Genomic DNA, 114,605 nt, shown 5'->3' on the forward strand with positions numbered 1-114,605 from the left:
AGATCATCCTGTGCGACATGCAACAGCGTGTCGTTGAGGCAGACACCGCCAGAATGGGTATGACGCAGCACATGGCGCTGCTCGCTCCGGTCGTAGCCGAAGTAATACAGCGCCAGTGGGCGTGGACGTGCGTTGACATAGGCGAGCGCCTGGTCGATCCCGTCATATGGCACCACCGGCAGCAGCGGGCCGAAGATCTCGTCCTGCATGACCTGCATCTCGTCGGTGACGTCGAGCAGCAGGCAGTGCGGCATGCGCCGGTCCTGTCCCTGTTCGAACAGCGGGAGCAGGCGCGCACCCTTGGCCTGGGCATCGTCCAGATAGCCTTGCAAACGGGCATGCTGCCGCCGGTTGACGATGGAGGTGTAGTCCGGATTGTCCGCCAGCTGCGGATAAAAACGCTGAACGACCTTTCGATAGGCCTCGACAAAGTCATCGATGCGCTGCCGTGGGACCAGTACGTAGTCCGGCGCGACGCAGGTCTGCCCGGCATTGAGCGTCTTGCCAAAAGCGATGCGCTCGGCAGCGTCGGCGAGCGGCACGTCGTTCGAGACAATAGCGGGCGATTTGCCGCCCAGCTCGAGTGTCACCGGCGTCAGGTTTTCTGCGGCGGCTCGCATGACGTGCCGGCCTACGCTGGTGCTGCCGGTGAATAGCAGGTGGTCGAAAGGCAGCTTGGAAAACGCGATGCCTACCTCTGCCTCGCCGAGGACAACCGCGACCTGGTCCTCGGGAAAGATCTGCGCGAGCAAGTTCTTGAGTAGCTGGCCTGTAACCGGTGTCGACTCGCTCATCTTCAGCATCACCCGGTTGCCGGCAGCCAGCGCGCCGATCAGCGGGCCGATGGCCAGATACAACGGGTAGTTCCACGGCACGATAATGCCGACCACCCCGAGTGGCTGGTAAACGACGCGGGCGCTGGCGGGCTGAAAGGCCAGCCCAACACTGCGCCGAGAAGGCTTCATCCAACGCGGCAGGAGGCGTTTGGCGTGGCGAATGCCATGCAGGCTGGGCATGATCTCGGCGAGACAAGTCTCGTCAGCCGAGCGATTACCGAAATCCTCACTGATGGCATCGATCACCGGCTGCTGATGACTGGCGAGCAAGTCATACAGCGCTTCTAGCCACTGCAGACGATCCGCTGCAGTAGGGCTGGGATAGGCCTGAAAAGCACTGCGCTGACGCTCGAATAACGCCTGCAAACGCTCGGTTTCGAGATGGGTGGGATGCGAATACACAGCGTCGGCAAGCATGAACGATGCTCCGGAAGGCGACAGATCGAAGATTTCTAGAGTAAAAACTCTAAACTGTCAAACCTGTGCGCGTTCACGGCGGTCGGGTTACCTTTGCGTTCCGGCTCTAGCACGACGAAAGTAGCTTTCCGCAATGTCCCCGAAACCAAGAACCCGCGAGCGCATCCTGCAGGCCAGCCTCGAGCTGTTCAACGCCCAGGGCGAGCGCAGCGTGACCACGAATCACATCGCTGCGCACCTGGAGATTTCGCCCGGCAACCTCTATTACCACTTTCGCAACAAGCAGGCGATCATCGCTGAATTGTTTGATCGCTATGAGGGGGCAGTCGACGGTTTTCTGCAGCTCCCCGAGGGGCGCGCAGTTACCATGGAAGACAAGACCTTCTATCTCGAGTCGCTGCTTTCGGCAATGTGGGACTATCGCTTTCTGCACCGGGACCTAGAGCATCTTCTGGACGGCGACGAGGTGCTGGCGGAGCGGTATCGAAGCTTTGCGGAAAGCCATCTTAGGGTGGCTCGGCGCATCTATGGGGGGTTTGTCGATGCCGGTGTTTTATATATGACGGAGGCACAGGTCGAAGCAGTCGCTCTCAACGCCTGGATCGTCGTGACTTCCTGGGTACGTTTTCTGTGCACCGCTGGGTGGGGGCAAGGTTGCTTGACCGAGCCTATGTTGCGCCGCGGCATTTACCAAGTGCTTGCACTTGAGGATGGGTTTGTATCCGATGGTGCCAGGCCGGCTTTCGATGAGCTGCGTCGACGCTTAAAGGTGCCATTGGTGGCGCTTTTCTCAGTAGTCTAGAGAGAGCTGTTACCAATTACCGGAAAGGGATTTTTTTGGCGGCATCAGTTGTCAAGGTATTGACCTTTTTCGGGCTGGGAGTCAGCCGTCTGTCGCGCATAGTGGCAATTTGATTGTAATGGCATTTTGGTTATGAGCTAATGGGCCCGTTGTAATTCTCCGTTGGTAACGTCATGCGGAATGTCCAAGCCCTTACCTGCCGTCCTGGCCTAACGTGTCAATCGCTGTGTTTGCGTAGGCGCTGGTGCCTCGTAGCGCTGCTGCTTAGTATGCTGATGCCTAGCGGTTATTCTATTGCTAGCGCCTCGGCAGCACCCGGAAGCGTAGCTTTCTGGTACGCAGACAATCCGCCACTGGCTGAGCTTTCGCAATTCGAATGGGCGATACTCGAGCCCGCTCACGCAATCCCTTCAGACATAGATTTTCTTCGCTCGCAGGGTAGCCAGCCCTTTGCCTATCTTTCAGTCGGTGAGTACGACGGCGACATCAATGAACTAGAGAGTGGCGTGGCGCGGGGAGCAAGCGAGGTCCGCAACGAGGCGTGGTCCAGCCAGGTCATGCTTTTGACCTCTCCTGCTTGGCGACACCACCTTCTGCGCCGTGCGGAAGAGCTGGCCAATCAAGGCTATGCCGGGCTTTTTCTAGATACGCTGGACAGCTTTCAGCTACTGCCTGAGGGCGCTAGAGAGGCCCAGCGACAGGCGCTTCGGGATTTCTTGGCTGAGCTGAGTCAGCGACAGCCTAACCTCCTATTGATCTTCAATCGTGGATTCGAGGTACTCCCCGAGCTGCCGGGTGTTGCTGCGGCAGTGGCAGTCGAATCGATCCACTCCGGATGGGACGCCCATACCCAACGTTATCGAGCGGTCCCCCAAGAAGACCGAGACTGGCTTAGCCTCCATCTTGAGCCACTGCGCGCTCAAGGCGTGCCCTTGATTGCCATCGATTACCTTCCTTCGTCGCGACGTGAAGAGGCGCGCGCGCTTGCCAAGCGGTTGTGGCAAGAGGGCTTCGTGCCGTTCGTGACAATGCCGGACCTTAACTATCTTGGTATCAGTGGTGTCGAGGTCCAGCCCCGGCGGATCGCGCTGGTTTACGACCCGCGCGAGGGCGCGTTGACGTCCAATCAAGGCCATACAGTGCTAGGTGGTTTGCTGGAGTATTTGGGCTACCGAGTGGACTATCTGCCGGCTGACCAACTGCCTGGTGATCCATTTGCAGGCCTGTACGCAGGGGTGATCACTTGGATGACCAGCGGCCCGCCTGATGACGCGGCAGCGTTCAATCAATGGTTGGCTAAGAGAATGGATGAGTCCGTTCCGCTGGCGATCATGGCTGGATTGCCGGTCTCCAATGATGGACTCTTGAAAAGAATGGGGCTGCGCCGCGTTCAATCCCCGGCAAAGGGGGACGTGATAGTTGCCGATCACGACGAGACACTTTTGGGTCGTTTTGAGGCGCCTGTGGTCGTTCGTACTCGCGACCTCGTTCCGCTTACGCTGATCGACGGCGGTGATGCAGCTGCGGCGCTTGCGCTAGTAGATACCGATGGACGGCAGTACGTGCCTGTAGCTATTGGGCCGGCCGGCGGCATCGCGTTGAACCCTTACCTCATCGAAGAGGGCCGAGACAGTCAGCGCTGGATAATCGATCCCTTTGCCTTTCTGCAGCGCGCCCTTCGACTGCCTGCTTTACCGCGCCCTGATGCCACCACTGAAAATGGCCGTCGCATCGCCACAGTGCATATCGATGGCGATGGCTTCCTTTCGCGTGCTGAAGTGACCGGGTCCCCATACGCAGGGCGCGAAGTGCTCGACGCGTTGATCAAACCGCACCCGTTTTTAACTTCAGTGTCGGTGATCGAAGGGGAGGTTGGACCCAAGGGTCGCTATCCGCATCTGGCCAGGGAACTTGAACCTATCGCTCGGGAAATCTTCGCCGAGCCGAAGGTTGAGGTGGCAACCCACAGTTTCAGTCATCCATTCTTCTGGCAGCCAGATCAGGTACGAAAGCGTGAGGGGTTCACGGCGGAATACGGAATGATGATGGCCATCCCCGGCTATGAAAAAATCGACTTCACTCGAGAAGTGGTGGGGTCCACAGCCTATATCAACGAGCGTCTGACCAGCGCGAAGAAACCGGTGAAGATGATCTTCTGGTCAGGCGATGCTTTGCCGGATGCGGCGACGATCAAGTTGGCTTATGACGCCGGATTAGCAAATGTAAATGGTGGCAACACAGCGTTGACGAACGCCCATCCATCGCTGACCGGCCTATCACCACTTATTAGGCCCACAGCCGGCGGTATTCAGTACTACGCACCGATTATCAACGAAAACGTTTACACCAACTTGTGGCGCGGGCCGTATTACGGTTTTCGTGGCGTACTTGAAACGTTCGCCCTCACGGATATTCCTCGACGCCTGCGTGGATTGCACCTTTATTACCACTTCTATTCGGGCACTAAGCAGGCATCAATTCGTGTCATGCAGGACATCTATCGCTCGATGGAGGCCGAGCAGCCGGTATCGCTGTGGATGAGTCAGTACTTAACGCGCATGCATGGATTGCATCAGGCGAGCCTGGCGCGCCTGGCTGATGGGCGATGGCAGTTTCGAGGCATGGATGGACTGCGCACCCTGAGGCTGGATCCAGCTCTGGGCTGGCCGGATCTTGGGCGTTCGCAGGGGGTCGCGGGCGTCCGTGACTTGCCTCAAGGGCGGTATGTACACCTGAGCAATCCCAACGCGGTGCTAGCCCTCCGAAGTGAACGTGATCTACGACCCGCACTGGAGCAGGCGAACCTGCCGTTGCTCGACTGGGACTATCTTGATGAGCATAAGGTCAGATTGTCATTTGCCGGTGAGATGCCCCTGAGTTTCACGGTACGCGCAGCAAACAGGTGCTCACTCAATGTCAGTGGAAAACGCTATCCGGCGACTGGCAAGAATGGCCTGTGGCAGTTCGATCTACCTATGAAACGAGTGGCTGATGCGCAACTATACTGCCAATAGCCCCACTCGATTGTTGAGTCCTTGGGCACTACTGCTAATAGTAGTGCTGCTGGGCGCATTGCTCGTGCTGACCTATACCGGCGAAGATGCTCTTATGCCCGGCGAGGAACAACCTGATGCTGTCTCCATCAGCTACGCCGAACTGTTGCTCCAAGCGCACCCGGATAACACCAGTCTTCGGCTCAAGCTGATTAAGCAGTTGATCGAGCTAGGTGATCTCCGACGGGCCCGCTCGCATGTCTACCAGCTGCCTGAAAGTGAAGCTCATCGCGTACGTTTTTTGCTTTCCGAATTAGCAGTGCTTGAAGCTCAAGCAGACCCTCAAAGCCTGACGTTGCAAGCTCGCGCTGCTCTGCAAGATCAGATGCGAGCGGTAGACCGCAACAGTATTTCAACCGATGAGCTTATTCGTTATGCCCGTTATGCACTGTCGCTCACCGATCCGGGGCTGGCGGCGCCCGCCTATCGTGACCTCACTGCGCGGGATGGCGAGCGCCGTGATTACTGGTTAAACGAGGCCGCCCAGGCCCACTTGGGTGCTGGTGAAGTGCTGGCGGCTGCGGGGCTTTTCAATGAACTGCTCAGTAATGCTGAGACAACAGCCGACCAGCGTCGGTATCTGCAGCAGGCGTTCTCAGCGCTGTTATCGGGAGACCGGAGCGAGCAGGCCGCAGAACTCGTTCATCGTCATCTGTCATTGATGAACGCAGGGGACGGGGCGCTAATGGGCGCGGCAGTGCAGGCGGGAATTGGCAGCCATCGTTATGACTTGGCGACTGATCTGATGACGTCATGGCGCAAGCTGCAACCAGATGATCTAGCTGCGCTAAAAGCTGAGTTTGGTCTGCATCTCGCGGCTGGAGAGCTTGAGCAGGCGTGGGACGTTGGCCAGCGTCTGGCGACCGCTGAGTCTTCAGATACAGGGCTCCTCAAGCAACTCGCCCAGCTCGGTGAGTGGACGGGGCACACCGTGGCAGCGCTGAACTTCTGGCTACGGCTGATTCAGTTAGAGGATAACCCGTCCATTCGAGAGCATGCCTGGCGTTTGGCAGCTCAACTATTTGACTTCGACAACACTATCGCTTTGCTGGCCGGTACCGGAGCGGGGCGTCAATTGACGGACGTAGAGCTGGACACGCTTGTATACAGTCACAGCGAGCGGGGCACGCCGGAACAGGCCGAGCAGTGGTTGCGTAATTATTTGCGGTTACAACCTGGTCATCAGCTTGCATGGATGCGTCTGCGTCAGATACTTGAGCAAACGCAGCAATTGGCTGCAGAGTCAGTAATTTGGGCTGCCATAGAACACCGTTTCGGCCTGACCATCGACCAGCGGGTCGACTGGGCGGAAGTCGAGTGGCAGTTGTTCAATCCTCAGTCTGCATGGCAAGTACTTAACTCCATCGAAACCGACTCGGTGGCCGACGAGGCGTATTGGCGTCTGCGGGGCGAGCTGGCGTGGGAGTTGGAGCGAGACGCGGATGCGCTTGAAAGCTACCTCAGGCTGGGCGTACTGAGCGTTACCCCAGACAGTACGACGGAAGAGCGGCTGATTACGTTATACGAGCGCAGCTCGCCCGAGCGGGCTCTGGACGTCATGATTGCTAGCTGGAAGCGTAGGCCAACGCCGGCGATCCTTAGTCGAGCGCTGCAGATGGCTATGCAGCTCGGGGATATGACTCGTCTCGATGTATTGATACGAGAGGGTCGTATGCTGCCCAGCAGCGACAGTATCAGTGCCCTTTGGAGTGCGCGCGCACTGCAAGCTTCGGAGGCCGGAGACAGCAAAGAGGCGGAGCGGCTTTACCTCGAAGCGCTGGCGCGGTTCCCTGAAACCGGCGAATTTCGACCTCAATTGCTCTGGCATTACATCGACCAGGGCCAGCAGGCACCGCTCGTTCCTTTGTTGCGGCAATGGGAGGGCCTTGCAATTAAGCGGAGTGCTCTTTGGTTGCCCTTCGCCAATGCCAATCTGCTGCTTAATCGCAGCAATCAGGCATTGCGCTGGTTCTATCTTTACTTGCGGCTCAATCCCGACGACAGCCTGGTGCAGGCAGCCTATGCAGACGCCCTTGAGAGTGCCGGTTATTCGGACCGCGCGCTACGCTTGCGGCGCCATGTGCTACGCAATCTCGAGATGCCCACCCATGGAGCGGATCCTGCGCAGTATCAGATTTATTTGAGGCTGATGTCCGCACGAGGCGCAGGCTTGGCGGCTAACGCATTGGCGCTACGCTGGCGCGATGGTTCACGGTCAATGTTGCAGCTTTGGTTCGACCAGTTCAGCGAGCAGCTCGACACACTCAATCAGAGTTCGTTGAAGGGCCAATGGTTGGCATGGGCACGGCGCAACGAGCTGAAAATCAGCCGCTACGCCGAGTTGCAGGAAGCGCTGCAGGTGAATAATCGCCTGGTCCTGGAACGCCTGCTTGCTGATGAAGGGCTGGACCCGGCGCAACGTGTCGAGGCGTTGCAGCGACTGGGGTCTAACGGACAGGCGATGGCAGAAAGCCTCGCTGCGCTCTCTCCCAAGCCACCTGTCATCGTTCGCCAGCAGTTGCTTCGGCAGGCGTTGGCACTGCAGGAACTCAATCCCCAAGGTATTCAAGTAGGCATGCGTCGACAGGATTTCGGCTCAGTGAAGCTTCAGGGCCCAACCGCGCTGGTTGCAAGGCAGCTGGATAATGATTGGCATGCAAGCCTTTCGCTCTCACGGTTGGACTATTCAGGAAGCGGCCTGCTGAATGCTCAGCCTGGCGTCGAGCAGGCGGCCGAACTCGATTTGACCCGAACATTGGATAAGGGCTCTTTGACTATCGCACTGGACACCAGTGACCACGACGAGGGCGATCGCTTTGGCTTCGGTATTTCCAGACGACTTCAGCTTACGAGTAAGGATGCCCTTGAGTTTCATGCTGACTGGCAGCGTCAGGCCGAAGAAAGTGGGCTCCTGCGAGCGCTGGGACAACGAGATGGGTTTGGTGTAAGCGGCGCTCATGTTATAAGCGCGCGCGATCAGTTCAGTTGGTCGCTGGCCCATCAACGTTACAGCTTGTTGGACGGCAAAGCGGTGGGTAGCGGACAACAGGCGAATTTCGAGTTAAGCCATGCGGTGTTCTTCGAAGGGCCTGCCTGGACGCTACGCAGCGGACTCAGCTATTCGAAATATCAATTAAAGAATGACCAGCTTCCAGACGATACGGATTCTGCTACCGACGAGTCCCTGTTAACGCCGGCCGCGCTTCTACAGGAGCGATTCGGTCAGCTTTACGTTGGTAGCACTTGGCGTCGCGGTTTCCCCGGCGCTTTGAATCGCGGTACAGCGCAATTCAGCTGGTTGCTTGATGTGCAGGCGGGCTGGCAATGGACCGAACAACAAACCAATTACGCGATTACTACGGGCGTCGGCATGGAAGTGCTCGGCGACGATGAGTTGGCGTTCACCTTTGGTTACCAGTCTGCACCGCGCAACGGTGACGGCGAGCCGGGTGGAGCGCTGGGTGTGACTTATAGCGCCCGTTTCGGGCGTTGATGCGGAACTTACAGGGAGAAACAACCATGTCGTCCATCCACTTGCTAGCCTTGCTGGCCGTGGCATTTTTCGTTGGTGGCTGCACCACCTTTACCGACCAGGACGCGTCTGCCTTGCCGCGTGCCGCTGCCTGGGGACTCGTGCCCATCGTGAACTACTCGCAGGCACCGCAGGCGGGCGAGCGCGCCGAGCAGATCCTGCTGAGTGTTTTGGCCGAGCAAGGCTTGCAACTGCGTCATTACCCTATCGTGACCCAAGCCGACGTGCCGCTGCTGGATGATCGCGAACGTCTTTCCCAGGCGCTGTCCTGGGCAGAGTCCGAGCGCCTCGACTACGTCATCAGCGGTAGTGTGGAGGAGTGGCAGTACAAGAGTGGTCTTGATGGCGAGCCTGCTGTGGGCATTACGCTTCAAGTAATTGAGCCGGCCACTGGGCGGGTCATGTGGAGTAAGAGTGGTGCGCGTGCCGGCTGGTCCCGTGAAAGCCTAGCGGGCACCGCGCAGAAGGTGCTGCGTGAGCTTGCCGGCGCGATGCGTCTCGAGTAATGGCACTCAGCTCGGCACATAAGGACTTCACGCTGGCGCCACGTGCTAGCGGCGCTGTTTCCTGGCTGGAGACTTGGCTTCTCAGCGGCTTGGCAATTGCACTCGGCTATTGGCTGACTCCTGACGACCCGCTGATGGTTGACGGATCTTTCCCCTGGCCGGTCATGGCACCGCTGCTGCTGGGCATGCGCTATGGCTTCATGCGCGGCCTGGTCAGTGCGGTTCTGCTTATTCTGGCGCTGATTGCCTATCACCGTTACGGCAACGGGCTATATCCCGAAATGCCAGCGTCGTTCATCGTTGGTGTGTTGATCAGCGGGATGCTGGTAGGCGAATTTCGCGACATATGGGAGCGACGACTCGAGCGCCTGGATATGGCCAACGACTACCGTCAGCTTCGGCTCGACGAGTTCACGCGCGCTCATTACATCTTGCGTATCTCGCATGATCGTCTCGAGCAGCGAGTCGCAGGCAGTGACCAGAGCCTGCGTAGCTCATTGGTTGGCTTGCGCAATCAGTTGCGTCGTTTGCCGCGTGGTAATGATCCGCTTGCTGCGCTGGCCGAGCCCGTGTTGAGCCTACTTGCACAATACGGCGCGTTCCGGACAGCAGGGCTATATCAGGTAAGCGAAGGCTTAGTCGCGCCAGCGCCACTGAGTGCCGTCGGTGAAGTCGGCCCAATGAGCGGGCAAGACCTGCTGATGCGCATGTGTCTACAGCGTGGAGAGTTGGTCAGTATTCGAGAGCAGCTGCTTGAGCGCGGCGAGCATCGACAACACTCGCAATATCAGCTTTGCGTCCCGCTCATCGACACCGAAGGTCGTATCCTGGCCGTACTGGCTGTGGAGCAGATGCCGTTCTTCGCTTTCAATGATCGCGTCTTCGGCCTGCTGGCGATCCTCGCCGGACACATCGCCGATCTGATCTTGAACGATCCCAAGACCCTTCAGCTTCAGGATTTGGATAGCCAGGAGTTCAGCAAGAACCTTAAGCGCTCGTTGATCGATGCACAGCAACATGGGCTGGATGCCAGTCTTTTTGCCCTGGAGGTGACTGACTCCTCGCATAGTGATGAACTGCTACGGCTAATTGAGGGAAGCCGGCGCGGGCTTGACCTGCAGCTCAAAGTGATTAATCAGCGGGCTAACACTTGCGTTCTGGTTTTGCTGCCGCTGACCTCAAGCGAGGGCGCTCAAGGCTATCTGTTTCGCCTTAATACGTTGCTCAGCGAGCGTTTCGGCGTGGGCAATACGCTTGAAAGTCTTCAGGTGCGGGTATCCGCCCATGATCTAGGTGCTGCCAAAGGCAACGATGCTTTGCACCATTTTCTCTATAACGAGTGCGCACTGAATGATCAGCAAGTGGCTATTTAGTGGTGCACTGCTGTTCGAGGTAGGCAGTTGGGCGGCTTTTCACGAGCAACTTAGCGTCGCACAGGCGACTTCGCTTTATCTCGGCGCCCACCTGCTGAGCAGTGCCATGCTCAGTGCAGGCATCTGGTTGCTGCTGCCACAACGCTACAAGCATCCACTGCCCTGGAGTCCCTTGTTCGTCTTCAGTCTTGCTTTCTTCGTGCCTGGCTTGGGAGCGGTAGGTGTAGCTGCGTCCCTTTTCCCAGCACTCTATCTGCCTCGTCGCCAACAGGAACAGAGCTGGGATTCTATGGGTGTGCCCGAGCTACCTTTCCGCCCGCAAGAGCGCGGCAAGGCGCTTATGTTCAACGATGGAGGGCTACAAGATGTACTGCGGCATGCCCCCGATACTGAGAAGCGACTCACAGCATTGTTCGCTACACGCCGGATGCCAGCTCGCGAGGCTATACCCATCCTAAAACTGGCATTACGCGATCCGTCCGATGATGTACGCCTATTAGCGTATTCAATGCTCGATAAGCTGGAGAGCGAGATCAACCATCGCATAGAAACCACGTTGCAAAAGCTTTCAGCGGCCGAAGGCATGCACCGAGCGGCACTGCATGATGCACTGGCACGCTGGTACTGGGAGCTCGCCTATTTGGGGCTCGCGCAGGGCAGCGTACTTGAACACGTGCTCGAGCAGGCCCGAGAGCATGCGGAGCAGACCCTCAGCGCTGCCAGTAACCCCTTTGCACATGTACTGGCAGGACGGATTGCGCTTGAGCAGGCGCGGCTGGATGCAGCAAAAATTCATTTCAACCAGGCAGAAGCGGCAGGCACTGGGGTGCAAACGCTAGCGCCCTTTCGCGCCGAGATCGCCTTCGTCGAAGGCCGCTACGAAGATGTTTCTAAGCAGCTGCAAAAGTTGCCCGAGGATGTCCTGCAGCGCCCACCTTTTGCTGCTCTAGCGAAGTACTGGCTGTGAGCAAAACACTACCTGAAACGCCCACCGCCGATGTCTGCCTTCTACTAGAAGGAACCTGGCCCTACGTACGTGGCGGCGTATCCAGCTGGGTCAATCAACTGATCCTGGGCCTTCCTGAACTCACGTTCTCAGTGTTCTTCATCGGCGGTCAGCGCGAGGCTTACGGAGAGCGCCAGTACAAGATACCGACGAATGTGGTGCACATTGAGGAGCATTTTCTCGAGACTGCCTGGCGTCCGGGAGATGCAGTGGTCGCTGCCAAGCGAGAGGGGGCTACGGGCAACATGCGAATGTTGCACCAGTTCCTGCATCATCCAGAGGAGCCCAGCATTGAGCTGGGTGAGTCAGTCTTGGAACTGTTGGCCTCGGGGCAAATGAGCCTCGATGACGTCCTGCACAGTCGCTCCAGTTGGGAGGCTATAACAGACGGCTACACACGGCACTGCAGTGATCCTTCGTTCATCAACTATTTCTGGACGCTGCGCACCATGCAGGCGCCGCTTGTCATGCTTGCGCAAGCGGCGGCCCGGTTGCCACGCGCAAGGGCCCTGCACTCGGTGTCGACAGGGTACGCAGGGTTGCTGGGAGCGATTTTGCAGCGCCGTTGGCAGTGCGCTTATCTCCTCAGCGAGCACGGTATCTATACCAAGGAGCGCAAGATTGATCTGGCGCAGGCCAGTTGGATATCAGAAAGTCCGGACGAGGCGCTGCGCACCGGGCTGGATACCGAGTTCAGCTATATCCGCAAGCTATGGATACGGTTCTTCGAACGCATCGGGCTGCTCACTTATCGAGCGGCCGATCCGATCATTTCCCTGTATGACGGCAACCGTCAGCGGCAGATCGCCGATGGCGCCGATCCAGCGCGCACGCGCGTGATTCCCAACGGAATAGCCATGGCTCCATGGGGCGACGCTTTGCAGCGTCGGCCTTCAGGCATAGCACCGGTTATCGGATTGGTTGGCCGAGTGGTGCCCATTAAGGACGTAAAAACCTTCATTCGCGCGATGCGCGGCGTGGTCAATACCATTCCCGATTCAGAAGGCTGGATCGTCGGCCCTGAAGAAGAAGACCGCGCTTACGCCGCCGAATGTCGAAGCCTGGTAATCAGCCTTGGGCTTGAAGGCAAAGTGAAATTTCTCGGCTTCCGTCAGATACACGAGCTTTTACCCAGCCTCGGGTTAATGGTGCTGACCTCGATCAGCGAGGCGCAGCCGCTAGTGATCCTAGAAGCCTGGGCTGCCGGTACGCCGGTGGTGACGAGCGATGTCGGCTCATGCCGTGAGCTGATCGAAGGCGCACCTCACGAGGAGCCGCCACTGGGTAGCGCAGGCGAGGTGGTGGCTATCGCAGATCCCCAGGCTACATCCCGAGCCATCATCGAACTGCTGAGTGACCCTGAACGTTGGCGATCAGCACAGTCGGTTGGTCTTCAGAGGGTGAATCGCTACTACACCGAGGCGATCATGCTCGACCGTTACCGCAACCTTTATCGCAACGCCACGGGAGAAGCCTGACATGGCCGGGATAGGGTTCGAGCTGCGCAAGATTCTGTCGAGGGACTCCTATACGGCCACACTCCGCGCCTATGTTTACGCTGGGCTGATCAGTTCTGGGCCATGGGTACTGTCGATCATCAGCGTCATGGTCATCGGGGTGATGAGCCTTGGTGTGGTCGTGCCTGAACTGCTGATTCGGCAATTCTTGGTGAGCGTGACCTATTTGATGGCTTCGTCGCTGATTTTCACTGGAGGGGCCCAGCTGTTGTTCACCCGCTTCATATCTGATCGCCTGTTCGAAAAGCGGCAGGAGCTAATTCTGCCGAATCTGATCGGCATATTGCTCGTGATCACGATTTCTTCGGGAGTGCTTGGCTTTCTCTTGCTCAGCCTGCTGTTTGACCAGCCGTTTCTCTATCGCTTGCTGATGCTGGCTAACTTCGTGGTGCTTTGTAACCTTTGGCTTACGATTATCTTCTTGTCCGGTATGAAGGCCTACAACCGTATTCTGCTGGTCATGGTGGCGGGCTATTCACTGATGGTGCTGTGCTCGTTCCTGCTGCGCTTTTTGAAGCTCGACGGGTTGTTGCTGGGCTTGCTAATAGGGCATGCCAGCCTGTTCTTCATGTTCCTGTTCGATATCCTGCGTGAATATCCTGCCAAGCAACTGGTGGCGTTTGACTTCTTCAAGCGCAAGCAGGTGTACGTCAGTTTGATGTTGACAGGGCTGTGTTACAACCTTGGGATTTGGATAGACAAAATCGTTTTCTGGTTCAACCCCAGTACGTCCAGTCACGTGATTGGTCCGCTGCGTGCCTCGATGCTTTACGACTTGCCGATCTTCCTCGCTTACCTCGCGATTATTCCTGGCATGGCGGTGTTTCTTGTACGCATCGAAACCGATTTCGCCGAATGGTATGACCGGGTCTTTTCGGCCATACGCGGTGGCGAAACGCTGCAGCATATCGGTCAGCTCAAGCAGCAGCTGATCCTGTCAGTGCGTCAAGGGCTTCTGGAAATCTGCAAGGTCCAAGGGTTAACGGTGGTACTACTGTTCCTGATCGCACCGAAGCTGCTGGCCTGGCTGGGGATATCGGCTTATTACTTGCCTCTGTTCTACGTTGACCTCATCGGTGTGAGCATCCAGGTCGTGTTCATGGCGCTTTTAAACGTGTTTTTCTACCTGGACAAGCGCAGCATTGTGCTCGAGCTGTGTTTGATCTTCGTGTTACTCAACGCTGTGCTGACGGTTGCCAGTCAGCACCTGGGGCCTAGCTTCTTTGGCTACGGATTCACGTTGTCGGTATTGACTTGCGTGTTGCTAGGGCTGGTCCGCTTGTCTAGCTCTCTTGAGGATCTTGAGTACGAAACTTTCATGTTAGGCCGCTAGCTCTGATCGCACCTAGCGAGCGGCTGACACCAGCCACTCCGGTATCCGCCGCTCCAGGTAATAGCTTGGCTTGAACAGCGAGCCCTCGACGAAGCCGACGTGCCCGCCGGCCCTATGCAGTTCCAGCGTGGTGGTGGCTGAAAGCTCATCGGGTTCTGGCACGCTGTGGCGAAATACAAACGGATCGTCCTCGGCCTGGATTAGCAGGGTAGGGATGCGGATGTCCGGCAGGAAATAGCGGCTCGAGGCGCGGCGATAGTAGTCGCGGGCATCGGTATAGCCGTGCAGCGGGGCGGTGAAGCGGCCATCGAAGTCCCAGAAGGTGCGCATGCCCTCCAGCGATCCCAGGCGCTTCAATGCCGAGAGATGGGCGTCATTACCCGTGCTTGCGAAGAGTCGCTGCTTGTCCCTGACATAGGCGACCATCTCGCGCATGAAATGCGCCTGATACACCCGCGAAAAGCCCAATCCGATACGGTCAGCGCACTGGTCCAGGCGAAAGGGTACGGAAACCGCCACGGCCCTTTGCAGCGGCGCGGCCCGGCCGGTCTCGCCGAGGTATTTGAGCAGCACGTTGCCCCCTAGCGAATAACCCACGGCATAGAGCGGCGCCAATGGCCGTGCGGCCTGTAGGTGAGCGATCACTTCGCTCAGGTCATCGCTGGCGCCGGAATGATAGGCGCGCGGGAGCAGGTTCGGCTCGCCAGAGCACCCTCGCCAGTTGATGGCGACGCTTGCCCAGTTTCGGCTCGCCAGTTGCCGTTGCAGGCCGAGCACATAGAGCGAATTCGATGAGCCGGTCAGGCCATGCAATACCAGCACGAGCGGTGCCGCGGGATCATGTGGGCCGTGCCAATCGAGATCGATGAAGTCTTCGTCTGCCAGCCATAACCGCTCTCGCCGGCGCTGAAGCACAGGCGTTCGGCGGCAGAACGGGTTCCATAGCGTTTGAAGGTGGCCGCCGGGCAACCACCAGGCCGGGGCGAAGGGGGGATCCATTTCAGGTGCAAAGTCTGTATCGGGAATGGTGGCGGACATGATCACCCTGGGTCGATTGCAATGCGATCCGTGTGGCCTGGTTGCCTTGGTCCAACCAGGCCACGGTGCGGCCCGAGCCTTACGCTTCGCCGGTGCGCTCCCACAGCGCATAGTTCACCTTGCCCGCCTGTTTTTCGCGGTGCAGACGCCAGTTGCCAGGCAGGCCGAGGCTAGAAGGGGCGGCTTCGCTCTCGGTATAAACCCAGGCGTGCTTCGCCAGCCAGCCCCGGTTCTCCAACAGTTCGCAGGTGGGCTGCAGCAGGTTCTTGTTGAACGGCGGATCGAGAAACACCAGGTCGAAGGGGGTCGGGCTCTGGGTTTCGAGATAGCGCAGAGCATCGCTCTGTAGCAGCTGACCCTGGCCACACTTGAGCGTGTCGAGATGCTTGCGCAGGTTGGCAATGGCATTGGCGTTCACATCCAGCGCGAGGGCCATACTGGCACCGCGCGAGAGGGCTTCTAGGTAAAGCGCGCCACTACCGGTAAAGGGGTCGAGCACGCGCGCACCGGAGAGGTAGGGTGCGAGCCAGTTGAACAGCGTCTCGCGCACCCGATCAGGTGTCGGTCGCAGGCCCTCGGCGTCGGGGAAACCGAAGCGACGGCTGCGCCATTCACCGCCGATGATACGCAACTGGCCTTGGCCCCCATGGGCGGAGGGGCGGACGGGTGGATTGGCCATCAATGCTCCGGAACGCTGCTGGGTTGTTCGAGGGGCTTCGTGCTCGGCGGGGGCAGCGGCTTCTGCTCAACCTGCGGACCTGCGGTGACAATCACGAAGTCGTCCGGGCTCAGATGCTTGTTCATCGCGGCCTTGACGTCTTCGACCGACAGCGCCTGGACCTGTTGCATGAAGTCTTCAAGGTGGGTCAGCGGCAGATCATAGAAACCGATGCTTCCCAGCTGGCCGACAATGTCGCTGTTGCTTGCCGTCGACAGCGGAAAGCTGCCAGCGACTTCGCGCTTGCTGCGCGCCAGCTCAGCGTCGGTTGGACCCTTCTCCAGATATTCGGCCACCAGACGCTGAACCAGCGCCAGCGTACCTTCAGCCAGTTCGGCACGAGTCTGCAGATTGATCATGAACGGGCCGGCGACCTGCATTGGACTGAAGCCGGAATAGACGCCGTAGGTCAGCCCGCGTTTTTCGCGCACCTCCTCCATCAGACGCGTGCCAAAACCGCCGCCGCCGAGAATCTGATTGCCTAGATACAGCGCGGCGTAATCAGGATGGCCACGAGGAATGCCCAGTTGCGCCAACATCAGGTGGGTCTGGTTGGAGGGGAATTCGATGTTTTGAGTGCCAGCGGTTGGCTCGCTGGGTGACGGCGGGGGCGCCAGGGCGGGGCCCTGTGGCAGCGCTGCGGAGACCTGGGCGGCGATGGCCTCGGCTTCCTCGCGGCTGAGGTCGCCAACAAGCGCGATCACTGCATTAGCGGCGGTGTACCCCTTTTGATGAAACGCGCGTAGATCTGCGACGCTGATGCCGGGGATCGACTCGGGCGTACCTTCGCTGGGATGAGCATAAGGATGGTCGCCATAGAGCTGCTTGAAGAGTTCGAGACTGGCGAGCTTGCCCAGGTTCTGCTTCTGGAATTCAAAGCCTGCCAAGACCTGGTTCTTGATTCGCTGTAGCGAGTCGTCGGGAAAGCTCGGTTGGCCCACGACCTGACTGAATAGCTGCAGCGCCGGCTCGCGCTTGTCCGGCTCGCTCAGACTGCGCAGGCTGGCGATCGCCATGTCGCGATAGGAGCCGTTGCCAAAATCTGCGCCAAGGCCTTCGAAGCCTTCGGCGATGGCGGTGACGTCCTTGCCTTCAACGCCTTCATTGAGCATGGCGTTGGTCAGCATGGCCAGCCCGGGCACGCCATTATCATGGCTGCTGCCAGCGGCAAAGGACAGGCGCAGGTCGAACATCGGCAACTGATGCGCCTCGACGAACAGCACCTTGGCGCCGCCGTCGGTCTGCCAGCTCTGGATGTCGAGTTCGCGACGGGCCAGCGGCTTGTCGCCGAGCTCGGCCAGTGATTCGATCTGTGTGCTGGCGGCTTCGGCCTCCTTGGCCTCAATGGCGATGGCCTGTCCGGACTCGGCCGGTGTGGCGACGGTTTCTTCGGTCGGTACCGGAATGGATGCGACGGCATCGCCGGCTTCTTCGTTGCAGGCGGCCAGGCCGAGGCAGGACGCCAGCGCCAGGCCGAGCAGGCCGCGACGCAACAGGTGGCGATCACTCATCGCTGGACTCCTCGGGTAGAACATGGGCAACGCTCAGGCGCGAGCGAGTGAAGTAGGTGCGAGCGGCCTGCTGGATGTCCTCGGGCGTAACGGCTTCCAGGGCGCTGAGCTCTTCGTCCATCAGCCGCCAAGAGAGCCCGACAGTTTCGAGCTGACCGATGGTGGTCGCTTGCTGGGTGATGGAGTCGCGCTCGTACACCAGCCCGGCGATGACCTGAGCGCGGACCCGCTCCAGCTCCTCGGCCGATGGTGCGGTTTCCTTGAGCTGTTCCAGCTGCTTCCAGAGACCGGCCTCGACTTCTTCCAGCGTTCGGCCTTTCTGCATGTTTGGCGCGGCGCTCAAGGCGAACAGCGTGTCGCCGCGAGCGTAGGCGTTGTACCAGGCCGAGGCGCTGGTCACTAATTCCTCGCCTCGTTCGAGTTGCTGGGGCAGGCGAGCGCTGTAGCCGCCGTCGAGCAGCGCGCTAATCAGCCGCAGCGCATGGATCTGCCTCGGGTTTTCGCTGGTGGCCAAGCTCGGCGTGTTGAAAGCCATGATCAGACTGGGGACCTGGGTTTGCACATGCAGGCGCAGCCGGCGCTCACCGGGCTCGTCCAGTTCCAATGGACGATTGGCATTGGGTACGTCCTGTTTCTTGATCGGCCCGAAGTAGCGTTCCGCCAAGGTGCGGACTTCATCGACCGTAACGTCGCCGACCACCACCAGGGTTGCGTTGTTGGGCGCATACCAGCGCTCATACCAGGTGCGCAGGTCCTCGACCGTCATCCGCTTGAGATCGGCCATCCAACCAATGGTCGGGATGTGGTAGCCGCTGGCTGGGTAGGCCATGGCCTCGAAGCGCTCGAAAGCCAGCGCGCTGGGCTTGTCGTCGGTGCGCAGGCGGCGCTCCTCCATGATCACTTCTATTTCGCGTTCGAATTCCTCTGCCGGCAGTTTGAGACTCGCCAGACGATCGGCTTCCAGTTCGAAGGCTACGGCCAGGCGGTCGCGCGCCAGTACCTGGTAGTAGGCGGTGTAATCGTCGCTGGTGAACGCGTTTTCTTCGGCGCCCAGTTCGCGCAGGATGCGCGAGGCGTCGCCAGGGCCAAGCTTGCGGCTGCCCTTGAACATCATGTGTTCGAGGGCGTGGGACAGCCCGGTCTGTCCGGGCGACTCATAGCTGGAGCCAACCTTGTACCAGAGCTGGGAGACCACTATCGGCGCCCGGTGATCTTCTCGCACGATCACCTTGAGGCCGTTATCCAGAAAGAACTCGTGGGTGGGCTGGGCTTCGGCAGCCATGACCAGCGGTAGGTACAGGGTGCCGAGTAGCAGGGCTGCGGCGCGGCGTAGCATCAGAGGCATAAGAAGAAAGGCTCGTTCAGTGATCGATCCCGCCCGCGAGGACGCTGGCTGGTGAGGACACGCGGGCCATGGTACTGGGGCACTTGTGTCAGGGCAAAGGCATATGGAGATGCTTGCCGGTGCGGCAGGCTGGGCGGATGGCCACGCTTAGCGAAGGCCGATGCTCAATGCTAGGATAGCGCCCGTCTGGCTGGTGGCATGTCCACCGGCGTATCGCCCTCTTGAGAAAATCTTCTCCATGTTTGGTTCAAACGACGATAAGAAGGCGCCGGCCGAGGCTGGCGAGAAGAAAGGCTTGTTTGGCTGGTTTCGCAAGAAGCCGCAGTCACCAGCGGCCGAACCGCCGCCTGCCGAGCCGCTGGAAGACAGCCAGCCGTTCGCCGACGAGCCCGATACCGCATTGCCCGACGAGGCAGAGACGGTCGAAGAGTCCCCGCCTGCCGAGCCAGAGCCTGCCCAGGCGGAGCCCGAAGAGGAGCCGCAGATCAAACCGGCCGCTGAATTGCAGCTTGAGCCCGAGGCAGAGCCCGAGCCTACGCCGGAGCTGATTCAGCCTGAAGAAGTGCCTGAATCGCCAGTGTTGGCCGAGATTGCCGTCGAGCCTGCCCCGGCTCCGGTTGTCCAAGAACCCCCAACCAAGCTCGGCTTCTTCGCCCGGCTCAAGCAAGGTCTGTCGAAAACCAGCGCCAGCATTGGCGAAGGCATGGCCAGTCTTTTCCTTGGCAAGAAAGCCATCGATGATGATTTGCTCGATGAGCTGGAGACCCGCCTGCTGACTGCCGACGTTGGCGTAGAGGCCACCACGGCGATCATGCAGAACCTGGCGCGGCGAGTCTCGCGCAAGGAGCTGGCTGACAGCGGTGCGCTGTATAAAGCGTTGCAGGAAGAACTCGCCAGCCTGCTCAAACCTGTGGAACAACCGCTGCTGATTGACGGCAGCAAGCAACCGTTCGTGATCCTCGTGGTAGGTGTCAACGGCGTTGGCAAGACCACGACCATCGGCAAGTTGGCGAAGAAGCTGCAACTCGAAGGCAAGAAAGTCATGTTGGCCGCAGGCGACACCTTCCGTGCGGCTGCAGTCGAGCAGCTGCAGATCTGGGGTGAGCGCAACAACATCGCGGTGATCGCCCAGCACACGGGGGCGGACTCCGCTTCGGTGATCTTCGATGCGGTGCAAGCGGCCAAGGCCCGGGGCATCGATGTGCTCATCGCCGACACCGCCGGACGCCTGCATACCAAGGACAACCTGATGGAGGAGCTGAAGAAGGTCCGTCGGGTGATGGGCAAGCTCGATGAAACTGCGCCGCACGAAGTGCTGCTGGTGCTCGACGCCGGCACCGGTCAGAACGCGATCAACCAGACCAAGCAGTTCAATCAGTCGGTCGAGCTGACCGGCTTGGCACTGACCAAACTCGACGGTACTGCGAAGGGCGGCGTGATCTTTGCTCTGGCCAAACAGTTCGGCACGCCGATTCGCTACATCGGCGTTGGTGAAGGCATCGATGACTTGCGAGCCTTCGAGGCGGACGCCTTCGTCAACGCCCTGTTTGCCGAGAAGGGGACGGGCGGAGCCTCGTCATGATCCGTTTCGAGCAGGTGGGCAAGCGCTATCCCAACGGCCACGTCGGATTGCACGAGCTTTCCTTCCATGTGCAACGCGGCGAGTTCCTCTTCGTTACCGGGCACTCCGGCGCCGGAAAGAGCACTTTGTTGCGTTTGCTGCTGGCGATGGAAAGGCCCAGCAGTGGCAAGCTTCTATTGGCTGGCCAGGATCTGTCGCGAATCAGCAATGCGCAGATTCCGTTTCTCCGTCGGCAAATCGGCGTGGTGTTCCAGAACCACCAACTGCTGTTTGATCGCACCGTGTTCGACAATGCCGCATTGCCGCTGCAAATCCTCGGGTTGAACAAGCGCGAAATCGGCCAGCGCGTAATGACCGCGCTCGAGCGCGTCAGTCTGAAGGACAAGGCGCTGCAGTACCCCTCCGATCTCTCCACCGGTCAGCAACAGAGGGTCGGCATTGCCCGCGCCGTGGTGCACCGCCCGGCATTGCTGCTTGCCGACGAACCGACCGGCAACCTCGACCCGCGTCTTGCGGCTGAAATCATGGGTGTGTTCGAAGACATCAACCGCCTCGGCACCACGGTGCTGATCGCCAGCCACGACCTGGCGCTGATTGCCCGCATGCGCCACCGCATGCTCACGCTGCAACGTGGCCGATTAATCGGCGACGGGGAGGCCACCCGATGAGCGCACCCGAGCAGAACCCGAATCCAGCCGAACGCGCGGGCGGTGTACGCAACAAGCCCGAGCAGCCGAAGAGCGATGAGCCGGACTTCAACACCCTGTTTCATGCCTGGGTTGAAAGCCACCGAGCCAGCGTGGTGGACAGCGTCGGCAGGCTGATCAAGCAACCGATCGGTAGCTTCTTTACCTGCCTGGTCATGGCGGTCGCATTGAGCTTGCCGATGGGGCTGGCGCTGTTACTGGACAATGTTGAGCGGCTCGGCGGCTCCTGGCAGCGGGCGGCGCAGATTTCGCTGTTCATGCAGCTGGATGTGGACGGGGTGCAAGGGCAGGTGCTGCGCGAGCAAGTCCTGGCGATGCCCGACGTGTCCGAAGCCAGCTGGATCAGTCGCGAGCAGGCTCTGGAAGAGTTTCAACAGCTGTCGGGGCTCGGCGAGGCCTTGCGAGAGCTGCCGGAGAACCCGCTGCCAGGGGTCATCCTGGTGACGCCCAACGAAGTTGATCGCGATAACCTCGAAGCGCTACGCCAACGCTTGGCGGAGTTACCCGGCGTCGAGCAGGCGCAGCTGGATCTGCTCTGGGTCGAGCGGTTGACCGCAATTCTCAAATTGGGCGATCGGTTCGTGTTCGGGCTTAGCCTGTTGCTGATTGCGACGCTGCTGCTGGTCATCGGTAATACCATCCGCCTGCATATCGAAAACCGGCGCACCGAGATTGAAGTGGTGAAGCTGGTCGGCGGTACCGACGGCTACGTGCGGCGTCCGTTTCTCTACATGGGCGCGTTGTACGGGCTGGGAGCAGGCCTGATGGCCTGGGTCTTGTTGGCTTATGGCCTCGGCTGGTTGAACGAGGCGGTCATAGGCTTGGCTGGCTTGTATAACAGTGACTTTGGTCTGGCAGGTGTGCCAGCCGATGACGGGCTCTCGCTCGTGCTGGGTGCCGTGCTGCTGGGTTATATAGGCGCCTGGCTAGCCGTGGCGAGGCATTTGAGCGAGCTTTCACCCCGCTAAGTTATTGAGTTATATGGAGTTATTAGGCTGTAAGGAAACTTTTCCACAGGCTTGCAGTCTCATGCGGCAGTGCTAAACTGCTGCAGCTTCATTTTTGGAGGACCTGCATGACATCTAATCTCCAACCTGTTCAAGCTCTGGTCCCGGGAGGCAATCTCGAGGCCTATGTGCAGACGGTCAACAGCATTCCGCTGCTCACGGTCGAGCAGGAACGCGACTTGGCTGGACGTCTGTTCTACCAACAGGACCTCGAGGCCGCCCGTCAGATGGTGCTGGCCCACCTGCGCTTCGTCGTACATATCGCCCGCAGCTATTCCGGCTACGGTCTGGCACAGGCCGATCTGATCCAGGAAGGCAACGTCGGCCTGATGAAGGCGGTCAAGCGCTTCAACCCGGAAATGGGTGTGCGTCTGGTCTCCTTTGCCGTGCACTGGATCAAGGCCGAAATCCACGAGTTCATCCTGCGCAACTGGCGCATCGTCAAGGTCGCCACGACCAAGGCGCAACGCAAGCTGTTCTTCAACCTGCGTAGTCAAAAGAAGCGTCTGGCCTGGTTGAACAATGACGAGGTCGAGCGGGTTGCCGACAGCCTCGGCGTTGAGGCTCGCGAAGTCCGCGAGATGGAAAGCCGTCTCACCGGGCACGATATGGCATTCGATCCCTCTGCCGATGCGGATGATGACAGCGCTTATCAGTCGCCAGCGCATTATCTCGAGGATCATCGCTACGACCCGGCTCGGCAACTCGAGGATGCCGATTGGAGCGATAACTCCAATTCGAACCTGCACGAAGCACTGGACACGCTCGATGAGCGTAGCCGCGATATCCTTCAGCAGCGTTGGCTGAGCGATACCAAAGCGACTCTGCATGATCTCGCTGCTAAGTATGGGGTTTCTGCTGAGCGGATTCGTCAGCTTGAGAAAAATGCGATGAACAAGCTCAAGGGTTCCATTCAGGCTTGAGTGTTCATACCTGAATCTCCATCCCGAGCCTAGAGGCGCTGCAACTGCAGCGCCTTTTTTATAGTCGACCGAAAGGGCACGGCCGGACTATCGCTGGCATCAGCGGCAGTGCCTGGAGTGCTCCAGGCTGTCGGTAAGAGCAATCAACAACTGGGCCGCGCTGATGGGTTTGTGTAGCCAGGTGATCCCCGTGTCCTCGGCGTTCTGCTCGAAATGGCTGGCCGCCGATATCACGATAATCGGCAGGTCACGCGTGTCAGGGTTGCGACGCACCTCGTCAATCAGCTCGCGTCCGCTGCCGTCAGGTAGATGTAAATCTAGCGTCATGGCCTCGTAACGGATGCTGGCCAGCTTGTCTCGAGCCGCGTGCAGGCTCTGCACGCGATCAACCGCGTAACCGGCATCGCGCAGCATCAGCAGCAGCAACCGGCCGGTGTCCGGCTCGTCTTCGATCACCAGCAGTCGAGGCTGGCCTTGGTCCGGTGCCATGCTGGCCGACTCGAGGATTGGCAACTCGCACCAGAACGTTGTGCCTTGGCCTTCGGCTGTATCAAAGCCAACACGGCCGCCCATCCGCTCGATGAATTCCTTGGTAATGGCGAGCCCCAGGCCAGTGCCGCCCTTCTGGCGACTGTCGGAGGCATCAGCTTGCGCAAATTTTTCAAATACCCGCGTCTGGAAGCTTGCCGGGATGCCCGGCCCCTGATCGGTCACGCTGATGCGAACATGGGTGGGGTCAGGCTGGCTGCAATGCAGAGTGACCTGACCTCCTTCCGGGGTGTATTTGATCGCGTTCGAAAGGAAGTTGGTCAGAACCTGCTGCAGGCGCAAACCGTCGACCCATACCTGCACGTTGACCGGGTCACACAGTAGGCAGTCCACCCCAAAATGTGCGGCGAAGGCCTGGTTGCTGGTCATCGCCTCATCCAGCAATTGGCGCAGCGAGTGCTCGCGCATATCGAAGGTCATCTTGCCTGCGGTGATCTTCTCCATATCCAGCAGATCGTTGATCAGGTAACCCAACCGCAGGCTGTTGCGGTGCGCGATCTCCAGCATCTGCTGGATAGCAGGCGGAGTGTCGCCCAGGGCGCCGCCGGTGATCAGGCCCAAGGCACCGCTGATCGATGTCAGCGGGGTGCGCAGCTCGTGGCTTACCGTCGAGACGAACTCGTCTTTCATTTGTTCGATGCGCTTGTGCTCGGTCAGATCCATGCTGGTGCCGCTGATTCGCAGCGGCTGGCCGTCGCGGTCGCGCTGGATGTAGCCGCGGATGAGTACAGGCGTGATCTTGCCGCTTTTGTGCTGCAGACGTAGCTCGGTGGTGAAGTGATCGACCGCCGAGAGCATGGTCTGGGCCAGTTGGGTCCGCTCCTGAGGCAGATCCTCAGCTACGATGAGTCGCTCCCAGAGCTTGAGATCCGAACTCAACTCGCCGGGACGGTAGCCGAGCATGTGCCAGGCGCGCGGCGATGCATAGAAGGTTCCCGCTTCGAGATTCATGTCCCACAGACCGTCATTGCTGCCTTTGAGGGCAAGGCTGAGGCGTTCTTCACTGAGCTGAAGGGCGCGTTTGTTTTCGCGGATGTCTTCGGTCATCTGCTGGGCCAGCGCTTCGGCACGGCGGCGTCTGAGCAGCAGCGAAGACGTCAGCAGGAACAGCAGCGCGCTCAGGCCGGTGCCGAGGCCCGTTATCAGTCCTTTGTTGGTATGGAAAAACTGCTCAAAGGCCGGGCGACTCTCTAGGCGCAGCGTCCATGTCTGGCCATAGAGATTCAGCTCTACCACCTTGCTGTATTGGGCTTGCCCGATATCAGGGGCATCTTGACTGGCAAAGATCAGCTGCTCGGCTTGCTCGGTATCGCCTGCGTAGATGTGCAAGCTCAGGTTGGGGTTGGCTGCGCCTAGGATTCCTCGCATCAGGTCGTCCAGGCGGTAGGGGCTGTAGACGAAGCCCTTCAACGCTTGCAAACGCTGAGTCACCGACGTTAACGGCTCATCAGGATGGTAGAAGGGTACATACATGAGGATGCCCGCCTGTACCTTGCCGTGAGTTTCCTGGCGTAACGTGACTTTCCCTGTGATCTGGGTTGTTCCGGTTTCGGCAGCGCTGAGCATGGCCTGCCGGCGAACCGGCTCGGAGAACATGTCAAAGCCGAAAGCGGCCAGGTTGCGATCGCGGAAAGGTTCGAGGAAGACGATGGGGGTGTATAGCGAGCGGTCCGTCCCTTTCGGGTAGACATCGTAGTCGGTATAGCCTTCAGCCCGGACGCTCTGCACATGGCTCTCGAGATCAGACGGCAGCAGCGCCTTGGCAAAGCCGACCCCCTGAATGCCCGGGTAGCGCTCGGCCAGATGCAGTCGCTCGTTGTATTCACGCCACTCCGCGCGCGATACCTCTCCAGAGGCATCAAACAGTCCAGCCGCCCCGAGCAGGATCTGCTCGTGGTCCGTCATGCGTTTATGAATGGCTTCTATGGTGGTGTTTACCAACAGGTCGAACTGCTTGAGCGCGGCCCGCTCCTCTTTCATCTGCAGATGATTGAGAAGGGCCAGCTGTAACAACAGCGCCAACCCGAGTACGAGCCACGCGATGCTGTTACGCCAGTGAAAGAATTGCCGCACCTTGCTGAACGGTGCACTTGTTTCGCTCATGCTATCTGCCGTGCGTGAGTGACGAATGGCGAGAAGGTATCGTCGCCCGGTTCGGCGACCTTCCTCACATGCGGGGCGTCGCCCGGCATTCACCCCGTATATTCATCGCAGCTTACTCGCTGGGATGGCGTACTGCCATAACGCCCCGACAGAGCGCACCGGCTGTTACCCTGGTCTTTGGACGGGCGCTAAAGCCGGCCCGTCACGGTATGTTTCGAGTTGCCTTCAGCGTGACTGGCTCGCTGATAGTTTGTTCAGGTATCCGCTGCCGCCCAGTTGCCTCACCTGCTTCCGTATCCAGGCGGCGCGACTGCGCACATGCGGACCGGGTCGACCGGCATTCCACTCGCGAGGATTAGGCAGTACAGCGGCCAGCTGGCTGGCCTGGCTGGCAGACAGGTAGGGTGCGCCAATGTCGAAATGATGCTGTGCGGCGGCTTCGGCGCCGAATATCCCATTGCCCCATTCGACGCTGTTCAGATAGACCTCCAGAATCCGCTGTTTCGGCCACAGCAGTTCTATCCAGCCGGTGAGCCAGACTTCCAGTCCCTTGCGCAGCCAGCTGCGTCCGGACCAAAGAAACAGGTTCTTCGCCACTTGCTGGCTCAGGGTGCTGGCGCCACGGAGCGAGCCGCCACGTTCGTTGTGCTCGAATGCGGCGCGAATCGCAGCGATATCGAAGCCCCAGTGGTCGGCGAATTTCTGGTCTTCGGCTGCGATGACCGACATCTTCAAGTCGTCCGGCAGTTCTTTCCAGGGCCGCCAGTTGCGTTGCAGGTCAATGCTTTCACCGCTGGTCCAGGATTCGATCTTGCGTTCAACCATCAGCGCTGTGAAGGGCGGCGGCACCCACCGCAGCACCAGCACCAGCAATACGGACAGAGCCGTCAGCCATAGCAGCAGTTTGGTGAGTCGGCGTAGCAGGGCTCGAAGCATGGGGCGTGGTCGCAACCGGGGAGAACGGGCATTATAACGGTGCATACAGTCCCTGACCGGAAGGCCCCCGAATGATTCGCCCGTTTCTTATGCTCGCTGGATTCTTCGGCTTGACTGGCGTCGCGCTTGGCGCCTTTGCAGCTCATGGATTGAAAAGTCGTCTGGCTGCTGACTACCTCGCCGTGTTTCAGACCGGCGTGCACTACCAACTGATCCACGCGCTGGCGTTATTCGGCATCGCCTTGCTGGCGCTGCATGCGCCGAGCCGTCTGCTGGTCGCCGCAGGAGGCTTGTTTACGCTGGGTATCCTGCTGTTTTCCGGCAGCCTCTATCTGCTGACCCTGACTGGCGTCGGCAAGCTTGGAATCATCACACCCATCGGTGGCACGGCGTTTCTGGCCGGCTGGATCTGTTTGATGGTGGCCGCCTGGAACCTGCGCTTCTGATCGGACCGCATTCGTGCGGCGGAGATGAATGGTGGCTGCGGCTGCCTTGGTGGACCGAGTCGATCGGGCTAGAATGCTGGCCCTTTTGCAATGGTGGCGATCACTATGCACATCCAGTTGAACGGTGAGCGCTTCGAGCTCCCTGACGGTCAGTCGGTGGCCGATCTGCTGCAGCGCCTGGAGCTGACTGGGCGCAGACTGGCGGTTGAGCTCAATCGCGAGATCGTGCCGCGTAGCCAACATGCCGCGACGACGCTGGTCGAGGGCGACCAGATTGAAGTCGTACATGCGATTGGCGGCGGCTGACGAGCCCGCCGCGTCGATAATTCCCGGACGTCGCCCGTGCAGCGGCGTATTTCACGCTTCATTTGATCTGTACAGGATGGTCGCATGAGCCCAGTTCCGCACGACAAACCCTTCACGCTTGCGGGCCGCACCTATCAGTCGCGCCTGCTGGTAGGCACCGGTAAATACAAAGATCTCGACGAGACCCGAGCCGCCATCGAAGCGTCCGGTGCGCAGATCGTCACCGTTGCGGTGCGCCGTACCAACATCGGCCAGAACCCAGGCGAGCCCAATCTGCTGGATGTGATCTCGCCGGACCGCTACACGATCCTGCCAAACACTGCTGGCTGCTATGACGCCGAAGAGGCCGTGCGCACCTGCCGCCTGGCCCGTGAACTGCTCGATGGGCACAAGCTGGTCAAGCTGGAAGTACTGGCGGATCAGAAGACTCTGTTCCCCAACGTGATTGAAACCCTCAAGGCAGCAGAAGTGCTGGTCAAGGATGGTTTCGACGTCATGGTCTACACCAGCGACGATCCGATCATCGCCCGCCAGCTGGCCGAGATGGGTTGCATCGCGGTCATGCCCCTGGCTGGTCTGATTGGTACGGGGTTGGGTATCTGCAATCCCTACAACCTGCGCATCATTCTTGAAGAAGCCAAGGTTCCGGTTCTGGTTGACGCCGGGGTAGGCACGGCCTCCGACGCGACCATCGCCATGGAACTCGGCTGCGAAGCCGTACTCATGAACAGCGCGATTGCCCATGCGCAGAATCCGGTGCTGATGGCTGAGGCCATGAAGTACGCGATTGACGCTGGCCGCCTGGCCTATTTGGCCGGCCGCATGCCGAAGAAGCTTTATGCCAGCGCCTCGTCGCCTCTGGAAGGCCTGGTTCGCTAGTTCTCCCTTTCCTGTTTCTGGCCGCGTGATCGCTCGATCACGCGGCCAGCCTTTTTTAACTGTAGGTTCGTTCATGAGTGACATTCCAACCCCGGCCGAGGGCCAACGGCGCATGCGCACCATCAAGAGCTTCGTGATGCGTGCAGGTCGCATGACCGAAGGGCAGCAGCGTGGCCTGGATCAGGGCTGGCCCCGGTTCGGCCTGGAGCTGGCGGACGGCCTGCGAGATTTCGATGAGGTCTTCGGGCGACAGGCACCGCGTACGTTCGAGATCGGCTTTGGCATGGGCCACTCCACCCTGGAAATGGCCGCGGCGGCTCCTGAGCAGGACTTCATTGCGGTTGAAGTGCACTCGCCAGGCGTTGGGGCGCTACTAAGCGGACTTCTGTCACAAAAGCTGAACAACGTACGCATCTACAGTTGCGATGCGCTCGAAGTGCTGCGTGAATGCGTCCCCGATGCCAGCCTGGACCGGGTCCTGCTGTTTTTCCCCGATCCCTGGCACAAAAGTCGCCACCACAAGCGGCGCATCGTTCAGCCGGCATTTGCCGAACTGGTACGGCAGAAACTCAAGGTCGGTGGTGTGTTGCACATGGCGACCGACTGGGAAGCCTATGCGGAGCACATGCTCGAGGTCATGAGCGTTGCACCTGGTTATCGTAACCAGGCAATGAGTGGCAGCTACATCGAGCGTCCCTCGGAGCGTCCAACGACCAAGTTCGAGCGGCGCGGTGAGCGACTCGGCCACGGCGTCTGGGACCTCAAGTTCGAGCGCATCGACTGATCCATTGAAATACGCGTCACCGTTACATCCGGCAGAGCCGCGACCCAGCGGCCCAGGGACGATCCAATAACGAGAAATGCCAGGAAGGCACGATTCCCAACGCCTCAACGAGCGCTCTGCCTGCGGGTCAGAGCCGTCATCTGCCGCGCCAGCCGCGCTGCAAGGAGCAAACAGATGTACAGAAAATTCGGAATTCTGCTGCTGGCGGCCTGCGCCAGCCAGGCTCAAGCCAAGGTCGACGACATGCAGGCTGTGCGCCTGGGCCAGGATCTGACCCCGCTGGGTGCCGAACGCGCTGGCAACGCCGCTGGCACCATTCCGGCCTGGACGGGGGGCGTGCAGCCACCGGCAGGCTACGAAGTGGGCATGCACCACCCGGACCCTTTTGCGGCAGACCCGGTGCTCTACCAAGTGGATCAGAGCAACGTCGGGCAGTACGCTGCCTTGCTGCCAGAGGGGCTGCGAGCGCTGGTCGAACAGTATCCTGACTTCCACCTGCGGGTATTTCCAACACGTCGCAGTGCCAGCAACCCGCAGCGCATTTATGATGCTACACGGCTGAACGCGGTCAATGCCGAGTTGATTGCCAACGGCAACGGGATCAAGGGCGCCTTCGCTGGCATTCCATTTCCCATCCCGCAGGACGGGATGGAAGTGATCTGGAACCATGTCTTGCACTACAAGGGCGACCAGACTCACTTCGTCAACAATCAGGCCGTCGTCATCAACGGCAGCCCGACCTATATCAAACGTGATCGCGAGATCTACTACGTCTACAACCGTGAAGGCATGACCCAGGCCGACCTGGACAATACTTCGTTGTATTACAAATACCGTGTGACCGCGCCGGCCAAGCTCTCGGGAACTGCCCTGGTGGTTCAGGACCCGCTCGATCAGGTCCTGGCGGTGCGCAAGGCCTGGCGCTACAGCCCGGCGGACCGCCGCGTTCGGCGGCTGCCGTCGCTCGCTTACGATTCGCTGCAGCCCGACACCAGCGGTCTGGCCACAGCGGATGTGGTGGACTCCTTCAACGGCGCACCGGACCGCTATGAGTGGAAGCTGGTCGCCAAGCGCGAAATGCTGGTGCCGTACAACAGCTACGCGGTCCACCAGCAGGGCATTCCCTACGACAACATCGTCGGTCCGCGTACCTTAAATCCGGAACTGCTGCGCTATGAGTTGCATCGGGTCTGGGTCGTCGACGCCACACTACGCAAGGGCTACAGCCATCCCTATAGCAAGCGCCGGTTCTATGTCGATGAGGACAGCTGGTCGATCCTGGCGGTCGACCTGTACGACGAACAGGGGGAGCTGATCGGCCTGCAGGAGAGCCATCCGATCAGTTACTACGAGCTTCCGATGTTCAACAGCACGGTCGAAACGCTATACCACCTCAAAGAGGGCAACTACTTCGTCGATGGGTTGGATAACAACGAGCCGATGTATGACTTCGGGGCCAGGCTTGGTCCGCGTGACTTCTCGCCGGCAGCGCTGCGTCGTGGTGGCAACTGACAGATTGCCAGTAAACAAGAAGCCGCCTAATGGCGGCTTTTTTGCGTCTGGATCCGGCGGCTTTGCTTGATCAGTTGCGGTCGGCGACGACGCCGATAATGAACAACACCAGCAGCAGTACCGGCGCAAGGGTGTAGTTGTTGAACTGCGCCAAACCCTTCGCCAGCCAAGGGCTGAGATAGATGATGCCCAGACCGTAGACCAGCGCGCAGAAGATCACGAACGCCAGTGTTCGAAGGACGAAGTTGAGTCCGCCGATGTTTTTCTGCACCCACGCATTCAAGGCGGGGCCGAACAGGACAAACAGCGTGGCCATGATCGCCAGGGAGATATCAAACAGGTGGTGGCGACTCCAGCGCGACAAGGTGGCGATGAGGTCCAGTACGAGATCCATGCAGGGTCCTTAGGGCAGGAAGAGTTGCAACAGGTCGTTGAGAAAAAGCTGGCCTTTGGCGGTAGCCACCAGCCGCTGCGGGTCAGGCTCCAGCAGGCCGCGCGCTTCAGCGTCGCGTCGTCCGGCGGCCAGCAGGTCCAACGAGAGGCCGGTGCGCTGAGTGAACATCAATGAAGGCACGCCGTCGGTGAGGCGCAGCACGTTCATCAGGAATTCGAAGGGTAATTCGTCCTGCGCGAGCTGCTTGTGGCCCGCACGGAAGCGTTTGTCCGGGTCGAGATAGTCTTTGGGCAGGCGGGTTTTCCAGTGCCGGTAGATCTCGCCGTCTGCTGCGGTCCACTTACCATGGGCACCCGCACCGAGGCCGAGGAAGTCGCCGAAGGTCCAGTAATTGAGGTTGTGCCGCGCCTGCCGACCCGGTTGCGCATAAGCCGAGGTTTCATACTGGCGATAGCCGTGTTCGGCGAGCAGCGCCTGTCCGGCTTCCTGGATGTCCCAGAGGGTTTCGTCTTCCGGCAATCGGGGCGGTTTGTTCCAGAACTCGGTGTTCGGCTCGACCGTAAGCTGGTACCAGGACAGGTGCGTAGGCTGTTGGGCGATGGCGATGCGCAGGTCGCTCAGCGCGTCCTCCAGGCTCTGCTCGGGCAGGCCATGCATCAGGTCAAGGTTGAAGTTGTCAAAGCCCGCCGCGCGCGCCATGTCGGCAGCCCGGATTGCTTCGTCGCCATCATGGATACGACCGAGGGCCTTCAGCTTGGCGGGCTGGAAGCTCTGAACGCCGATCGACAAGCGGTTGATGCCGAGGCTGCGATAGTCACGGAATTTTGCCTGTTCGAAAGTGCCGGGGTTGGCCTCCAAGGTGATTTCGATGTCCTCGGCGAACCCGACCCGCTGCCGCATGCCATCAAGGATTCGCGCCAGCGCGCTGGCGGAGAACAGGCTCGGCGTGCCGCCACCGAAAAAGATCGATGTCAGCCGGCGGCTCTGGATCTGCTCCAGATCGGCATCAAGGTCAGCCAGCAGCGCGTCGACATAAGCGCCCTCGGGCAGCGAGGCACCGGCAGCATGGGAGTTGAAATCGCAGTACGGGCATTTGCGCACGCACCAAGGGATGTGGACATAAGCCGCCAGGGGCGGCAATTCCAGACGCGATGCCGCAGGCGGCTCCGGAGCGCCGCCGTTGGGACCTGCGGTCATGCGATCCCCAGGCGCTGCTTGAGCAGGGCCATGGCGCGGGCGCGGTGGCTGAGCTGGTTCTTGTCCATCGGTGCCAGCTCGGCGCTGGAGCAGTCACGTTCCGGAACCCAGAACAGGGGGTCGTAACCGAAACCATGCTCTCCTTGGGCGCTGTGCAGAATACGACCCTGCCAGAGCCCTTCGCAGAGAATCGGCAGCGGATCGTCGGCATGCCGCAGCAACGCCAGCGCGCAGACAAACTGAGCGCCGCGCTCGGCGTCCGGCACGTCTTTCAGAACATCGAGCAGTTTGGCATTGTTTGCCGCATCGCCCTGGCCATTGGCGTAGCGCGCCGAGTAGATGCCGGGAGCGCCGCCCAGATGATCCACAGCTAGCCCGGAATCATCGGCCAGCGCCGGCAGGCCGGATATGCGCGCCGCGTTGCGTGCTTTGAGAATGGCGTTCTCGACAAAGGAAAGCCCGGTTTCCTCTGGTTCGATGTCGCTGAATTCACCAATCGAGCGCACACGCACGGCGTCGCCGAGCATGGCCTGCAGCTCCTTGAGCTTGCCGGTGTTATGGCTGGCCAGCACCAGTTCGTTGAAAAGCATCATTCGTCCGGGAAGACTTCTTGGCTGAAGTCGAAGTTGATCGCCGGGGCGCCGGCAGGCTGCACGTTCAGGTTGAAGCGCAGGGTTTCTTGCGAGTCGAAAGGGAACTGAGCCAGGTAGTAGATGGCCTGCTCGCCTTCTTTCAACTGCTTGAAGTTCAGGGAGTAATCCTGTCCGAGGAGGTTCTTAACCGTGCCACTGACCTGCGCTGCGGTCGGTTTGCCGGACTTGAGCACCGATATGTTGAGCACGCCTTGAGTCTTGCTGCGCACCACGCCAGCTGCGGCGGCAATGTCAGGCTGCAGGAAGCCGGAATTGAAAGCGATATAGTGCACATCGTATTCGCCGACGCTGTGTTTGCGCTCGGCCACGGCGGGCAGAGCGAATAGCAGGGCGAGCAGGCATAACAAGCTAGATTTCATGAGTTACCTCCAGCAATAGCGGTCAGCGGTCAGCGGACGGCTCCGGTGACACGATAGATACCGATTTCACCAATCAGATTAGGCCACAAGCGACTCGCCATGCCGTGCTTGTGATGGCGATCCACGGCCAGGCGCTCAAGCACCCGTGCGCCGAGTTCGTGGGACAGTCGCTCGAAGTCCTCGAAGGTGCAGAAGTGAATGTTCGGCGTGTTGTACCAGGTGTAAGGCAGAAAATCCGACACCGGCATGCGGCCTTTGCTGGCCAGGTACCAGCGGCAGCGCCAGTGACCGAAGTTGGGAAAGGTGATGATGCATTCGCGGCCGACCCGTAGCATTTCCTTGAGCAGCTTGTCCGGGTAGTGGACCGCTTGCAGCGCCTGGGTCATGACAACCATGTCGAAGCTATCACTGGCGAAGTTGCCGAGGCCCTTATCGAGGTCTTGCTCAATGACGTTGACACCTTTCTCGACGCAGGCGGCAATGTTGTCCGGGTCGATTTCCAGGCCATAGCCGCTGACCTGCTTGTTGTCCCGAAGCCAGGCCAGCAGGTCACCGTTACCGCAGCCCAGGTCGAGCACGCGGCTCCCCGCCGGGATCCAGTCTTGGATGATGTCCAGGTCGGCGCGCATATGGGTTCCTTATACGGCTATACGGTTCATGTAACCGCGAAAGGCCTGTAGATAACGAGGGATCGGAATCAGGAAGGCGTCATGGCCCTGCGGAGCGTCGATCTCCAGGTAACAGACGTTTTTTCGCGCCGCCATCAGCGCGTCGACGATTTCATGCGAGCGTTCAGGCGAGAAGCGCCAGTCGGTGGTAAACGAAATCACGCAGAAGTCTGCCTTCGCCGTCGACAGTGCCTTGGCCAGGTCATCTTCGTAGGCTGCGGCCGGGTCGAAATAATCCAGCGCCTTGGTCATCAGCAGGTAGGTATTGGCATCGAAGCGGCCGGAGAACTCTTCGCCCTGATAACGAAGATAGCTTTCGACCTGAAATTCTACGCTGTTGAAATCGTAGTTCAGCTTCTCGCTCTTGAGCCCACGACCAAACTTGGTGCCCATGGCGTCGTCGGACAGGTAAGTGATGTGGCCGACCATGCGTGCCAGCATCAGGCCCCGCTTGGGAATCACGCCCTTCTCTTGAAAGTGGCCGCCATGAAACTCCGGATCGGAAAGGATGGCCTGGCGTGCGACCTCATTGAACGCAATGTTCTGCGCTGACAGCTTGGGTGCAGAAGCAATCGCCACGCAATTACGCACGCGCTCGGGGTAACTCATGGTCCATTGCATGGCCTGCATGCCACCTAGGCTGCCACCGACTACAGCAGCCCACTGCTCAATGCCGAGCATGTCGGCCAGGCGGGCCTGGCTGTTGACCCAGTCCTCGACAGTAACAACCGGGAAATCCGCGCCATAAGGTTTGCCCGTGGCTGCATTGATGCTGCTGGGGCCCGTTGAGCCATTGCAGCCGCCGAGGTTGTTCAGGCTGACCACAAAGAAACGGTTGGTGTCGATGGCTTTGCCCGGACCGATGCAGCTGTCCCACCACCCCGGTTTGCGGTCTTCCGCGTCATGGTAACCGGCCGCGTGGTGATGGCCTGACAGCGCGTGGCAGATGAGCACGGCATTGCTGCACGAGGCGTTGAGCTCGCCGTAGGTTTCGTAGATCAGCTGGTAATCGTTCAGCGTGCGGCCACAGGCGAGTGCCAGCGGCTCGGCGAAATGCGCGACCTTCGGACTCACCAGACCAACGGAATCGGTTGGGATAGCTGTGGGCATCGACCCTGGCTCGTACTGGAAGAAGGCGGCAAAGTCTAAAGGTTAGCGCGCCTCAATTCATCCTCAATCGCAACGCCGGTGTCAGCCCAAGTTGGCGCTGGTGAGGCTGACGACCTTGCCTTGGCGGCGAATCGGTGCCGGTTTTCGCAGCACTCGCAGCATTTCACCCGCCTGGGCCAGCTGTTGCTCCAGCTCCAGGCTGTACCGCGCGAGCGCGCGCCCGCGCTGGCTGCTTTGCTGGCTATCCTGCGCCAGGCTCTTGAGGCGCAGCATGTGTGCTTCCAATTGCTGCTTGTGTTCCAGCGAATGCTGCATCAGCGGCAGCAGCGCTTCATTGGCCCAATGCTCGGCTTCCTGGCGTAAGCGCTGATGCATGGCGACCACCTCCTGAACAAGGGTGGCGAAGAAGCGACGGGTCAAGGTGCGCTGCTCGGTGAGCAGCGTCTTGAGCTGCAGGCGGAACTGGTCGGCCTTGCTTTGCAGGTCCTTGAGTTCTTTCTGGTACTGCGCCAGACGGAACAGCGGGGCGTCCACGCCGTGCAGCGGATTCTCGTCGTTATGTCGCCTGTAGATGGCCGAAACCATCTTGTTGGCCAATGCCGCCTCGTGCTCAAGCGCAGCGATATCCTGTTCTACGGAGCGGAAAAAATGCACGATGCTGAGGTTGATTCCCAGAGTGGTCAGGCTGCCGGTCAGGCTGCGTCGCAGGCGAGAGAGGTGTTCCTCGAGCCGTTCCGGGCGCACCGTCGAACGCAGAAGCTCGCCCTGGCGTTGCAGTAATCGCTGGTTGGTTTTCAGCTGCAGCAGGCGCTTGTGGTGCTGGTTATGGTCATGGCGGGTACGGGCTGTCAGCTCGAGGAGCATCTGGCCGCTGTCCTGGCGATGGCTATCGAGCAGGTGGCATTGCTCGCGGACCTTGGCCAGCCGCTGGGTCAGGATATGCTGGCTGTTTTGCAGCAAGGCGAGCACCAGGCGCACCACCTGTTGTTCCAGCAGATGCTCCTTCTGAGCAAGGATGCGCTCGCTGAGTAGATGTTCCAGTGCAACCAGTTGACTGCGCTCGAGCAGGCTTTGATCGCCGCGAATCTTGGCCAGCAGGGCCTGCTTGGCTGAGAGAGGAAGCACATCCTCCACTGCGATGCCCAACTGTTGCGCCGTAGCGGCCTGCATCCGTTGAATCGCCTCACTGACAAAGGTCTCACCGGAGACGTCGTCCCACAGAACATCGATCTTGTTCAACACGGCAAACAGACGGTTTCGTCCACCGTCGTTGAGCTGGCGAATGTGCTGTTGCCAGATACCCATGTCGCTGGCCGTCACGCCGGCATCGGCCGACAGCAGGAAAATTACCGCGTGGGCGTTAGGCAGCATCGACAGCGTCAGTTCCGGCTCGCTGCCGAGCGCGTTGAGGCCGGGTGTATCGAGGATGCGCAGGCCTTGGCGCAGTAGCGGATGGTCGAAGCTGACCATGGCGTGTCGCCAAGCCGGCACCAAGACTTCACCGTTAACTTCGGACGCTTCCAGCACATCGGGGTGGAAGCCCAGCTGGATAGCCTGCTCGGCGGGCATGGATTTCGCGGAAGCTACCTGGCCGAACGATTCGACCATGGCGTCAGGATTCGCGGGATCCAGCGCAATGTTCGTCCACAAGCGTGGGGCGCGCTTGAGCTGGGCGATGCTGGTGTCTTCAAGGCGGGATTCGATCGGCAACAGGCGAATGTAAGAACGTTCCGCGCGGGGATCGAAGAACAGCTCGGTCGGGCACATGGTGGTGCGGCCGGCACGCGACGGCAGGATGCGCTGGCCATACTCCGAGAAGAACAGGCTGTTGATCAGCTCCGTCTTACCGCGCGAATACTCGCCGACAAACGCGAGGGTTATATGGTCGGTGCGCAGCAGTTTCAGCGAACGGTCCAGGCGGGTTTCAACCACCTCCGAGTTCAGCCGGTTGTGCGCCAGCCAGCTGCGGTAACGGGTTATTTCGCGGATAAGGTCGCGTTTCCAGGAGACATAGGCATCCACCTGCCGGTCGAGTCGTTCCATGGTCGTGGTGCTTCCTGAAAGGCGTAGGAGGCGATTATCCCCGCCACCCGGTGCGGGTCAATCGAGCCTTTTGTGAACCACCGCCCAAAGCCTGCACAAGGCTTGGGGCGGTTTCAGGCTCAGATGAGCGAGCGCAGGATGTTGGGCATGTGGGTCATCATTGCCAGGTTATTGATGACCAGCATGTCGATCAGTTTGATCGCCAGAAACGCGAAAATCGGCGAGATATCCAGCCCACCCATGCTTGGCAGCAGACGGCGGAAGGGCGCCAGTGCCGGTTCGCAGATCTGGCTGACCAGTTGAGCGCCCGGGTTGTGACTGCCAGGTGCGACCCAGGACAGGATTACGCTGATGATAAGCGCGTAGAAGAAGATGTTGATGAACAGCCCGGTCACGCCAATGACGGCCCAGACCAAAAGCTGCAGCGGGTTTCCGATGGTGCCGAACGCGATCATCAGGATCGCCGCCATCAGTAGGATCTGGACGATGATCGCTAGTACCAGTGAGGACAGGTCTAGCCCGCCGATACTGGGGATGATGCGGCGCAGCGGCTTGAGCAGCGGGTGCGTGGCGCGGACAATGAACTGGCTAAGCGGGTTGTAGAAGTCTGCCCGGACCAGCTGCAGGATGAAACGCAGCAAGACGATCAGCAGGTACAGGCTGCCCAGCGTCTGGACGATCAGGATCAGGGCTTGCGAGAGTTGCGACATGAAGGCTCCTTAGTTGCCCAGTTGTTCGGCGAGTTCGGCCGAGCGTTGTGCGGCTGCAGTCATCGCTCGCTCAACCAGGCTTTCGAAACCGCCCGCTTGGAAGGCTTTGATCGCCGCTTCGGTGGTTCCGTTCGGCGAGGTGACACGACGTCGCAATTCGACCGCTCCAACATCGCTTTCACAGGCCATTCGGGCAGCACCCAGGGCGGTATGCATGGTCAGTTGTGCGGCTGTATCGCGTGGCAAGCCCATTCGCTCACCCGCAGCGGTCATCGCTTCGATCATCAGGAAGAAATATGCCGGGCCACTGCCCGACACGGCGGTCACGGCGTCGATCAGCGACTCCTTGTCCAGCCAGAGTGCCAGTCCAACCGCCGACAACAGCTGTTCGGCTTGCTGCTTTTGCGAATCGGTCACCTGATCGTTGGCGAACAGCCCGCTCACACCCTGACGCAGCAGGGATGGGGTGTTCGGCATGCAGCGAACGATCGCCCGTGGTGTTGTGTCACCCAGCCAAGCCTGCAGGCTGGCGCAATCGATGCCCGCGGCAATCGAGACGACCAGCTGATTCGCTTGCAGGTGTGCAGCCAGGTCGCGGCAGACCGCCTGCATCACCTGCGGTTTGACCGCGAGGACCACTACGTCCGCGCCTGCAACAGCCTGGGCGTTGTCGGTAAAAGCCTCGATGCCATGAGCGGCTTCGAGTTCGCTGCGTTTGTCGGCGCCGGGATCACTGGCGCACATCGAGGAGGCCGGGATGCCTTGGGCGCGTAGGCCGCCAATCAGGCTCGCGGCCATGTTGCCGCCACCGATGAAGGCGATACGGGGAGTGCTCATGTGGGATTCCTTGTTAGTCATGCGGTGGGGCGTCTGCAGCCACCTGAGAGGGGTAGGCACGGGCGCCGAACAGGGCAGTGCCTATGCGAACCCAGGTGGCGCCCTCGGCAATGGCTGCCTCCAGGTCCTGGCTCATGCCCATGGAAAGGGTGTCCAGATCCAGCGGCAGTTCGGACTGCAGTTGGCGTAGGCGGGCGAACGCTGCGCGCTGCTCGGCTGGATTGTCAGTTGGTTCGGGTATCGCCATCAGGCCGCGCAGGCGCAGGCGAGGTAAGGCGGCGATGGCCTGGGCCAGCTCGTGAACCTCTTGCGGCTCGCAGCCGGACTTGCTGGCTTCACCGCTGACGTTGACCTGCAGGCAGAGGTTCAAGGGCGCCAGGTGGTCGGGACGCTGATCCGAAAGACGCTGGGCGATTTTCAAACGATCCACCGAATGCACCCAGTCGAAATGCTCGGCGATCAGCTTGGTCTTGTTCGATTGGATGGGGCCGATGAAATGCCAAACCAAAGGCAGGTCGGCAAGTTCGGCCTGTTTTTCCAGCGCTTCCTGCAGGTAGTTTTCACCAAAATCGTGCAGGCCCGCTTCGCTGGCCTCACGGATGGCCGCGGCCGGTTGGGTCTTGCTCACCGCGAGCAGCAGCACCTCGTCGGGATCGCGCTCTGCAGCTTGCGCCGCCTCACGGATGCGCGTTCCGACCTTTGCAATATTCGTCGCTATCGTGGACATTACCTGCGCCTGCCACCTTAGGGTCTGCGCGGCATTCTACCTGCTTGCTTGTAATTGGGGAGTCCCATGGATATCACAGAGCTGCTGGCCTTCAGTGCCAAGCAGGGTGCGTCGGATTTGCACCTGTCTTCCGGCTTGCCGCCGATGATCCGCGTCGACGGCGATGTGCGCCGGATCAATCTCCCTGCGATGGACCACAAGCAGGTGCACGCGCTGATCTACGACATCATGAACGACAAGCAGCGCAAGGATTTCGAGGAGTTTCTCGAGACCGACTTCTCGTTCGAGGTGCCTGGTGTGGCGCGCTTCCGGGTCAACGCCTTCAACCAGAATCGCGGTGCTGGTGCAGTATTCCGGACCATTCCGTCCAAGGTGCTGACCATGGAAGACCTCGGCATGGGCGAAGTCTTCCGCAAGATCACCGACGTACCGCGCGGACTGGTGCTGGTCACCGGGCCGACCGGTTCGGGCAAGTCGACCACCCTGGCGGCGATGCTTGATTACCTGAACAACACCAAGTATCACCACATCCTCACCATCGAGGACCCGATCGAATTCGTTCACGAGTCGAAGAAGTGCCTGGTCAACCAGCGTGAAGTGCATCGTGACACGCTCGGCTTCTCCGAAGCGCTGCGCTCGGCGCTGCGTGAAGACCCGGACATCATTCTGGTCGGCGAGATGCGCGACCTGGAAACCATCCGCTTGGCGTTGACTGCAGCGGAAACCGGCCACCTGGTATTCGGCACCCTGCACACCACCTCGGCGGCCAAGACCATCGACCGGGTAGTCGACGTGTTCCCGGCTGAAGAGAAGTCCATGGTCCGCTCGATGTTGTCGGAATCCCTGCAGGCCGTGATCTCCCAGACCCTGTTGAAAAAGGTTGGCGGTGGTCGGGTGGCGGCGCACGAAATCATGATTGGCACCCCTGCGATCCGAAATCTGATCCGTGAAGACAAGGTGGCGCAGATGTACTCGTCTATCCAGACCGGCGGTTCGCTGGGTATGCAAACACTGGATGCCTGCCTTAAAGGCTTGCTGGCCAAGGGGCTGATCTCACGCGACAGCGCCAAGGAAAAAGCCAAGCAGCCGGAAAACTTCTAAAACCTATTGGGCCTGGCGCTAAGCCGGGCCTCTTCGCATTGTTATAGCGCGGCTACGCCCGGACTACGAGAACGACGATGGAATTCGAGAAACTGTTGCGCCTGATGGTCGAAAAGGGCGGCTCCGATCTGTTCATTACCGCTGGTGTGCCGCCGTCAATGAAGGTCAACGGCAAGATCCTGCCAGTCAACAAGACGCCGATGTCGCCGGAGATGACCCGCGAGACGGTTCACGCGGTGATGAACGAGCAGCAGCGTCGTGAGTTCACCGAAAACCACGAATGCAACTTCGCCATCAGCGCGCGCGGCATCGGCCGTTTTCGGGTCAGCGCCTTCTATCAGCGCAACCTTGCCGGCATGGTGCTGCGCCGAATCGAGACCAACATTCCAACGCTGGAAGACCTGAAACTTCCCGAAGTGCTGAAAAAGCTGGCGATGACCAAGCGCGGCCTGGTGTTGTTCGTCGGTGCGACCGGTACCGGCAAGTCGACCTCGCTGGCCGCGATGATCGGCTACCGCAACAAGAACTCCAGCGGCCATATCATCTCCATCGAAGATCCGATCGAATTCATTCACCAGCACCAGAGCTGCATCGTCACCCAGCGTGAAGTCGGGATCGACACGGATTCCTTCGATGTGGCACTGAAAAACACCCTGCGCCAGGCGCCGGATGTGATCCTGATCGGTGAAGTGCGGACCCGCGAGACCATGGACTATGCCGTGGCCTTCGCTGAAACCGGGCACCTATGTTTGGCGACCCTGCACGCCAACAACGCCAACCAGGCGCTGGATCGCATTATCAACTTCTTCCCCGCCGATCGGCAGCAGCAGGTCTGGATGGACCTGTCACTGAACCTCAAAGCCATCGTTGCCCAGCAGCTGATCCCGACGCCCGATGGCAAAGGCCGCCGCGCGGTGATCGAGGTGCTGATCAACACGCCGCTGGCGGCTGATCTGATCCGCAAGGGTGAGGTTCACGAGCTCAAGTCGCTGATGAAACGCTCCACCGACCTTGGTATGCAGACCTTCGATCAGGCGCTGTACAACCTCTATGTTCAGGGCGAGATCACGTACGAAGACGCCTTGGCGCATGCCGACTCCTCCAACGATCTACGACTGATGATCAAGCTGGGGTCGGAAACCGACGGTGAACACCTCACCAGCGTTTCACAGGGGCTGACGTTGGAGGTCAGCGACGACGATCCGGGACGCAGCTTCCGTTGATATGGCTAGCCAGGCCGGCTGATTCGCTTGCCTGGCTGGTTGGCCACGCGCTCGGCCTGACCGTCACGTTGTGCTCCGGCGCGCGCTTGGCTCATCAGTTGAGGAATTAGGGCGCCCTCCGGCAGGTTCTTCCAGAATCGAACCGGCAGGTTGCTCTCCATGACGTTGCGGTTCAGCCGCGCTGGGTTGAAGGTGCTTTCGTAATAGGTCTTCCACAGTTCCGCCCCTGGATCCTGCGCATTTTGCGCAAGCCGTCGCCAGGCGGGCGGGCACGCGGCGGCATAGTGCATGACCGCTCCATCCCAAAGCACCGCATCGATTGGCGTTGCGATCAGCCAGGAATTCAGCCCCATCCGTTCAGCAAAGTGTGGTGCTGCACTTACGAGAACATCATGGGCAGGCTCGAACCAGGCGGCATAGTTCGGCGACTCGCCGCAGCCTGTCGGGCTGAAACGCAGAAAGGCATGCATGTGGTGCGCTTCACGGCGCACGGCCTTGATCCGTGCGTGCAGCTCAGTTCCGTCGATGTCGCCGACCAGCCTGGCTGTTTGATCGCCTTTTGCGACCCGCCAGAGCACGCGATACAGCAAGCTCCACCGATCTGCCGTACGAAAGCGGGCAGCGCTTTCGAGCTCTTCGACCAGTTGTCGCGGAATGCGAACTGGCGGTCCTGCATCGACTGGTTCGGACGTATCTGGCTCATCGAACAAGCCACCTAGCTCGTCCTTGCCAAGCCACTCGACTTGATGCGGCGCGACGCCGCTTTGGAGCAGTTCACGGGCCCTGTCGCGCCAGCCATCAAAGCTCCCATCAAACCGCACCTGCATCACCACAGGCCCATTTGTACCGGGCCGTCACTGAGGCTCCGGCGCAAGGTTGCAGACTCCCGATTGGCAAGGCTTGGTCGGTAGTCTTGTGTGATGACAAAGGGTTTAGCCTTTTCAAGCGAGCAGCGAAGCCGTGTCAGGTCTTCGAAGCGGATGCGCTTCTGCCGCCGCAGGGCGACCAGCCGTTTGGCGCTCAGGATCCCGATACCGGGGATGCGCGCGATCAGTGTCGGCTCGGCGCTATTCAGGTCAACTGGAAAATGCTCACGATTGGACAGCGCCCAGGCCAGCTTCGGATCGATGTCCAGCGGCAGGTTGCCTGGGCCCGCCAGCAATTCGCTGGCCTTGAAGCCATAGCCGCGCATCAGGAAGTCCGCTTGGTACAGGCGATGCTCGCGCAGCAGTGGCGGTGCCTCAAACGGCACGGTTTTGGGGCTATGTGGGATGGGGCTGAAGGCGGAGTAATAGACGCGCCGCAGTCTGAAGTCGCCATACAGTGATTGGGCGGTGTGCAGAATGGTGCTGTCATCGGTGGCGTCAGCCCCGACGATCATCTGCGTACTCTGACCGGCCGGTGCGAAGCGTGGTGCGCGCTGTTCTGCTTTGGCTTCAGTCTCGCCTTCATGAATGGCGTGCATCGCCTGCTTGATGGTCACCACCTGTTTCTCTGGCGCCAGGCGGATCAGGCTGGCCTCGGTCGGCAGTTCGATGTTGACGCTGAGGCGGTCAGCGTAACGGCCCGCCTCCGCAATAAGTTGCGGGTCGGCATCGGGAATCGTTTTCAAATGAATGTAGCCGCGAAACTCGTGCTCTTCGCGTAACAGCCTGGCCACACGGTTGAGCTGCTCCATGGTGTAGTCCGCCGAGCGGATGATCCCGGAGCTGAGAAACAGGCCGCTGATGCAATTGCGGCGGTAGAAATCCAGTGTCAGCGTTACCACTTCTTCTGGAGTGAAGCGTGCTCGCGGAACATCGCTGGAGCGCCGGTTGACGCAGTACTGGCAGTCGTACAGGCAAAAGTTGGTCAGCAGGATCTTCAGCAGCGCGACGCAGCGACCGTCCGGCGTGAAGCTGTGACAGATGCCCATGCCATCCGTGGCGCCAAGTCCGCTGCGGCCTTTTGAGCTGCGTTTGGGCGCGCCGCTGCTGGCACAGGACACATCGTATTTGGCGGCGTCGGCCAGGACGCTGAGCTTCTCGATCAATTGCATAGATCACCATGATGCTGGTTGGATATACAGTATCATGGCGGCTCAGGTGCGTGGTGTCCGCTCGGCAGGCGCTGCAATTGAGTGGGAATCGGATAAGCTCACGAAATACCCAAACCGGACTGCGAGGCTCAGATGCGTCAAAACACCCATAGCACCCTGATTGGCTATCTTTTGTGGATCTTCGGCTTTCTTGGCTCGCACCGCTTCTACTATGGCAAGCCGATCACCGGCACCATTTGGTTCTTCACGCTCGGATTGTTTTTTGTCGGTTGGATCATCGACCTGTTCCTGATTCCGTCAATGGATCGTGAAGCGGACATGCGCTTCCAGCCTGGTCCGATCGACTACACCGTCGCCTGGATTCTGCTGACCTTTCTTGGGATATTCGGCGTGCACCGGATGTACCAGGGCAAATGGATCACCGGGCTGATTTATCTTTGCACCGGTGGGCTGTTTTTCGTCGGCATCCTTTATGACTTCTGGACGCTGAACAGTCAGGTGTCGATGCAGAACATGGAAAAACGCATTGATCGGTGATCAGACGCTTACCGTTCGCAGCCCTGCTCGGCTGCGAACGGCTGGGTAAGCGGCCTAGCCTTGGAAGGCGACTCGGCCGTCAACCAGGGTGTAGCGCACGGCCCCGGGCAGGCAATGCCCGATGAACGGGCAATTGCGGCCTTTCGAGTGCCAGCGCTCGCCGGCCAGGGTCGAACTGCTCGGGTCGAAAAGGACCAAATCCGCGGCTCCGCCAATCGACAGTCGGCCGGCCGGCAGCTTCAGCGCCGCGGCCGGGCCGCTGCTCAGGCGAGCCAGCAAGGTCGGCAGGTCCAGCAGGCCGTCTTCAACCAGGGTCAGGGCGAGAGGTAGGAGAATCTCGGCGCTGCTGATGCCCGCCTCGGTCTCGCCGAACGGGGCCTGCTTGGCGTCCGCTTCATGCGGTTGATGATGGCTCGAGATCACCGAGATGACACCGCTCTTCACCGCCTGACGAAGGCCCTCACGGTCGCCGGCACTGCGCAGAGGCGGCTGCACATGGTAGAGACTTGAGAAGCCGTGCAGCGCTTCGTCGGTGAGGATCAGCTGATACATCGCCACGTCGGCGGTGACCGGCAGGCCACGAGCTTGCGCCTCGGCAATCATCTGGGCGCCGCGGGCCGTAGTGAGTTGGCTGAAGTGCGCGCGCACACCGGCTTGTTCCACCAGCAGCAGGTTACGCGCCAGGGCGATGGTTTCCGCCGTTTCGGGAATCCCGGCCAGGCCGAGAAAGGCCGCGGCGGGGCCTTCATGGGCCAGGCCACCCTCGGACAGGTCGCTGTCCTGAGAATGGATGACAACAGTGAGGTCGAATGTTGCAGCGTATTCCAGCGCTCGGCCCAGGTTGCGGTTGCTGGTGAAATTGGCCAGGCCATTGCCAAAGGCGACGCAGCCTGCGTCTCGGAGGGCGACCAATTCCGAGAGTTGTTCGCCTGCCAGGTTGCGCGTCAGTGCGCCGATCGGGAGAACCTTGGCATGGCCGGACTCGCGGGCACGGTCGAGGATCAGTTCGGCAACTGCTGCGGTGTCCAGTACCGGCTTGGTCTGCGGTGGGCAGCACAGACTGGTGATACCGCCAGCGGTTGCCGCAAGCGTTTCGCTGGCAATGTTGCCTTTGCGGCTATAGCCCGGTTCGCGAAGTGCTACCGATAGGTCGACCAGGCCGGGCGCAGCAATCAAGCCGCGTGCATCAATGGTCTTTGCCGCGCTGAATCCCGAAGGCGCCTGGCCGAGAGCGATGATCTTGCCGTCCTGACAGTAAATATCAGTGATTTCGTCGCGTCCATTGGCCGGGTCGATCAGGCGAGCACCGAGGATATGGGTAGGCATCAGTTCTGCTCCTCGGCCGCGTATTCCTGTTCGAGTTGCCGTTGTGCGGTCTGCCCGCTCATCGCCATGGACAGCACCGCCATACGAATCGCGATGCCATAGGTGACCTGGTTGAGGATGACCGACTGGGCACCATCGGCCACTGCCGATTCGATCTCGACGCCGCGGTTGATCGGGCCGGGGTGCATGACGATGGCGTCCGGTTTGGCCAGCGCCATGCGCTGAGTGGTCAGGCCATAGAGGCGATAGAACTCGCCCTCGCTGGGCAGCAGGCCGCCCTGCATGCGTTCGCGTTGTAGGCGCAGCATGATCACCACATCGACATCGCGCAGGCCTTCGTTCATGTCGTGGTAGACGTTCACGCCGTACTGCTCCAGGCCAACGGGTAGCAGCGTCTTCGGGCCGATGACACGAATGTCGGGACAGCCCAGTGTTTTGAGCGCGAGCATATTGGAGCGGGCTACGCGCGAATGCAGGATGTCGCCGACAATGGCCACCGAGAGTTTTTCGAAGTCACCCTTGTGCCGGCGAATGGTGAGCATGTCGAGCATGCCTTGGGTCGGGTGCGCATGGCGCCCATCGCCTCCGTTGATGACTGCTACATCCGGGCACACATGTTCAGCTATGAAGTGGGCGGCGCCCGAATCAGCGTGGCGCACTACGAACATGTCGGCGGCCATCGCTTCGAGGTTGCGCAGGGTGTCGGTAAGTGTTTCGCCCTTACTGGTCGAGGAGGTCGAGACGTTCAGGGTGATGACGTCCGCCGAGAGCCGCTTGGCCGCCAGCTCGAAGGTGGTGCGCGTTCGCGTCGAATTTTCGAAGAACACGTTGCAAACGGTTTTGCCTCGCAACAGCGGAACCTTTTTTACCGCTCTGGCGCCGACCTCGAGGAACGAATCGGCAGTGTCCAGGATTTCCGTTAGTAGGGCACGGGGCAGGCCATCCAGCGAGAGGAAATGGCGCAACTGACCATTATCGTTCAGCTGTAGCGGGCGCTTGGCGTCGGTAGGCGTCATCGCGAGGGTCTCAATTGGCGGAGGCGAGGGTCTGGAATTCGAGCGTTAGCGGGCTTGGGCCAAGGAGCTTTACCCGTTGTTCGGGCGCCAGTGAGAGTGTGGCACCCACCACGTCCGGCCTGATCGGCAGCTCGCGGGCATTGAGGTCCAGCAGGCACACCAGGCTGACGCTAGCAGGCCGGCCGTAGTCGAACAGCTCGTTCAGCGCTGCACGAATGGTGCGGCCGCTCATGAGCACATCATCGACCAGGATCAGATGCTGGCCTTCGATTTCGAATGGTAGCTCCGAGGGGCGGACCTGGGGATGCAGGCCATTCTGGGTGAAGTCGTCGCGGTAGAACGAGACGTCCAGTATCCCCAGTGCTTCGTTCTTGGCCCGTTGTTCAAGAAGTGCCTGGGCGACCCAGACGCCACCCGTGCGGATGCCGATGAAACGAGGCTCGCTTATGCTCCGGCTCTTGAGGTGCTGATCCAGGGTTGCAGCCATTTCCGGGAGCAACTGGTCGGGGTTGGGCAGGGTCATGATTTCTCCTGGGGCCGCTTCATGCAGTTTGCTGGGCACTCAGCCAGCCTTCGAGTAAAAGAGCCGCAGCGAGGGCATCAACGGGGCGTTCACGGTAACCGCCGTTCTGGCCGCCACGCAGGCGCTCGCCTTTGGCTTCATATGTGGTGAGGCGCTCGTCATGGGTATGCACTGGCAGGTTGAAGCGACCGTTGAGGCGGCGTGCGAACTTTTCTGCACGAGCGCTCATCTCGCTGCCACTGCCGTCCATGTTTAGAGGCAGGCCGACCACCAGCGCATCCGGTTGCCACTCGCGTAGCAGAGCTTCGATCTGTGACCAATCAGGTACGCCGTTTTGCGCCTTAAGCACACAGAGCTCACGCGCCTGGCCGGTCACCGCCTGACCGACGGCGACGCCGATCTGCTTGGTGCCGTAGTCGAAGCCGAGCAGTAGTCGCAGCGTACTCATGCGTGGCCGACCTGGCTGCTGAGCAGCCTGAGATCGACACCCAGCGATGCGGCAGCGGCCGTCAAACGCTGATCGTAGGGCAGGTCGAAAAGGATCTCAGGCTGCGCCGGGCAGCTCAGCCAGGCATTTTCCGCCAGCTCCGCTTCCAGCTGGCCAGCCTCCCAGCCCGCATAACCGAGAGCAATAAACTGCTGCTTTGGGCCATAGCCGTCGGCGATGGCGAAGAGCACATCTTGAGAAGTCGTCACGCCGAGCGGGCCCAGATCAAGTGTTGCCTGGAATTGCGCATCGGCAGGATGCAGCACGAAGCCTCTATCGGTCTGTACCGGTCCGCCCGAAAAGATCGTCAGGTGCTGGCTGCTGGCATTTCCTGGTTGCTCCGGGCGGAGCTGCTCAAGTATGTCCGCCAGGTTCAATCCGCTCGGGCGGTTGACAATGAGCCCCATCGCGCCATCCCGGTTGTGTTCAACCAGATAAATCAAGGTCTGGGCGAAATTGGGGTCCGCCATATGTGGCATGGCGATTAGAAAGTGATGCTTTAGGTAGCTGGGCGAGGTCGCGTTCATGGGTGCTAGCTTAAGCGTTGCGGCCTGGGCCGTGAAGCGGCTGCACCAAATGCCATAGCCGACGCGGCACGCGCGTCCTTTGTCAGCGGCTTGACAGGCGATCGCCGCGCTCGAAGCGCCAGGTTCGGATGATTTCGACCTGATCGTAATTCTGCGCCAGCTCGCCGGCAAAAGGCGCAAAGGGCGCCGCAAGTCTGACGATGCGCATGGCGGCCTCGTCGAGCATCGCCTGGCCTGAGGATTCGAGTACTCGGAGCTCCTGTACCGCGCCGTTTCGGTCAACCACGACCAACATTCGCAGACTCCCGTAGATGCGTTGACGGCGCGCCTCATCTGGATAGTTCAGGTTGCCGATGCGCTCGACTTTCTTGCGCCATTCGTCGCGGTACCAGGCACTGATGTCGCGCATGGTGGCAGCGCTGTTCTGGCGGCTGACACGAGGCCGCTTGGCATATTGCTCGACCTGCTGGGCAAGTTCGGCTTCGAGGCTGGCGATTTCTGCGCTGAGCTGCGAACTGTCATAGACGGGAGCCGGTTGCGCCTGTGGCTGCGGCTTGTTCTTTTGTGGCTTGGCCGGTGTCTTTTCAGGTTGCGGGGCGCGCGTTGCTACGGCTGTCTTGGGCGCCTCGCTAGGGTTGCTTGGCGGGGGCGACGAAGTGGGCGAGACCTTGCGTACCTGGGTGTCCTGGAATGGCGCTTGCTCAGTTGTTTTTGGCGAGGCCTTGTGCTCCAGCGTGCCGCTGCCTTGCTGATTGTCCTGAGCCAGGAAATCCGCTTCCTTTGGCTTGTTTTCGCTCTTAAACGTGGACAAAGTGATTTCCAGCGATTTGCTGGTCTGCTCTGGTTCTGAGAGCGTGAAGCCGAGCCCTAGAATCAGGGCACCGTGAAGCGCGGCTGCGAGAAATATCGTAAAGCCGAGACGGTCTGCCGGACGGACTCCGGTAGGGGCAAGAGAGGGTTGGCGTGTAGCGGCGTTCATCGCATTTCAGTCGGCTTGAAGTGCGCGCAGTCTGCCCAGCGTGACTGTAAAAGTCTATGAACCAGGCGGCAGCTTTGATGGGTGGCTACGACGATGCGTCGACCGAAGCGCAGCAGGCAATTGAAAGAGAGGCGGTTGGCACTGCGCCAACCGCATTTGAGCTAAACGTTGGATTCGCTCAGTTTTGCTGCGATGGCGTCCATCAGGCGCTCGCCGATGCGGGTATCGAAGGCACTGTCAATCTCGCGGATGCAGGTCGGGCTGGTGATGTTGATCTCGGTGAGGAACTCACCAATCACGTCCAGGCCGACGAAAAGCAGCCCGCGTTTGCGCAGCTCCGGCCCCACAATCGCGGCGATCTCCATGTCGCGCTCAGAAAGTGGCTGTGCGACGCCGCGTCCCCCGGCGGCGAGATTGCCGCGCGTTTCGCCCACTGCGGGTATGCGCGCCAGGCAGTAGGGCACCGGCTCGCCGTCTATCATCAGGATGCGTTTGTCGCCTTCCGTGATGGCCGGAATGTAGCGCTGCGCCATAATCTGACGGCCGCCATGCTCGGTCAGTACCTCGAGGATCACTGATAGATTCGGGTCGCCTTCGCGGTGGCGGAAAATCGATGCGCCACCCATTTCATCCAGCGGTTTGAGAATGATGTCACGCTGCTCGCGAGCAAACTCCCGCAGAATGTCGGACCGCCTGCTGACAAGGGTCGGTGGGGTGCATTGCGGAAACTGGGTGGCAAAGAACTTCTCGTTGCAGTCGCGCAGACTCTGCGGGCGATTTACCACCAGCGTGCCGGCCTGCTCAGCAAGCTCCAGCAGATAGGTGGCGTAGACATACTCACTGTTAAAGGGCGGATCCTTGCGCATCAGGATGACATTAAGGTCGGCAAGAGCGCTGTCTACTTCTTTCTCTGTTTCGTACCAGCGCTGGGGGTCGTTGAAGACCTGGATCGGGCGCATGCGGGCCCGCGCCTCGCCGGCAAGCTGGTAGAGATCGCGTTGTTCCATGTAGTAGATCGTCCAGCCGCGGTCCTGGGCTGCCAGCAGCATGGCCAGGGAGCTGTCTTTCTTGAATGCGATCTGCGCGATTGGGTCCATGATGATCCCGACGCGAACAGTCATGTGGTGGTCTCCAACGAGGGGCAGGCAAGCGCTGCCAGAGGCTTGAAATACCGACGCAGATTGGCGGCGGTTGTGCGCTGGGTCAAGGAAAATCCCGCTGCTCCGGCGGCAGATAGCTTGCTTTTGAGGAGTGTGCTAAAAAGGTCCGGCGATTGGGTGCAGCCCATCGATGACAGGGCCTCCAGCGCACTGACATAACGATAAACTACGACTCACCGAGGCGATGGTAGGGCGAAATGGAACAGCACTCCGAGGGCTTGAAGGTCATGGTGATCGACGATTCGAAAACGATTCGTCGCACCGCCGAAACGCTGCTGAAAAAAGTAGGTTGTGATGTGATCACGGCGGTGGATGGCTTCGATGCGCTTGCCAAAATTGCGGATAGTCATCCGCGCATCATCTTCGTCGATATCATGATGCCCAGGCTTGATGGTTATCAGACCTGCGCGCTGATCAAGAACAACAGTTCGTTCAAGTCCACGCCGGTGATCATGCTGTCCTCGAAGGATGGTTTGTTTGACAAGGCCAAGGGGCGGATTGTGGGGTCTGACCAGTACCTCACCAAGCCGTTCAGCAAAGAAGAATTGCTCGGTGCTATCAAAGCACATGTGCCTGACTTTGCACCGGTAGAGCAAGTATCCTGAAGTCCGGCCCATTGTGCCGCTGAAGCCTTTCCTACGGAGAAATCATGGCTCGCGTTCTGATTGTTGATGACTCGCCGACCGAAATGTACAAACTGACGGCCATGCTGGAGAAGCACGGGCACGTCGTTCTCAAGGCCGAAAACGGCGCCGATGGCGTAGCGCTTGCGCGCCAGGAGAAACCAGACGCGGTGCTGATGGATATCGTCATGCCCGGCCTGAACGGTTTTCAGGCGACTCGTCAGCTGACCAAAGATGCTGAAACCAGTCACATTCCAGTGATCATTGTGACGACCAAGGACCAGGAAACCGATAAGGTCTGGGGCAAGCGTCAGGGAGCCAAAGATTACCTGACCAAGCCGGTGGACGAAGCGACATTGCTGAAGACCCTGAGCGCCGTACTTACCGGTTGATTAGCGGTTTCGGGATTCGGACGAAGGAAGTTACCAGCATGTCGGATACGCCTACGCCTTTTGAGCGACTCCTGGATATCGACAGCCGTTGCAGGGCTTCGGCTGCCGGATTGCCGTCGCAGCAAGAAGCTGTCCAGACATGGGCTGGTATCGGTTTCCGAATGGGAGGCCGACTGTTCGTTGCGCCGATGGGAGAGGTTGGCGAAATACTCCATGAGCCGCGTTATACCCTGCTTCCCGGCGTGAAGGCGTGGGTAAAGGGAGTGGCCAACGTCCGTGGCAGGCTTTTGCCGGTCATGGACCTGTGCGGCTACCTAGGGCTCGAGTTGTCGCCTTTACGCAAGCAGCGGCGTGTGTTGGTGGTGGACCACCAGGATGTGTTCGCGGGACTGACGGTCGATGAAGTGTTCGGCATGCAGCATTTTCCGGTAGATGCATTCTCCGAACAGTTGCCTCCTGTCGAAGCCTCGATTCAGCCATTCATTCACGGTGTCTTTCAGCGCGAGCAGCCCTGGCTGGTTTTCAGTCCGCACGCGCTTGCTGCGCATCAGAAATTTCTGGACGTGGCGTATTGATTTAGGTGGGGTCGGCTGATGCCGGCCTTTTGGTTCTTGGAAGGAAACGTACAGGTGGTCCAGGCGGGGGCCGGAAAAATGAAAAAAATGAACGCGAATGCATTGCTGGCAGGGGTACGTAGCAATACGTTGATCGCCGGCCTGTTTATCCTTCTGATCGTCTCGATGGTGTTGCTGTTCGTGAACTTCGCGTACATCAATACACAGGCCGACTACGATAACGAATACGTTGGACACGCAGGTGAGCTGCGAGTTCTCTCCCAGCGCATCGCGAAGAACGCGGTTGAGGCGGCCACCGGTACCCCCGAGGCATTCGACTCGCTGAAAGATGCTCGCAACGACTTTAGCGAGCGTTGGAGTTACCTCTCGGTTGGCGATGATCGCATCGGATTGCCTGCGGTACCTGAAGCGCTGCAATCCGAAGTGGCAGCAGTGCAGCAGGATTGGGATACGCTGCGGCAGAACACCGACGCGATCCTTGCCAGCGAACAAACAGTACTGTCCTTGCATCAGGTGGCAGCCACCCTCGCCGAAACGATCCCTCAGCTGCAGGTTGAGTATGAGGAGGTCGTGGACATCCTTTTGGAAAGTGGCGCTCCAGCCGCTCAGGTTTCCGTGGCCCAGCGTCAATCACTGCTTGCGGAACGTATCCTGGGGTCGGTCAACAAGGTGCTTTCCGGTGATCAGGACTCTGTGCAGGCCGCAGACATGTTTGGTCGCGACGCCAGCCTGTTCGGTCGCGTGCTCAGCGCCATGCTGGAAGGCAACGAGGCCATGGGCATTACCCGGGTCAGCGACGTCGAAGCATTGGATCGGTTGGCCGCCATTTCAGAGTTGTTCCAGTTCGTTTCCGGATCGGTAGACGAGATTCTGGAAACCTCACCGGAACTGTTCCAGGTACGTGAGTCATCGAACAGCATCTTCGAGGTTTCGCAGACGCTGCTCGACAAAACGTCCGAGCTGACCCAGGGGCTTCAAAGCCGTGCCGAGGCCCGTTACGTCAATACCCTCGCTGGCTATGTCCTTGGTGCACTGGCACTGGCTTCGATTCTGCTGATCGGCCTGGTCATGGTTCAGGTTACGCGTCGTCGGTTGAGCGAAACCGCGGAAAAGAACGAGCGTAACCAGACAGCGATTTTGCGTCTGCTTGACGAAATCGGCGACCTGGCTGACGGTGACCTGACGGTCGCCGCCACTGTTACCGAAGACTTCACTGGTGCTATCGCTGACTCGATCAACTACTCCATTGACCAGTTGCGCGATCTGGTTGAAACGATCAACCAGACCGCCGTACAGGTGTCCGGTGCGGCCCAGGAAACCCAGGCAACCGCAATGCATCTGGCCGAAGCATCCGAGCATCAGGCTCAGGAAATTGCTGGTGCCTCCGCGGCGATCAATGAAATGGCCGTGTCGATTGACCAGGTATCGGCTAACGCCGCCGAATCCTCGGCGGTAGCCGAGCGGTCGGTAGCGATCGCGAACAAGGGCAACGAGGTGGTGCACAACACCATTACCGGTATGGATAACATCAGGGAGCAGATTCAAGACACTTCCAAGCGAATCAAACGTCTCGGCGAGTCCTCGCAGGAGATCGGCGATATCGTCAGCCTGATCAACGACATCGCCGACCAGACAAACATCCTCGCACTGAATGCCGCGATTCAGGCCTCCATGGCCGGCGACGCCGGTCGAGGCTTTGCGGTCGTTGCGGACGAAGTACAGCGTCTTGCGGAGCGTTCCTCTGCTGCAACAAAGCAGATCGAAGCGCTGGTTAAGACCATTCAGACAGACACGAACGAAGCGGTTATCTCGATGGAGCAGACCACGTCCGAAGTGGTTCGAGGTGCCCGCCTGGCCCAGGACGCAGGGGTCGCTCTGGAGGAAATCGAAAAGGTATCCAAGAGCCTTGCGGCGCTCATCCAGAACATTTCCAACGCGGCTCGCCAACAGGCGTCGTCGGCTGGCCATATTTCCAACACCATGAACGTCATTCAGGAAATTACCTCGCAAACATCTTCCGGTACCACAGCTACCGCGAAGAGCATCGGTAACCTGGCCAAGATGGCCAATGAGATGCGGCATTCGGTATCCGGCTTTACTCTGCCGGAAACGCAGGATCAGGCCTGATTTGAGAGCGCGGCGGCCTGAAACGGGCCGCTGTGGAATTTCCTGGATAAGGGGCAGGGTATGCAGCCAGGTGTTGATTGGTCACTGAGACCCTTGGCTGATATGTCGGCAGCGGAATTCAATGACTGGCAGACCCTGCTCGAGGAGCGTTCTGGCCTGGTTGTGACCGAGCAACGACGGATCTTTCTCCAGACCAATCTGAGCCGCCGCATGCGCGAAGTCGGGGCGCAGGATTATGCGAGTTACTACCGCCAGGTCACCGACGGTCCTCGAGGGGCTGTTGAATGGTCCACCCTGATGGACAGTCTGACTGTACAAGAGACCCGTTTTTTTCGTCATCCGCCGTCGTTTGCAGTGCTTTCCGATTACGTACAGCAGCGTGTCGAGTCGCGGACTGCTGCTCGGCCCTGGTCGCTGTGGAGCGTTGGTTGTGCAAGCGGCGAGGAAACCTACTCGTTGGCGATTTGTGCAGCTGAGGCGCTTAAGAGTACCGACGGTGAAACACAGTTTGGTGTGATAGGAAGCGATATCAGTCTCAGTGCGTTGAGCCGTTCACGTGAGGGCCTCTATGGTCTACGTCGACTCGAACATCTGGACCCCGACCTACGCGAGCGGTATTTCCAGCCACTGGCGGGTGATCGTTTTCAGGTGGTACCCAGTCTGGCAGCGAGGGTGTGCTTTGCCCGACTTAACGTGCTGGAGCTGGCCGGTGCACCAATGTCCGATGTGGACGTCATTTTTTGTCAGAACCTGTTGATCTACTTCCGTCGCTGGCGCCGCCGCGAAATCCTCAATCGTCTTGCCGAGCGCCTGGCGCCGGGAGGGTTGCTGGTTATTGGCGCGGGTGAGGTGGTCGGTTGGCAGCACCCGGAGCTGGTTCCGGTGGCTGATAGTCAGGTTCTGGCCTTTACCCGGAAATGTTTATGAGCGGAGTCGCTATGGGTGATCGGCACGATTATGTCGCCCTGGAGTGGGTGAAAGGCGAGATTGCCGAAACGCTGAAGCAGGCACGGCAGGCCTTGGAAGCGTTCGTCGAAAACCCGCAAGACTCGACGCGGATGCGCTTCTGTCTGACCTATGTACATCAGGTGCATGGCACCTTGCAGATGGTTGAGTTCTATGGCGCTGCACTGCTTGCCGAGGAGATGGAGCAGTTAGCTCGTGCGCTATTGGATGAAAGCGTTGCCAGCCAGGCCGAAGCGCTTGAAGTGCTCATGCAGGCTATTCTGCAGATGCCGGTTTATCTGGATCGTATCCAGAGTGCTCGGCGCGATCTACCCATGGTGGTCCTGCCGCTGCTCAACGATCTTCGAGCGGCACGTGGCGAGAAGCTGTTGTCGGAAACCAGCCTGTTTTCGCCAGACATGTCCGTGCGAGCGCCGGCCCTTTCGGGCGAATTTTTGGCGCAGCGACAAACCGAGGATTTGCCAACGCTGCTTCGAAAACTAAGGCAGATGTTGCAGGTCGCGTTGGTCGGGGTCATTCGGAACCAGGATCTATCCACCAATTTAAGCTACATGGCACGTGTCTTTGCGCGCCTAGAAATGCTCTGTAAGGATGCACCCTTGGGCGCGCTATGGCAGATCGCATCCGGTGTAGTGGAGGGGCTCGCCAGCGGCGCTGTCGCCAACGGCACCACGGTTCGAAACCTATTACGTCAGGTAGACAAAGAGCTCAAGCGTCTGGTCGCGGAGGGCGCTGAGGGCATCAATCAGGCAGCTCCTGACGAGCTGACCAAAAATCTTCTGTTCTATATAGCCAAGGCGCCGGCCCAGAGCCCGCGAATCCAGGCGTTGAAGGCTGAGTACAGCCTGGATGATGCGCTACCCGATAGCACGCTGGTCGACGAAGAGCGGGCCCAGCTTGCTGGACCGGACCGCGGCGCCATGCGCTCGGTGGTGGCTGCATTGTGCGAGGAGCTGGTCCGGGTAAAGGACAGCCTGGATCTGTTCGTGCGCAGCGATCGTACGGGCCTCACGGATCTCGGAGCGCTACAGTCGCCGCTCAAGCAGATCGCCGATACGCTCGCTGTGCTCGGTTTCGGTCAACCACGGCGGATCATTCTGGACCAGATCAGCCTGGTCGAAGGTTTGGCGAATGGGCGCCAGCAGCCTGACGACGCAGCTCTGATGGATGTCGCAGGCGCGCTGCTGTACGTCGAAGCGACGCTCGCCGGCATGGTTGGCGGCACCTCAGCTGAGCATGGTGGCGAGGACAGTCACCTCCCAACCACCGATGTCGGGCAGATCCATCGCCTGGTTATCCGCGAGGCGCGTACGGGGCTGGAGCAGGCGAAAGACGCCATCATCGAGTTCATTGCCTCCCAATGGAATCATCAACATCTGGCGCGTGTTCCGGAGTTGCTGACCCAATCCCGCGGCGGACTTGCAATGGTTCCCCTTGCCCGCGCCGCGGCCTTGCTGGATGCCTGTAACCAGTACATCCAAGAACAGCTGCTCGCTAAACAGGCAATCCCTGATTGGCAAAGCCTGGATACGCTTGCGGATGCCATCACCAGCGTCGAATACTACCTGGAGCGCCTCAGTGAAGACTGCGGCTCACAGGGTGACCTGATTCTCGATGTGGCAGAAGAAAGTTTGCAGGCGTTGGGCTATCCGCTCAGCGTGCAGGCTCCAAGTCAGTTTGAACAAACGGACTCGGAGACGAGTTTCGAGCTGTCAGATCCGCTCGATGAAATCGAAGTGCTCTCTCTGGAACCTGCATCAGAGTCTATAAGTACCCCTGAGACTCAGGACGCGAGCTCGCTTTGGTCAGACCCTTCGCAGACCGGGTTCGACTCGCAGACCAATGTCGATCTGATCCACGACGAAGAGTTGAACGTCGCCGATGTCGTTGAGGTTGAAGCGTTCGACTGGTCGGGAGAGGATGCCGAGCTGACCGAGGCAGAGCCGTCGCAGGCGATTAGCACTGAGACTGTCGAGACGTTGAGCGATTCCCAGGGTCAGCCTGCCGATGACGAGATCGGCTACGAAGTCGATTGGTGCGAAGCGGAGATGACGGCACTCGATATGCCCGAAGTCTCGTTGCCCGACCCGGTGACTCAGTCGGCTAACGACGAGCCGGTCATGACCGTGGCGGACGTATTGGCAACACCTGTTGCTTCCGTCAATCCCCCGGCACGGGATGTTCCGCCAAGCCTTCTGCCGCCTCCTGAGGGTGAAGAGGCAGTCGATGATGACTTGCTGGAGGTGTTCATCGAGGAGGCTGCCGAGGTTCTCGAAACCATCAGTGAGTACCTGCCGCGCTGGTGTGAAGATCCCATGGACAAGGAGGCGCTCGGCGAGGTGCGGCGTGCCTTCCATACCCTCAAGGGCAGCGGGCGAATGGTCCGTGCTTTGGTCATTGGAGAACTTGCCTGGTCTGTCGAAAACCTGCTCAACCGGGTTCTGGATCGCAGCATTGAAGCTGGCGAGCCAGTCAAAAAGCTGGTGAGAGATGTGGTGGCGTTGATGCCGGCGCTAGTCGAAGAGTTTGCAGCCAAGGCCCAACGCCAACGCGACGACGTCGACCTGCTGGCCGCAAACGCTCACGCCTTGGCCCGAGGGCAGTTGCCAGAACCTGACCCGCAAGGCGGCGTCGCACAAGACCAGCTGGCCCAAGAAGAAGCAGATGAAGATGTGCTAGATCCGCAGTTGCTGGAGATATTCCGTAATGAGGCTGAAGCGCATCTGGCCACACTCGTCGACTTTCTCGCCGATTGCGCGCAACGCTTGCCGCAACCAGTAACCGACCCTTTACAGCGTGCGCTGCACACCCTCAAGGGTAGCGCCCATATGGCGGGCATTCTGCCCATGGCTGAAGTTGCCACACCATTGGAAAGAATGGTCAAGGAGTTCAAGGCCAACCTGATACAGATGGATCTGGCCGAGGCCGAGCTTCTACACACCGCTGAGCAGTTGCTCAGGCGTGGACTGGAAAATCTCGAGCGTGAGCCGCTGGCGGCCATCGAGGGAGCGGAGGCGTTCATTGCTCGCGTGCATGAGTTGCATCAGGCCCGACTGGCGGATGCCGGTGAGCGAGGCGACAGAGAGCACGGCGAGCCACGCGACCCTGGCATGATTGCGCTGTTTCTGTCGGAAGGCATGAACATCCTGCTTGACGCCGAAGCGCTACTGCAGAGTTGGCGCGAGCATCCAGCCGAGCGGCAAGAATTGACCGCGCTGTTGGAAGAACTGACGACGCTGGGTCTTGGCGCCCAGATGGCCGAGTTGCCACAGATCGACACACTGTGTCAGGTGTTGCTTGATCTCTATGCCGTTGTGCAGGAAGGGCGTCTAGCGGTCAGCGCCCGGTTCTTCGATGACGTCGAACAGGCACATGAAGCCTTGGTCGGCATGATGGATCAGGTCGCGGCAGGTCTGCAGGTGACCGGGCAGCCCGAGCTAGTGGCCAGACTTGAGAGTTTGCTCGCCGAGGCGATTGATCCGCTTACGTTGGAACAGCCGGTCAACGAAGTTTCCGGAGAGGGTTCTGTCACGTTTGCGTCAGCAGACAGTGTCCCCGAGCCTCTGGCCGAAGCCGAAGCCGAAGCCGAAGCCGAAGCCGAAGCCGAAGCCGAAGCCGAAGCCGAAGCCGAAGCCTGGCCTGTCGAGCCTGGCTTGGGCGAGGACGAGCTGGACGGAGAAATGGTCGAGATCTTTCTCGACGAAGCCGTCGATTTGCTGGATAGCGCCGGCGGCGCCCTGGAGCGCTGGCTCGGAGATCCGTCTAATCAGTTGGCGCTATCGGCATTGTTACGCGATCTGCACACGCTCAAGGGCGGCGCACGCATGGCTGAAATTCGGCCGATCGGCGATTTGGCACATGAGCTTGAAACGCTCTATGAAGGCCTTTCCGATGGTCGCTACTTGCATACCGATGACCTCGCCACACTGTTATTACGCAGTCACGATCAGCTAGCGGTGCAACTTGAGCAGCTTCAGGCACACCAGCCGATGGATGCCGCTACAGGGCTCATCGAGCATATTCGCGCGTATCGGCAAGGTGTCTCGCCGAACTTTGGTCCGGTTGCTTCGACCGACGATGAAGTACCAATGGCCGAAGAGGGCGCGCAGAGCACGGATGCTGCTTTTGAAGAGGCTGAGCCGCTGGAAGCTGTAGAGCGGCTTGATGATTCCGTGTTGGCGCTTGAAATGGACAGCGATGACCTTGAGCTGGAAAGTCCTTCAGCTAACGACCTCCCGTTTGCAGCGTCAGGCCAGCCTGAGGAACAGTTTGTCGCAGCGTTGCCCGAAGAGTCGGAGGCGGTCGCGCGGCCGGAGTCGATGTCGGCGGACGAGCATGGCAAGGCCGGAGAAGGCAGCTGGGAAAGTCGTGATCCGGAGCTGGTGGAAATATTCTTGGAGGAAGGCTTTGACATCATCGAACGCGCCGGAGCATCGCTTCAGCGTTGGATGGAAGATGTAGGCAACAGTTTTGAAATCGAGGCGTTGCAGCGAGACCTGCATACCTTGAAAGGCGGTGCGCGGATGGCGGATATCCGCGAGATCGGCGATCTTGCTCATGAGCTGGAGTACTTGTACGAAGGACTGTGTGCCGGTAATTACCGCGCAAGTGAGACCTTGTTCACTCTGCTTCAGACCTGCCATGACCGGCTCGCCGAGATGCTTGACGCCGTACGCGCTTTCCGAGATCTGCCTAACGGGAAAGACCTGATTGGGACCATCCAGCGGTTTCGCGCGAACCCTGAAGAGCAATTGAGCATGCCGAGCAGCGTTGCTTTGAAGGCAGCGGAGGATGCTGCTCAAGACGCCGCCGAAGCCGAGATTCTGGATATTTTCGTCGAGGAAGCCGACGAACTGCTGGAGGAAATGGAAAGCGCTCTTGGACGCTGGGAAGCCACGCAAGATAGTACGGCCCCTCTGGGCGACATGATGCGCGTGCTGCATACGCTGAAGGGTGGCGCGCGGCTGGCGGCCCAAGGTCGCCTGGGCGACATGGCGCACGATCTGGAGCAACGTCTCAGTGAGGCGCAACTCCAGGGTGATCCGTGGACTGACAGCTTGTTTATGGACGTGCAGGGCGGCTACGACGCGTTGCTCAAAGAGGTTGAGTCGATGCGCGCGCGGCTTATACCTGAGCCCGACGTGCCTACAGACCATCAGGTTGAGGAAAGTCTTCACGGCGACCACCCCGACTCATCGGTAATCGTGCTCGAAACGCCTATCGTAGCTGCCAGTGCCCAGGCTTCGGTCAACAGTGCGCCGGCCAAGGTTCTGCCGTTCATCCGACGCGCCGAACAGGCCGCACTGGATGCTGCATCACGTCGCGCGCCGCAGGAACTGGTCAAGGTACCTGCTGAACTCCTGGAAGGTTTGGTTAATCTGGCGGGGGAGACATCGATCTTCCGCGGCCGGGTTGAGCAGCAGGTCAGCGATGTCAGCTTCACCCTGGGTGAGATGGAAGCTACCATCGAGCGGGTGCGCGATCAGTTGCGGCGGCTGGATACCGAAACTCAGGCGCAAATTCTCAGCCGCTATCAGGCTGAGGCGGAGCGTGCGGGGTATGACGATTTCGATCCGCTGGAAATGGACCGGCACTCCCAGCTGCAGCAGCTGTCACGCGCGTTGTTCGAATCGGCATCTGACCTGCTGGATCTGAAAGAAACCCTGGCCGCACGTAATCGTGACGCGGAAACCCTGTTGCTGCAGCAGGCGCGCGTCAATACGGAGCTCCAAGAAGGCCTCATGCGCACCCGCATGGTTCCCTTCGATCGTCTGGTGCCGCGTTTGCGCCGGATCGTTCGCCAGGTAGCGGGCGAGTTAGGTAAACAGGTCGAGTTTCTGGTCGGTAATGCGACCGGAGAAATGGACCGTAGCGTGCTGGAGCGCATCGTTGCACCGTTGGAGCATATGCTGCGCAATGCCGTTGATCATGGGATCGAAGTAGGCACTAAGCGTGTCGCGGCGGGTAAGCCCGAGCAAGGCAATATCCGTCTCGATCTGAGCCGTGAAGGCGGTGACATTGTGCTGGCGTTGAGCGATGACGGTGCCGGTATCAACCTCGAAGCCGTCCGCCGGAAAGCGATTGAGCGCGGCTTGATGCAACCGGGTAGCGAACTATCCGACCATGAGGTGCTGCAATTCATTCTGGAGGCGGGGTTCTCCACTGCCGAGCAAGTGACGCAGATATCCGGACGCGGCGTCGGTATGGATGTGGTGCACTCGGAAGTCAAGCAGCTCGGCGGCTCCATGAGCATCGAGTCGACTCTCGGCAAGGGAACACGTTTCCTGATCCGCCTGCCCTTTACCGTGTCGGTCAACCGGGCGCTGATGGTGTACTCAGGCGAGGATCTTTATGCGATCCCGCTCAACACGATCGAAGGTATCGTACGTGTGTCGCCGTACGAACTCGAAGCCTATTACCAGCCTGGAGCATCGCGCTTTGAATACGCTGGCCAAACCTATGAGTTGCGTTATCTAGGCGAGCTGCTGAATAACGGACAGCGCCCCAAGCTGGTCGGACAGAGCCTGCCTTTACCGGTCATCCTGGTGCGCTCGAACGAGCACAGTGTCGCGGTGCAGGTCGATAGCCTCGCCGGTTCCCGTGAAATTGTGGTGAAGGGTCTGGGGCCGCAATTTGCCACTGTCCCAGGGATCTCCGGTGCGACCATCCTCGGCGATGGCCGGGTCGTGGTGATCCTCGATCTACTCGCGACCATTCGTGTCCTGCATGCTCACTTACTTACCCAGCAGCAGCCATTGCGTCTGTTGGGCGAAGACGAGCCGGTCGATGTCGAAGTCGATCGGCCTACGTTGGTGATGGTCGTGGATGACTCGGTGACCGTGCGTAAGGTCACCAGTCGTCTGCTCGAGCGTAACGGTATGAATGTGCTGACAGCTAAAGACGGCGTCGATGCGATCACGCAGCTGCAGGAACGCAAGCCGGACATCATTCTGCTGGACATCGAGATGCCGAGAATGGATGGCTTCGAAGTGGCAACGCTGGTGCGCCACGATGAGCATTTGAAAGATCTGCCCATCATCATGATTACCTCGCGTACCGGCGAGAAACACAGAGACAGAGCCATGGCCATTGGCGTTAACGAGTACCTAGGGAAGCCCTATCAGGAGTCGCTGCTACTCGAGACGATCCAGCAGTTGGTCACGCGTCATGAATGAAATCAGCCCCGCCCGCATTGGCGTTATCGCAGACACCTCTCTGCAGCGTCATGTGCTGCAGCAAGCGTTGAGCGCGAACGGTTACAACGTCGTGCTTAACTGTGATCCGGCACGAATCGAGGAAGCAGACCTGACGGCGGCGCAAGCCGACCTGTGGCTTGTAGATCTGGCGCAGACGGAAGACTCCCCTCTGGTCAACGCCTTGCTCGAGCGGGACAGCTGTCCGGTACTGTTCGGCGAGGGCCATGCGCCGGAGCGGCACTCCGAACATTATCCGCGCTGGGAAAGGCGCATGTTTGGCAAGCTGAAGCGCTTGGTCGGTGACCCTTCCCGGGTCGTCGGGCCGCGTCTTGAAGTGCTGCATGGAGATGCAGAGCGTGCTACCCGTCTGTCGTTGCCCGGCCCGCTACTGGCGGCGGCTGAGTCGATCTCCGGCGAGCCCGCTCGAGAGGTCTGGCTACTGGCGGCGTCGCTGGGCGGCCCCGAGGCGGTAAAAGCGTTTCTCGATGCGCTGCCGGTAGGGCTGCCGGTTGGTTTCGTCTACGCCCAGCATATCGAGGCAAGTTTCGAGTCTGCCCTGTCGCAAGCGGTTGGGCGACACAGTGAGTGGAGCGTCAATCAGAGCAGGGCTAACGACTTGATTCGCTGCGGCGAAGTCGTGGTGGCACCTATCAGCGAAGAAATGGGCTTTGACAAGGATGGCGCCATGTCGCTCTCCGGGCGCTGCTGGCCGGAGCCATACAGCCCGTCCGTCGACCAAATGATGCTCAATCTGGCTCAACAGTTCGGTAACCGTTGTGGTGTCATCGCGTTCAGCGGCATGGGCAGTGATGGCAGTGCTGCTGCCGCTTATGTTCTGCGCCAGGGCGGCAGGGTCTGGACCCAGCGTGCCGATTCCTGCGTCTGCTCAAGCATGCCGGACAGCCTGCGCGAGGGCGGCTACAGCTCGCTCAGCGGTGATCCGCGGGAACTGGCCCAGGCTTTGGTCAATCACTTTGCGCAGCAGGCCAGCCGGCCCGTTGCGGCATTGCAACTGGATAACCCATGAGTCAATCCGCTATCACTCAAGACGCCTCTGCCAGCCTGACCGGGCTTCTGGTCCCTTTGGCCGACCGCACGCTGCTTTTGCCCAACGTTGCAGTAGCCGAGCTGATTCCATATCGCGCTCCGAACTCGGCGCAGGGTAGCCCGGCCTGGTTTCTCGGACAGGTGGCCTGGCGAGACCTGACATTACCTCTTCTGTCGTTCGAGGCGGCTTCTGGTGGCCAGCCTGAGACAGGTTCGAGGGCCCGCGTGGCCGTGCTCAACGCCTTGGGTGGCCGCGATCATGTCAAGTTCATCGCCTTGCTCGTTCAGGGCATCCCGCGTTCGGTCAAGGTTGACTCAAGCTTGGCGCGTTCGGATGTCGCCTTGGCGCCTCTGGAATTGGATGCGGTCAATCTCGGCGACGTCCAAGCGCGCATACCGGACCTCATCGCGCTGGAACAGAAACTGGCGGATGCTGGCCTGATCTGATCCTGCCCAGACCGGCCGACGACTGTTGATCGATCACTCAGGCATCAGGCTGGAAATCGCCCCAAAGCTGCTGCGCGAGACTAAGCGCAACCACCGGTGCTGTCTCCGTGCGTAGCACGCGCGGGCCCAGCCGGGCCGGTTGGAATCCGGCGCTGTGCGCCAGGTCGATCTCGGCATCGTTCAAGCCGCCTTCAGGGCCGATCAGAAACGCTAATGTCGCAGGCGGGGTATGTGCTGATAAAGGTTCAGCCACAGGATGCAGGACCAGCTTCAATTCCGCTTCCAGCGTCACCCAGTCCGGCAGCGACATCGGGGGATGGATGATTGGAATGACTGAGCGACCGCACTGCTCGCACGCGCTTATGGCGATCTGGCGCCAATGAGCCAGGCGCTTGTCGGCCCGCTCATCTTTCAAGCGGACTTCGCAGCGCTCGCTGACGATCGGTGTGATCTCCGCGACCCCTAGCTCGGTGGCTTTCTGAATCGCCCAGTCCATCCGTTCGCCTCGCGAAAGGCCTTGACCCAGATGAATGTGCAGCTTTGATTCAGGCAGCCCGGCCAACTGATCGCGCAACATTACCGTAACCTGTTTCTTGCCTACCTCGGCCAATTCGCCGCGGTACTCTGTTCCGCTGCCATCGAAGAGCTGCACCGCTGCGCCAACATTGAGCCGCAACACTCGGCTGATGTAATGAGCAGAGGCCTCCGGCAGCTGCTGGAGGCCAAGCGAGAGTGGCATGTCGATGAAAAAGCGGGAAAGGCGCATGGCTGGGTACGGGTTAGAAAGGGAGACGCAGTTTAATGGTTTACCGGGTACGCCTGTAGCCTGCTAGCGGCTAACCGGGATCGCGGAACTCATCCGGGGCGCCAGCTGAAACCGCAACGCTGATGTCTGCTCGCGTGGCAATGTCGATGCCTTCGGTCGCCACCTCGGCAAGAAAATCGATCTGTTCCTCGGTGATGGTGTACGGCGGCAGAAAGTACACAACGCTACCCAGCGGTCGCAGCAGTGCCCCCCGCTGCAGTGCGTGCTGATAGACCTTCAGGCCGCGACGTTCTTGCCATGGATAAGGCGTTTTGCTGGCTCGATCCTGAACCATTTCGATGGCCAGAGCCATTCCGATCTGACGCACCTCGGCGACCTTCGGGTGGTCGCTCAGGTGGGCCGTAGCGGTTTTCATGCGTACGGCCAGTCGCTTGTTGGCTTCGATGACGTTGTCTTGCTCGAAGATATCCAGCGTGGCTAGGGCTGCTGCGCAGGCCAGCGGGTTGCCGGTGTAGGTGTGCGAATGAAGGAAGGCGCGCAATGTAGAGTAGTCGTCGTAGAACGCCTGATACAGCTTGTCTGTGGTCAGCACCGCAGCCATAGGCAGGTAGCCCCCGGTCAGGGCTTTGGACAGGCAAAGGAAGTCCGGCGTTATGCCAGCTTGCTCGCAAGCGAACATGGTGCCGGTACGGCCAAAGCCGACAGCGATCTCATCATGGATGAGGTGCACGTCGTACCGGTCGCAGGCCTCGCGCAGCAGCTTGAGGTAGATCGGATGGTACATGCGCATACCGCCAGCGCCTTGAATCAGCGGTTCGACAATCACCGCTGCGATCTCACCATGATGCTCGGCCAGCGTCTGTTCCATATGGGCGAACATGGTGCGTGAATGTTCTTTCCAGCTGACGCCGTCCGGGCGCAGGTAGCAATCCGGGCTCGGGACCTTGAATGTGTCCAGAAGGAGCGGCTTATAGGTGTCGGTGAACAGTGCGACATCGCCCACTGACATGGCAGCAACCGTTTCGCCGTGGTAACTGTTGGTCAGAGTGACGAATCGCTGCTTGTCCGAGCGTCCGATATTGCGCCAGTAGTGGAAGCTCATCTTCAGCGCAACTTCGATGCCGGTTGATCCATTATCGGTGTAGAACACTCGATCAAGGCCCGCAGGTGTGATGCTTACCAGTCGTTCCGACAGTTCGACGACTGGCTGATGACTAAAGCCGGCGAGCATGACGTGTTCGAGCTGATCGAGTTGGTCTTTGATGCGTTGATTGATGCGTGGGTTGGAATGCCCGAACACATTGACCCACCAAGAGCTCACGGCGTCCAGATAACGCTTCCCGTCGAAGTCCTCAAGCCACACGCCCTCACCGCGCCGGATCGGAATCAGAGGAAGTTGCTCGTGATCTTTCATCTGGGTGCAGGGGTGCCAGAGTACGGATAGGTCACGCTGCATCCAGCTGTCGTTCAGGCTCATCATTGCTCCTTGGCATAGGCGTCGGCGCAGCCTAGCAGAAACAACACGGCGGTCCGTTCAACGGAAACGGATCTATCTACCAGGCCGATATTTTGAAACGAAAAAATGCGATTCATTTCGATCTGTTAGCCGTTAGGCTAAGCGCGTTCATCATTTGGGACTTTAGCAATGCAATGGCGGAATTCTTCCAGTAACTACGGTCTGGTCAGTATCACGATGCACTGGCTGGTGGCGGTCGCTGTTGTAGTGCTGTTTGCGCTGGGTTATTGGATGGTCGGGCTGACCTATTACAGCAGCTGGTATCGGACCGCTCCGGACATACATAAGAGCATCGGTCTGCTGCTGCTGGCCCTGATGGTCTTGCGCGTCATCTGGCGCTTTCTCAATCGCGGTCCGGCGCCACTCGCAAACCACGGGCAAATGACTCGGCTGGCGACCAAGGTGGGTCATGGCGTTCTATACCTTGGGCTGTTCGCGGTCATGATTTCTGGATACCTCATATCCACCGCGGATGGCCGCGGCATCAGCGTGTTTGGATGGTTCGAAGTGCCCGCGTTGATTACCTCGATTCCCGATCAGGAAGACATAGCCGGCCTGATCCACGAATACCTCGCCTGGGCGCTGGTGATTTTCTCCAGTCTGCATGCCCTGGCGGCTCTCAAGCACCATTTCATCGATCGCGATCCGACGCTCAAGCGGATGATCGGGCGCGCCGATGCCTGACAGACCTCAAAAAGGAGTACTCCATGTTAAAGAAAAGCTTCGCTGCGTTGGCCCTGGGCTCAATGCTGTTCGCAGGCCAAGCGCTTGCCGCTGATTACGCGATTGATACCAAAGGCCAGCATGCCTTCGTCAACTTCAAGATCAGCCACCTTGGTTACAGCTGGCTGTGGGGTTCGTTCAAAGAGTTCGACGGCAACTTCAGCTTCGATGCCGCGAAGCCCGAAGCAAGCAGCGTGAATGTCACCTTGCAGACGGACAGTGTGTTTTCCAACCACGCTGAGCGCGACAAGCATCTGCGCAGCGAAGATTTCCTGAATGTCTCCGAGCATCCAACCGCGACCTTCGAGTCCACCTCGGTCAAGCCGACTGGTGACGGTACTGCTGACATCACTGGCAATCTGACCCTGAACGGTGTGACCAAGCCGGTCGTGATCGCCGCCAAGTTCCTTGGTGAAGGCAAGGACCCATGGGGCGGCTACCGCGCTGGCTTCGAGGGCACAACGACACTCACGCTGAAAGACTTCGACATCAAGATGGACCTGGGTCCGGCTTCGCAAACCGTTGACCTGATCATCTCCGTGGAAGGCGTACGCCAGTAACTAAACGTGGTTCACCGAACGCCGGCGCAAGCCGGCGTTCTGGTTTCTAGCCACCCGACACCGCTCTTCTCGAAACGCAGCGGCCTACGCGCGTGGTTTGCTCAATCAGCGCAATAGAGCGCCTGAGACGCTATTGGCTGTTTACAGACACTGATGAATGTAAGTATATTCCCCCTCATTCTGCCATTCGAGTCTGCCCAGGCCTTTCTCCCCTAGGGCTAGCTGTTCAACGAGGTCACTTTCGATGCCAATCAAGCCAGCCAGTGCTGTTCTGATTCCACTCTTCGTCGCCGTAGCATTGCTGAGCGGCTGTCAGGAAGAACCAGCGGCGGCGCCAGCGAAGCAGCCGGCTCCACAGGTGGGTATCGTGACGCTCGGGGCCGAGCCGTTCGAATTGACTACGGAACTGCCAGGCCGAACCACAGCCTTCCGTGTCGCCGAAGTCCGTCCGCAGGTCAGCGGGATCATTCAGAAGCGCCTGTTTACCGAAGGCAGCGAAGTGAAAAAGGGGCAGCAGCTCTATCAGATTGATCCGGCCGTCTACGAGGCCACTTTGAAAAGTGCTCAGGCGAAGGAGGTCTCGGCCAAGTCGCTGTCGGATCGCTATGCGCTGCTGGTCGAGGAGCAGGCGGTGAGCCAGCAGGCCCATGACGAGGCCCGGGCTGCGTCGTTGCAGGCCCAGGCCGAGCTTGAGCGGGCGAAGATCGATCTGCGTTATACCAAGGTGCTGGCGCCCATCTCCGGCCGCATCGGCCGCTCTGCGGTGACCGAGGGCGCACTGGTCAGCAATGGGCAGGCGCAGGAACTGGCGACTATTCAGCAGCTCGATCCGATCTATGTCGATGTGACCCAGCCGGTGCAGGACCTGATCGCCCTGCGGCGTGATCTGGAAAGCGGCCGCCTGCAGCAGGCCGGAGAGAGCGCGGCGAAGGCTCGGTTGATCCTGCCCGACGGATCTGAGTATCCGCATGACGGCACGCTGGAAGTAGCCGAGGTGGCTGTAGACGAAGGCACGGGCTCGGTCACCATCCGCGCCAAGTTCCCAAACCCTGAAAAAGATCTGCTGCCCGGAATGTTCGTCCACGCGCGACTGCTGGCGGGGGTACGTGAGCAGGCCTTGCTGGTGCCTCAGCAAGGCGTTACCCGTAACGCTCGTGGCGAGCCGACGGCGATGGTGGTGGGCGCCGACAACAAGGTCGAGCTGCGCCAGATCAAGACCGAACGTGCAGTGGGTAATCGCTGGCTGGTCAGCGAAGGTTTGCAGCCCGGTGATCGCGTAATCACCGAAGGCCTGCAGTTCATTCGCCCGGGTGTCGAGGTCAATCCGCAGCCTGCCGGCAACGTCAAGCAGGCCGGGCAGAGCGATGCTCAGGCTGGCACTGCTGCCGCTGGCCAAGAGGAATAACCACACATGTCCAAGTTCTTCATCGATCGGCCCATCTTCGCCTGGGTAATTGCCCTGGTGCTGATGCTTGCCGGAACGCTGGCGGTGCTCAATCTGCCGGTCAACCAGTATCCGAGCATCGCACCGCCGAACGTATCGATATCGGTCAACTATCCGGGCGCGTCGGCTCGAACCGTTCAGGACACCGTCGTGCAGGTCATCGAGCAGCAGCTCAATGGCCTCGATGGGCTGCGCTACATCTCCTCGGAGAGCAACTCCGATGGCAGCATGACCATCAACGTGACGTTCGAGCAGGGCACCAACCCTGACATTGCCCAGGTCCAGGTCCAGAACAAGCTGCAGCTCGCGACGCCCCTGCTGCCTCAGGCCGTTCAGCAACAGGGCATACGGGTGTCGAAATCGGCGCGCAACTTCCTGATGGTGGTGGCATTGGTGTCGAAGGATGGGCAGCAGACAAACTTCGACCTGGCCAACTACATCGTGGCCAACGTACAGGATCCAATCTCCCGTACGCCGGGTGTTGGTGACTTCCAGGTGTTCGGCGCCCAGTACGCCATGCGCATCTGGCTCGATCCGTCCAAGTTGCAGCAGTTCCAGCTGACGGCGGTGGACGTTCGATCCGCTATTCAGGAGCAGAACGTCCAGGTTTCATCCGGCCAGCTCGGCGGCCTGCCAGCGGTGGAGACTCAGCAGCTAAACGCCACGATCATTGGCAAGACCCGGCTGGAAACGCCGGAACAGTTCGAGAAGATCTTGTTGAAGGTCAACGCCGACGGATCACAGGTGCGCCTGCGTGACGTCGCCAGGGTCGAACTTGGCGCCGAGAGCTATGCGATCCGCGCCGAGTATAACGGCCAGCCGGCAGCCGGCCTGGGGATACGCCTTGCCGCAGGCGGCAATGCACTCGATACCGCCAAAGCGGTGCGCGCAACGATTTCCGAGTTGGAGCCCTTCTTCCCGCCGGGCGTCGAGGTGGTTTACCCCTACGACACCACGCCGGTGATCTCGGCGTCCATTGAAGGCGTTGTGCATACGCTGCTGGAAGCCTTCGTACTGGTCTTTCTGGTGATGTTCCTGTTCCTGCAGAACCTGCGGGCCACGCTGATCCCGACTCTGGCGGTGCCAGTGGTGATCCTCGGCACCTTCGCGGTCCTGCTGACATTCGGATACAGCATCAATACGCTCACGATGTTCGCGATGATTTTAGCCATTGGCTTGCTCGTGGACGATGCGATCGTGGTGGTGGAGAACGTCGAACGGGTGATGCGCGAGGAGGGGCTTTCCGCACGGGAGGCCACTCGCAAGTCGATGGGCCAGATTCAGAGCGCGCTGGTGGGTATCGGCGTGGTGCTTTCGGCTGTGCTGTTGCCTATGGCCTTCTTTGGCGGCTCCACCGGGGTCATCTACCGACAGTTCTCCATCACCATCGTCTCGGCCATGGTGCTTTCGGTGCTGGTCGCACTGATCTTCACCCCGGCGTTGTGCGCGACCATCCTGAAACCGCATAGCGGCGATCACGAGGGCAAGCGCGGGTTCTTCGGTTGGTTCAACCGCACCTTCGAGCGCGGCACGCTGCGCTACGAGCGGGGTGTGGCTGCTGTACTGCGGCGCAAAGCGCCCTACCTGCTGATGTACCTGCTCATTGTCGGCATCATGATCTGGATGTTCACCCGCATTCCCACTGCCTTTCTTCCCGAGGAAGATCAGGGTGTGCTGTTCGCCCAGGTGCAGACGCCTGCCGGTTCGACCGCGAGCCGCACCCAGGAGGTCGTCGAGCAGATGCGCGAATACCTGCTGACTGAGGAAAGCGAGACGGTCAATTCGGTGTTCACCATTACCGGTTTCAACTTCGCCGGTCGTGGTCAGAGTTCAGGCATGGCTTTCATCATGCTCAAACCGTGGGAGGAACGCACCGAGCCCGGGCAAGGCGTATTCGAGCTGGCACAGCGTGCGCAGGGCTACTTCTTCAGCCTTCGGGACGCCATGGTGTTTGCCTTCGCGCCACCCGCGGTAATGGAGTTGGGCAATGCCACCGGTTTCGATGTCTATTTGCAGGATCAGGCCGGGCTTGGCCACGAGGCCCTGACCAAGGCTCGCGAACAGTTCATGCAGCTCGCTTCCGAGGACCCGACGCTCACCGGTGTCCGCTTCAACGGGATGCGTGACGAGCCGCAGTATCGGTTGATCATCGACGATGAAAAAGCGCGTGCCCATCAGGTTTCCCTGGCGGCGATCAACGATTCGCTGTCCATTGCCTGGGGCTCAAGTTACGTCAATGACTTCATTGATCGGGGTCGGGTCAAGCGCGTCTACATGCAGGGCGAACCTACCTCGCGGATGAATCCGGAGGACCTGGGCAAGTGGTACGTGCGCAACACTGAGGGCGAGATGGTGCCCTTCACCGCCTTCGCCACGGGTGAGTGGACTTATGGCGCACCGAAGCTGACGCGTTTCAATGGCGTGCCGGCAATGGAGATTCTGGGCGCGGCCGCACCGGGTTACAGCTCCGGCGAGGCCATGGCAGCGGTTGAGCGGATCGCCGCGCAGTTGCCAGCGGGCATCGGTTACTCCTGGACTGGCCAATCCTATGAGGAACGTCTGTCCGGATCGCAGGCGCCCGCGCTCTATGCATTGTCGCTACTCGTGGTATTCCTGGCGCTTGCCGCGCTGTATGAGAGCTGGTCGGTTCCGCTCTCGGTCATGCTGGTAGTGCCGTTAGGCATTGTCGGTGCACTGGCATTCACTATGGGTCGCGGGTTGTCGAACGACGTGTTCTTCCAGGTCGGACTGCTGACCACGGTAGGCTTGTCGGCACGGAATGCGATCCTGATCGTCGAGTTCGCCAAGACCCTGCATGAGCAAGGCATGACGCTGACCGCCGCCGCGATTGAAGCCAGCCGTATTCGTTTGCGCCCTATTGTCATGACCTCCCTGGCGTTCATGCTTGGCGTGCTTCCTCTGGCAATCTCCAGCGGGGCGGGGGCAGGCAGCAAGCATGCGATCGGTACCGGGGTGATCGGCGGCATGCTCAGCGCCATGGTCTTGGCGATTTTCTGGGTCCCGCTGTTCTATGTCCTGGTGTCTTCGATGGGTAAGCGCAGGAAAACCGGCAGCGACGAGCAAAACGGAGAGGCGCAATGAACAAGTCACTATTGAGCCTGGCGCTGATGGCAGCGCTGAGCGGTTGCTCGTTAATACCGGATTACCAGCGACCTGACGCACCTACGGCTGCCAGCTGGCCCGAGGGTGAAGCGTATGTCGGCTCAGCCAGGGCAGCGAAAGGGCAGCAGATGGAGATGGACTGGCAGTCCTTCTTCAAGGACCCTGCGCTGCGTGAACTGATAAGGGTGGCCCTGGAAAACAACCGCGACCTGCGTATCGCTGCGCTGAACGTCGATGCTTATCGCGCCCTTTATCGCGTGCAGCGGGCCGATGTGTTGCCGCTCGTAAGTGGCGATGCAGCCGGTAGCCGTACTCGGACCCCGGGCGATCTCAACCAGACCGGCGAGGGCGCCATCAGCAGTCAGTACAGTGCGACGCTTGGGGTGTCCTGGGAGCTCGATCTGTTCGGGCGTCTGGGTAGCCTGCGCGAGCAGGCATTGCAGGAATTCCTCGCCACCGAGGCGGCGCAGCGGAGCACGCGAATCAGCCTGATCGCCAGCGTTGCCAACGCCTGGCTGACCTTGCAGGCCGATCAGGCCCTGTTGCTGGTGAGCCGCGACACACTCAAGGCCTTCGAAGAAAGCCTCTCGCTCACCCAGCGCAGTTTCGACGTTGGCGTAGCCTCGGCGCTTGAGTTGAGCCAGGCACGCAGCGCGGTCGATACGGCACGGGTAGGGATCGAGCGTTACACCCGCCAGGTGGCGCAGGACCGCAACGCCCTTGCCTTGCTGCTTGGTCGGAATATTCCGGTGGAGCTGCCGGCCGATGGTCGGCTGGAGCGCGACCTGCTGGCCACGGTTCCGGTGGGGCTGCCGTCGGACCTGCTCTATAAACGACCGGACATCATTCAAGCCGAATACCAGCTACGCGCCGCCAATGCGAATATCGGGGCGGCGAGGGCAGCGTTCTTTCCGCGCATCAGCCTCACCGGTGCAGTGGGTACCGCGAGCAGTGAACTGTCCGGGCTGTTCGATGGCGGCTCCAGCTACTGGAACTTCGCCCCGAGCATCAGTGTGCCGATCTTCAATGCCGGGCAGCTGCGGGCCAACCTCGACTATGCCGAGATCAGCCGCAATATTCAGGTGGCGCAGTATGAGCAGGCCATCCAGACAGCTTTCCGGGAAGTGGCGGATGGGCTGGCTGCTCAATCGACCTACGTTCGCCAAGTGCAGGCTCAGCGCGATTTGTTGGAAACCAGTCAGGATTATTACCGTCTTGCCGAGCGCCGTTACCGCACCGGTATAGACAGCTATCTGACGCTCCTCGATGCACAGCGACAGCTGTTCGAAGTACAGCAGCAATTCATCAGCGACCGTCTGGCGCAGATGGTCAGCGAGGTCGAACTGTTCAAAGCGTTGGGCGGCGGTTGGGATCCCCAGGACGAGGCTATCCCAGGTCCTGGTTGACCTCGTGTTGTGGCGCTTGCCGTCGCTCGCTGATCTTACTGCTCGGCGAAAAGTAAAAGGCTCCAACAAAAACGCCGCCCTCAAAGGCGGCGTTTTTGTTTGTTGCTACCTGTCAGCGATTGCGGGTCAGCAATGCCGGTTTCTCGCCACGAGGCTTGGTTGGCAGTTGTTCCAGCTGCTCGATGCTGGGCAGGCGGTCCAGCTTCGACTCCTTGTGGATGATGACCGGCTGCTTTTCCTTCGGTTTCTCGGCAACGTCCCGACGGGCGCCACCGCTGTCACCCTCGATGCGGCGTCCTTCATTCTTGCGGCGTGGCTGGCTGCCACGGGCTGATTGGCCTTGACGCTTGCCTTTGCCCTGAGCGCCTGCACCGGCAGTAGCCGCGCGAGGGCCCGCCGCGGCACGTGGTTGGCCGCCGGGTTGAGCCGGGGCGCCGGGGCGACGGCCACGTCCCTGCTTGTTCTGGTAGGGACTGACATAGTCGACGCTGTTGCCGAAGTTATCGACTTCGTCATCAAGAAATACGTCCGGAGCGCGATCATTCGGTATGCGAGGCGGACGGCTTGCCGGCGCGGCAGCTGTCTGCTCTGCTGAGCCCTGCGCTGGACGCGCATTGCGCGGCTTGTTGCGGCCGCGACGGTTGCGGTCGCCCGCTTTCGGCTCGCCAGCGGCCGCTTCGGTGGTTTTGGCGGCGCGCTCGCCGCGCGGTTTGCGTTCGCTATTGCGGGCAGGACGAGGCTGGCGCGGTTCGCGGACTTCCGGCTTCTCCGCTTCGATGGAGGCGGCGTCGAAACCCATTAAGTCACCGTCGGGAATCTTCTGCTTGGTCATCCGCTCGATGCCTTTGAGGAGCTTTTCCTCATCGGGTGCAACCAGCGAGATCGCTTCGCCGCTGCGACCGGCGCGGCCAGTACGACCGATGCGGTGAACGTAATCTTCCTCGACATTGGGTAGCTCGAAGTTGACCACATGGGGTAACTGGTCGATATCCAGGCCGCGGGCCGCGATGTCTGTCGCGACCAGAATGCGCACGGCATTTGCCTTGAAGTCAGCCAGTGCTTTGGTGCGAGCGTTCTGGCTCTTGTTGCCGTGAATCGCGACAGCCGGCAGGCCGTGCTTATCAAGGTATTCGGCGAGGCGGTTGGCGCCATGCTTGGTGCGGGTGAACACCAGCACCTGTTCCCAGGCACCCTGAGTGATCAGGTGAGCCAGCAGGGCGCGCTTGTGTGTGGCCGGCAGACGGAAGACTCGTTGCTCGATACGCTCGACCGTCGTGTTCGGAGGCGTGACCTGAATTTTCTCCGGCTCGTGCAGCAGCTTGCTGGCGAGGTCGGTGATGTCCTTGGAGAAGGTGGCCGAGAACAGCAGGTTCTGGCGCTTGGTCGGCAGCTTGGCGAGAACCTTTTTGACGTCATGGATGAAGCCCATGTCGAGCATACGGTCGGCTTCGTCGAGGACCAGAATCTCCACGTGGGAGAGGTCGACGGCCTTCTGGTTGGCCAGGTCCAGCAAGCGGCCAGGGCAGGCGACGAGCACGTCGAGGCCCTTGGCAATCGCCTGCACCTGCGGGTTCATGCCGACGCCGCCGAAGATGACCGCGCTTTTCAGCGGCAGGTCGCGGGCGTACAGCTTGAAACTGTCGTGAACCTGGGCGGCGAGTTCGCGCGTCGGTGTCAGCACCAATACGCGTGGCTGACGCGGACCATGGCGGTGCTCGCGATCGGGATGGCCACCCGGGAAAAGAATTTCCAGCACGGGAAGTGCGAAGCCACCGGTCTTGCCGGTTCCCGTTTGTGCAGCGACCATCAGGTCGCGTCCTTGCAACACGGCGGGAATGGCCCGCTGTTGCACTGGTGTAGGCTGGGTATAACCGGCAGCCTCGACGGCACCGGCCAAAGCCTCGGAGAGACCGAGGGAAGCAAAGGACATGAGTAATCCTGTCTCGTATAGGGCGAAGCCCTGGATGGTCATGCCTGGCTCGAATCGCGACTGGCGTGCGATCCCGTCCGGTCCTGCCGCATCTCAACGATGACGACATCCGGGCGTAAGCCTGGCGGAAGCGCGGAGTATAACAGAGCCTGTTATCACCGCATTGGTAGGACAGTGTGGCAGTTCGCAGGTTCATTGACCAGCTCCCTGTTTTTCAGAGAGCTGGTCGTTGCGTCAGCGGCTCAGCTTGAGATTGTCCCAGATTGCCAGGCTCGGCTCGGCCTGGTTCAGGGTGTAGAAGTGCAACCCCGGCGCACCGCCGGCGAGCAGCTTCTCGCACATCTCGGTAATGACCTGCGCGCCGAACGTCTGGATGCTCTCCATGTCGTCACCGTAGGCTTCCAGTTGCTTGCGCACCCAGCGTGGAATCTCCGCACCGCAGGCATCTGAGAAGCGCGCCAGCTTGCTGTAGTTGGTGATCGGCATGATGCCCGGAACGATCGGCGTTTCGACGCCCAGCTTGCGCACGCGCTCGACGAAGTAGAAGTAGCAATCGGCGTTGAAGAAATACTGGGTGATGGCGCTATCGGCGCCGGCCTTGGCCTTGCGCACGAAATTGGCCAGGTCATCCTCGAAATTGCGTGCTTGCGGATGCATTTCCGGATAGGCAGCGATTTCGATGTGGAAGTGGTCGCCGGTTTCGGCACGAATGAATTCCACCAGCTCATTGGCATAGCGCAGCTCACCGCTGGCCATGCCCATGCCCGACGGCAGATCACCGCGCAGGGCGACAATGCGCTTGATGCCGGCGTCCTTGTACAGGTTGAGCAGCTCGCGCAGCTCCTGCTTGCTGCCGCCAACGCAGGACAGGTGCGGCGCCGTGGACACTTTAACCTCGCCGTCCAGCTGCAGCACGGTGTTCAAGGTGCGATCGCGTGTCGAGCCGCCAGCACCATAAGTGCAGGAGAAGAAGTCCGGTTTGTATTCGGCCAGGCACCTGGCAGTTGCCAGGAGTTTTTCGTGCCCGGCGTCGGTCTTGGTCGGAAAGAACTCGAAGCTGAAGCTATGGCTACGTGTGTGTGACATGACAATTCCTTTCGGCAATCAGCCGCACCGCACTCGGACGAACTGGTCGCCAGAGTGCCGATGCGGCATGGCCTCGATTAGTAGCGGTAGCTATCCGGCTTGAACGGGCCTTCGACTTCAACGCCGATGTACTCGGCCTGGCTCGGCGTCAGGCGAGTAATGACACCGCCGAAGCCCTTGACCATTTCCGCTGCGACTTCCTCGTCGAGCTTCTTCGGCAGCACCATGACGGTGACGTTCGCGGTCTTTTCAGTGACCGGCAGGTCGGCAAACTTCTCGTTGAACAGGTGGATCTGCGCGAGCACCTGATTGGCGAACGAGCCGTCCATGATCCGGCTCGGGTGACCGGTCGCGTTACCCAGGTTCACCAGGCGGCCTTCGGCCAACAGGATCAGGTAATCGTCGTTCTGCGCATCGAAGCTGCCCGGACCGGTGCGGTGAATTTTGTGCACCTGCGGCTTGACCTCTTCCCACGCCCAGTTCTTGCGGGTGAAGGCTGTGTCGATTTCGTTATCGAAATGGCCGATGTTGCAGACTACGGCGCGCTTCTTCAGCGCTTTGAGCATGCCGGCGTCACACACGTTGGCGTTGCCGGTGGTGGTGACGATCAGGTCGACCTTGCCCAACAATGCAGTGTCGATGCACGCGTCGGTACCGTCGTTCAGACCGTCCTTGTACGGGGAGACCAGTTCGAAGCCGTCCATGCAGGCCTGCATGGCGCAGATCGGGTCGACTTCCGAAACCTTGACGATCATGCCTTCCTGACGCAGCGACTGAGCCGAGCCCTTGCCCACGTCGCCGTAGCCAATGACCAGCGCCTGCTTGCCGGACAGCAGATGGTCGGTGGCGCGCTTGATGGCATCGTTCAGGCTGTGGCGGCAGCCGTACTTGTTGTCGTTCTTGCTCTTGGTGACCGAGTCGTTGACGTTGATCGCCGGGATCTTCAGGGTGCCTTTCTTCAGCATGTCCTGCAGGCGATGCACGCCGGTGGTGGTTTCTTCGGTGACGCCATGGACGCGCTCCAGCACCTGCGGGTACTTGTCGTGCAGGATCTGGGTCAGGTCGCCGCCGTCGTCGAGAATCATGTTGGCGTCCCACGGCTGGCCGTCCTTGAGGATGGTCTGCTCGATGCACCACTCGTACTCTTCTTCAGTTTCGCCTTTCCAGGCGAACACCGGGATGCCCGCCGCGGCGATGGCTGCAGCGGCCTGATCCTGAGTGGAGAAGATGTTACAGCTGGACCAGCGTACTTCGGCGCCAAGTGCGGTCAGCGTCTCGATCAGCACGGCGGTCTGGATGGTCATGTGGATGCAGCCGAGGATCTTTGCGCCTTTCAGCGGCTGCTCGCCGGCGTACTTGTGGCGCAGTCCCATCAGGGCAGGCATTTCTGATTCGGCGATGATGATTTCGCGACGACCCCAATCGGCCAGGGAAATGTCGGCGACCTTGAAATCGTTGAAACCTGCAGGCGTCATGACAGCGCTCATTGAAGAGTTCTCCATTCGTTTTGTGCGAATGGGCGCCGTTGATGCGTATGGTTAACGCCCTATCCGAGCCTGACAGACCCCTGAATGGTAAGCCTGCTGCAGCGCCCCTCGGACAGGTGGCGGGCACGGCCGAACGGTGCCGGCGGTGTGAAGCCCGGCGATTATAGCCGCGCCCGCAGAAGATCCCAAGCCCGGCGCGCAATGCTGATCAGCGAGCGTGATTGGTATCTCGGGCGCAGCTCCACCGGTCAATACGCCGGCCGACGTGCCGGCCAGCTGGCCGGCGGTCGGACTGCTTTTCAACTGGCCTTCGTAAGGTCTCAGATGAAACCCAGTATACGAGGCAGGAAAAGCGATAGTTCCGGTACGAAGGTCGTGACTATCATCACGGGCAACGCCACGAAGGCCATCAGCGCCAGCGCTGGCGCTACGGTTTTGTGGATAGACACTTTGCCGATTCGACACGCCATATAGAGGATCGGGGCGACCGGTGGGCTGTTGGCGCCGATCACGACGGAGCAGGCGACGATCGAGGCGAAATGAACCGGATGCACGCCGCTTTCGACCATCAAAGGCAGGAACAAGGGCGCAATCACCACCGTGACCGATACATCGTCCATGATCATGCCGGCGATGATCAGGAAGATGTTCACTGCGATCAGGATCAACAATGGATTCTGAATCAGGTGGGTCACCAGCTCGGTCAGGTCCTGCGGAATCCGCTCGGATGCCAGGATTCGCCCGATCATAAAGCTGAACAGGAGGATGAGAATCACCGTGCCGGTAGTCTCGGCCGCGGAGACCACGCTGCGGGCAAAGCTGCCCAGGTTGAGATCCCGGTAGACGAAAAAGCCGATGAACATGGCCGCGAATGCAGCCACCGCTGCGGCTTCGGTGGGGGTGAATATGCCCCCGTAGATCCCGCCGAGAATGATCACGGGCAGTGACAGCGCCGGAATGGCGCGCAGGGTTGCTTTGCCTTTACCCGGAAGCTGCCCGATACCGTCGCCCGCGGCACTCGTGATTTCATTGAAGAAGCGACCGACACTGAAACGGTTGGCCGCGATCAAGCCAATGATCAGTAGAACCGCCGGTCCAACCGAGGCGGCAAAACAGGCTGCCACCGACTGACGGGTTACCACTGCAAACAAGATCATCGTGATCGAGGGTGGAATCAGAATGCCCAGCAGCGATGAAATGCCCAGCAGCGCGGCCGAGTAACTGCGTGGGTAACCGCGTTGCTCCAGTGGGCCGATCATGATCGTGCCGATCGAGGCGACAGCAGCGGTAGCCGTACCGGCGATGGCGCCAAAGATGCCGGATGCCATCACCATCGAGGCGCCCATGCCGCCACGGCGCTTGCCGATCATGACTTCGATGAAATCGACCAGCCGACGGGCGATTCCTCCGCTCTGCATCAGGTAGCCGGTTAATACGAACAGCGGCAGCGCAATCAGAATTACCGAGTCGAGAGAGCGGTAGCCCTGCAGCATCATGGTGTTCAGATTGGCATCGTAGGCGTATACCAGATACGCCAAGACGCCGGCGAACGACCAGGCGACAGGTACACCGATGATCATCAGCAGTATCAACAGGCCAATTGCAATAAAACCTTCCATATCAAAGCTCCTTTTGGCTCAGCTGTTTAATGCCGGCCAGTGAGCCGATGACGTCCCTCAGCGAGTAGCAGCTGCAACCAATGGCCGCGAGCATTATGGATGCCTGGGGCAACCACAGCGGGATGCCCATTCCCGGGGTCGATTGCGGACGGCGAAGCCCCCAGCTCAGCATGCGGTAGGCGAGTACCACGAAGAACAGGCAGATCAGGAACGAAATCAGCGAGATAAGAGCCTTGTGCATCAGCTGAAATCGCTGGCCGGTGATCTTCAACTCGATGAAGTCGACCTTGAGATGCTCGTTGCGCCGGCAGGCGATGGTGCCCCCGAGCATATAAAGCCACATGCCGAACAGCATGATCAGCTCCAGCAATCCCACCATGGACCAGCCGAACACATAGCGGGCCAACACCAGAAACAACATCAGACCAACCACCAGCAGACTGGCAACGAACGCTGCGGCCTCTAACAACCAGCCCACGCCTTTATCCAGTCCGGAAAAGAATTCTCGGATCATTTTTCTTCCAGCGTATGAACAAGCCGGCCCGCAAAGCGGGCCGGTTGTGGATTAAAGCCTGAAATTCGCTGATTACAGCGGAGAGGCGTTCTTGCGGATGGTGTCCATGATCTCTGGGCCCACTTCCTTGTCCATCTGTGGCCAGACCTTCTCGCGCGCGGCTTTGGCGAATTCGCGGATCTGCTCCTCGTTAGGCTCGAAGTACTTCATGCCCGCTTCCTGAGCTTTGGCGATGTAGTAATCGTCCTGCTGTTTGGCAGCCTTGAACTGCTCGTTCATGATCTCGATAGCCGCGTCGCTGACGATCTTCTGCTCCTCTTCGCTCATGTTTTCCCAGGTGTCCTGGTTGGCGGACAGAATGCCGGTCATGAAGAAGTGCTTGGTCTGCACGTAGTAATCCAGGGAATCGCGGAAGTACTCGTAGTCCCAGTAGATGACGTTGCCGGCTTCACCATCGACCACGCCGGTCTGCAGCGCTGTGTAGACCTCGCCCCAATCGATTGCGGCGGTCTGGTAACCCAGCGCCTGCATGGTCTGTGGCGCCGGGAACACGGTCATGGTGCGTACTTTGAGGCCATTCGCATCGGCAATATTCAGTGCATATTTGCCTTTGGAGGCAACACCGTTGAACCCTTCCGGCCAGGGGCCGAAAAACTTCAGGCCGATATCGCTGTAAATCCCGCCCAGCATGTTATTGACCCAGCCGCCAGGGCTGTAGGCCTTAAGCGCTTCATCCCAGGACAGGGTCATGTAGGGTGTGTAGATAACGCCGATGCGCTTGTCGTAAGACGTCATCGGCCAGTTCAGCATCAGATCGACGTCACCGGCGACATGCAGGTCAAACACTTCCTGCTGGCCGCCAAGCTCGTTCTGGTAGAAAACCTTGGCTTTGATCTCGCCGTCCGACTTCTGCTCGATCAGCTCACCCCACTTTTTCAAGGCGTCGCCCGCCGGTGAACCCTTGGTGCCAGAGTCTGTAGCGAGTTTCAACGTCAGTGCCTGGGCATGCGTGCTCATTATCAAGACAGATGCTGCCGCACCAGCGAGTAACGTCTTCAGCGTGGCTTGGATTGTTCTCATTTTTTTCACCCTAGCTCCCTAACGGTTATCAAAAAGTGCGCAGATAGGCGACAGGCCTGTGCGACGTCTAATAGGTTCTGCGCAACCAGCAGGACCCACTCCGACATGCCTTCCGCCCCGACCATCAAGCTTCGGGGCCTGTCAGCGCTTTGAAACAGGACCGCATTGCGCGGTGCATCAAGGCCTATTCCTGATGCACGGGGTCTGTCTGGCTCCACGGTTCAGCCGTAGCGACAGGGCGCAAGGTTTGCGGTCAAGTACGGAACCGATGGTACGAATGCCATCCTTGGCGAGTGTTCTGGAAGCGACGCGTTGGCACCGGAAAACGATGCGGCAGTGACGGAGATTGATTTACGTCAACGATTCGGCCGGTTGGAGCCCGTGGGCAGCTAGTGGAGGCAAGGCTCGTGTGGCTCTGGATCCTCTCAGGACTTCGAGCACTTCGAGCAGACACTACGCGGTTGGCTTTCTCCAGATGAGCGGCCGCTGGCGCAAAGACGCCCCCCAAGCTGGCTACAGCCGTGATCCTGGTAGGGCCTACCCTGGCGCTGGCGCAGGGATCAGTGAGCGCGGTCCGTATCGCGCGTGCAGATCCGCCGAACCAGCCTGCCAATGCTCAGTCCCTGGACCAGGATCGAGAACAGCACCACCAGATAGGTGATGTTCAGCAGCAGATTGCGCTCGTCGCTGGCTGGCAGCGCCAGCACCAACGCTACAGAAATGCCGCCTCGCAGCCCGCCCCAGGTGAGGATGCGCACGGTGCCGTTGGGCAGTGCGCGGCCCATTTTGCGCAACAGAAAGGCTGCCGGGCCGACTGCCACCAGGCGGGTGCCAAGGATGAGAAGGGTGACGCACAGCGCAATCAGCAGGTACTGCGCGCTGAATGGCAGTAGCACCAGCTCCATGCCGATCAGCACGAAGAGCACTGCGTTGAGAATCTCGTCGAGTAGCTCCCAGAAGTTATCGAGGTTGTCCCGGGTGTGATCCGACATGGCATGCCGGCGCCCCTGGTTACCGATGATCAGTCCAGCCACCACCATGGCGATGGGACCGGAGACGTGCAGGTGCGTGGCCAGGGTATAGCCGCCCAGCACCAGCGCGAGGGTCAGCAAGACCTCCACCTGGTATTGGTCGATGCTCTTGAGCAGGGCAAAGGTCAATGCGCCAAGCAGAGCGCCGAGCAAGATGCCCCCTCCGGCTTCCTCGACGAACAACCATATGGCTTCCCCCGCGCCGGGCGCTTCGCCGCGGGCGAGCACGCCCAACAGCACGGTGAACACCACGACTGCGACCCCGTCGTTGAACAGCGACTCGCCGACGATGGTGGTCTCCAGTGCTTTTGGCGCACCGGCCGAACGCATGATGCCGAGCACGGCGATGGGGTCGGTTGGCGAAATAAGCGCGCCGAACAGTAGGCAGTAGAGCAGCGGCGGCTGGAGTCCGAAAAGGTCGAGGATCCACCAGCTGCCCAAGCCGATCACGGCTGTGGAAAACAGTACCCCGACCGTAGCCAGTAGACCGATCGCCCAGCGGCGGGCGCGCAGATCGGCCAGGTTGATGTGCAGCGCGCCGGCAAACAGCAGAAACGACAACATCCCGTCCATCAACAGGTGATTGAAGTCGATTCGCCCGACCAACGCCTCGATCTGCGCTTCCAGCTCCGGCAGACCCAGCACCGTCAACCCATGCAGCAGCAGCGAGAACACCAGCGCCGTGGCCATTACGCCGATGGTGGGTGGCAAACCGATGAAACGGTAGTTGAGGTAGGCGAGCAGTGCCGTGAGGCTGATGAAAATGGCCGAAAGTTCTAGCATGGGGTCCTCAGGTCAGCGTCCATAGGCTGCAAAGAGTGGACTAGATGAGGACGCAAATGGTGCCGGGCGGATTATGCGCTTGGCGAATCGCGAACTCGGTCATCGACTGAGCGGTCGAACGCTAAGGTTCGGTGAACCTCGCCGGGCGAGTGACCTTCAGGAGCTGCCAACATGAACCTCTTGTTTCGTTCTGTTCTGCTAGTCATTACAGCCGGGCTGAGCCTGCCGGCTGCCGCCAATTCCTGCTATGTCAGTGCTGAAACGTCCGGCGCAGTGCCGCCGCCGGTGGTGACCGAGAAGTGCTTTCGCTACGAGGGCATGGGCGACAACAACATCGACTGGGTCTGTCAAAACAACGAGGCGGTGAAGAACTCTCGCCGGGAGATCCTCGACAGTTGCCCATCCGGTCATTTCGGCGTTTGTACGGCCGCGTTGACGCCCGCAACCTTGGCCAACGAACGTGCCACCGGTAGCCAGGCGACCAGCACGCCCGCGCCCACCACTGTGCCCGAGCAGGCGCGCATCATCACCTACTACTACAAGGCAACCGACCACGCTCAGGCCAAGATCGACTGTGAAAGTGCGGGTGGTGAATGGTCGCAGTAGGCGGATGAGGTTTGGTGATACGGCTGGCAGGGGCGATAATCGCCGGCCGTTGTATTTGCGAGTAGTCGAACCATGAAGTTGTTGCCGTTGAGTGTGTCGCTGGTCACCGTGTTGGCGCTGTTGGCTGGCTGTGATCGCATCGATCCCGATTCTCCTCTCGGCAAGCGCAAGGCCATCTATCAGCAGATGCTCGACGTCAAGGAAGACCTGGGCGGCATGCTGCGCGGTCGCCTGCCTTTCGATCCGGAAGGCTTCACCAGCGGAGCGGCGAAGCTTGATCAGTTGTCCCGCCAGCCTTGGCAGTACTACCCAGAAGTGAAGGAAGCGCAGAGCGATGCCCGTGACGACGTCTGGCAACAGCAGGCGCGGTTCAAGCAGATGGCACGTGAACTCGAGGCCCGCACTGCCGCGCTCGTGGCAGCGACCACACAGACGGCGGTGACTGCGGAAACTGTCTCGCCGGCATTTCAGCAGGTTGAAGATGCCTGCGAAGCCTGCCACAAGGAATTTCGCGCCTATTGATCATGTGCGCCTAACGCTGTCAGTGCTTGGCCGCTTCCAGTTGCTTGCGCGCCTGATCGAGGCGCCGCCTGCTCACCTCGATCACCTGCTGATCACCAGTTCCCAACGCCTCGCGCAGCTGCGCTTCGCGCGTCGTCGCCAGGCGCATCGCGCGTTCGATCTCAGCGTGGTTGGGCTGCAGTGGGACTACACCACTGCAGCGCTCGGTCAGGTTTTGCAGCTGAGCTTCCAGTAAAACGCGTTGACCGCTGTCGCCGTTCAGGCGGGCGTCCTTTATCTGCTGGCTGATGTGCTCGCGCTGAGCGCTGCACGTGGCATCCGTCTCTGCGGCGGCCATCGCTGGCTGATTCACGCAAAGGCAGAACAGCATAGAAACGAGGAGATTGTGCCGGCCGGTCATGCACAGGTCCTTTTTTTGTTGTGATGTCATATGACTGGAGGCGAGCGGTGAAGTGCCGCTAGAAACCGACGATTCCGGCCTCACGCAGCTGCTGTCGCAGCCGTAGAACGTCCGGCGACGTGAAAAAGGCGCGCAGGTGCTGAGCGCGTGTTGCGCCAATGCCGGGCTCCGCTTGCCATTGCGTCAGGCTGACATTGGCCACGGCTTCCCAGTTCTCGGCGGGGATTGCATCGGCGCCAGGAGGTGCGCCGAGCGCGCGTAGCCAGGTGGCAAGGGGCCGCTCGCGGGCCAGCTGGAAACTGCTAAACAGGCTGCTGGCACTGGCGTCACCGATGCCCGGAATCTGTTGCAGACGACGCTGATCGAGCTGCAGCCAGTCAAGCAGGTCTTCGACCAGCCCGGATTCCACCAGGGTTTGCCAGGTCCCAGGCCCCAACCCTGGCAGGTCGAGACCGTGCTTGCCGCTGAGCCAGACGAGGCGTGCGACGAGCTGCTGCTCGCAGCCAGGGCTGGCTTGCCAGCAACTCAGGAAATGGTAGTCGCCGGGTGCGGGCGCCTCGACCCGTTGCCGCTGCTGCATGCGCCAGACGACACGCTCGAAGCGCGGAACAGTCAGGCCGGCCAGGGTGATCGCGACCTGATCGTCGGGCTGCACGTCTTCCTGTTGCCAACGCCTCACGGAGCCGAGGCTGACGCGGCTGACAAGGCGGTCATCCAGCTGTACCGGCTCCAGTTGCAGCACCGGCGTGATTCTGCCGCTGCGGCCAATGCTGAACGTTACCTCGCGCACCCGGGTGACGGCTGTCCGCAGTGGGTATTTCCAGGCGACTGCCCAGTGCGGTGGCTGGGCCTGCCAGCGGGCAGCCTCCGGACGTTGGCCTTGGCGTAGCACGATGCCGTCGGTGGCGAACGGCAGGCGGTGGTGAAACCAGTACTCACGCCAATCTCCAGCTTGCTCGGCGGTATTCAGCGGCAGGGTCATCGCGGCGCTATCGCCGAAGCCCATCGCAATCAGTCCTGCAAGGCGTGCCTGCATGTCCCTAGGGCCGTTGGGCCAGTCCCAGACAAACAGGCCGATCTGCGCGGCGGTTTCCCGATCCAGCACCTGCCTCGCCATCGCCCCGGCGACACGGCTGCGTGCCCCGACACTGCCGGCTTCGGCCTGGACATGGTCCTGCAAGCGCCAGTACAGCTCACCCTGCAGGATCAGCTCTCCGCTGACGGGCAACGTTAGCGGTATGGCCTGTAGCAGTTGGGCCCGGTCGGTCCAATCCTGCCCGTGACTGCCGTTGCCGCGGCTTACCAGCCGGACCAGAGAGCCGTTCCGGTAGTGCAGCGTCACTGCGACACCATCCACTTTCGGTTGCACCCAGACATCCGAGCGAGTCGCGAGCCATTCCTTGACCGCCTCGGCATCTGCAAGCTTGGCCAGCCCGGTTTGGGCGACCGGATGGGCTACGGGGCCTTCGGCGCTGTCAAGCGGGTCCGCCGCAGGGGTTACTTTGATTGCAGCAAAGCATTCTTGCCATTGATCCAGGCGCTGCCGGGCCTGGTCATAGATTTCATCATCGACCAGCGACAGGCCGCGCCGATGATAGGCGTCGTCCCACTCTGCCACCTGGGCGGCCAAGGCTGTGAGTTCTGTTTCGGCTCGGCGGTTCGGCCAGTCAGGGCACTCGGCCATTGCCAGGCAGGAGAAGGTACAGAGCGCTGCTGCAATTAAACGCTGCATAAAGAGCATCCTTGCTCATTGAGGTCGGCACATTCTGCCCCCCATGCTCAGCTGCGGCCGTGCGCTAGCGCATGTTGAACAGTTCCTGATGGAAATCGCTGGCCGGCAGGCCGTGCTCGGCTAGGTCATGGCGCAGTTCGCTGCCGAAGCGGGCCGGCCCGCAGAACCAAACGTCGCGGTTTTGCCAGTCGGGGACCAGCTGGCGAACCCGTGCTGGCGTAAGCCGGCCCTGTTCGGCTGTCGTCAGGACGTGCAGGCGTATGCGGGCTGCTTCCGCCAGCGCTCCCAGGCCCGCGATGAAGCCCTGGTCCGGTGCACCGGTGCAGTAGAAAAGATCGACTTGGTGGCGTTGCTCTTTATCCACCGCCAGCGCCTGCAGTTGGCCGATGAAAGGCGCAATGCCAATGCCGCCGGCAATCCAGATCTGTGCTGGTGCGCGTCCGCGAAAATCAAAACAGCCGTAAGGGCCTTCTATCGTGACGGCATCGCCGCTGTGCAATGTTTGCGGCAGGGTGCGGGTGTAGTCACCGATGCCTTTTATTGAGAACGACAGCTGGCCGTCGTTCTGCCAGGCACTGGAGAGGCTGAACGGGTGCGGGCCTTCAGTCTCGTCAAACGTGACAAAGGCGAACTGCCCCGGCGTGTGCCCCGGCCAGGCGCCGTCCAACATTATGTGCACCTGCAAAACGCGGTTGTCGGCGTGGTAGGTGAGTTCTTCAATGTGGCCGACCACCTGATGTCTGCGACCTACCCGACGCAACAACGAGACGCCCGCCGCGAACGAGCCGGCGGCAAGTAGCAAAGCCATGGTGACGCCCAACACTGAAGACCAGTAGACCGGCGGCATCAGCATCACGCTGTGCGCGACCAGCACCAGATAGACCAGGCCCAGCCAGCGATGCGTCTTGAAGAACCAGCGATAGGGGAACTGCTTGAGCAGCGCGAGGATGATTAGCAGCGCGGCCAGGTAGAACGCCCACTCACCGATATCCTCGGCAAAGCCGCGCTGCTGGTGGAGCCAACCGATCAGCCCTTCCTGGATCTGACCCGCGCCGCGTCGCGCTGGAGGTTGGAGCCAGCCCAAATCCACCAGCCATTTAGGAATTTGCGCCCACCCCCAATGCACTGCCGATACCACCAAGGCGGCGATGCCCAGCCATTTATGCAACCGGTAGTTCTTGTCCAGTCCGCCCAGCAGGCGCTCCAGCCACTGTGGGCGGATGGCGAGGTAGATCGCCGCGCTCATGGCGGTGATGGCAAGAGCGCCACTGTAATGAACCATGTCTGCGCGCAGCGGCCAGAAACGGGAGTAGTCGACTGGGACGACGCCAGCTGTGGTGAGCCAAAGAACGGTTACGGTTGTGAACAGCGTGACGAAGGCCAGTCTGATCCGCTGCATACAAGGCCCCTCCTGTTGTGCCGACGGCATGAGCAGCATGCGCTTGCGATACGGCTGTGGGCATGATCGTTATCAACGGCATTGATTAGTGAGCTAATCAACAGCGCCGTACAATCGTCAGCCAAATGTTTTGCGGAGTGATTCATCTGTGCAACCCGTGATCACCATCGAGCACCTCACCAAGACCTACGCCTCAGGACATCCGGCGCTCAAGCAGATCGATCTAGAGATCCACAAAGGCGAGATCTTTGCCCTGCTTGGGCCCAACGGCGCGGGCAAGACCACACTGATCAGCATCATCTGCGGCATCGTCAATCCCGGTAGCGGACGTGTGTCGGTGGATGGCTTCGACATCATCAATGACTACCGCGCCGCGCGTTCGAAGATCGGGCTGGTGCCGCAAGAGCTGTTCAACGAAGGATTCGAGAGCGTCTGGGCGACGGTGCGGTTTTCTCGCGGTCTTTTCGGCAAGGCGCCGGACGACGCTTACCTTGAGCAGCTGCTGCGCGACCTGTCGCTGTGGGACAAAAAGAGCGCGCGCATTATCGAATTGTCCGGCGGCATGAAGCGCCGGGTGATGATCGCCAAGGCGCTGTCGCACGAGCCGAGCATCCTGTTTCTCGACGAGCCTACAGCCGGCGTCGACGTTGAGCTGCGCCGCGACATGTGGGAAATGGTCCGCCGCCTGCGCGAGCGCGGTGTGACCATCATTCTCACCACGCACTACATCGAAGAGGCCGAGGAGATGGCCGACCGCATCGGTGTGATCAGCAAGGGCGAGATCATCCTGGTCGAGGACAAGAAAGCGCTGATGCAGAAGCTTGGCACCAAGCAGCTGACCCTGCATCTGCAACGGCCGCTGGCAGAGATTCCGGCGGAGCTGGCCAGCTATCCGCTCGAACTGGTCGACTCGGGCAACCAGCTGGTGTTCACCTTTGATGCCCAGCACGAGGACACCGGCATTGCTGACCTGCTCAGGCGCCTCGCCGCCCACGGCATCGACTTCAAGGACCTGCAGTCGAGTCAAAGTTCTCTGGAAGAAATCTTCGTCAGTTTGGTGAAAGGCAGCCGCACATGAATTTCCATGCAATCCGCGCCATCTATCTGTTCGAGTTGGCGCGCACCTGGCGCACGCTGTTGCAAAGCATCGCCACCCCGGTCATTTCCACATCGCTGTATTTCGTGGTCTTCGGTTCGGCTATCGGTTCGCGCATGGAGGCGATGCACGGCATTCCCTACGGCGCCTTTATCATTCCCGGCCTGATCATGATGGCGCTGCTCACCGAGAGCATTTCCAACGCATCGTTCGGCATCTACATGCCGCGCTATTCAGGGACCATCTACGAGGTGCTGTCGGCGCCAGTGTCGTATCTGGAGATTGTGATCGGCTATGTCGGTGCGGCAGCGACCAAGTCGATCATTCTCGGCCTGGTGATCCTTCTCACGGCGCGCTTGTTCGTCGATTACGAGATCGCTCATCCCTTTGTGATGGCGCTGTTCCTGGTGCTGACGGCGGTGACCTTCTGCCTGTTCGGTTTCATCATCGGCATCTGGGCGGACGGGTGGGAAAAGCTGCAGATCGTCCCATCGCTGATCGTCATGCCGCTGGCTTTTCTGGGCGGCAGTTTCTACTCCATCGAGATGCTTCCGCCGCTCTGGCAGAAGGTCACGCTGTTCAACCCGGTGGTGTACCTGATCAGCGGCTTTCGCTGGAGCTTCTACGGCGTTTCTGACGTTAACGTCGGCATCAGCCTGGCCATGACGCTGGGCTTCCTGGCGCTGTGCCTCGGGTTGATCTGGTGGATCTTCAAGACGGGCTATCGGTTGAAGAACTAGCCTGAATGAAAAAAGCCCCGCTCAGCTTTTGCTGGCGGGGCTTTTTTGTGCCGGCGGGCTGTGTTTTACAGGCCTGCAGCGGCGCGCAGGGCGTCAGCTTTGTCGGTCTTTTCCCAGGTGAAGGCGGTGAAGGTGTCGCCACCGACCGTCATTTCAACTGGAGTACGCCCGAAGTGGCCATAGGCTGCGGTGGCTTTGTACATCGGGTGCAGCAGGTCGAGCATGGTGGTGATTGCGTACGGACGCAGATCGAAATGCTCGCGGACCAGGGCGACGATCTTCTCGTCGCTGAGCTTGCCAGTGCCGAAGGTGTTGATCGAAATCGAAGTCGGTTGGGCCACGCCGATGGCGTAGGAGACCTGAATTTCGCAACGCTCGGCCAGGCCGGCGGCGACGATGTTCTTCGCCACGTAACGACCGGCGTAGGCGGCCGAACGGTCGACCTTGGATGGGTCCTTGCCGGAGAACGCGCCGCCGCCATGACGGGCCATGCCGCCATAGGTGTCGACAATGATCTTGCGTCCGGTCAGGCCGCAGTCGCCCACCGGGCCGCCGATGATGAACTGGCCGGTCGGGTTGATGTGGAACTGGGTGTCCCTGTGCAGCAGCTCAGCCGGGATCACGTGTTTGACGATCAACTCCATCACCGCTTCCTTGAGGTCGGAATGCTTAACCTCAGGATTGTGCTGGGTGGAGAGCACGATGGCGTCGATGCCGACCACCTTGCCGCCTTCGTAACGGCAGGTGACCTGGCTCTTGGCATCTGGACGCAACCACGGCAGCAGGCCGTTCTTGCGCGCTTCGGCCTGGCGTTCGACCAGTGCGTGGGAGAAGCGGATCGGGGCGGGCATCAGCACGTCGGTTTCGTTGCTGGCGTAGCCGAACATCAGGCCTTGGTCGCCAGCGCCCTGATCCTCCGGCTTGGTGCGGTCAACGCCCTGGGCAATGTCCACTGACTGCTTGCCGATGATGTTGATGATGCCGCAGGTGGCGCCGTCGAAGCCGACTTCCGAGCTGTTGTAGCCGATGTCGACAATAACGTCGCGCACCAGCTGCTCGAGGTCGACCCACGCGCTGGTGGTGACTTCGCCGGCGACAATGGCGACACCGGTTTTGACCAGCGTTTCACAGGCCACGCGGGCGTGCTTGTCCTCGGCGATGATGGCGTCCAGCACCGCATCGGAAATCTGGTCGGCAATCTTGTCCGGGTGCCCTTCGGACACGGACTCGGAGGTGAAAATCGAGTATTCGCTCATCTATCGGTTCCTAATTACCGGTGGGTGAGTCGGCTGTCAGGGGCGAGCCGGGAAAAGTACCGGGTCTGGATCTGAAAACCGTTTTTCAAGCCAATGTAGAGGCTCTCGCCGGGCGTGAGCCCCGCGGCATCGGCCCAACGGGCCAGATCGTCCTGTTCGAAGCCCAGCCAGAGATCGCCGCAGGCCTCCTTGGCCCAACTCTGGTTGTGGCTGCACAGCTCGGTGATCAGCAGGCTGCCGCCCACGTTCACCAGCCGCGCCAGTTGCTTGAGTGCTTCACCCGGCGCGGCCAGATGATGCAAAACCATGTTCAGCACAACGCAGTCGGCTGACGGACATTCGTCCTGCAAGGCGTCTGCAAGTTTCAACTCGACATTTTCCAGCGCATCCTGCTCGCAACGTGAGCGAGCCAGCTCAAGCATTGCCGGGCTGTTGTCCACTGCGACCACTCGGGCGAACCGATGAGCCAGTTCCGGCAGAAAGCCGCCGTCGCCGGGGCCTACCTCCAGCGCAGTAGCCTGGCCTGGAAGATTCAGCGCATCGAGCAGCGCGACCACGCTGTCGCGGTACTGCGGGAAGCCGGCGATCATGTCCTGCCGCGCCTGAAAGCTGCCGGCCATTCTTGCGAAGAAGTCTTCGCTGGCGGCGCTGCGCTGGGCATGCACCGCGGCAATGCGTGCCTGCACATCCAGCGGCAGGCTCAGCTGATCAACTTCCTCCAGCAGTGCGGCATGCAGCTTGCCGCCAAGGCTGTCGCTCTGGGGGAGGGCGCGGCGATAGAAGATCGCGTTGCCTTCACGGCGCGTCGCCAGCAGGCCGGCTTGGGTCAGCACCTTGAGGTGATGGCTGATGCCGGATTGTCCGGTGGCAAAGATCTGCGCTAGCTCGAGCACGCCGAACGAGTCGCTGGCCAGCGCACGCAGCACGTTCAGCCGCAGCGAATCGCCGCCGGCCTTGCACAGGGCGGCGAGCTGATCGCTGTCGTCGAAAGACATCTGGGGAATGCGCAGGCTCATAGGCAGCGCAGTCTAGTCGGTCGATTTTCGTCCAGCAATGGCAATATCAAAAAGTTTTGATATTGGACAAGCGGCGCCTTAGCCGATCAGGCTGTTGACGCCCATGCCGCAGGAGACCAAGCCCAGGGCCAATAGAAAAAAGTTGGGCAGCAGATCGAGCAGCCCCTGCAGGCGGTCATTGCTCGACAGTTGGCGTGACACCAGACTGTAGGTAATCAGAATGGAAACATCGACCAGCGCCCAGATGGCGATCAGCGCCAGCGCCTGCGGCGCGAAGGGTTGCGCCGGCAGAATGAAGCCCGGCAGAAATGCGAGAAAGAACAGGATGTCCTTGGGGTTGGACAGCCCGACCGCCATGGCCCGCCAGAAGTAGTGTGACTGCGGGCGGGGTACCTCCCTGGCTTCTTCGCCACCGCCGCCACACAGGCCGTCGGCGCCAAGCCAGATCAGATAGAGCCCGCCGAGCACCTGGCCCCATTCGAGAATCACCGGTTTCAGGTCAAGGGCCAGATAGATCAGCATCAGTGCGGCGATCAACAGCAGTTGCGCGGAAATCACGCCGCCGAGAATGGTCCAGGCCGGCCAGCTGCGCCGTGCATCGGCGACGACCAGTGCGACGACTGGGCCGGGGGAGGCGATCAGCAGGGCGACCGCGGCAGCAAAGGCGAGATAGGTGGCGTTCATAGCTCGGTTACCAGTTCGAAGATGCGCGATTGCTTGCCCAGCTTTTCGGTGTAGAAGCGCAGGTTGCAGCTGGCGAAGGTGCGCTGCATCCAGCGGTCGCTGCCATCGAAACGGGCCGTGAAGGGGCTACGTGCGTGTGCGGTCCGGCGGTTGTCGATGATCAGCAGATCGCCATGGGTGAGCCGCACCGGCTCGACCACCTCCCAGGCAATGGCGCGCAGTCGCTCCAATGCACGCTGGGCCCGATCGCTGTAGGCGACCATGAATTGCGGGTCGAAGCGCAGAAAGGGCGCGTCGGGGTCGCCGTAGAGCACGGTTTGATGCTTGTTGATATCGATGCGCTGGTTTTTCTCGCTGGGGCCGTAGTCGGACAGAAAGTTGTACGGCTCGTTGAGAAAGAACACCTGATCTTCGTAGGAAAGCCGGTCGAGAATGCGTTCGGCCGAAGCAATGTAGGTAACGGCTTCAGCCGCCGGATCCTGGCGCAGGCAGAGCAGCAGCAAGTAGTCGGGCTGGATCGCGTGAAAAGCGTTCTCGGTGTGCAGGTCGAGTTCGGTGTCGAAGCTGTCCGAAGTCGCGGCGCGTGACTGCGTCTGCTGCGGGAAAAAATTGTTGACGATGCAGCCGCCCGATTCCTGCACGTAGCCGATGGGTTCGCCCAGCAGGGCGGTAGCTTGCAGCAGCAAGCGCTCGCTGCGGTCGTCTTGCTTGTTCAGCTCGGTGCGTGAGGCGGGCGTCGGCGGGATCTCGCCGATGTCCGTGTCCTCCACGAGGACAAAACCCTTGGCGTTACCCATCAGCTTGAAATCGAGGATATCCGCTATCTGTGTTTGACTGAGCCCCCCGTGACGAATGCTGGCAGATAAAAGTTGATCGAACTCACGAGTGGGCATGTCATCCTTCCCTAGCGTTATACAGGCAGAGGCCTCTTTTTTGAGTCGGTGTCAGCGCGAGGCTGGCCCGATTGCTGGCGAGTATTGGTGGGGCCTGGAGGGTTGCAAAATGGAAAAAACGGCCATATGGCATGAGTTTTACTCATGCTGGAGTCTGCCGGCATGACGTTGCGCATGCCGCCGCTCTATGCGCTGCGCGCCTTTGAGGTCGCGGCACGCTTCGGCTCGTTCACACAGGCCGCGGAAAGTCTGTGCATTACCCAGAGTGCGGTCAGTCGACACGTGAAGACGCTGGAAGAAAGCCTCGGCTGCCCGCTCTTCGAGCGGCGCGGTTCACGGCTGGCACTGACCGACACCGGACGGCTGCTGGCGCAGGAACTCAAGGTCGGCTTCCGAACCATCGAGAACGCCTGCATCGCCATCAACCGTCAGCAGGATGCACTCCGGCTGAAAGCGCCGTCGACGCTGACGATGCGCTGGCTCCTTGGCGCGCTGGAGAGTTTCCAGCTCGACCAACCGCAGGACCGCGTGCAACTGACCAGTGCTTGGATGGACCTCGACTCGGTGGACTTCCACAACGAGCCTTTTGATTGCGCCATCCTGCTCGGCCATGGCGGGTTTCCGGCGGACTGGAACCGGGTCAAGTTGTTCGATGAGTGGCTGGTGCCGGTCTGCTCACCGGAGTTTCAGGGCGGATCACCCTGGACAGCCGCGCGCCTCGCCGATGCAGCGCTGATCCACCCCTCGCGTGACTGTCGGGATTGGCGACGCTGGTTGCAGCGCGTCGGCTGGGTCGAGTCAGTCAACTGGCAGCAAGGCAAGCTGTTCGACACGCTGGAGCTGGGAATTTCCGCGGCGGCGCAAGGGCATGGCATCTCGATCGGCGACCTGGCGTTGGTCAGCGCCGAATTACGCAAAGGCTCGCTGATGCTGCCGTTCGACCAGGCGGTGCGCTCCGGCGATAGCTATTACCTGGTATGGCCGGCAGCCGGTGAGACGCCCCCGACGCTGAGCCGAATGAAGGACTACCTTCTGCAGCATTTGCCGGACATCGGCAGCTGTGGCGTCAGGCTGCTCGACTAAAGGCGGGCGTTGGCGGCGGCTCGGCCCTTATTCAGTCATTGCCCCGCCACCCGCGGTAGGGGAAAATGGCCGCCTTTTTCTTCGTACACCCCCGCAGGAGATTCAGCGATGCCCAGCCGTCGTGAGCGAGCCAATGCCATCCGCGCCCTCAGCATGGATGCTGTGCAGAAAGCCAACAGCGGCCACCCGGGTGCCCCCATGGGCATGGCGGACATCGCCGAGGTGCTCTGGCGTGATCATCTGAAGCACAGCCCGACCAACCCTCTCTGGGCCGATCGCGACCGCTTCGTGCTGTCCAACGGCCACGGCTCGATGCTGATCTACTCGTTGCTGCATCTGACCGGCTATGACCTGTCTATCGACGACCTCAAGAACTTCCGCCAGCTGCACAGCAAGACCCCGGGTCACCCGGAGTTCGGCTACACCGCGGGCGTCGAGACCACCACCGGGCCGCTGGGTCAGGGGCTGGCGAATGCCGTGGGTTTTGCCCTGGCCGAGAAAGTCATGGCGGCGCAGTTCAACCGCGACGGGCACAAGATCGTCGACCACCACACCTATGTATTCATGGGTGATGGCTGCCTGATGGAAGGCATCAGCCATGAAGTGTGCTCGCTCGCGGGCACCCTGGCGCTGAACAAGCTGGTCGCTTTCTACGATGACAACGGCATCTCCATCGACGGCGAAGTCCATGGCTGGTTTACCGATGACACCCCGCGCCGCTTCGAGGCCTACGGCTGGCAGGTGATTCGCAACGTCGACGGCCATGACGCCGACGAAATCCAGATAGCGCTCGAGACGGCGCGCAAGAGCGACCGGCCGACGCTGATCTGCTGCAAAACCATCATCGGTTTTGGTTCGCCGAACAAGCAGGGCAAGGAAGAGTGCCACGGTGCCGCGCTCGGTGATGCCGAGATTGCCCTGACCCGTGAGGCGCTGGGCTGGACGCATGGCCCGTTCGAGATTCCGGCCGATATCTACGCCGAATGGGATGCCAAGCAGAAGGGCGCTGACGCGGAGAACGAGTGGAACAAGCGCTTCGCCGCGTACGAAGCCGAATTCCCGGGTCTGGCATCCGAGTTCAAGCGGCGCATGGCAGGTGAGCTGCCGACCGACTTTGCGGAAAAGGCCAGCGAGTTCATTCGTGAAGTTGCCACCAAGGGCGAAACCATCGCCAGCCGCAAGGCCAGCCAGAATTGCCTGAATGCCTTCGGCCCGCTGCTGCCTGAGTTGCTCGGCGGCTCGGCGGATCTGGCTGGCTCCAACCTGACCCTGTGGAAGGGCTGCAAGCCGGTGGTTGCCGAAGATGCATCAGGCAACTACATGTACTACGGCGTGCGCGAGTTCGGCATGGCTGCAATCATGAACGGCGTTGCGCTGCACGGCGGCCTGATTCCTTACGGCGCTACCTTCCTGATGTTCATGGAATACGCCCGCAACGCTGTGCGCATGTCGGCGCTGATGAAGCAGCGTGTGCTCTATGTTTTCACCCACGATTCCATCGGTCTCGGTGAAGACGGCCCGACTCACCAACCGATCGAGCAGCTGACCAGCCTGCGTACCACGCCGAACCTGGACACTTGGCGCCCGGCCGACACGGTCGAATCAGCCGTGGCGTGGAAGCACGCCGTCGAGCGCAAGGACGGCCCGAGCGCGTTGATCTTCTCGCGTCAGAACCTGCCGTATCACATTCGCGACAACGAAACCGAGTCGTCCATTGCCAAGGGTGGCTACATCCTCAAGAACTGCGCTGGCGAGCCGGAACTGATCCTCATCTCCACCGGTTCGGAAGTCGGTCTGGCCGTCCAGGCCTATGACAAGCTGACCGAGCAGGGCCGCAAGGTCCGCGTGGTGTCGATGCCCTGCACCAGCGTCTTCGACGCGCAGGACGCCGCCTGGAAGCAGCACGTGCTGCCGGTCGAAGTCGGCGCGCGCATCGCCATCGAAGCGGCCCATGCGGACTACTGGTACAAGTACGTCGGGCTCGACGGCCGCATCATCGGGATGACTACCTACGGCGAATCGGCTCCGGCTGGCCAGTTGTTCGAGGAGTTCGGCTTCACCGTCGAGAACATCCTCGCGGTTGCCGAAGAGCTGCTGGAAGACTGATAGGTAAGCTGAAAGCTGGAGGCTTGCTTTAAGCCTTCCAGCTCAGGTTTTGCGACATCACAGCAGCTGAGAAGGGGCGGCTCAGGATTGTCGGTGGCGGCGGTACGAACCACTTCCGGTCTTGGCTTCCCGCTTCCAGCTCGCACAAGACGAGCCGCGAATGCCCCGAACTTCCCCTTACCGCATCGCCCTCAACGGTTACGGCCGCATCGGTCGCTGCGTGCTGCGTGCTTTTTACGAGCGCGATGCCGCGTTTGATTTCGAGATCGTTGCCCTCAACGACCTTGCCGACATGGCCAGTCTGGAATACCTCACCCGTTTCGACTCTACTCACGGCCGTTTTCCCGGTGAGGTGAGCGTGGATGGCGATTGTCTGCACCTGAACGGTCATTGCGTGAAAGTGTTGCGTGAGTCGACGCCTGAAGCGGTCGATTGGCGCGCTCTGGGAGTGGACCTGGTGTTGGAGTGTTCCGGTGCCTACAACACTCGGGCCGGTGGGGAGCGCTTTCTCGCTGCAGGCGTTCCGCGGGTGCTGTTTTCGCAGCCCATGAGCGGCGCCGCGGATGTCGATGCAACAGTGGTCATGGGTATCAATCACCAGCGGCTGACGGGCGCCGAGCGGCTGGTGTCCAATGCGTCCTGCACGACCAATTGCGGCGTGCCGCTGCTCAAACTGCTCAACGACGCGATTGGTCTGGATTACGTTTCGATCACCACCATTCACTCGGCGATGAATGATCAGCCAGTGATCGACGCCTATCACCACGATGACCTGCGGCGCACGCGCTCGGCCTTCCAGTCGGTGATTCCAGTCTCCACCGGCTTGGCAAAAGGCATTGAACGCCTGCTGCCGGAACTCTCGGGGCGGATTCAGGCCAAAGCCGTGCGGGTGCCAACGGTGAACGTGTCCTGTCTGGATATCACGCTGCAGATGACGCGTGATACCGATGCGTCGACGATCAACCAGATCCTGCGGGAAGCCGCTGAATCCGGGCCGTTGAAAGGCCTGCTCGCGTATACCGAGTTGCCCCATGCCAGTTGCGATTTCAATCACGACCCGCATTCGGCGATCGTCGACGGCAGCCTGACGCGCGCCTCTGGGCCGCGGCTGGTGAACCTGTTGGCGTGGTTCGACAATGAATGGGGTTTCGCCAACCGCATGCTCGACGTGGCCGATCATTATCTGCGCGCCGCCCACCGCACTTAGCCGCCGCACCGGGCGTCCGCGGCTTGAAAACATCGCCGTTCTTGAACTTAAGGAAGATCACATGACCGTTTTGAAGATGACCGACCTCGACCTCCAGGGTAAGCGCGTGCTGATCCGCGAGGACCTCAACGTGCCGGTCAAGGATGGCGCAGTGAAAAGCGACGCGCGCATCCTGGCCTCGCTGCCGACCATCAAGCTGGCGCTGGAGAAGGGCGCGGCGGTGCTGGTCTGCTCGCACCTCGGCCGTCCGGAAGAGGGTGTGTACAGCGAAGAAGACAGCCTCAAGCCGGTCGCCGATTACCTGAGCAAGGCGCTCGGTCGCGAAGTGGCGCTGGTCAAGGACTACCTCGACGGCGTCGAGGTGCAGGCCGGCGAGCTGGTGCTGCTGGAGAACGTGCGCTTCAACAAGGGCGAGAAGAAGAACACCGACGAGCTGGCGCAGAAGTACGCCGCGCTGTGCGATGTGTTCGTCATGGACGCCTTCGGCACTGCCCACCGTGCCCAGGGGTCGACCCACGGCGTCGCCAAGTTTGCCAAGGTCGCCTGCGCCGGCCCGCTGCTCGCGGCTGAGCTAGATGCACTGGGCAAGGCATTGAAGAGCCCGGCACAGCCGATGGCGGCCATCGTCGCTGGCTCCAAGGTTTCGACCAAGCTGGACGTGCTCAATAGCCTCAGCCAGGTCTGCAATCAGCTGATCGTCGGCGGCGGCATCGCCAATACCTTCCTGGCGGCGGCCGGCTACCCGGTGGGCAAGTCGCTGTATGAAGCGGATCTGGTCGACACTGCTAAGGCCATTGCTGCAAAGGTCAGCGTACCGCTGCCGGTTGACGTAGTCGTCGCCAAGGCCTTCGCCGAAGACGCCGAAGCCACCGTCAAGGCAGTCGCCGACGTGGCCGAAGATGACATGATTCTGGACATCGGTCCGCAAACGGCGGCCAATTTTGCCGAGCTGCTGAAGTCTTCCAAGACCATCCTCTGGAACGGCCCGGTTGGCGTGTTCGAGTTTGATCAGTTTGGTAACGGCACCAAGGTTCTGGCCCAGGCGATTGCCCAAAGCCCGGCGTTTTCCATCGCCGGTGGCGGTGACACCCTGGCTGCTATCGACAAGTACGGTGTCGCGGAGCAGATCTCCTATATCTCCACTGGCGGTGGCGCCTTCCTCGAGTTCGTCGAAGGCAAGGTTCTGCCCGCTGTTGAAGTGTTGGAGCAACGCGCGAACTGAAGCAGCTGATGGCCTTTTGTCGTTACAAACGTAACGGCAAAGGCAACCCCTGCGACGGGTTGCTGTCTCTGTTCTGTCCAGATGAGGAATGGAGACTCACCATGCGTTTCGCCGCAATAGCTGTTTGCTTTATTGGCCTGGCCGGTTGTGCCGGAGGTTCGCCGGACTCGCTCTGCGAAGTAATCGACCCGCCACCGGCACAGAGCCCGACTGCGCAGAATGATCAACGCATTGAGATGCAAAGCACGGGCGACCCGACTGCAGGAACCGCCGCGGATATGCAGGATTGTCCCTGAGCCAGCAAGGAGGACCAATGAAAGGTCTGCTCATTCCGATTGCTGCAGCACTGCTCGGCGGGTGCGGGCACTGGCAATCCGGTCCGGATGCGCCCTTTGTAGTTTGGAAGTGTCAGAGCGAGCAAAACATCGCCTGGCGCTATGCTGATGACAGCCACCAGATGGTGGAGCTGAAAATTGGCGACAGCCAGCAGGTTCACAGGTTGCGCAAGGAACCGGTGACCCGTGGTGCTTTCTATAGCGATGGTGTTGTGGCCTTCCATGACAAGGGGACTGGTGCGCTGGTCTATCGTCTGGCTGATGACAAACTGCTCGCCCATGGTTGCAGTGCGTCGTTGATCAATATCTGATCTAACAAGCGGCTGGCTCCCCTGTTTTAAGGCGTTTTTACCGGGTCTGATGGCTTTTGAGCCGTCCACCACTACAATGCCGCGCCATACCGCGCGGTGCTTGAACACCGTCAGCCCTTGCGGCAGGCTTTACATGATTAATCGACCCTAACCGGGAGAAAGGAAAACATGGCACTCATCAGCATGCGCCAGATGCTCGACCACGCCGCCGAATTCGGCTACGGCGTGCCGGCCTTCAACGTAAACAACCTCGAGCAGATGCGAGCCATCATGGAAGCGGCCGACAAGACCGACTCCCCGGTGATCGTCCAGGCTTCGGCCGGTGCTCGCAAATACGCCGGCGCGCCGTTTCTGCGCCACCTGATTCTCGCCGCGGTGGAAGAATTCCCGCATATCCCGGTGGTCATGCACCAGGATCACGGCACCAGCCCTGACATCTGCCAGCGCTCGATCCAGCTGGGCTTCAGCTCGGTCATGATGGACGGCTCGCTGCGCGAAGACGGCAAGACGCCGTCCGACTACGAATACAACGTCCGCGTCACTCAGCAGACCGTTGCTTTCGCCCACGCCTGTGGTGTGTCGGTGGAAGGCGAGCTGGGTTGCCTGGGCTCCCTGGAAACCGGTATGGCCGGTGAAGAAGATGGCGTCGGTGCAGAAGGCATGCTGGATCACAGCCAGCTGCTGACCGATCCGGAAGAGGCTGCCGATTTCGTCGCCAAGACCAAGGTTGACGCCCTGGCCATCGCCATCGGCACCAGCCACGGCGCCTACAAGTTCACCAAGCCGCCAACCGGTGACACCTTGTCGATCCAGCGCATCAAGGAAATCCACAAGCGCATTCCTGACACTCACCTGGTGATGCACGGCTCCTCCTCCGTACCGCAGGACTGGTTGAAAATCATCAATGAGTACGGTGGCGACATTAAGGAAACTTACGGCGTGCCGGTCGAGGAAATTGTCGAAGGCATCAAGTACGGCGTGCGCAAGGTGAATATTGATACGGACCTGCGTCTGGCCTCTACCGGTGCGATCCGCGAGTTCATGGCGAAGAACCCCAGCGAATTCGACCCGCGCAAGTACCTGGCCCAGACCGTGACCGCCATGCGCGACATCTGCATTGCGCGTTACGAGGCGTTCGGCACCGCCGGCAATGGCTCGAAGATCAAGCCGATTTCCTTGGAAGGCATGTTTGAGCGTTATGCGCGCGGCGAGCTCGACCCCAAGGTCAACTGAGTCGATGCGTTGAAAAACGAGCCCGCCTAGTGCGGGCTCGTTGCGTTTGGGGCGTTGTTCTTTGCGTCAGGCTAGCAGCTGCTGAATCTGGCTGCGCAAAGAATCCAGTGAGAACGGCTTGGCGAGGATCGGCGCGGAGCGCGCAATCTCGCTGCCTGATTCCTGGATCTCGATCGGGTAACCGCTGATGAAGATGATCTTGAGGTCGGGTCGCAGCTTCAATGCGGGCTCCGCAATCATCACTCCGGACACGCCGCCAGGAAGACGAAAGTCAGTCACCAGCAGATCGAGTTGCGGCTTTGTCGCCAGGATCTCGAAGGCCCGCGGCGCATCGGCGGCCTCCAACACCTTATAGCCTTCGCCGGCGAGGTAATCAGACAGCAGGGAAAGGATGTGAGGTTCGTCTTCGACGAGTAAAACGACTTTCTTGTGTGCTTGGCTCATCGGAGCGATTCTCGATGTGTTTCATGAACATAGTGCGGTAGGGGCATTAATCCACGCGGATCAGCGTTGGAGCGAGTGCCGCTGCGCAAGTTCAGCGATGTGCCGCTGCCAGTCAATCGTTTGCTGCGATTTGCCCAGCTTTTCGCGATGCCACATGCATTGGCAACCGGCAGTCGAGTAGTTAGGCTCCCCTTTTCATCGCTGGAGTGCCCTCATGCCTGACGAAAATCATCGCGCTATTTCGGAGCTGACGCTGGATGACTATCGCACCAACGCCGAGGCCTTTCGCGATGGGACTCGAGACCACGACGTCAGCCAGAACATCGATGCGTTACTCCGGCACATCGAGGGCAAGGCGCCGCTGCGTATTCTCGACCTTGGCTGTGGGCCAGGGCGGGATCTCAAAGCGTTCACAGCGCGCGGGCATATTGCGGTCGGCCTCGATGGCGCCGAGCCCTTCGTGACAATGGCACGTGCCGAAACGGGGTGTGAAGTGCTGCATCAAAACTTGCTTGAATTGGATCTTCCGGCCGAGTCCTTCGACGGCATTTTTGCCAATGCGGTGCTGTTTCATCTGCCCAGTCGCGAAATCGCCGGAGTCTTGTCGAGACTCCACGCGGCACTTCGGCCTGCCGGGGTATTGTTCTGTTCCAACCCACGCGGCGACAACCAGGAAGGCTGGAGTGGCGCCCGCTACGGCACCTGGTACGACTGGCCTACGTGGCAGCGCTTGCTGCATTCCGTCGGATTCATTGAATTGGAGCACTACTATCGCCCGCCAGGGCTGCCGCGCGAGCAACAACCCTGGCTTGCAAGCGTCTGGCGCAAGGCCTGAGCGCTCGACAGCGAACTTCAATATTTGTTCTTCCGCACAGCAGAATGCATGCCGTAAGCGTAACCGTCATGCGTTTTGCATGCGTACAAAGCGCCATTATGTGACGCAAGTCGCTGAAATGACGCGAGTTTTTATGTTTGCCCGGTTGGCATGATCGATGCTCTAGCTACGTACGCTGGAACATAACCGGAGTACACAATAATGATTGCCGCTGAAAAAGTTCTCTCTGCCGCGTTTCCCGAGTTTGAAGTCGTCACCGCACCTCGTCCTGATGGCGGGCTCCTGCTAACGCTTCGTAACGATGATCGGGACGTCATCAAGCGGGCCCTGTCCAAAGGACAGACCCAGACGAATATCCAGCTTGAGTGGGTCATCAGTTCGGTCCGCCGTGACCTGGCGCTGGAAGCGGGAATGTCGCCCGCCATCGCCCGGCTCCAAAGCCAGAGCCGTACCGGGCTGCCCACCTACGAGTACGCCTGAGTCGGGCGGCAGGCCTGTATTGCCACAGGCCTGCCGTACTCGGACGTGCCTGCCTAGCGCTGACGATCAGACCGAAGAGCCTGAATGCAGTGCAAACCTGATGAGAGGGAACCCAATGAACGCCATCGACCTGTTGATCGACGACCACGAGAAAGTCAAAGATATTCTGACGCGCCTCACCGATACCACCGAGCGTGCCGTCAAGACCCGCACCGAACTGTTACAGAAGCTGGAAATGGAAGTGTCGATCCATACCCAGCTGGAAGAACAGATTCTCTATCCAGCCTTCAAGGAAGCGGGTGGGAAAGAGGAGAAGACCATGTACCACGAGGCCAAGGAAGAGCATCGTGCAGTTGATTCGCTGGTGCTTCCAGACCTCAAGGCTACTGACCCCTCGACGCTTGAGTTCTCCGGGCGCGTGAAAGTCTGCAAGGAGCTGCTCGAGCACCACATCGAGGAAGAAGAGTCCGAAATGTTTCCCACGGCGCGTGAGTTGTTCAGCGATGACCAGCTGAGCGAGATGGGACAGCAAATGGAAGAGCTAAAGAGCCGCCTGAAGAAAGAATTCGCTGCGAAACAGGCCGCCTGACTGATCGCCGCCGGGGCGCAACGCCCCGGTCTAGCCTGGTCGATCAAAGCAGCAAGCCCCGCCTATTGCCCCGCTGATCTGCATCAATATTCCCCCACGACGCTACTGTCAGGCTTGATGGCTTACTGCTACTAGCTGGCGTGTTTGCCTGCATGTAGTTGCTCAAGTGAAAGGAGCTGCGCTTTGTGGCTCCAGAGTAGGTGGCGGATGGAAGACGAGCTGAAGGAATTGCTGCAGCGGATCGGTCTTGGACCTGAGGCGATCCGTACGCGCATGCGCTTTCTGGAGTGGCAGCCCAGCGATGGCGCGAGGCTGAACAGTGCAGCTGCCGACCTGGACGATGCGCAAGCCCGGTTCATCGAGCGCCTTTATACCCACATGGCTGCGTTCGATACACCGACCGCCATGTTGGCCGATCCCCAGCGGCTGGTGCGGCTCAAGCACAGTCAGCAAAGCTACTACGAACGGTTATGGAACGGCCCGTACGACCGCGACTATGTGAAGGATCGTTTGTTGGTCGGGCTGGTGCATCAGCGCGTGGGTGTCGATCTGGAGTGGTATCTGGGTGCCTACCGACTGTATCTCGGTGACATGCTGGCCGAGCTACTGGGAGATGCTCCGGGTTACGCGGTGTTCAACAGCCTGCTCAAGGCAGTGTTCTTTGACATGATCCTCGCCATCGACACCTACACGGTGGCGCAGCGGCAGGCGCTGGAGGACAGCGAAGCACGCCTTGCCCGTGCCTTGAGAGGCACAGAGGATGGCATCTGGGACTGGCACATCGATGCAGATCAGCTCTATCTCTCCGAACGCTGGATGGCCATGCTGGGCCTTTCCGCCGAGCCCGGATACACCAGTGACAGCTGGTTCAAACGGGTCCATCCGGATGACCTGGCGGGCCTGCGCGAAGCCATTTCCACCCACCTGGGTGGCCGTACCGCAGCGCTGAACCACGAGTACCGCATTCAAACTCACTACGGCGAGTACATCTGGGTGCAGGTGCGCGGCGTGGTCGAGCATTGCGAACGCAGCGGGCGGCGCATGGCCGGTTCGCAGACCAATATCAGTGCGCGCAAGATCGCTGAAAGCTGCCTTCATCACGCGGCCCGTCACGACCCGCTGACCGGGCTGGCGAATCGTCTGCACATGGATGAGCTTCTCAGCGCCGCGCAGCAGCGCAGTGGGGTGCGTGAATCAGCGCTGCTGTTCGTCGACGTTGATCGCTTCAAACTGATCAACGACAGCCTTGGTCACCGTGTCGGCGATCAGGTCCTGGTGGAAGTTGCCCGGCGTCTCTCCGGCTGCCTGCGTCCTGGTGATCATCTCGCCCGTTTCGGCGGCGACGAGTTCGTGGCCTTGCTCGGCGACCTTGCCTGTGCCAGCGACGCCGAGCGGGTGGCGCAGCGCATGCTCAATGCACTGCGTGCGCCGTTGCAACTGGCTGAGCGGACACTGACACTCACGGCCAGCATTGGTATCGCTCCGCTGCAGCGTGATGGCAAACCGCTGGATGCATTGCAAGCCGCCGATCTGGCGCTGTACCGCGCCAAGGACGCTGGCAAGAACCAGTTCGCCTTGTACTGCGAGGGGCTGCAAAGCACGGCCCAGCGTCAGCTGGAGCTGCAGAGCAATTTGGCGCAGGCGCTAGAGCGCAACGAGTTCACGCTCTGTTACCAACCGATATGTCGCCTGGTTGATGGTCAGCCCCATCTGGCCGGGGTCGAGGCACTGTTGCGCTGGCAGCATGACGGTCGCTCGGTCGGCCCCCAGGAGTTCATCCCGATCCTCGAGGAGTCCCGCGAGATCGTCCGGGTCGGCGAGTGGGTGTTGCACGAGGCCTGCGCGCAAGTCCGTCGCTGGCAGCAGGCCGGTCAGGCGCAGCTCTACTGCTCGGTGAATCTGTCGATCAGGCAGCTGCAGCAGGCGGACTTCATCCACCGTCTGATCGCGATACTTGGCGAGACGCAGCTGCCCGCTTCGAGCCTGGTACTGGAGATCACCGAGACCCTGTTGATGCAGCACAGTGATGCAGTACTGGCGACCCTGCAGGAGATCGCCAACCTCGGTGTACGTCTGGCGCTGGATGATTTCGGCACCGGCTACTGCTCGCTCGGCTATCTGAAGCAGTTTCCTCTGCACATTCTCAAGGTCGACCGCAGTTTCATTGCAGGGGTGGGAGAAGATGCGGATTCCGCCGTGATCAGCCGGGCCATCATCGGGCTGGGCCAGAGCCTGGATCTGACGGTGGTTGCCGAGGGCGTCGAAGAGCCGAAACAGTTGGCATTTCTCGAGGCCGAACACTGCGAGTACGCTCAGGGCTATCTATTCAGTCGACCTTTGTCAGCCATCGACCTGCGCCGGAGCTTCCGTAATGACCACTGTGTCGACGGCCTTTGGCAGCTGGCCGCGTCGGCCTAGCCGGTTTGCCTATTGAGGGCTGAGGGCAGTCATTCGCAACCGTCGGGCGGCCTGGGCACTCGGGCGGGGCACTCCAGGCTGTCTGCAGGGTCAATTTTCTTAGGGATTGACTCATGCCCGCAGGCTATTCGCGGGCTCGACGCTTGGAGGTATTGATGCGATTAGCCTATCTGTTTGCCCCTGTGCTTGGCCTGGTCCTTGTAGGCTGCGGGCAGGATGACGCTGAACGGGAGGTAGTGACGCCCGAACCTGCGATCGAAAAGCCTGAACCGCCGTTCACCGGGGCGCCACCGTCCAACGATGGAGCGGGTGCCGGTCCTGAAGCCGGTGCGCCGTTGGCGACCGGTGCAGAGGGCAGCATGGACACAGCGCCAGCGGACAACGGCAGCGGTCTGGGCACCGCGTCTGGGGCGGGAACCGCGCCTCACACCACACCCGGCGCCTCAGGCGCTGCTCAGTAAAATTCCGAATTATCTGATTGCATGTGCTGAAGCCGCCCAACATGAGGTTGGCGCACTGCACGGCAGGAGAACTGATATGAAATCCAGACTGATTGCCATGACTGCGGCACTTCCGCTCGCATTGACACTGGCTGGCTGCTCCCCGGACGACGAGCCGTCGGCGCTGCGCAATGTCGAACGGAACCAGCAGGAGTACCAGAACACGGCGACTGACCCGGCCGGCCCGCGTGAAATCTCACCGCCTTCCAATATGACCAATCAGTAGTGGGTCAGACGTACTGCGCCGCGGCGTAACCCGAGGCCCAGGCCCACTGGAAGTTGAAGCCGCCGAGGTGGCCGGTGACGTCCAGTACCTCGCCGACGAAATACAGCCCCGGCGATTTCTGTGATTCCATCGTCTTGGATGAGACTTCCCGGGTGTCCACCCCGCCGAGGGTCACCTCGGCGGTGCGATAGCCTTCGGTGCCCGCCGGCACCAGCCGCCAGCAGGCCAGTCGCTCGGCGATTTCGGTCAGTTCGTTGGCTGAATACTGCTTCAGGGGTTTAGAGGTGAGCCAGTGTTCCGCCAAGAGCCCGGCCATTTTGCGCGTGAACAATTCGCCGAGCAGGGTCTTCAGTTCGGTATTGGGGCGCTCGCGGCGTTGCTCGTCCAACCACTCGCTCAGGTTCAGATGCGGCAACAGATTGATCTCGATGGCATCGCCCGGCTCCCAGTAGGAGGAGACCTGTAGAATCGCCGGACCGGACAGCCCGCGATGGGTGAACAGGATGTTTTCACGGAAGCTCTGGCCGTTGCAGCTGACCAAGCAATCCTCGACTGAAGTCCCCGACAGCGCTTCGCACATCGACTTAAGTTGTGGCTCGGTGATGGTGAAGGGCACCAGCCCTGCGCGGGTCGGCAGCACGGTGTGGCCGAACTGCCGCGCCACTTGATAACCGAATCCGCTCGCGCCGAGAGTCGGAATCGACAAGCCGCCTGTGGCGATCACCAGCGACTGACAGGCGACCGGGCCTGCATCGGTCTGCAGTTGGTAACCAGCCTCTGCTTTGTCGATCTGTTGTACGGCCGTATTGAGCCGCAGGTCGACGCCGGCCTGCTCACACTCGTCAAGCAGCATGCCGAGGATGTCGCTTGCCTTGTTATCGCAGAACAACTGGCCCAGCTTTTTCTCGTGGTAGGGCACGCCGTGACGGCTGACCATCTCGATGAAGTCCCACTGGGTATAGCGGGCAAGGGCTGACTTACAGAAATGCGGATTGCCGGAGAGGAAGTTGGCCGGCTCGGTGTAGAGGTTTGTGAAGTTGCAACGGCCACCGCCGGACATGAGGATCTTCTTGCCGGCTTTGTTGGCGTGATCCAGCAGAAGCACCTGACGGCCCCGCGCGGCTGCGGAGAATGCGCACATCAGCCCGGCAGCACCCGCGCCGATCACCACCACGTCCATTTGCACCACCATGCACCTCAAGCAGAAAACGCGAGATGGTACTCCTGCCGCCGCACCTCTGCAGCCGGGGTTGTTGGCAGCCGACAAAACAACCCATGCGTTCGGCTCGCTTTGTGCTTTGCTAAGAGGATGATGGCGTGTCGCTAGTAATGTCGTGAGGGGTGTGTGACGAGGCTCAGACGTTTTCTGTGGTTGGTCTTGCTGCTAACAAGCACTCAGCTCTCGGCCGAAGTGCTGCGCCTAGCCGGTAATGTCTGGCCGCCTTATACGGACCGAGGCTTGCCGGAGCAGGGACTGTCGGTCGATCTGATCCGCACGGCACTGGGCCGCGCCGGCTACCGCGTCGAATACCGGGAGGTGCCCTGGGAGCGCGCGCTGCTGGGCCTGAAGAATGGCCGATACGACATGATAAACGGCTGGCCGGCCGTGGACCGTGCCGGCTACTCCCGCAGCTCAAGGCCGTTTTTGACCAACCGCATGCGCTGGGTCCAACGACGCGATAGCCACATTCGCTATGACGGCATAGACAGTCTGATAGGTTTGCGCATCGTGTTGAGCCGCGGTTATTTCTATGGCAGCGGCCTGCAAACCGATGCGCGACTGATCAGGGGATACGCGACTGATTTCGTGCAAGCGGCGCGTATGTTGCTCGCCGGCCGAGCCGACCTGACGCTGGAAGATGAGCGCACCGCGCTGTTCCACTTCAGTCGCGAACTTGAGGACGTAAGCGATGAGCTCTCGTTCCTGCCGGGTGAGTTCAACCTGCTCGACCTGTCGCTTGTCGTGCGCAGCGATCACCCCCTGCAGGCAACAATCATCGCGGCGTTCAACCGGGAGATCGCCGCGATGGTGGAAGACGGCAGCTACGCGGCGATCTTCCATCGTCATGGCTTGCCCGCACCCTTGGCGTTGCCTTAGCGCTGGGCCTGCGGTTGTTGTTTGATCAGGTGCGCTGCCATGCTGCGTAGTGGTGCCAGCTGTCGGCAGATCAGCCCCAGCTGGGTCTGCAGCAGACGATGGCTATCGTCGATGTCTTCCGAGGTTTGCTCCAGCTGCTGCGCCAGCGCTTCCTCGGCTTCGCTGTAAACGGCAACCGGCTGATCGTGTTGCAGCCCGTCGGCCAATTCGTCGAGGCTGCGCGCCAGTTGCTGGACCGCACTTTCCAGTATGTCATCCCGGGCATCGGCCGGCAGGCTTTCGCGGTGTGCGCCCAAGCCTGACAGGTAATTGAGCAGCGTGTGCGAGAGGATCAGGAAGCGAAAGCCGGTTTCGGCGTCCTTGCGGAAATGTCCAGGCTCCAGAAGCATGTTCGACAAGGTAGTCGAGAGGGCTGCGTCCGCGTTGTGCGCATTGCGGCGCGCCAGTCGATAGGCCAGATCATCGCGTTTGCCGCTTTCGTATTGCGCCATGATCTGCCGCAGATAATCGGCACTGCGTGCGAGCGTATTGGCAACTACCTGATTGAGACGCCGGCCCTGCCAGTCCGGCAACACAAAGAATACGGCGGCTGCCGCAATCAGGCTGCCCAACAGGGTATCGACCAAGCGCGGCCAGAACAGCCCGTAACCGTCACCGACCTGATTGAAGCAGAACAGCACCAGCAGTGTGATTGCGGCGGTCGCCAGGGTGTAGCGGCTGCTGCGGGTAGCGAAGAACACCACGCCTGCGATCACGGCGAACAGCGCCTGTACCTGCTGGCTGGGAAACAGGTCGAACAGCGCCCAGCCCACGGCCAAGCCGAGCGCCGTTCCAGTCACGCGCTGGACCAGCTTGATGCGCGTTGCGCCGTAGTTGGGCTGGCAGACGAACACGGTGGTCAGAAGCACCCAATAGCCCTGTTCGGGATGGATGGTGTGAAGCACGGCATAGCCGCAGAGCAGCGCCAGGCTCATGCGCAGAGCATGGCGGAACAGCAATGAGGTGGGCGTCAGCTGCAGGCGGATACGGTTGAACGCATCGCGCAGCGATTGCGGCTGTCGATCCAGCAGGCTGCTGTCCTGCTCGCCTTCCAGTGCATCAGGGTTGGTCGCCGTGGATAGCTGGCGCTGCATGGTCGCCAGATTGCCGGACAAGGCACGCAACGAGCGCAACAGTCCGCGCCATGCCGGATTGCTCTGCATCCGCAGATGTTCGAGCGATGACTCCAGATCCGCCAGCGCCTGTGCATTGGCTTCGCTGTAGCGAAACGGCTGGCGCAGCTGAACGGCATTAGCGAGGTCCACGCAGGCAACGCCTTGCAAGCGCAGCAGCCTGCCGCAACGAAACAGCACGTCGCAATGAAAGAACGCCTCGGCCAGCTCCTGGTAAGGGTAGTGCGAGGAACCGACGCGCTCGTGCAAGTCCTGTGCGAGGAAATAGAGTTTGAGGTAGTGGCTGATTTTCACTCCCGGCCGCCCATTGCCCAGGCGATGCAAAAGGGTTTCCTTGGTGGCGTTCAGGGCGCTCACCACGCGGCCATTCTGCTGCGCCAGTTGCAGGCGACGTTCTTCCACATCCAGCTGGCGCACCGGCTCGAAGAGGGAGGCCTTGAGTTTGTAGTACTGCCCCAGCTCGCGGTACAGGCGGGCCAGACTTTGCTGAACGGGTTGGTGCGCGAACAGCGCATTCCAGAGGACCGAGAGCAAGCCGTACCAGGTGGCGCCAGCCAACAGCAGCAGCGGGTCGCGCCAGGGGTGCAGCGCTTCGCCACCTCGCTGGTCGGCCGCAATCATGCTGTAGATCGAAAGAATCAACGTAGCCTGGGCGATGGTCGCGTAGCGCTCGCCCAAAGCTCCGAGCATGACCAGGCTGAACGCCGCGGCCGCCATGCCAAGCGCGAAGAGCAGAGGGAAGGGGAACAGCAGCTGCACCGATACCGCGGCGATGCTGAAGCACAGCAGTGTGACCAGGAGTGCTGATAGGCGCCCCAGCCAGCTGTCGTCGGTCTCCGCGAGGGCGCTGGCAATGACGCCGAGAAACAGTGGAATCGCCATCGCGGGCTGTGCCAGGTACCAGCTCAAACCCATGCTGCCGGCCAGCGCGATCAGCACGCGAAGGCTGTAGCCGAACTTGTCCAGCGCCCAGAGCTGGCGCAAGGAATGGTTGAGCGAGGGTGAGCGCATATGAACGAGTCGGACCTGTCGGCGATAAGAAGAAGGTTGGACGCCGGCCGTGAGGGGACGTCACGGCAAGCGAAGCAAAGCTTATACCGTCCATCCGTCTCGCATCACCGGAACGAAACCGCACGGTCATCGTTTAGCCGTATTCGTCTGGCTTCATTCATGCCGCTCCCTCCCATTCCTATAAAGAGGACACCGCATGAACCGTGAACACGATGCCAGCCGCCGCAGCCTGCTCAAAGGTGGCGCTATCACCGCCGCCGTTGTTGCCAGCACACCTTTCCTCGGCACTCTGGAAGCCTTCGCAGCGCGAAATGCACAGGGTCGCGGTGCCGGCCTGGTTCGCAGCAGCTACGGTCCGTTGCGTCCGACCAAGGACCTGAGCACAGGCCTGGAATTGCTACAGCTACCCGACGGCTTCCAGTACAAGAGCTTTTCCTGGACCGGCGACCTGATGGAAAACGGCCAGCCTGTACCCACGTCGCATGACGGCATGGGCGTCATTGAGGTGCGTCGCGGCCAACATGGCCCGGAAATCGTGCTGGTGCGTAACCATGAAGCCAGCACCGGTCCGCTGATCGACGCCACCGGCATCTACGATGACGTGACCCTTTCCAACGGCCAGCGTCCGGCCGGCGGTACCACCAACCTCTACGTCTCCCGCGACATCATGCAGCCGGTACGCACCCTGCCGAGCCTCGGTGGAACCCGTACCAACTGTGCCGGCGGTGTCACGCCTTGGGGAACCTGGTTGTCCTGTGAGGAAACCACGGAAGACTACAGCGCCGTAGGTGGTCGTACCCATGGCTATGTGTTCGAAGTGACAGCCGATCCAGCTTTGACGACCGGCCAGCCCATCGTTCAGATGGGCCGCTTCCGCCACGAAGCGGTCGCCGTAGATCCGAGCAACAGCTACGTCTACCTGACGGAAGACGCCCGCAACCAAGCCGGTTACTACCGTTATATTCCTACCGACGCGAGCCAGCAGCCAGGTTCGCTGGCCGTGGGCGGCATCCTACAGGCGGCGCGGGTTCGCAACCTTGCGTTGGCCGACTTGCTGGCGCCAAAACAAGGCGACAGCTATCAGTTGGAGTGGGTCGAGGTGTCGAACCCGAACCTGGCGCCGCAGCCTGAAGGCAGTGGGCCCTTCGCGCAGGCGCGTCGTGCCGGTGGCCTCAGCATGAGCCGTGGCGAAGGCATCTGGTACAGCGAAGGCAAACTCTACATTGTCGACACCAGCGCCGGAACCGACAGCCAGGGGCGTGCCGGTTACGGCAACGGGGCAGTGTGGATGCACGACCTGTCCAGCGACCGCTTGACCTGCATCTTCGCCTCTACCGACGCCGAAATCGCCAACAACCCGGACAACATCACCGTCAGCCCACGAGGCGGTGTGCTGCTCTGCGAAGACGGTGGCGGTGTGCAGGATACCTACGGCTTCGGTGAGCGCCTGTTGGGCCTGACCACGGCCGGTGAGGCGTATATCTTCGCCAAGAACAACGTGGTGTTCGATGACGTCCAGGCCGCTGTGGCCGGGAAGAACGTTTCGGGCGGCGACTACCGCAACCGTGAGTTCTGCGGCGCCTGCTTCGATCCGACCGGGCACTTCCTGTTCGTCAACATCCAGACCCCCGGCATCACCTTTGCCATCTGGGGTCCTTGGGCTCGCGGTTCGCTGTAACCCGCGCCATCGGCGAGTCGAGCGAAAGGACTTCTCGGCTCGCCAGCAGCGCCGTTCGTTTTATCGGTCGAGTGAGCTAGCGCTGCTTCTTCGAGACGGGCAATCCGTTTCGTCACGAGCCCGTACGCGGGGATGCGACAGGCTCGGTTCTTCCCGTTCGACTAGAGCGTGCGGACTTTCAGCGACCGGCCTTTGATCTTGCCGGAGTTGAGGCGATTCAAGGCCTGCTTGGCCACGTCGCGCTCGACGGCAACGAACGCCTGGAAGTCGAAGATCGCAATCTTGCCCACCTGCTTGCCGGGAATACCCGCATCGCCCGTCAGCGCGCCAAGGATGTCGCCCGGTCGCAGCTTGTCCTTGCGCCCAGCGCCGATGCACAACGTTACCATCGGCGGCTGCAGCGGGCCGCCCGGCTGCGCTTTTAGCTCGCTCAGCGGCTGCCAGTTGAGCGGTGCCTTCTGCCGATCCTCGATGGCCTGGGCGCGGTGGCCTTCGGCGGGTGCGACAAGGCTGATGGCAATGCCTTTCTTGCCGGCACGACCGGTGCGTCCAACCCGATGAATGTGGATTTCGGAATCGCGCGCCAGCTCGACGTTGATCACCATGTCCAGAGCGTCGATATCCAGCCCGCGGGCCGCGACATCGGTCGCGACCAGCACGGACAGGCTGCGGTTGCTGAACATGGCCAGTACCTGATCACGGTCGCGCTGTTCCAGGTCGCCATTGAGCGCCATGGCAGAGATGCCTTTCGCGGTGAGGGCGTCGACCAGCTCCTGGCACTGCTGCTTGGTAAAGCAGAAGGCCACGCAGGTTTCCGGACGGAAGCTGGCCAGGACATGAATCACGGCCTGCATGCGCTCTTCGGGGTCGATCTCGTAGAAGCGCTGCTCGATCTGGGTGTCGTCATGCAGGGCTTCGACCTTTACCTGCTGCGGGTCGCGCATGAAGGTCGACGCGAGTTGCTTGATGCCGCTGGGGTAGGTCGCGGAGAACAGCAGGGTCTGCCGCTTGCTCGGGGTCTGCCCGATGATCTCGGCAATCGCGTCGTAGAAGCCCATGTCGAGCATGCGGTCGGCTTCGTCGAGGATCAGCTTGTTCAGGCCGTCGAGTTTCAGTGAGCCTTTTTTCAAATGCTCCTGAACGCGCCCAGGCGTGCCAACGATCACATGCGCGCCATGTTCCAGCGAGCCGATCTGCGGGCCTATGGATACGCCGCCGCAAAGCGTGAGGATCTTGATGTTGTCAGCAGAGCGCGCCAGCCGGCGTAGTTCTTTGGCCACCTGATCGGCCAGTTCACGGGTCGGGCAAAGTACCAGCGCCTGACAGCCGAAATAGCGCGGATTGATTGGCTCCAGCAGTGCAATGCCGAAGGCGGCAGTCTTGCCGCTGCCGGTCTTGGCCTGCGCGATGAGGTCCATACCCTTGAGCATGACCGGCAGGCTTTGCGCCTGGATTGGCGTCATTTCGGCATAGCCGAGCGCGTCGAGGTTGGCCAGCGTTGCAGGGCTGAGGGGCAGGGTGGCGAAGGCTGAACTGGGCACGGTAGTGATCTGCTGGAAAAAGTGAGGCGCAGTCTAGCAGGCGGCTGACTTTCACGCGTTACGCCCGTGGCCCGCTGCATAGGGCGGAACGGATCGCTGCGACGGTCGGTCCCACTGAGGTCAATACTGATTCAGGAGGCCGCTTTGTCCCGTTTGTTGTTGCTGTTGAGCGCGTTAACCCTTCCCGCCGTGGCCGCCGAGCCAACCTTGTTCGGCCGCTATGAGCAGATCAAGATCGAAGACCTCGGCAAGACCCTCAAAGCCAAGATGGACACTGGCGCGATGACCGCCTCGCTGTCGGCGCGCGATATCGAGCGTTTCGAGCGAGACGGGGAAGACTGGGTGAGATTCCGCCTGGCTGTCGAAGGCGCTGACGACACGCTCTATGAGCACCGCCTGGCGCGCATCGCCGAGATCAAGACCCGCAAAGAAGAGGCCGTCGACCCCGACGACGATACGGATGCGGAGCGTGGGCCGGATGTCGCCGAGCGGCCAGTGGTGGAGATGCAGTTGTGCATCGGCGACCAGATGCGCGAAACCGAGGTGAACCTGACCGACCGTAGCCACTTCCGCTATCCGCTGTTGATTGGGGCTACGGCAATCCGGGATCTTGAGGCTGCTATCGATCCTGCTCAGAAGTACACGGCAGGCCGTCCCACCTGCTAGTTCGCCTAGTGCGATCCGAACGGGCGCGAACGCTAACCGCTGTCCGCGCCCAGCACACACATCGGTTCCCTTTGTGGTTTGCGGGAGCGCATTCGCTCTGTCGGTGCGTATTGAAACTCCGAGGCAAACTGGATCTCGCGTTGTGTAACGCAAATATAATCTTGCGGTGCTAATTAAGGTATTTAGGTTAGCTGCCATAGTCTTAATTATTAGCCGGAAGAAAGGTTAATTATCGTTGTTTGATTATATGTGGGAGCTACTTATATCAAGCTAATAAGTGGCGGTTGGCGATTGATAAAACCCATGTAAGTCAATTCTGTTCAGCTTCG

Annotated in this window: 99 protein-coding genes and 1 riboswitch (1 of these 100 cut by a window edge); of the genes, 53 read left to right on the forward strand and 46 right to left on the reverse strand. The window is 60.4% G+C overall.

The genetic code is table 11. The features are described from left to right. Positions 1-1,253, reverse strand: partial view of a coniferyl aldehyde dehydrogenase gene (locus tag ALTERO38_RS00515; RefSeq protein WP_159966872.1) — the 5' portion only. Its footprint begins 178 nt before the window's first position; 1,253 of the gene's 1,431 nt are visible here — the first part of the coding sequence; it begins with the start codon at positions 1,251-1,253; its stop codon lies beyond the left edge, outside the window. A gap of 133 nt (positions 1,254-1,386) precedes the next feature. Here ALTERO38_RS00515 and ALTERO38_RS00520 point away from each other — a divergent pair, with 133 nt between their 5' ends. From ALTERO38_RS00520 to pelG, 8 genes are all read left to right on the forward strand, one after another. Next, positions 1,387-2,055, forward strand: coding sequence for a TetR/AcrR family transcriptional regulator (locus tag ALTERO38_RS00520; protein WP_159966873.1), 669 nt, complete (start codon positions 1,387-1,389; stop codon positions 2,053-2,055). Between the two features lie 269 nt (positions 2,056-2,324). Continuing rightward, positions 2,325-5,069, forward strand: coding sequence for a bifunctional glycoside hydrolase 114/ polysaccharide deacetylase family protein (locus tag ALTERO38_RS00525; RefSeq protein ID WP_256663738.1), 2,745 nt, complete (start codon positions 2,325-2,327; stop codon positions 5,067-5,069). Then, complete coding sequence (locus ALTERO38_RS00530) at positions 5,047-8,601, forward strand: tetratricopeptide repeat protein (protein WP_159966875.1); 3,555 nt, start codon at positions 5,047-5,049, stop codon at positions 8,599-8,601. Before ALTERO38_RS00525 ends, ALTERO38_RS00530 begins: the two co-directional genes overlap by 23 nt. Positions 8,602-8,627: 26 nt before the next feature. Beyond that, on the forward strand, positions 8,628-9,146 hold the full coding sequence (locus tag ALTERO38_RS00535; RefSeq protein WP_159966876.1) for a penicillin-binding protein activator LpoB: 519 nt from the start codon (positions 8,628-8,630) through the stop codon (positions 9,144-9,146). Continuing rightward, the gene (locus tag ALTERO38_RS00540; RefSeq protein ID WP_159966877.1) at positions 9,146-10,519 is read left to right on the forward strand and encodes a PelD GGDEF domain-containing protein; all 1,374 of its coding nucleotides are present in this window, start codon (positions 9,146-9,148) and stop codon (positions 10,517-10,519) included. Before ALTERO38_RS00535 ends, ALTERO38_RS00540 begins: the two co-directional genes overlap by 1 nt. Continuing rightward, positions 10,497-11,486: a HEAT repeat domain-containing protein gene (locus ALTERO38_RS00545; protein ID WP_159966878.1), complete on the forward strand. Its 990-nt coding sequence runs from the start codon at positions 10,497-10,499 to the stop codon at positions 11,484-11,486. The genes ALTERO38_RS00540 and ALTERO38_RS00545 overlap by 23 nt, the downstream gene beginning before the upstream one ends. After that, positions 11,483-13,003, forward strand: coding sequence for a GT4 family glycosyltransferase PelF (gene pelF / locus ALTERO38_RS00550; protein WP_159966879.1), 1,521 nt, complete (start codon positions 11,483-11,485; stop codon positions 13,001-13,003). The genes ALTERO38_RS00545 and pelF overlap by 4 nt, the downstream gene beginning before the upstream one ends. 1 nt (position 13,004) lies before the next feature. Continuing rightward, positions 13,005-14,375, forward strand: coding sequence for an exopolysaccharide Pel transporter PelG (gene pelG / locus ALTERO38_RS00555; protein WP_159966880.1), 1,371 nt, complete (start codon positions 13,005-13,007; stop codon positions 14,373-14,375). A 12-nt stretch (positions 14,376-14,387) separates the two neighbouring features. Here pelG and ALTERO38_RS00560 read toward each other — a convergent pair whose 3' ends face one another. The 4 genes from ALTERO38_RS00560 to ALTERO38_RS00575 form a co-directional block, all read right to left on the reverse strand. Beyond that, complete coding sequence (locus tag ALTERO38_RS00560; protein ID WP_159969607.1) at positions 14,388-15,374, reverse strand: hydrolase; 987 nt, start codon at positions 15,372-15,374, stop codon at positions 14,388-14,390. Between the two features lie 118 nt (positions 15,375-15,492). After that, a complete protein-coding gene (gene rsmD / locus ALTERO38_RS00565) occupies positions 15,493-16,092 on the reverse strand; it encodes a 16S rRNA (guanine(966)-N(2))-methyltransferase RsmD (RefSeq protein ID WP_159966881.1) in 600 nt (199 codons plus the stop codon). After that, positions 16,092-17,642: a pitrilysin family protein gene (locus ALTERO38_RS00570; protein WP_159966882.1), complete on the reverse strand. Its 1,551-nt coding sequence runs from the start codon at positions 17,640-17,642 to the stop codon at positions 16,092-16,094. The genes rsmD and ALTERO38_RS00570 overlap by 1 nt, the downstream gene beginning before the upstream one ends. Further along, positions 17,635-18,987 carry a pitrilysin family protein gene (locus ALTERO38_RS00575; RefSeq protein WP_159966883.1) on the reverse strand — a complete coding sequence of 451 codons (1,353 nt, stop codon included), beginning with the start codon at positions 18,985-18,987 and terminating at the stop codon, positions 17,635-17,637. Before ALTERO38_RS00575 ends, ALTERO38_RS00570 begins: the two co-directional genes overlap by 8 nt. Before the next feature lie 238 nt (positions 18,988-19,225). Here ALTERO38_RS00575 and ftsY point away from each other — a divergent pair, with 238 nt between their 5' ends. The 4 genes from ftsY to rpoH all read left to right on the forward strand — a co-directional run bounded on the left by ftsY (position 19,226) and on the right by rpoH (position 23,206). Further along, positions 19,226-20,569, forward strand: coding sequence for a signal recognition particle-docking protein FtsY (gene ftsY / locus ALTERO38_RS00580; protein ID WP_159966884.1), 1,344 nt, complete (start codon positions 19,226-19,228; stop codon positions 20,567-20,569). Then, positions 20,566-21,237 (forward strand): cell division ATP-binding protein FtsE, encoded by a 672-nt coding sequence (ftsE, locus tag ALTERO38_RS00585; protein ID WP_073299191.1) that lies wholly within the window; start codon positions 20,566-20,568, stop codon positions 21,235-21,237. Before ftsY ends, ftsE begins: the two co-directional genes overlap by 4 nt. Then, positions 21,234-22,244, forward strand: a complete 1,011-nt coding sequence (gene ftsX, locus ALTERO38_RS00590; protein WP_159966885.1) for a permease-like cell division protein FtsX — start codon at positions 21,234-21,236, stop codon at positions 22,242-22,244. Before ftsE ends, ftsX begins: the two co-directional genes overlap by 4 nt. Before the next feature lie 107 nt (positions 22,245-22,351). Continuing rightward, a complete protein-coding gene (gene rpoH, locus ALTERO38_RS00595) occupies positions 22,352-23,206 on the forward strand; it encodes an RNA polymerase sigma factor RpoH (RefSeq protein ID WP_102836648.1) in 855 nt (284 codons plus the stop codon). A 99-nt stretch (positions 23,207-23,305) separates the two neighbouring features. Here the strand turns inward: rpoH and ALTERO38_RS00600 are convergent, their stop codons facing one another. Both ALTERO38_RS00600 and mtgA read right to left on the reverse strand, forming a co-directional pair. Next, a complete protein-coding gene (locus ALTERO38_RS00600) occupies positions 23,306-25,858 on the reverse strand; it encodes a CHASE domain-containing protein (RefSeq protein ID WP_159966886.1) in 2,553 nt (850 codons plus the stop codon). Positions 25,859-26,083: 225 nt separating this feature from the next. Further along, positions 26,084-26,794 (reverse strand): monofunctional biosynthetic peptidoglycan transglycosylase, encoded by a 711-nt coding sequence (mtgA, locus tag ALTERO38_RS00605; protein ID WP_159966887.1) that lies wholly within the window; start codon positions 26,792-26,794, stop codon positions 26,084-26,086. A 71-nt stretch (positions 26,795-26,865) separates the two neighbouring features. Between mtgA and ALTERO38_RS00610 the strand changes: the two genes are divergently transcribed. The 5 genes from ALTERO38_RS00610 to ALTERO38_RS00630 all read left to right on the forward strand — a co-directional run bounded on the left by ALTERO38_RS00610 (position 26,866) and on the right by ALTERO38_RS00630 (position 30,721). After that, positions 26,866-27,240 (forward strand): DUF423 domain-containing protein, encoded by a 375-nt coding sequence (locus ALTERO38_RS00610; protein WP_159966888.1) that lies wholly within the window; start codon positions 26,866-26,868, stop codon positions 27,238-27,240. Positions 27,241-27,345: 105 nt separating this feature from the next. Next, positions 27,346-27,546: a sulfur carrier protein ThiS gene (thiS, locus tag ALTERO38_RS00615; RefSeq protein ID WP_148925481.1), complete on the forward strand. Its 201-nt coding sequence runs from the start codon at positions 27,346-27,348 to the stop codon at positions 27,544-27,546. 84 nt (positions 27,547-27,630) lie between these two features. Further along, on the forward strand, positions 27,631-28,425 hold the full coding sequence (locus ALTERO38_RS00620; protein ID WP_159966889.1) for a thiazole synthase: 795 nt from the start codon (positions 27,631-27,633) through the stop codon (positions 28,423-28,425). Between the two features lie 112 nt (positions 28,426-28,537). Beyond that, positions 28,538-29,209 (forward strand): tRNA (guanosine(46)-N7)-methyltransferase TrmB, encoded by a 672-nt coding sequence (trmB, locus tag ALTERO38_RS00625; RefSeq protein WP_218581735.1) that lies wholly within the window; start codon positions 28,538-28,540, stop codon positions 29,207-29,209. A gap of 174 nt (positions 29,210-29,383) precedes the next feature. Further along, entirely contained in the window at positions 29,384-30,721 is a 1,338-nt protein-coding gene (locus ALTERO38_RS00630; protein ID WP_159966891.1) for a DUF1329 domain-containing protein, read from the forward strand. Positions 30,722-30,791: 70 nt separating this feature from the next. Here the strand turns inward: ALTERO38_RS00630 and ALTERO38_RS00635 are convergent, their stop codons facing one another. From ALTERO38_RS00635 to ALTERO38_RS00680, 10 genes are all read right to left on the reverse strand, one after another. Next, positions 30,792-31,115, reverse strand: coding sequence for a DUF3392 domain-containing protein (locus ALTERO38_RS00635; protein ID WP_159966892.1), 324 nt, complete (start codon positions 31,113-31,115; stop codon positions 30,792-30,794). A 9-nt stretch (positions 31,116-31,124) separates the two neighbouring features. Further along, positions 31,125-32,312, reverse strand: a complete 1,188-nt coding sequence (gene hemW / locus ALTERO38_RS00640; protein WP_159966893.1) for a radical SAM family heme chaperone HemW — start codon at positions 32,310-32,312, stop codon at positions 31,125-31,127. Then, positions 32,309-32,905 (reverse strand): RdgB/HAM1 family non-canonical purine NTP pyrophosphatase, encoded by a 597-nt coding sequence (gene rdgB, locus ALTERO38_RS00645; protein ID WP_159966894.1) that lies wholly within the window; start codon positions 32,903-32,905, stop codon positions 32,309-32,311. Before rdgB ends, hemW begins: the two co-directional genes overlap by 4 nt. After that, entirely contained in the window at positions 32,902-33,324 is a 423-nt protein-coding gene (locus tag ALTERO38_RS00650) for a DUF4426 domain-containing protein (RefSeq protein WP_159966895.1), read from the reverse strand. The genes rdgB and ALTERO38_RS00650 overlap by 4 nt, the downstream gene beginning before the upstream one ends. Positions 33,325-33,353: 29 nt before the next feature. After that, positions 33,354-33,953: a methionine biosynthesis protein MetW gene (gene metW / locus ALTERO38_RS00655; RefSeq protein ID WP_159966896.1), complete on the reverse strand. Its 600-nt coding sequence runs from the start codon at positions 33,951-33,953 to the stop codon at positions 33,354-33,356. Between the two features lie 9 nt (positions 33,954-33,962). Next, complete coding sequence (locus ALTERO38_RS00660; protein ID WP_102836658.1) at positions 33,963-35,102, reverse strand: homoserine O-acetyltransferase; 1,140 nt, start codon at positions 35,100-35,102, stop codon at positions 33,963-33,965. 81 nt (positions 35,103-35,183) lie between these two features. Continuing rightward, on the reverse strand, positions 35,184-37,145 hold the full coding sequence (locus tag ALTERO38_RS00665) for a dynamin-like GTPase family protein (protein ID WP_159966897.1): 1,962 nt from the start codon (positions 37,143-37,145) through the stop codon (positions 35,184-35,186). A 119-nt stretch (positions 37,146-37,264) separates the two neighbouring features. Further along, the gene (locus ALTERO38_RS00670) at positions 37,265-37,855 is read right to left on the reverse strand and encodes a YggT family protein (RefSeq protein ID WP_102836660.1); all 591 of its coding nucleotides are present in this window, start codon (positions 37,853-37,855) and stop codon (positions 37,265-37,267) included. A 9-nt stretch (positions 37,856-37,864) separates the two neighbouring features. After that, positions 37,865-38,692, reverse strand: a complete 828-nt coding sequence (proC, locus tag ALTERO38_RS00675) for a pyrroline-5-carboxylate reductase (protein WP_159966898.1) — start codon at positions 38,690-38,692, stop codon at positions 37,865-37,867. A gap of 13 nt (positions 38,693-38,705) precedes the next feature. Further along, a complete protein-coding gene (locus ALTERO38_RS00680) occupies positions 38,706-39,419 on the reverse strand; it encodes a YggS family pyridoxal phosphate-dependent enzyme (protein WP_159966899.1) in 714 nt (237 codons plus the stop codon). A 66-nt stretch (positions 39,420-39,485) separates the two neighbouring features. Here ALTERO38_RS00680 and pilT point away from each other — a divergent pair, with 66 nt between their 5' ends. Continuing rightward, entirely contained in the window at positions 39,486-40,520 is a 1,035-nt protein-coding gene (gene pilT, locus ALTERO38_RS00685) for a type IV pilus twitching motility protein PilT (protein WP_021206033.1), read from the forward strand. Positions 40,521-40,597: 77 nt separating this feature from the next. Further along, positions 40,598-41,743 carry a PilT/PilU family type 4a pilus ATPase gene (locus tag ALTERO38_RS00690; RefSeq protein ID WP_102836664.1) on the forward strand — a complete coding sequence of 382 codons (1,146 nt, stop codon included), beginning with the start codon at positions 40,598-40,600 and terminating at the stop codon, positions 41,741-41,743. A gap of 5 nt (positions 41,744-41,748) precedes the next feature. On the opposite strand, the gene ALTERO38_RS00695 is transcribed toward ALTERO38_RS00690, so the two are convergent. Beyond that, the gene (locus ALTERO38_RS00695; RefSeq protein ID WP_159966900.1) at positions 41,749-42,573 is read right to left on the reverse strand and encodes a TIGR03915 family putative DNA repair protein; all 825 of its coding nucleotides are present in this window, start codon (positions 42,571-42,573) and stop codon (positions 41,749-41,751) included. Beyond that, entirely contained in the window at positions 42,570-43,781 is a 1,212-nt protein-coding gene (locus ALTERO38_RS00700) for a putative DNA modification/repair radical SAM protein (RefSeq protein ID WP_159966901.1), read from the reverse strand. The genes ALTERO38_RS00695 and ALTERO38_RS00700 overlap by 4 nt, the downstream gene beginning before the upstream one ends. Before the next feature lie 132 nt (positions 43,782-43,913). Between ALTERO38_RS00700 and ALTERO38_RS00705 the strand changes: the two genes are divergently transcribed. Continuing rightward, a complete protein-coding gene (locus tag ALTERO38_RS00705) occupies positions 43,914-44,318 on the forward strand; it encodes a TM2 domain-containing protein (RefSeq protein ID WP_159966902.1) in 405 nt (134 codons plus the stop codon). Between the two features lie 54 nt (positions 44,319-44,372). On the opposite strand, the gene ALTERO38_RS00710 is transcribed toward ALTERO38_RS00705, so the two are convergent. The 7 genes from ALTERO38_RS00710 to gshB all read right to left on the reverse strand — a co-directional run bounded on the left by ALTERO38_RS00710 (position 44,373) and on the right by gshB (position 50,297). Next, positions 44,373-45,644, reverse strand: a complete 1,272-nt coding sequence (locus ALTERO38_RS00710) for a dihydroorotase (RefSeq protein ID WP_159966903.1) — start codon at positions 45,642-45,644, stop codon at positions 44,373-44,375. Continuing rightward, positions 45,644-46,660 carry an aspartate carbamoyltransferase catalytic subunit gene (locus tag ALTERO38_RS00715; RefSeq protein WP_148925467.1) on the reverse strand — a complete coding sequence of 339 codons (1,017 nt, stop codon included), beginning with the start codon at positions 46,658-46,660 and terminating at the stop codon, positions 45,644-45,646. The genes ALTERO38_RS00710 and ALTERO38_RS00715 overlap by 1 nt, the downstream gene beginning before the upstream one ends. Positions 46,661-46,670: 10 nt before the next feature. After that, entirely contained in the window at positions 46,671-47,183 is a 513-nt protein-coding gene (gene pyrR, locus ALTERO38_RS00720; protein ID WP_159966904.1) for a bifunctional pyr operon transcriptional regulator/uracil phosphoribosyltransferase PyrR, read from the reverse strand. A gap of 19 nt (positions 47,184-47,202) precedes the next feature. Beyond that, the gene (ruvX, locus tag ALTERO38_RS00725) at positions 47,203-47,631 is read right to left on the reverse strand and encodes a Holliday junction resolvase RuvX (protein WP_159966905.1); all 429 of its coding nucleotides are present in this window, start codon (positions 47,629-47,631) and stop codon (positions 47,203-47,205) included. Continuing rightward, entirely contained in the window at positions 47,628-48,197 is a 570-nt protein-coding gene (locus ALTERO38_RS00730) for a YqgE/AlgH family protein (protein ID WP_102836671.1), read from the reverse strand. Before ALTERO38_RS00730 ends, ruvX begins: the two co-directional genes overlap by 4 nt. Positions 48,198-48,279: 82 nt before the next feature. After that, entirely contained in the window at positions 48,280-49,176 is an 897-nt protein-coding gene (locus ALTERO38_RS00735; protein ID WP_159966906.1) for an energy transducer TonB, read from the reverse strand. Between the two features lie 161 nt (positions 49,177-49,337). Next, positions 49,338-50,297 carry a glutathione synthase gene (gene gshB, locus ALTERO38_RS00740; protein WP_159966907.1) on the reverse strand — a complete coding sequence of 320 codons (960 nt, stop codon included), beginning with the start codon at positions 50,295-50,297 and terminating at the stop codon, positions 49,338-49,340. Between the two features lie 236 nt (positions 50,298-50,533). On the opposite strand from gshB, the gene pilG reads away from it, so the two are divergent. The 8 genes from pilG to ALTERO38_RS00780 all read left to right on the forward strand — a co-directional run bounded on the left by pilG (position 50,534) and on the right by ALTERO38_RS00780 (position 63,709). Next, a complete protein-coding gene (pilG, locus tag ALTERO38_RS00745; RefSeq protein ID WP_019339789.1) occupies positions 50,534-50,941 on the forward strand; it encodes a twitching motility response regulator PilG in 408 nt (135 codons plus the stop codon). Positions 50,942-50,985: 44 nt separating this feature from the next. Beyond that, positions 50,986-51,351 carry a twitching motility response regulator PilH gene (gene pilH / locus ALTERO38_RS00750; protein WP_102836674.1) on the forward strand — a complete coding sequence of 122 codons (366 nt, stop codon included), beginning with the start codon at positions 50,986-50,988 and terminating at the stop codon, positions 51,349-51,351. 38 nt (positions 51,352-51,389) lie between these two features. After that, a complete protein-coding gene (locus tag ALTERO38_RS00755) occupies positions 51,390-51,926 on the forward strand; it encodes a chemotaxis protein CheW (RefSeq protein WP_159966908.1) in 537 nt (178 codons plus the stop codon). 78 nt (positions 51,927-52,004) lie between these two features. Continuing rightward, positions 52,005-54,053: a methyl-accepting chemotaxis protein gene (locus ALTERO38_RS00760; protein ID WP_159966909.1), complete on the forward strand. Its 2,049-nt coding sequence runs from the start codon at positions 52,005-52,007 to the stop codon at positions 54,051-54,053. A gap of 60 nt (positions 54,054-54,113) precedes the next feature. Then, the gene (locus ALTERO38_RS00765) at positions 54,114-54,980 is read left to right on the forward strand and encodes a protein-glutamate O-methyltransferase CheR (protein WP_159966910.1); all 867 of its coding nucleotides are present in this window, start codon (positions 54,114-54,116) and stop codon (positions 54,978-54,980) included. An 11-nt stretch (positions 54,981-54,991) separates the two neighbouring features. Further along, positions 54,992-62,194 (forward strand): Hpt domain-containing protein, encoded by a 7,203-nt coding sequence (locus ALTERO38_RS00770; RefSeq protein WP_159969608.1) that lies wholly within the window; start codon positions 54,992-54,994, stop codon positions 62,192-62,194. Next, positions 62,187-63,242 (forward strand): chemotaxis protein CheB, encoded by a 1,056-nt coding sequence (locus tag ALTERO38_RS00775; RefSeq protein ID WP_159966911.1) that lies wholly within the window; start codon positions 62,187-62,189, stop codon positions 63,240-63,242. The genes ALTERO38_RS00770 and ALTERO38_RS00775 overlap by 8 nt, the downstream gene beginning before the upstream one ends. After that, a complete protein-coding gene (locus ALTERO38_RS00780) occupies positions 63,239-63,709 on the forward strand; it encodes a chemotaxis protein CheW (RefSeq protein WP_102836680.1) in 471 nt (156 codons plus the stop codon). Before ALTERO38_RS00775 ends, ALTERO38_RS00780 begins: the two co-directional genes overlap by 4 nt. Before the next feature lie 37 nt (positions 63,710-63,746). Here ALTERO38_RS00780 and ALTERO38_RS00785 read toward each other — a convergent pair whose 3' ends face one another. Together ALTERO38_RS00785 and ALTERO38_RS00790 are read right to left on the reverse strand one after the other, a co-directional pair. Further along, positions 63,747-64,475, reverse strand: coding sequence for a 16S rRNA (uracil(1498)-N(3))-methyltransferase (locus ALTERO38_RS00785; RefSeq protein ID WP_159966912.1), 729 nt, complete (start codon positions 64,473-64,475; stop codon positions 63,747-63,749). A 70-nt stretch (positions 64,476-64,545) separates the two neighbouring features. Next, entirely contained in the window at positions 64,546-65,952 is a 1,407-nt protein-coding gene (locus ALTERO38_RS00790) for an adenosylmethionine--8-amino-7-oxononanoate transaminase (RefSeq protein WP_159966913.1), read from the reverse strand. Between the two features lie 168 nt (positions 65,953-66,120). Here ALTERO38_RS00790 and ALTERO38_RS00795 point away from each other — a divergent pair, with 168 nt between their 5' ends. The 5 genes from ALTERO38_RS00795 (at position 66,121) to adeC (ending at position 73,247) form a co-directional block, all read left to right on the forward strand. Further along, on the forward strand, positions 66,121-66,675 hold the full coding sequence (locus ALTERO38_RS00795) for a cytochrome b (RefSeq protein WP_159966914.1): 555 nt from the start codon (positions 66,121-66,123) through the stop codon (positions 66,673-66,675). 23 nt (positions 66,676-66,698) lie between these two features. Beyond that, on the forward strand, positions 66,699-67,274 hold the full coding sequence (locus tag ALTERO38_RS00800) for a YceI family protein (protein ID WP_102836684.1): 576 nt from the start codon (positions 66,699-66,701) through the stop codon (positions 67,272-67,274). A gap of 244 nt (positions 67,275-67,518) precedes the next feature. After that, on the forward strand, positions 67,519-68,679 hold the full coding sequence (locus ALTERO38_RS00805) for an efflux RND transporter periplasmic adaptor subunit (RefSeq protein WP_148925453.1): 1,161 nt from the start codon (positions 67,519-67,521) through the stop codon (positions 68,677-68,679). Between the two features lie 6 nt (positions 68,680-68,685). Next, positions 68,686-71,820, forward strand: a complete 3,135-nt coding sequence (locus ALTERO38_RS00810; protein ID WP_159966915.1) for an efflux RND transporter permease subunit — start codon at positions 68,686-68,688, stop codon at positions 71,818-71,820. Next, entirely contained in the window at positions 71,817-73,247 is a 1,431-nt protein-coding gene (adeC, locus tag ALTERO38_RS00815) for an AdeC/AdeK/OprM family multidrug efflux complex outer membrane factor (RefSeq protein ID WP_159966916.1), read from the forward strand. Before ALTERO38_RS00810 ends, adeC begins: the two co-directional genes overlap by 4 nt. A gap of 112 nt (positions 73,248-73,359) precedes the next feature. On the opposite strand, the gene ALTERO38_RS00820 is transcribed toward adeC, so the two are convergent. The 7 genes from ALTERO38_RS00820 to ALTERO38_RS00850 all read right to left on the reverse strand — a co-directional run bounded on the left by ALTERO38_RS00820 (position 73,360) and on the right by ALTERO38_RS00850 (position 82,777). Beyond that, the gene (locus tag ALTERO38_RS00820) at positions 73,360-75,177 is read right to left on the reverse strand and encodes a DEAD/DEAH box helicase (protein ID WP_159966917.1); all 1,818 of its coding nucleotides are present in this window, start codon (positions 75,175-75,177) and stop codon (positions 73,360-73,362) included. Between the two features lie 234 nt (positions 75,178-75,411). Beyond that, positions 75,412-76,263 (reverse strand): methylenetetrahydrofolate reductase [NAD(P)H], encoded by an 852-nt coding sequence (metF, locus tag ALTERO38_RS00825; RefSeq protein WP_159966918.1) that lies wholly within the window; start codon positions 76,261-76,263, stop codon positions 75,412-75,414. Between the two features lie 77 nt (positions 76,264-76,340). Further along, positions 76,341-77,750, reverse strand: a complete 1,410-nt coding sequence (gene ahcY / locus ALTERO38_RS00830) for an adenosylhomocysteinase (RefSeq protein WP_102836690.1) — start codon at positions 77,748-77,750, stop codon at positions 76,341-76,343. A gap of 23 nt (positions 77,751-77,773) precedes the next feature. Beyond that, positions 77,774-77,866: riboswitch (S-adenosyl-L-homocysteine riboswitch) on the reverse strand. A gap of 204 nt (positions 77,867-78,070) precedes the next feature. Beyond that, positions 78,071-79,369, reverse strand: a complete 1,299-nt coding sequence (locus ALTERO38_RS00835) for a TRAP transporter large permease (protein ID WP_159966919.1) — start codon at positions 79,367-79,369, stop codon at positions 78,071-78,073. Position 79,370: 1 nt separating this feature from the next. After that, positions 79,371-79,883: a TRAP transporter small permease gene (locus tag ALTERO38_RS00840; protein ID WP_159966920.1), complete on the reverse strand. Its 513-nt coding sequence runs from the start codon at positions 79,881-79,883 to the stop codon at positions 79,371-79,373. A 72-nt stretch (positions 79,884-79,955) separates the two neighbouring features. Continuing rightward, complete coding sequence (gene dctP / locus ALTERO38_RS00845; protein WP_218581715.1) at positions 79,956-80,900, reverse strand: TRAP transporter substrate-binding protein DctP; 945 nt, start codon at positions 80,898-80,900, stop codon at positions 79,956-79,958. 623 nt (positions 80,901-81,523) lie between these two features. Next, positions 81,524-82,777 (reverse strand): sodium:proton antiporter, encoded by a 1,254-nt coding sequence (locus ALTERO38_RS00850; RefSeq protein ID WP_159966921.1) that lies wholly within the window; start codon positions 82,775-82,777, stop codon positions 81,524-81,526. 171 nt (positions 82,778-82,948) lie between these two features. Between ALTERO38_RS00850 and ALTERO38_RS00855 the strand changes: the two genes are divergently transcribed. Together ALTERO38_RS00855 and ALTERO38_RS00860 are read left to right on the forward strand one after the other, a co-directional pair. Further along, positions 82,949-83,383 (forward strand): hypothetical protein, encoded by a 435-nt coding sequence (locus ALTERO38_RS00855; protein WP_148925444.1) that lies wholly within the window; start codon positions 82,949-82,951, stop codon positions 83,381-83,383. 72 nt (positions 83,384-83,455) lie between these two features. Then, positions 83,456-83,905, forward strand: a complete 450-nt coding sequence (locus tag ALTERO38_RS00860; protein WP_159966922.1) for a cytochrome c — start codon at positions 83,456-83,458, stop codon at positions 83,903-83,905. A gap of 19 nt (positions 83,906-83,924) precedes the next feature. Here the strand turns inward: ALTERO38_RS00860 and ALTERO38_RS00865 are convergent, their stop codons facing one another. Genes ALTERO38_RS00865 through ALTERO38_RS00875 form a run of 3 tightly spaced genes read right to left on the reverse strand, consistent with a single transcriptional unit; the run spans position 83,925 to position 87,436 of the window. Next, on the reverse strand, positions 83,925-84,305 hold the full coding sequence (locus ALTERO38_RS00865) for a DUF1090 family protein (RefSeq protein WP_159966923.1): 381 nt from the start codon (positions 84,303-84,305) through the stop codon (positions 83,925-83,927). A gap of 58 nt (positions 84,306-84,363) precedes the next feature. Then, entirely contained in the window at positions 84,364-86,046 is a 1,683-nt protein-coding gene (gene ligB / locus ALTERO38_RS00870) for an NAD-dependent DNA ligase LigB (protein WP_178114562.1), read from the reverse strand. 55 nt (positions 86,047-86,101) lie between these two features. Further along, positions 86,102-87,436 (reverse strand): ferric reductase-like transmembrane domain-containing protein, encoded by a 1,335-nt coding sequence (locus tag ALTERO38_RS00875; RefSeq protein ID WP_159966925.1) that lies wholly within the window; start codon positions 87,434-87,436, stop codon positions 86,102-86,104. A gap of 148 nt (positions 87,437-87,584) precedes the next feature. Here ALTERO38_RS00875 and ALTERO38_RS00880 point away from each other — a divergent pair, with 148 nt between their 5' ends. Beyond that, positions 87,585-88,514, forward strand: coding sequence for an ABC transporter ATP-binding protein (locus ALTERO38_RS00880; protein WP_159966926.1), 930 nt, complete (start codon positions 87,585-87,587; stop codon positions 88,512-88,514). Next, positions 88,511-89,272, forward strand: coding sequence for an ABC transporter permease (locus tag ALTERO38_RS00885; protein ID WP_102836701.1), 762 nt, complete (start codon positions 88,511-88,513; stop codon positions 89,270-89,272). Before ALTERO38_RS00880 ends, ALTERO38_RS00885 begins: the two co-directional genes overlap by 4 nt. Positions 89,273-89,337: 65 nt before the next feature. Here the strand turns inward: ALTERO38_RS00885 and metK are convergent, their stop codons facing one another. The 4 genes from metK to ALTERO38_RS00905 form a co-directional block, all read right to left on the reverse strand. Continuing rightward, complete coding sequence (metK, locus tag ALTERO38_RS00890; RefSeq protein WP_159966927.1) at positions 89,338-90,528, reverse strand: methionine adenosyltransferase; 1,191 nt, start codon at positions 90,526-90,528, stop codon at positions 89,338-89,340. A 14-nt stretch (positions 90,529-90,542) separates the two neighbouring features. Beyond that, a complete protein-coding gene (locus tag ALTERO38_RS00895) occupies positions 90,543-91,544 on the reverse strand; it encodes a metalloregulator ArsR/SmtB family transcription factor (protein ID WP_159966928.1) in 1,002 nt (333 codons plus the stop codon). A 78-nt stretch (positions 91,545-91,622) separates the two neighbouring features. Further along, positions 91,623-92,228: a LysE family translocator gene (locus tag ALTERO38_RS00900; RefSeq protein ID WP_102836704.1), complete on the reverse strand. Its 606-nt coding sequence runs from the start codon at positions 92,226-92,228 to the stop codon at positions 91,623-91,625. Then, positions 92,225-93,121 carry a TauD/TfdA family dioxygenase gene (locus ALTERO38_RS00905; RefSeq protein ID WP_159966929.1) on the reverse strand — a complete coding sequence of 299 codons (897 nt, stop codon included), beginning with the start codon at positions 93,119-93,121 and terminating at the stop codon, positions 92,225-92,227. Before ALTERO38_RS00905 ends, ALTERO38_RS00900 begins: the two co-directional genes overlap by 4 nt. Before the next feature lie 162 nt (positions 93,122-93,283). Between ALTERO38_RS00905 and ALTERO38_RS00910 the strand changes: the two genes are divergently transcribed. From ALTERO38_RS00910 to fba, 7 genes are all read left to right on the forward strand, one after another. Then, positions 93,284-94,204, forward strand: a complete 921-nt coding sequence (locus tag ALTERO38_RS00910) for a LysR substrate-binding domain-containing protein (RefSeq protein WP_159969609.1) — start codon at positions 93,284-93,286, stop codon at positions 94,202-94,204. A gap of 108 nt (positions 94,205-94,312) precedes the next feature. Next, on the forward strand, positions 94,313-96,310 hold the full coding sequence (tkt, locus tag ALTERO38_RS00915; protein WP_159966930.1) for a transketolase: 1,998 nt from the start codon (positions 94,313-94,315) through the stop codon (positions 96,308-96,310). Positions 96,311-96,470: 160 nt separating this feature from the next. Then, on the forward strand, positions 96,471-97,517 hold the full coding sequence (epd, locus tag ALTERO38_RS00920) for an erythrose-4-phosphate dehydrogenase (RefSeq protein ID WP_159966931.1): 1,047 nt from the start codon (positions 96,471-96,473) through the stop codon (positions 97,515-97,517). A gap of 61 nt (positions 97,518-97,578) precedes the next feature. Next, entirely contained in the window at positions 97,579-98,739 is a 1,161-nt protein-coding gene (locus ALTERO38_RS00925; RefSeq protein ID WP_148925432.1) for a phosphoglycerate kinase, read from the forward strand. Between the two features lie 101 nt (positions 98,740-98,840). Next, positions 98,841-99,035, forward strand: a complete 195-nt coding sequence (locus ALTERO38_RS21425; RefSeq protein ID WP_256663741.1) for a hypothetical protein — start codon at positions 98,841-98,843, stop codon at positions 99,033-99,035. 17 nt (positions 99,036-99,052) lie between these two features. Then, positions 99,053-99,385, forward strand: a complete 333-nt coding sequence (locus ALTERO38_RS00930) for an MliC family protein (protein WP_148925430.1) — start codon at positions 99,053-99,055, stop codon at positions 99,383-99,385. Between the two features lie 168 nt (positions 99,386-99,553). Next, entirely contained in the window at positions 99,554-100,618 is a 1,065-nt protein-coding gene (gene fba / locus ALTERO38_RS00935) for a class II fructose-bisphosphate aldolase (protein ID WP_159966932.1), read from the forward strand. A gap of 66 nt (positions 100,619-100,684) precedes the next feature. On the opposite strand, the gene ALTERO38_RS00940 is transcribed toward fba, so the two are convergent. Further along, on the reverse strand, positions 100,685-101,062 hold the full coding sequence (locus ALTERO38_RS00940) for a response regulator (protein ID WP_102836712.1): 378 nt from the start codon (positions 101,060-101,062) through the stop codon (positions 100,685-100,687). A gap of 214 nt (positions 101,063-101,276) precedes the next feature. On the opposite strand from ALTERO38_RS00940, the gene ALTERO38_RS00945 reads away from it, so the two are divergent. The 6 genes from ALTERO38_RS00945 to ALTERO38_RS00970 all read left to right on the forward strand — a co-directional run bounded on the left by ALTERO38_RS00945 (position 101,277) and on the right by ALTERO38_RS00970 (position 106,110). After that, positions 101,277-101,897, forward strand: a complete 621-nt coding sequence (locus ALTERO38_RS00945) for a bifunctional 2-polyprenyl-6-hydroxyphenol methylase/3-demethylubiquinol 3-O-methyltransferase UbiG (RefSeq protein WP_159966933.1) — start codon at positions 101,277-101,279, stop codon at positions 101,895-101,897. A 201-nt stretch (positions 101,898-102,098) separates the two neighbouring features. After that, on the forward strand, positions 102,099-102,377 hold the full coding sequence (locus ALTERO38_RS00950) for a DUF3509 domain-containing protein (RefSeq protein WP_102836714.1): 279 nt from the start codon (positions 102,099-102,101) through the stop codon (positions 102,375-102,377). Positions 102,378-102,492: 115 nt separating this feature from the next. After that, complete coding sequence (locus tag ALTERO38_RS00955) at positions 102,493-102,966, forward strand: hemerythrin domain-containing protein (RefSeq protein ID WP_148925428.1); 474 nt, start codon at positions 102,493-102,495, stop codon at positions 102,964-102,966. A gap of 207 nt (positions 102,967-103,173) precedes the next feature. Then, a complete protein-coding gene (locus ALTERO38_RS00960; protein WP_159966934.1) occupies positions 103,174-105,384 on the forward strand; it encodes a bifunctional diguanylate cyclase/phosphodiesterase in 2,211 nt (736 codons plus the stop codon). A gap of 155 nt (positions 105,385-105,539) precedes the next feature. Continuing rightward, positions 105,540-105,845, forward strand: coding sequence for a hypothetical protein (locus ALTERO38_RS00965; protein WP_148925426.1), 306 nt, complete (start codon positions 105,540-105,542; stop codon positions 105,843-105,845). Between the two features lie 76 nt (positions 105,846-105,921). Further along, positions 105,922-106,110: a hypothetical protein gene (locus ALTERO38_RS00970; protein ID WP_148925425.1), complete on the forward strand. Its 189-nt coding sequence runs from the start codon at positions 105,922-105,924 to the stop codon at positions 106,108-106,110. A gap of 4 nt (positions 106,111-106,114) precedes the next feature. Here ALTERO38_RS00970 and ALTERO38_RS00975 read toward each other — a convergent pair whose 3' ends face one another. Then, entirely contained in the window at positions 106,115-107,290 is a 1,176-nt protein-coding gene (locus ALTERO38_RS00975; protein WP_372239393.1) for an NAD(P)/FAD-dependent oxidoreductase, read from the reverse strand. 165 nt (positions 107,291-107,455) lie between these two features. Here ALTERO38_RS00975 and ALTERO38_RS00980 point away from each other — a divergent pair, with 165 nt between their 5' ends. Then, positions 107,456-108,208 carry an ABC transporter substrate-binding protein gene (locus ALTERO38_RS00980; RefSeq protein WP_159966935.1) on the forward strand — a complete coding sequence of 251 codons (753 nt, stop codon included), beginning with the start codon at positions 107,456-107,458 and terminating at the stop codon, positions 108,206-108,208. Here the strand turns inward: ALTERO38_RS00980 and yccS are convergent. Beyond that, positions 108,205-110,391 (reverse strand): YccS family putative transporter, encoded by a 2,187-nt coding sequence (gene yccS / locus ALTERO38_RS00985; protein ID WP_159966936.1) that lies wholly within the window; start codon positions 110,389-110,391, stop codon positions 108,205-108,207. The two genes, ALTERO38_RS00980 and yccS, sit on opposite strands and share 4 nt — an antisense overlap. A gap of 196 nt (positions 110,392-110,587) precedes the next feature. On the opposite strand from yccS, the gene ALTERO38_RS00990 reads away from it, so the two are divergent. Beyond that, positions 110,588-112,069, forward strand: coding sequence for a PhoX family phosphatase (locus ALTERO38_RS00990; RefSeq protein ID WP_159966937.1), 1,482 nt, complete (start codon positions 110,588-110,590; stop codon positions 112,067-112,069). A 161-nt stretch (positions 112,070-112,230) separates the two neighbouring features. On the opposite strand, the gene dbpA is transcribed toward ALTERO38_RS00990, so the two are convergent. After that, positions 112,231-113,610, reverse strand: a complete 1,380-nt coding sequence (gene dbpA, locus ALTERO38_RS00995; RefSeq protein ID WP_159966938.1) for an ATP-dependent RNA helicase DbpA — start codon at positions 113,608-113,610, stop codon at positions 112,231-112,233. Between the two features lie 144 nt (positions 113,611-113,754). Here dbpA and ALTERO38_RS01000 point away from each other — a divergent pair, with 144 nt between their 5' ends. Continuing rightward, complete coding sequence (locus tag ALTERO38_RS01000) at positions 113,755-114,276, forward strand: ATP-dependent zinc protease (RefSeq protein ID WP_102836721.1); 522 nt, start codon at positions 113,755-113,757, stop codon at positions 114,274-114,276. Positions 114,277-114,605: the final 329 nt, after the last annotated feature.

The sequence above is a fragment of the Pseudomonas sp. 9Ag genome (genome assembly GCF_902506445.1).
GTDB classification, from domain to species: domain Bacteria; phylum Pseudomonadota; class Gammaproteobacteria; order Pseudomonadales; family Pseudomonadaceae; genus Stutzerimonas; species Stutzerimonas stutzeri_AB.

Excerpts from the sequence above, each read along its gene's own strand:
- ALTERO38_RS00520 (WP_159966873.1), top strand. The coding sequence starts at position 1,387 with ATGTCCCCGAAACCAAGAACCCGCGAGCGCATCCTGCAGGCCAGCCTC.
- ALTERO38_RS00525 (WP_256663738.1), top strand. The coding sequence starts at position 2,325 with ATGCTGATGCCTAGCGGTTATTCTATTGCTAGCGCCTCGGCAGCACCC.
- ALTERO38_RS00530 (WP_159966875.1), top strand. The coding sequence starts at position 5,047 with ATGCGCAACTATACTGCCAATAGCCCCACTCGATTGTTGAGTCCTTGG.
- ALTERO38_RS00535 (WP_159966876.1), top strand. The coding sequence starts at position 8,628 with ATGTCGTCCATCCACTTGCTAGCCTTGCTGGCCGTGGCATTTTTCGTT.
- ALTERO38_RS00540 (WP_159966877.1), top strand. The coding sequence starts at position 9,146 with ATGGCACTCAGCTCGGCACATAAGGACTTCACGCTGGCGCCACGTGCT.
- ALTERO38_RS00545 (WP_159966878.1), top strand. The coding sequence starts at position 10,497 with ATGATCAGCAAGTGGCTATTTAGTGGTGCACTGCTGTTCGAGGTAGGC.
- pelG (WP_159966880.1), top strand. The coding sequence starts at position 13,005 with ATGGCCGGGATAGGGTTCGAGCTGCGCAAGATTCTGTCGAGGGACTCC.
- ALTERO38_RS00560 (WP_159969607.1), bottom strand. The coding sequence starts at position 15,374 with ATGGATCCCCCCTTCGCCCCGGCCTGGTGGTTGCCCGGCGGCCACCTT.
- rsmD (WP_159966881.1), bottom strand. The coding sequence starts at position 16,092 with ATGGCCAATCCACCCGTCCGCCCCTCCGCCCATGGGGGCCAAGGCCAG.
- ALTERO38_RS00570 (WP_159966882.1), bottom strand. The coding sequence starts at position 17,642 with ATGAGTGATCGCCACCTGTTGCGTCGCGGCCTGCTCGGCCTGGCGCTG.
- ALTERO38_RS00575 (WP_159966883.1), bottom strand. The coding sequence starts at position 18,987 with ATGCCTCTGATGCTACGCCGCGCCGCAGCCCTGCTACTCGGCACCCTG.
- ftsY (WP_159966884.1), top strand. The coding sequence starts at position 19,226 with ATGTTTGGTTCAAACGACGATAAGAAGGCGCCGGCCGAGGCTGGCGAG.
- ftsE (WP_073299191.1), top strand. The coding sequence starts at position 20,566 with ATGATCCGTTTCGAGCAGGTGGGCAAGCGCTATCCCAACGGCCACGTC.
- ftsX (WP_159966885.1), top strand. The coding sequence starts at position 21,234 with ATGAGCGCACCCGAGCAGAACCCGAATCCAGCCGAACGCGCGGGCGGT.
- rpoH (WP_102836648.1), top strand. The coding sequence starts at position 22,352 with ATGACATCTAATCTCCAACCTGTTCAAGCTCTGGTCCCGGGAGGCAAT.
- ALTERO38_RS00600 (WP_159966886.1), bottom strand. The coding sequence starts at position 25,858 with ATGAGCGAAACAAGTGCACCGTTCAGCAAGGTGCGGCAATTCTTTCAC.
- mtgA (WP_159966887.1), bottom strand. The coding sequence starts at position 26,794 with ATGCTTCGAGCCCTGCTACGCCGACTCACCAAACTGCTGCTATGGCTG.
- ALTERO38_RS00610 (WP_159966888.1), top strand. The coding sequence starts at position 26,866 with ATGATTCGCCCGTTTCTTATGCTCGCTGGATTCTTCGGCTTGACTGGC.
- thiS (WP_148925481.1), top strand. The coding sequence starts at position 27,346 with ATGCACATCCAGTTGAACGGTGAGCGCTTCGAGCTCCCTGACGGTCAG.
- ALTERO38_RS00620 (WP_159966889.1), top strand. The coding sequence starts at position 27,631 with ATGAGCCCAGTTCCGCACGACAAACCCTTCACGCTTGCGGGCCGCACC.
- trmB (WP_218581735.1), top strand. The coding sequence starts at position 28,538 with ATGCGCACCATCAAGAGCTTCGTGATGCGTGCAGGTCGCATGACCGAA.
- ALTERO38_RS00630 (WP_159966891.1), top strand. The coding sequence starts at position 29,384 with ATGTACAGAAAATTCGGAATTCTGCTGCTGGCGGCCTGCGCCAGCCAG.
- ALTERO38_RS00635 (WP_159966892.1), bottom strand. The coding sequence starts at position 31,115 with ATGGATCTCGTACTGGACCTCATCGCCACCTTGTCGCGCTGGAGTCGC.
- hemW (WP_159966893.1), bottom strand. The coding sequence starts at position 32,312 with ATGACCGCAGGTCCCAACGGCGGCGCTCCGGAGCCGCCTGCGGCATCG.
- rdgB (WP_159966894.1), bottom strand. The coding sequence starts at position 32,905 with ATGATGCTTTTCAACGAACTGGTGCTGGCCAGCCATAACACCGGCAAG.
- ALTERO38_RS00650 (WP_159966895.1), bottom strand. The coding sequence starts at position 33,324 with ATGAAATCTAGCTTGTTATGCCTGCTCGCCCTGCTATTCGCTCTGCCC.
- metW (WP_159966896.1), bottom strand. The coding sequence starts at position 33,953 with ATGCGCGCCGACCTGGACATCATCCAAGACTGGATCCCGGCGGGGAGC.
- ALTERO38_RS00660 (WP_102836658.1), bottom strand. The coding sequence starts at position 35,102 with ATGCCCACAGCTATCCCAACCGATTCCGTTGGTCTGGTGAGTCCGAAG.
- ALTERO38_RS00665 (WP_159966897.1), bottom strand. The coding sequence starts at position 37,145 with ATGGAACGACTCGACCGGCAGGTGGATGCCTATGTCTCCTGGAAACGC.
- ALTERO38_RS00670 (WP_102836660.1), bottom strand. The coding sequence starts at position 37,855 with ATGTCGCAACTCTCGCAAGCCCTGATCCTGATCGTCCAGACGCTGGGC.
- proC (WP_159966898.1), bottom strand. The coding sequence starts at position 38,692 with ATGAGCACTCCCCGTATCGCCTTCATCGGTGGCGGCAACATGGCCGCG.
- ALTERO38_RS00680 (WP_159966899.1), bottom strand. The coding sequence starts at position 39,419 with ATGTCCACGATAGCGACGAATATTGCAAAGGTCGGAACGCGCATCCGT.
- pilT (WP_021206033.1), top strand. The coding sequence starts at position 39,486 with ATGGATATCACAGAGCTGCTGGCCTTCAGTGCCAAGCAGGGTGCGTCG.
- ALTERO38_RS00690 (WP_102836664.1), top strand. The coding sequence starts at position 40,598 with ATGGAATTCGAGAAACTGTTGCGCCTGATGGTCGAAAAGGGCGGCTCC.
- ALTERO38_RS00700 (WP_159966901.1), bottom strand. The coding sequence starts at position 43,781 with ATGCAATTGATCGAGAAGCTCAGCGTCCTGGCCGACGCCGCCAAATAC.
- ALTERO38_RS00705 (WP_159966902.1), top strand. The coding sequence starts at position 43,914 with ATGCGTCAAAACACCCATAGCACCCTGATTGGCTATCTTTTGTGGATC.
- ALTERO38_RS00710 (WP_159966903.1), bottom strand. The coding sequence starts at position 45,644 with ATGCCTACCCATATCCTCGGTGCTCGCCTGATCGACCCGGCCAATGGA.
- ALTERO38_RS00715 (WP_148925467.1), bottom strand. The coding sequence starts at position 46,660 with ATGACGCCTACCGACGCCAAGCGCCCGCTACAGCTGAACGATAATGGT.
- pyrR (WP_159966904.1), bottom strand. The coding sequence starts at position 47,183 with ATGACCCTGCCCAACCCCGACCAGTTGCTCCCGGAAATGGCTGCAACC.
- ruvX (WP_159966905.1), bottom strand. The coding sequence starts at position 47,631 with ATGAGTACGCTGCGACTACTGCTCGGCTTCGACTACGGCACCAAGCAG.
- ALTERO38_RS00730 (WP_102836671.1), bottom strand. The coding sequence starts at position 48,197 with ATGAACGCGACCTCGCCCAGCTACCTAAAGCATCACTTTCTAATCGCC.
- ALTERO38_RS00735 (WP_159966906.1), bottom strand. The coding sequence starts at position 49,176 with ATGAACGCCGCTACACGCCAACCCTCTCTTGCCCCTACCGGAGTCCGT.
- gshB (WP_159966907.1), bottom strand. The coding sequence starts at position 50,297 with ATGACTGTTCGCGTCGGGATCATCATGGACCCAATCGCGCAGATCGCA.
- pilG (WP_019339789.1), top strand. The coding sequence starts at position 50,534 with ATGGAACAGCACTCCGAGGGCTTGAAGGTCATGGTGATCGACGATTCG.
- pilH (WP_102836674.1), top strand. The coding sequence starts at position 50,986 with ATGGCTCGCGTTCTGATTGTTGATGACTCGCCGACCGAAATGTACAAA.
- ALTERO38_RS00755 (WP_159966908.1), top strand. The coding sequence starts at position 51,390 with ATGTCGGATACGCCTACGCCTTTTGAGCGACTCCTGGATATCGACAGC.
- ALTERO38_RS00760 (WP_159966909.1), top strand. The coding sequence starts at position 52,005 with ATGAAAAAAATGAACGCGAATGCATTGCTGGCAGGGGTACGTAGCAAT.
- ALTERO38_RS00765 (WP_159966910.1), top strand. The coding sequence starts at position 54,114 with ATGCAGCCAGGTGTTGATTGGTCACTGAGACCCTTGGCTGATATGTCG.
- ALTERO38_RS00770 (WP_159969608.1), top strand. The coding sequence starts at position 54,992 with ATGGGTGATCGGCACGATTATGTCGCCCTGGAGTGGGTGAAAGGCGAG.
- ALTERO38_RS00775 (WP_159966911.1), top strand. The coding sequence starts at position 62,187 with ATGAATGAAATCAGCCCCGCCCGCATTGGCGTTATCGCAGACACCTCT.
- ALTERO38_RS00780 (WP_102836680.1), top strand. The coding sequence starts at position 63,239 with ATGAGTCAATCCGCTATCACTCAAGACGCCTCTGCCAGCCTGACCGGG.
- ALTERO38_RS00785 (WP_159966912.1), bottom strand. The coding sequence starts at position 64,475 with ATGCGCCTTTCCCGCTTTTTCATCGACATGCCACTCTCGCTTGGCCTC.
- ALTERO38_RS00790 (WP_159966913.1), bottom strand. The coding sequence starts at position 65,952 with ATGAGCCTGAACGACAGCTGGATGCAGCGTGACCTATCCGTACTCTGG.
- ALTERO38_RS00795 (WP_159966914.1), top strand. The coding sequence starts at position 66,121 with ATGCAATGGCGGAATTCTTCCAGTAACTACGGTCTGGTCAGTATCACG.
- ALTERO38_RS00800 (WP_102836684.1), top strand. The coding sequence starts at position 66,699 with ATGTTAAAGAAAAGCTTCGCTGCGTTGGCCCTGGGCTCAATGCTGTTC.
- ALTERO38_RS00805 (WP_148925453.1), top strand. The coding sequence starts at position 67,519 with ATGCCAATCAAGCCAGCCAGTGCTGTTCTGATTCCACTCTTCGTCGCC.
- ALTERO38_RS00810 (WP_159966915.1), top strand. The coding sequence starts at position 68,686 with ATGTCCAAGTTCTTCATCGATCGGCCCATCTTCGCCTGGGTAATTGCC.
- adeC (WP_159966916.1), top strand. The coding sequence starts at position 71,817 with ATGAACAAGTCACTATTGAGCCTGGCGCTGATGGCAGCGCTGAGCGGT.
- ALTERO38_RS00820 (WP_159966917.1), bottom strand. The coding sequence starts at position 75,177 with ATGTCCTTTGCTTCCCTCGGTCTCTCCGAGGCTTTGGCCGGTGCCGTC.
- metF (WP_159966918.1), bottom strand. The coding sequence starts at position 76,263 with ATGTCACACACACGTAGCCATAGCTTCAGCTTCGAGTTCTTTCCGACC.
- ahcY (WP_102836690.1), bottom strand. The coding sequence starts at position 77,750 with ATGAGCGCTGTCATGACGCCTGCAGGTTTCAACGATTTCAAGGTCGCC.
- ALTERO38_RS00835 (WP_159966919.1), bottom strand. The coding sequence starts at position 79,369 with ATGGAAGGTTTTATTGCAATTGGCCTGTTGATACTGCTGATGATCATC.
- ALTERO38_RS00840 (WP_159966920.1), bottom strand. The coding sequence starts at position 79,883 with ATGATCCGAGAATTCTTTTCCGGACTGGATAAAGGCGTGGGCTGGTTG.
- dctP (WP_218581715.1), bottom strand. The coding sequence starts at position 80,900 with ATGAGCACGCATGCCCAGGCACTGACGTTGAAACTCGCTACAGACTCT.
- ALTERO38_RS00850 (WP_159966921.1), bottom strand. The coding sequence starts at position 82,777 with ATGCTAGAACTTTCGGCCATTTTCATCAGCCTCACGGCACTGCTCGCC.
- ALTERO38_RS00855 (WP_148925444.1), top strand. The coding sequence starts at position 82,949 with ATGAACCTCTTGTTTCGTTCTGTTCTGCTAGTCATTACAGCCGGGCTG.
- ALTERO38_RS00860 (WP_159966922.1), top strand. The coding sequence starts at position 83,456 with ATGAAGTTGTTGCCGTTGAGTGTGTCGCTGGTCACCGTGTTGGCGCTG.
- ALTERO38_RS00865 (WP_159966923.1), bottom strand. The coding sequence starts at position 84,305 with ATGACCGGCCGGCACAATCTCCTCGTTTCTATGCTGTTCTGCCTTTGC.
- ligB (WP_178114562.1), bottom strand. The coding sequence starts at position 86,046 with ATGCTCTTTATGCAGCGTTTAATTGCAGCAGCGCTCTGTACCTTCTCC.
- ALTERO38_RS00875 (WP_159966925.1), bottom strand. The coding sequence starts at position 87,436 with ATGCAGCGGATCAGACTGGCCTTCGTCACGCTGTTCACAACCGTAACC.
- ALTERO38_RS00885 (WP_102836701.1), top strand. The coding sequence starts at position 88,511 with ATGAATTTCCATGCAATCCGCGCCATCTATCTGTTCGAGTTGGCGCGC.
- metK (WP_159966927.1), bottom strand. The coding sequence starts at position 90,528 with ATGAGCGAATACTCGATTTTCACCTCCGAGTCCGTGTCCGAAGGGCAC.
- ALTERO38_RS00895 (WP_159966928.1), bottom strand. The coding sequence starts at position 91,544 with ATGAGCCTGCGCATTCCCCAGATGTCTTTCGACGACAGCGATCAGCTC.
- ALTERO38_RS00900 (WP_102836704.1), bottom strand. The coding sequence starts at position 92,228 with ATGAACGCCACCTATCTCGCCTTTGCTGCCGCGGTCGCCCTGCTGATC.
- ALTERO38_RS00905 (WP_159966929.1), bottom strand. The coding sequence starts at position 93,121 with ATGCCCACTCGTGAGTTCGATCAACTTTTATCTGCCAGCATTCGTCAC.
- ALTERO38_RS00910 (WP_159969609.1), top strand. The coding sequence starts at position 93,284 with ATGACGTTGCGCATGCCGCCGCTCTATGCGCTGCGCGCCTTTGAGGTC.
- tkt (WP_159966930.1), top strand. The coding sequence starts at position 94,313 with ATGCCCAGCCGTCGTGAGCGAGCCAATGCCATCCGCGCCCTCAGCATG.
- epd (WP_159966931.1), top strand. The coding sequence starts at position 96,471 with ATGCCCCGAACTTCCCCTTACCGCATCGCCCTCAACGGTTACGGCCGC.
- ALTERO38_RS00925 (WP_148925432.1), top strand. The coding sequence starts at position 97,579 with ATGACCGTTTTGAAGATGACCGACCTCGACCTCCAGGGTAAGCGCGTG.
- ALTERO38_RS21425 (WP_256663741.1), top strand. The coding sequence starts at position 98,841 with ATGCGTTTCGCCGCAATAGCTGTTTGCTTTATTGGCCTGGCCGGTTGT.
- ALTERO38_RS00930 (WP_148925430.1), top strand. The coding sequence starts at position 99,053 with ATGAAAGGTCTGCTCATTCCGATTGCTGCAGCACTGCTCGGCGGGTGC.
- fba (WP_159966932.1), top strand. The coding sequence starts at position 99,554 with ATGGCACTCATCAGCATGCGCCAGATGCTCGACCACGCCGCCGAATTC.
- ALTERO38_RS00940 (WP_102836712.1), bottom strand. The coding sequence starts at position 101,062 with ATGAGCCAAGCACACAAGAAAGTCGTTTTACTCGTCGAAGACGAACCT.
- ALTERO38_RS00945 (WP_159966933.1), top strand. The coding sequence starts at position 101,277 with ATGCCTGACGAAAATCATCGCGCTATTTCGGAGCTGACGCTGGATGAC.
- ALTERO38_RS00950 (WP_102836714.1), top strand. The coding sequence starts at position 102,099 with ATGATTGCCGCTGAAAAAGTTCTCTCTGCCGCGTTTCCCGAGTTTGAA.
- ALTERO38_RS00955 (WP_148925428.1), top strand. The coding sequence starts at position 102,493 with ATGAACGCCATCGACCTGTTGATCGACGACCACGAGAAAGTCAAAGAT.
- ALTERO38_RS00960 (WP_159966934.1), top strand. The coding sequence starts at position 103,174 with ATGGAAGACGAGCTGAAGGAATTGCTGCAGCGGATCGGTCTTGGACCT.
- ALTERO38_RS00965 (WP_148925426.1), top strand. The coding sequence starts at position 105,540 with ATGCGATTAGCCTATCTGTTTGCCCCTGTGCTTGGCCTGGTCCTTGTA.
- ALTERO38_RS00970 (WP_148925425.1), top strand. The coding sequence starts at position 105,922 with ATGAAATCCAGACTGATTGCCATGACTGCGGCACTTCCGCTCGCATTG.
- ALTERO38_RS00975 (WP_372239393.1), bottom strand. The coding sequence starts at position 107,290 with ATGGACGTGGTGGTGATCGGCGCGGGTGCTGCCGGGCTGATGTGCGCA.
- yccS (WP_159966936.1), bottom strand. The coding sequence starts at position 110,391 with ATGCGCTCACCCTCGCTCAACCATTCCTTGCGCCAGCTCTGGGCGCTG.
- ALTERO38_RS00990 (WP_159966937.1), top strand. The coding sequence starts at position 110,588 with ATGAACCGTGAACACGATGCCAGCCGCCGCAGCCTGCTCAAAGGTGGC.